This window comes from Pedobacter sandarakinus, assembly GCF_026240095.1.
GTDB classification, from domain to species: Bacteria; Bacteroidota; Bacteroidia; order Sphingobacteriales; family Sphingobacteriaceae; genus Pedobacter; species Pedobacter sandarakinus.
Genome location: NZ_JAPIVG010000003.1, coordinates 1 through 115,343, shown reverse-complemented (window position 1 = coordinate 115,343; position 115,343 = coordinate 1). Strand labels below are relative to the sequence as shown.

The 115,343-nt window shown below is 38.5% G+C and carries 100 protein-coding genes and 2 tRNA genes (1 of these 102 running past the window's edge); 48 read left to right on the top strand and 54 right to left on the bottom strand.

The genetic code is table 11. From position 1 onward, the window contains the following. From OQ268_RS09060 to OQ268_RS09015, 10 genes are all read right to left on the bottom strand, one after another. Window positions 1-116, bottom strand: the beginning of a protein-coding gene (locus OQ268_RS09060) for a DEAD/DEAH box helicase (RefSeq protein ID WP_265855810.1). Its footprint begins 3,268 nt before the window's first position; 116 of the gene's 3,384 nt are visible here — the first part of the coding sequence; it begins with the start codon at window positions 114-116; the stop codon falls past the left edge of the window. A gap of 134 nt (window positions 117-250) precedes the next feature. Then, window positions 251-1,282, bottom strand: a complete 1,032-nt coding sequence (locus OQ268_RS09055) for a GntR family transcriptional regulator (protein WP_265855809.1) — start codon at window positions 1,280-1,282, stop codon at window positions 251-253. A gap of 34 nt (window positions 1,283-1,316) precedes the next feature. Continuing rightward, window positions 1,317-2,705, bottom strand: a complete 1,389-nt coding sequence (locus OQ268_RS09050; RefSeq protein ID WP_265855808.1) for an FGGY-family carbohydrate kinase — start codon at window positions 2,703-2,705, stop codon at window positions 1,317-1,319. A 14-nt stretch (window positions 2,706-2,719) separates the two neighbouring features. After that, window positions 2,720-4,000, bottom strand: a complete 1,281-nt coding sequence (locus OQ268_RS09045; RefSeq protein WP_265855807.1) for a sugar isomerase — start codon at window positions 3,998-4,000, stop codon at window positions 2,720-2,722. A 172-nt stretch (window positions 4,001-4,172) separates the two neighbouring features. Next, on the bottom strand, window positions 4,173-6,293 hold the full coding sequence (locus OQ268_RS09040; RefSeq protein WP_265855806.1) for a bifunctional aldolase/short-chain dehydrogenase: 2,121 nt from the start codon (window positions 6,291-6,293) through the stop codon (window positions 4,173-4,175). Window positions 6,294-6,312: 19 nt separating this feature from the next. Beyond that, entirely contained in the window at window positions 6,313-7,404 is a 1,092-nt protein-coding gene (gene rhaT, locus OQ268_RS09035; protein WP_265855805.1) for an L-rhamnose/proton symporter RhaT, read from the bottom strand. Window positions 7,405-7,655: 251 nt separating this feature from the next. Next, a complete protein-coding gene (locus tag OQ268_RS09030; protein ID WP_265855804.1) occupies window positions 7,656-8,120 on the bottom strand; it encodes a nucleoside triphosphate pyrophosphohydrolase family protein in 465 nt (154 codons plus the stop codon). A gap of 62 nt (window positions 8,121-8,182) precedes the next feature. Continuing rightward, window positions 8,183-8,902 (bottom strand): LytR/AlgR family response regulator transcription factor, encoded by a 720-nt coding sequence (locus tag OQ268_RS09025; protein ID WP_265855803.1) that lies wholly within the window; start codon window positions 8,900-8,902, stop codon window positions 8,183-8,185. A gap of 22 nt (window positions 8,903-8,924) precedes the next feature. Further along, window positions 8,925-9,932, bottom strand: a complete 1,008-nt coding sequence (locus OQ268_RS09020) for a sensor histidine kinase (RefSeq protein WP_265855802.1) — start codon at window positions 9,930-9,932, stop codon at window positions 8,925-8,927. Between the two features lie 125 nt (window positions 9,933-10,057). Continuing rightward, window positions 10,058-10,540: a GNAT family N-acetyltransferase gene (locus OQ268_RS09015; RefSeq protein WP_265855801.1), complete on the bottom strand. Its 483-nt coding sequence runs from the start codon at window positions 10,538-10,540 to the stop codon at window positions 10,058-10,060. Between the two features lie 92 nt (window positions 10,541-10,632). Here OQ268_RS09015 and OQ268_RS09010 point away from each other — a divergent pair, with 92 nt between their 5' ends. Both OQ268_RS09010 and OQ268_RS09005 read left to right on the top strand, forming a co-directional pair. Beyond that, a complete protein-coding gene (locus tag OQ268_RS09010; protein ID WP_265855800.1) occupies window positions 10,633-10,962 on the top strand; it encodes a hypothetical protein in 330 nt (109 codons plus the stop codon). A gap of 64 nt (window positions 10,963-11,026) precedes the next feature. Beyond that, complete coding sequence (locus OQ268_RS09005) at window positions 11,027-11,629, top strand: Rossmann-fold NAD(P)-binding domain-containing protein (RefSeq protein ID WP_265855799.1); 603 nt, start codon at window positions 11,027-11,029, stop codon at window positions 11,627-11,629. 75 nt (window positions 11,630-11,704) lie between these two features. Here the strand turns inward: OQ268_RS09005 and OQ268_RS09000 are convergent, their stop codons facing one another. Further along, window positions 11,705-13,297: a S41 family peptidase gene (locus tag OQ268_RS09000; protein WP_265855798.1), complete on the bottom strand. Its 1,593-nt coding sequence runs from the start codon at window positions 13,295-13,297 to the stop codon at window positions 11,705-11,707. A gap of 343 nt (window positions 13,298-13,640) precedes the next feature. Here OQ268_RS09000 and OQ268_RS08995 point away from each other — a divergent pair, with 343 nt between their 5' ends. Then, a complete protein-coding gene (locus OQ268_RS08995) occupies window positions 13,641-14,072 on the top strand; it encodes an SRPBCC domain-containing protein (protein WP_265855797.1) in 432 nt (143 codons plus the stop codon). Window positions 14,073-14,123: 51 nt separating this feature from the next. On the opposite strand, the gene OQ268_RS08990 is transcribed toward OQ268_RS08995, so the two are convergent. After that, window positions 14,124-14,196: transfer RNA gene (locus tag OQ268_RS08990), tRNA-Phe, on the bottom strand. Between the two features lie 121 nt (window positions 14,197-14,317). Then, window positions 14,318-14,390 (bottom strand) — tRNA-Phe (locus tag OQ268_RS08985). A 227-nt stretch (window positions 14,391-14,617) separates the two neighbouring features. Here OQ268_RS08985 and OQ268_RS08980 point away from each other — a divergent pair. Continuing rightward, window positions 14,618-15,913 carry a 4Fe-4S dicluster domain-containing protein gene (locus OQ268_RS08980; protein ID WP_265855796.1) on the top strand — a complete coding sequence of 432 codons (1,296 nt, stop codon included), beginning with the start codon at window positions 14,618-14,620 and terminating at the stop codon, window positions 15,911-15,913. 68 nt (window positions 15,914-15,981) lie between these two features. Further along, window positions 15,982-16,770 (top strand): (Fe-S)-binding protein, encoded by a 789-nt coding sequence (locus tag OQ268_RS08975; RefSeq protein WP_265855795.1) that lies wholly within the window; start codon window positions 15,982-15,984, stop codon window positions 16,768-16,770. Window positions 16,771-16,842: 72 nt separating this feature from the next. On the opposite strand, the gene OQ268_RS08970 is transcribed toward OQ268_RS08975, so the two are convergent. Then, entirely contained in the window at window positions 16,843-17,322 is a 480-nt protein-coding gene (locus OQ268_RS08970; RefSeq protein ID WP_265855794.1) for a hypothetical protein, read from the bottom strand. A 50-nt stretch (window positions 17,323-17,372) separates the two neighbouring features. Here OQ268_RS08970 and OQ268_RS08965 point away from each other — a divergent pair, with 50 nt between their 5' ends. Beyond that, the gene (locus tag OQ268_RS08965; protein WP_265855793.1) at window positions 17,373-17,852 is read left to right on the top strand and encodes an ABC transporter ATPase; all 480 of its coding nucleotides are present in this window, start codon (window positions 17,373-17,375) and stop codon (window positions 17,850-17,852) included. Between the two features lie 114 nt (window positions 17,853-17,966). Beyond that, on the top strand, window positions 17,967-20,384 hold the full coding sequence (locus OQ268_RS08960; RefSeq protein WP_265855792.1) for an AsmA family protein: 2,418 nt from the start codon (window positions 17,967-17,969) through the stop codon (window positions 20,382-20,384). A gap of 44 nt (window positions 20,385-20,428) precedes the next feature. Here the strand turns inward: OQ268_RS08960 and mtgA are convergent, their stop codons facing one another. After that, the gene (mtgA, locus tag OQ268_RS08955) at window positions 20,429-21,145 is read right to left on the bottom strand and encodes a monofunctional biosynthetic peptidoglycan transglycosylase (RefSeq protein WP_265855791.1); all 717 of its coding nucleotides are present in this window, start codon (window positions 21,143-21,145) and stop codon (window positions 20,429-20,431) included. 229 nt (window positions 21,146-21,374) lie between these two features. Here mtgA and OQ268_RS08950 point away from each other — a divergent pair, with 229 nt between their 5' ends. Then, window positions 21,375-22,073, top strand: a complete 699-nt coding sequence (locus OQ268_RS08950) for an SDR family oxidoreductase (RefSeq protein WP_265855790.1) — start codon at window positions 21,375-21,377, stop codon at window positions 22,071-22,073. 105 nt (window positions 22,074-22,178) lie between these two features. On the opposite strand, the gene rplI is transcribed toward OQ268_RS08950, so the two are convergent. Genes rplI through rpsF form a run of 3 tightly spaced genes read right to left on the bottom strand, consistent with a single transcriptional unit; the run spans window position 22,179 to window position 23,255 of the window. Continuing rightward, window positions 22,179-22,622 carry a 50S ribosomal protein L9 gene (gene rplI, locus OQ268_RS08945; protein ID WP_265855789.1) on the bottom strand — a complete coding sequence of 148 codons (444 nt, stop codon included), beginning with the start codon at window positions 22,620-22,622 and terminating at the stop codon, window positions 22,179-22,181. 13 nt (window positions 22,623-22,635) lie between these two features. Next, window positions 22,636-22,899 (bottom strand): 30S ribosomal protein S18, encoded by a 264-nt coding sequence (gene rpsR, locus OQ268_RS08940; RefSeq protein WP_010599582.1) that lies wholly within the window; start codon window positions 22,897-22,899, stop codon window positions 22,636-22,638. After that, entirely contained in the window at window positions 22,899-23,255 is a 357-nt protein-coding gene (rpsF, locus tag OQ268_RS08935) for a 30S ribosomal protein S6 (RefSeq protein WP_265855788.1), read from the bottom strand. The genes rpsR and rpsF overlap by 1 nt, the downstream gene beginning before the upstream one ends. Before the next feature lie 447 nt (window positions 23,256-23,702). Between rpsF and OQ268_RS08930 the strand changes: the two genes are divergently transcribed. Continuing rightward, window positions 23,703-25,517 carry a DNA polymerase III subunit gamma/tau gene (locus OQ268_RS08930; RefSeq protein WP_265855787.1) on the top strand — a complete coding sequence of 605 codons (1,815 nt, stop codon included), beginning with the start codon at window positions 23,703-23,705 and terminating at the stop codon, window positions 25,515-25,517. 104 nt (window positions 25,518-25,621) lie between these two features. On the opposite strand, the gene OQ268_RS08925 is transcribed toward OQ268_RS08930, so the two are convergent. Beyond that, window positions 25,622-26,029 carry a hypothetical protein gene (locus OQ268_RS08925; protein ID WP_265855786.1) on the bottom strand — a complete coding sequence of 136 codons (408 nt, stop codon included), beginning with the start codon at window positions 26,027-26,029 and terminating at the stop codon, window positions 25,622-25,624. Window positions 26,030-26,310: 281 nt separating this feature from the next. Next, complete coding sequence (locus tag OQ268_RS08920; RefSeq protein WP_265855785.1) at window positions 26,311-28,530, bottom strand: NADP-dependent isocitrate dehydrogenase; 2,220 nt, start codon at window positions 28,528-28,530, stop codon at window positions 26,311-26,313. Between the two features lie 210 nt (window positions 28,531-28,740). Between OQ268_RS08920 and OQ268_RS08915 the strand changes: the two genes are divergently transcribed. The 3 genes from OQ268_RS08915 to OQ268_RS08905 all read left to right on the top strand — a co-directional run bounded on the left by OQ268_RS08915 (window position 28,741) and on the right by OQ268_RS08905 (window position 32,847). Continuing rightward, complete coding sequence (locus tag OQ268_RS08915; RefSeq protein ID WP_265855784.1) at window positions 28,741-29,301, top strand: hypothetical protein; 561 nt, start codon at window positions 28,741-28,743, stop codon at window positions 29,299-29,301. A 99-nt stretch (window positions 29,302-29,400) separates the two neighbouring features. After that, window positions 29,401-30,720, top strand: a complete 1,320-nt coding sequence (locus OQ268_RS08910) for a PQQ-dependent sugar dehydrogenase (protein WP_265855783.1) — start codon at window positions 29,401-29,403, stop codon at window positions 30,718-30,720. Window positions 30,721-30,795: 75 nt separating this feature from the next. After that, on the top strand, window positions 30,796-32,847 hold the full coding sequence (locus tag OQ268_RS08905) for a TonB-dependent receptor (protein ID WP_265855782.1): 2,052 nt from the start codon (window positions 30,796-30,798) through the stop codon (window positions 32,845-32,847). Window positions 32,848-32,956: 109 nt separating this feature from the next. Here OQ268_RS08905 and OQ268_RS08900 read toward each other — a convergent pair whose 3' ends face one another. Then, entirely contained in the window at window positions 32,957-33,301 is a 345-nt protein-coding gene (locus OQ268_RS08900; RefSeq protein ID WP_265855781.1) for a single-stranded DNA-binding protein, read from the bottom strand. A 224-nt stretch (window positions 33,302-33,525) separates the two neighbouring features. On the opposite strand from OQ268_RS08900, the gene OQ268_RS08895 reads away from it, so the two are divergent. Next, window positions 33,526-33,891 carry a hypothetical protein gene (locus OQ268_RS08895; protein ID WP_265855780.1) on the top strand — a complete coding sequence of 122 codons (366 nt, stop codon included), beginning with the start codon at window positions 33,526-33,528 and terminating at the stop codon, window positions 33,889-33,891. A gap of 273 nt (window positions 33,892-34,164) precedes the next feature. Here the strand turns inward: OQ268_RS08895 and OQ268_RS08890 are convergent, their stop codons facing one another. The 11 genes from OQ268_RS08890 to OQ268_RS08840 form a co-directional block, all read right to left on the bottom strand. Then, window positions 34,165-34,743, bottom strand: a complete 579-nt coding sequence (locus tag OQ268_RS08890; protein WP_265855779.1) for a GNAT family N-acetyltransferase — start codon at window positions 34,741-34,743, stop codon at window positions 34,165-34,167. Between the two features lie 124 nt (window positions 34,744-34,867). Beyond that, window positions 34,868-35,281, bottom strand: a complete 414-nt coding sequence (locus tag OQ268_RS08885) for an SRPBCC domain-containing protein (RefSeq protein WP_265855778.1) — start codon at window positions 35,279-35,281, stop codon at window positions 34,868-34,870. A gap of 14 nt (window positions 35,282-35,295) precedes the next feature. Beyond that, window positions 35,296-36,003, bottom strand: coding sequence for a DUF2071 domain-containing protein (locus OQ268_RS08880; RefSeq protein WP_265855777.1), 708 nt, complete (start codon window positions 36,001-36,003; stop codon window positions 35,296-35,298). 120 nt (window positions 36,004-36,123) lie between these two features. Beyond that, window positions 36,124-36,885, bottom strand: a complete 762-nt coding sequence (locus tag OQ268_RS08875) for a hypothetical protein (protein WP_265855776.1) — start codon at window positions 36,883-36,885, stop codon at window positions 36,124-36,126. Between the two features lie 518 nt (window positions 36,886-37,403). Beyond that, a complete protein-coding gene (locus tag OQ268_RS08870; RefSeq protein ID WP_265855775.1) occupies window positions 37,404-37,892 on the bottom strand; it encodes a GNAT family N-acetyltransferase in 489 nt (162 codons plus the stop codon). Window positions 37,893-38,194: 302 nt separating this feature from the next. Continuing rightward, complete coding sequence (locus OQ268_RS08865) at window positions 38,195-39,079, bottom strand: XAC2610-related protein (RefSeq protein WP_265855774.1); 885 nt, start codon at window positions 39,077-39,079, stop codon at window positions 38,195-38,197. Between the two features lie 151 nt (window positions 39,080-39,230). Continuing rightward, window positions 39,231-40,037, bottom strand: coding sequence for a hypothetical protein (locus OQ268_RS08860; protein WP_265855773.1), 807 nt, complete (start codon window positions 40,035-40,037; stop codon window positions 39,231-39,233). A gap of 1,159 nt (window positions 40,038-41,196) precedes the next feature. Beyond that, entirely contained in the window at window positions 41,197-41,625 is a 429-nt protein-coding gene (locus OQ268_RS08855; protein ID WP_265855772.1) for a hypothetical protein, read from the bottom strand. 128 nt (window positions 41,626-41,753) lie between these two features. Then, window positions 41,754-42,125, bottom strand: coding sequence for a hypothetical protein (locus tag OQ268_RS08850; protein WP_265855771.1), 372 nt, complete (start codon window positions 42,123-42,125; stop codon window positions 41,754-41,756). Window positions 42,126-42,984: 859 nt separating this feature from the next. Further along, window positions 42,985-43,827 (bottom strand): aminotransferase class IV, encoded by an 843-nt coding sequence (locus tag OQ268_RS08845; protein ID WP_322973976.1) that lies wholly within the window; start codon window positions 43,825-43,827, stop codon window positions 42,985-42,987. Further along, a complete protein-coding gene (locus OQ268_RS08840) occupies window positions 43,828-44,856 on the bottom strand; it encodes an RluA family pseudouridine synthase (protein WP_265855770.1) in 1,029 nt (342 codons plus the stop codon). 103 nt (window positions 44,857-44,959) lie between these two features. Between OQ268_RS08840 and OQ268_RS08835 the strand changes: the two genes are divergently transcribed. Next, a complete protein-coding gene (locus OQ268_RS08835; protein ID WP_265855769.1) occupies window positions 44,960-45,985 on the top strand; it encodes a DUF6588 family protein in 1,026 nt (341 codons plus the stop codon). 64 nt (window positions 45,986-46,049) lie between these two features. Next, window positions 46,050-46,922, top strand: a complete 873-nt coding sequence (locus OQ268_RS08830; protein ID WP_265855768.1) for a 1-aminocyclopropane-1-carboxylate deaminase/D-cysteine desulfhydrase — start codon at window positions 46,050-46,052, stop codon at window positions 46,920-46,922. A 175-nt stretch (window positions 46,923-47,097) separates the two neighbouring features. Here OQ268_RS08830 and OQ268_RS08825 read toward each other — a convergent pair whose 3' ends face one another. The 10 genes from OQ268_RS08825 to OQ268_RS08780 all read right to left on the bottom strand — a co-directional run bounded on the left by OQ268_RS08825 (window position 47,098) and on the right by OQ268_RS08780 (window position 59,327). Continuing rightward, complete coding sequence (locus OQ268_RS08825) at window positions 47,098-48,072, bottom strand: DUF3570 domain-containing protein (RefSeq protein WP_407673998.1); 975 nt, start codon at window positions 48,070-48,072, stop codon at window positions 47,098-47,100. Between the two features lie 252 nt (window positions 48,073-48,324). After that, a complete protein-coding gene (locus tag OQ268_RS08820; RefSeq protein ID WP_265855766.1) occupies window positions 48,325-48,555 on the bottom strand; it encodes a DUF4266 domain-containing protein in 231 nt (76 codons plus the stop codon). A gap of 2 nt (window positions 48,556-48,557) precedes the next feature. After that, on the bottom strand, window positions 48,558-49,451 hold the full coding sequence (locus OQ268_RS08815) for an FAD:protein FMN transferase (protein ID WP_265855765.1): 894 nt from the start codon (window positions 49,449-49,451) through the stop codon (window positions 48,558-48,560). 45 nt (window positions 49,452-49,496) lie between these two features. Beyond that, the gene (locus OQ268_RS08810; protein WP_265855764.1) at window positions 49,497-49,925 is read right to left on the bottom strand and encodes a thioredoxin family protein; all 429 of its coding nucleotides are present in this window, start codon (window positions 49,923-49,925) and stop codon (window positions 49,497-49,499) included. 4 nt (window positions 49,926-49,929) lie between these two features. Next, window positions 49,930-50,355 carry a QcrA and Rieske domain-containing protein gene (locus OQ268_RS08805; RefSeq protein WP_265855763.1) on the bottom strand — a complete coding sequence of 142 codons (426 nt, stop codon included), beginning with the start codon at window positions 50,353-50,355 and terminating at the stop codon, window positions 49,930-49,932. Window positions 50,356-50,750: 395 nt separating this feature from the next. Continuing rightward, complete coding sequence (locus tag OQ268_RS08800) at window positions 50,751-51,881, bottom strand: efflux RND transporter periplasmic adaptor subunit (RefSeq protein ID WP_265855762.1); 1,131 nt, start codon at window positions 51,879-51,881, stop codon at window positions 50,751-50,753. Further along, on the bottom strand, window positions 51,878-56,230 hold the full coding sequence (locus OQ268_RS08795; RefSeq protein ID WP_265855761.1) for a CusA/CzcA family heavy metal efflux RND transporter: 4,353 nt from the start codon (window positions 56,228-56,230) through the stop codon (window positions 51,878-51,880). Before OQ268_RS08795 ends, OQ268_RS08800 begins: the two co-directional genes overlap by 4 nt. Window positions 56,231-56,730: 500 nt before the next feature. Further along, window positions 56,731-57,393 (bottom strand): cytochrome b/b6 domain-containing protein, encoded by a 663-nt coding sequence (locus OQ268_RS08790; RefSeq protein WP_265855760.1) that lies wholly within the window; start codon window positions 57,391-57,393, stop codon window positions 56,731-56,733. Window positions 57,394-57,396: 3 nt separating this feature from the next. Next, entirely contained in the window at window positions 57,397-58,653 is a 1,257-nt protein-coding gene (locus tag OQ268_RS08785) for a sensor histidine kinase (protein ID WP_265855758.1), read from the bottom strand. Further along, on the bottom strand, window positions 58,650-59,327 hold the full coding sequence (locus OQ268_RS08780; protein WP_265855757.1) for a response regulator transcription factor: 678 nt from the start codon (window positions 59,325-59,327) through the stop codon (window positions 58,650-58,652). Before OQ268_RS08780 ends, OQ268_RS08785 begins: the two co-directional genes overlap by 4 nt. A 328-nt stretch (window positions 59,328-59,655) precedes the next feature. Here OQ268_RS08780 and lat point away from each other — a divergent pair, with 328 nt between their 5' ends. The 3 genes from lat to OQ268_RS08765 are packed head-to-tail and all read left to right on the top strand — an operon-like array spanning window position 59,656 to window position 61,631. Further along, window positions 59,656-60,987 (top strand): L-lysine 6-transaminase, encoded by a 1,332-nt coding sequence (lat, locus tag OQ268_RS08775; protein ID WP_265855756.1) that lies wholly within the window; start codon window positions 59,656-59,658, stop codon window positions 60,985-60,987. A 2-nt stretch (window positions 60,988-60,989) separates the two neighbouring features. Continuing rightward, window positions 60,990-61,391 carry a hypothetical protein gene (locus OQ268_RS08770; RefSeq protein WP_265855755.1) on the top strand — a complete coding sequence of 134 codons (402 nt, stop codon included), beginning with the start codon at window positions 60,990-60,992 and terminating at the stop codon, window positions 61,389-61,391. 18 nt (window positions 61,392-61,409) lie between these two features. After that, window positions 61,410-61,631: a hypothetical protein gene (locus tag OQ268_RS08765; RefSeq protein WP_265855754.1), complete on the top strand. Its 222-nt coding sequence runs from the start codon at window positions 61,410-61,412 to the stop codon at window positions 61,629-61,631. Between the two features lie 71 nt (window positions 61,632-61,702). Here OQ268_RS08765 and OQ268_RS08760 read toward each other — a convergent pair whose 3' ends face one another. From OQ268_RS08760 to OQ268_RS08745, 4 genes are all read right to left on the bottom strand, one after another. Continuing rightward, a complete protein-coding gene (locus OQ268_RS08760) occupies window positions 61,703-63,064 on the bottom strand; it encodes an acyl-CoA dehydrogenase family protein (RefSeq protein WP_265855753.1) in 1,362 nt (453 codons plus the stop codon). A gap of 154 nt (window positions 63,065-63,218) precedes the next feature. After that, complete coding sequence (bshB1, locus tag OQ268_RS08755) at window positions 63,219-63,935, bottom strand: bacillithiol biosynthesis deacetylase BshB1 (protein WP_265855752.1); 717 nt, start codon at window positions 63,933-63,935, stop codon at window positions 63,219-63,221. A 5-nt stretch (window positions 63,936-63,940) separates the two neighbouring features. After that, entirely contained in the window at window positions 63,941-64,453 is a 513-nt protein-coding gene (locus OQ268_RS08750; protein ID WP_265855751.1) for a glutathione peroxidase, read from the bottom strand. A 5-nt stretch (window positions 64,454-64,458) separates the two neighbouring features. Next, on the bottom strand, window positions 64,459-65,073 hold the full coding sequence (locus tag OQ268_RS08745; RefSeq protein ID WP_265855750.1) for a DUF4294 domain-containing protein: 615 nt from the start codon (window positions 65,071-65,073) through the stop codon (window positions 64,459-64,461). A gap of 109 nt (window positions 65,074-65,182) precedes the next feature. On the opposite strand from OQ268_RS08745, the gene OQ268_RS08740 reads away from it, so the two are divergent. From OQ268_RS08740 to OQ268_RS08725, 4 genes are all read left to right on the top strand, one after another. Next, complete coding sequence (locus tag OQ268_RS08740) at window positions 65,183-67,390, top strand: RelA/SpoT family protein (RefSeq protein WP_265855749.1); 2,208 nt, start codon at window positions 65,183-65,185, stop codon at window positions 67,388-67,390. 161 nt (window positions 67,391-67,551) lie between these two features. After that, a complete protein-coding gene (locus OQ268_RS08735; protein WP_265855748.1) occupies window positions 67,552-68,046 on the top strand; it encodes a Fur family transcriptional regulator in 495 nt (164 codons plus the stop codon). A gap of 38 nt (window positions 68,047-68,084) precedes the next feature. Then, window positions 68,085-69,365: an adenylosuccinate synthase gene (locus tag OQ268_RS08730; protein WP_265855747.1), complete on the top strand. Its 1,281-nt coding sequence runs from the start codon at window positions 68,085-68,087 to the stop codon at window positions 69,363-69,365. A 244-nt stretch (window positions 69,366-69,609) separates the two neighbouring features. After that, window positions 69,610-70,866: an anthranilate synthase component I family protein gene (locus OQ268_RS08725; protein WP_265855746.1), complete on the top strand. Its 1,257-nt coding sequence runs from the start codon at window positions 69,610-69,612 to the stop codon at window positions 70,864-70,866. Window positions 70,867-71,152: 286 nt separating this feature from the next. Here the strand turns inward: OQ268_RS08725 and OQ268_RS08720 are convergent, their stop codons facing one another. From OQ268_RS08720 to OQ268_RS08705, 4 genes are all read right to left on the bottom strand, one after another. Then, window positions 71,153-71,959 (bottom strand): M48 family metallopeptidase, encoded by an 807-nt coding sequence (locus OQ268_RS08720; RefSeq protein ID WP_265855745.1) that lies wholly within the window; start codon window positions 71,957-71,959, stop codon window positions 71,153-71,155. A gap of 88 nt (window positions 71,960-72,047) precedes the next feature. After that, complete coding sequence (gene plsY, locus OQ268_RS08715) at window positions 72,048-72,701, bottom strand: glycerol-3-phosphate 1-O-acyltransferase PlsY (RefSeq protein WP_265855744.1); 654 nt, start codon at window positions 72,699-72,701, stop codon at window positions 72,048-72,050. A gap of 49 nt (window positions 72,702-72,750) precedes the next feature. Continuing rightward, window positions 72,751-73,593 (bottom strand): carboxylating nicotinate-nucleotide diphosphorylase, encoded by an 843-nt coding sequence (gene nadC / locus OQ268_RS08710; protein ID WP_265855743.1) that lies wholly within the window; start codon window positions 73,591-73,593, stop codon window positions 72,751-72,753. A 204-nt stretch (window positions 73,594-73,797) separates the two neighbouring features. Continuing rightward, window positions 73,798-74,196 carry a DUF4783 domain-containing protein gene (locus tag OQ268_RS08705; RefSeq protein WP_265855742.1) on the bottom strand — a complete coding sequence of 133 codons (399 nt, stop codon included), beginning with the start codon at window positions 74,194-74,196 and terminating at the stop codon, window positions 73,798-73,800. Window positions 74,197-74,366: 170 nt separating this feature from the next. Here OQ268_RS08705 and gpmI point away from each other — a divergent pair, with 170 nt between their 5' ends. Both gpmI and OQ268_RS08695 read left to right on the top strand, forming a co-directional pair. Further along, the gene (gene gpmI, locus OQ268_RS08700) at window positions 74,367-75,890 is read left to right on the top strand and encodes a 2,3-bisphosphoglycerate-independent phosphoglycerate mutase (protein ID WP_265855741.1); all 1,524 of its coding nucleotides are present in this window, start codon (window positions 74,367-74,369) and stop codon (window positions 75,888-75,890) included. Then, window positions 75,890-76,420, top strand: coding sequence for a hypothetical protein (locus tag OQ268_RS08695; RefSeq protein WP_265855740.1), 531 nt, complete (start codon window positions 75,890-75,892; stop codon window positions 76,418-76,420). The genes gpmI and OQ268_RS08695 overlap by 1 nt, the downstream gene beginning before the upstream one ends. Before the next feature lie 49 nt (window positions 76,421-76,469). On the opposite strand, the gene OQ268_RS08690 is transcribed toward OQ268_RS08695, so the two are convergent. Beyond that, window positions 76,470-77,090 carry a tetratricopeptide repeat protein gene (locus tag OQ268_RS08690; RefSeq protein WP_265855739.1) on the bottom strand — a complete coding sequence of 207 codons (621 nt, stop codon included), beginning with the start codon at window positions 77,088-77,090 and terminating at the stop codon, window positions 76,470-76,472. A 306-nt stretch (window positions 77,091-77,396) separates the two neighbouring features. On the opposite strand from OQ268_RS08690, the gene lon reads away from it, so the two are divergent. Together lon and OQ268_RS08680 are read left to right on the top strand one after the other, a co-directional pair. Next, a complete protein-coding gene (gene lon, locus OQ268_RS08685; RefSeq protein ID WP_265855738.1) occupies window positions 77,397-79,868 on the top strand; it encodes an endopeptidase La in 2,472 nt (823 codons plus the stop codon). Window positions 79,869-79,951: 83 nt separating this feature from the next. Next, window positions 79,952-80,902, top strand: a complete 951-nt coding sequence (locus OQ268_RS08680; protein ID WP_265855737.1) for a lipid A deacylase LpxR family protein — start codon at window positions 79,952-79,954, stop codon at window positions 80,900-80,902. 1 nt (window position 80,903) lies between these two features. Here OQ268_RS08680 and arfB read toward each other — a convergent pair whose 3' ends face one another. Then, a complete protein-coding gene (gene arfB / locus OQ268_RS08675) occupies window positions 80,904-81,314 on the bottom strand; it encodes an alternative ribosome rescue aminoacyl-tRNA hydrolase ArfB (protein ID WP_265855736.1) in 411 nt (136 codons plus the stop codon). A 73-nt stretch (window positions 81,315-81,387) separates the two neighbouring features. Here arfB and cmk point away from each other — a divergent pair, with 73 nt between their 5' ends. The 5 genes from cmk (at window position 81,388) to OQ268_RS08650 (ending at window position 88,866) form a co-directional block, all read left to right on the top strand. Further along, complete coding sequence (gene cmk / locus OQ268_RS08670; RefSeq protein ID WP_265855735.1) at window positions 81,388-82,074, top strand: (d)CMP kinase; 687 nt, start codon at window positions 81,388-81,390, stop codon at window positions 82,072-82,074. Between the two features lie 182 nt (window positions 82,075-82,256). Next, window positions 82,257-83,234 (top strand): SH3 domain-containing protein, encoded by a 978-nt coding sequence (locus OQ268_RS08665; protein WP_265855734.1) that lies wholly within the window; start codon window positions 82,257-82,259, stop codon window positions 83,232-83,234. Between the two features lie 536 nt (window positions 83,235-83,770). After that, the gene (gene rpsA / locus OQ268_RS08660; RefSeq protein WP_231427975.1) at window positions 83,771-85,705 is read left to right on the top strand and encodes a 30S ribosomal protein S1; all 1,935 of its coding nucleotides are present in this window, start codon (window positions 83,771-83,773) and stop codon (window positions 85,703-85,705) included. 1,136 nt (window positions 85,706-86,841) lie between these two features. Then, window positions 86,842-88,524 carry a beta-N-acetylhexosaminidase gene (locus OQ268_RS08655; protein ID WP_265855733.1) on the top strand — a complete coding sequence of 561 codons (1,683 nt, stop codon included), beginning with the start codon at window positions 86,842-86,844 and terminating at the stop codon, window positions 88,522-88,524. Window positions 88,525-88,659: 135 nt separating this feature from the next. Continuing rightward, on the top strand, window positions 88,660-88,866 hold the full coding sequence (locus OQ268_RS08650) for a hypothetical protein (protein WP_265855732.1): 207 nt from the start codon (window positions 88,660-88,662) through the stop codon (window positions 88,864-88,866). Here the strand turns inward: OQ268_RS08650 and OQ268_RS08645 are convergent. Continuing rightward, window positions 88,863-89,258: a thiol-disulfide oxidoreductase DCC family protein gene (locus OQ268_RS08645; protein ID WP_265855731.1), complete on the bottom strand. Its 396-nt coding sequence runs from the start codon at window positions 89,256-89,258 to the stop codon at window positions 88,863-88,865. The two genes, OQ268_RS08650 and OQ268_RS08645, sit on opposite strands and share 4 nt — an antisense overlap. Before the next feature lie 206 nt (window positions 89,259-89,464). Here OQ268_RS08645 and pyrR point away from each other — a divergent pair, with 206 nt between their 5' ends. The 17 genes from pyrR to OQ268_RS08560 all read left to right on the top strand — a co-directional run bounded on the left by pyrR (window position 89,465) and on the right by OQ268_RS08560 (window position 113,765). Beyond that, window positions 89,465-90,010: a bifunctional pyr operon transcriptional regulator/uracil phosphoribosyltransferase PyrR gene (pyrR, locus tag OQ268_RS08640; protein WP_265855730.1), complete on the top strand. Its 546-nt coding sequence runs from the start codon at window positions 89,465-89,467 to the stop codon at window positions 90,008-90,010. Window positions 90,011-90,016: 6 nt separating this feature from the next. Next, window positions 90,017-90,946, top strand: coding sequence for an aspartate carbamoyltransferase catalytic subunit (locus OQ268_RS08635; protein WP_265855729.1), 930 nt, complete (start codon window positions 90,017-90,019; stop codon window positions 90,944-90,946). A 377-nt stretch (window positions 90,947-91,323) separates the two neighbouring features. Next, on the top strand, window positions 91,324-94,347 hold the full coding sequence (locus OQ268_RS08630) for a tetratricopeptide repeat protein (protein WP_265855728.1): 3,024 nt from the start codon (window positions 91,324-91,326) through the stop codon (window positions 94,345-94,347). Between the two features lie 4 nt (window positions 94,348-94,351). Next, on the top strand, window positions 94,352-96,049 hold the full coding sequence (locus tag OQ268_RS08625) for a TonB-dependent receptor (protein ID WP_265855727.1): 1,698 nt from the start codon (window positions 94,352-94,354) through the stop codon (window positions 96,047-96,049). Between the two features lie 54 nt (window positions 96,050-96,103). After that, window positions 96,104-97,630, top strand: coding sequence for an SPOR domain-containing protein (locus tag OQ268_RS08620; RefSeq protein WP_265855726.1), 1,527 nt, complete (start codon window positions 96,104-96,106; stop codon window positions 97,628-97,630). Further along, a complete protein-coding gene (locus OQ268_RS08615) occupies window positions 97,630-98,334 on the top strand; it encodes a MotA/TolQ/ExbB proton channel family protein (protein WP_265855725.1) in 705 nt (234 codons plus the stop codon). The genes OQ268_RS08620 and OQ268_RS08615 overlap by 1 nt, the downstream gene beginning before the upstream one ends. Beyond that, entirely contained in the window at window positions 98,334-98,735 is a 402-nt protein-coding gene (locus OQ268_RS08610; RefSeq protein ID WP_265855724.1) for an ExbD/TolR family protein, read from the top strand. The genes OQ268_RS08615 and OQ268_RS08610 overlap by 1 nt, the downstream gene beginning before the upstream one ends. Beyond that, window positions 98,735-99,550 (top strand): energy transducer TonB, encoded by an 816-nt coding sequence (locus OQ268_RS08605; protein ID WP_265855723.1) that lies wholly within the window; start codon window positions 98,735-98,737, stop codon window positions 99,548-99,550. The genes OQ268_RS08610 and OQ268_RS08605 overlap by 1 nt, the downstream gene beginning before the upstream one ends. A gap of 210 nt (window positions 99,551-99,760) precedes the next feature. Then, window positions 99,761-101,005 (top strand): bifunctional folylpolyglutamate synthase/dihydrofolate synthase, encoded by a 1,245-nt coding sequence (locus OQ268_RS08600; RefSeq protein WP_265855722.1) that lies wholly within the window; start codon window positions 99,761-99,763, stop codon window positions 101,003-101,005. A 105-nt stretch (window positions 101,006-101,110) separates the two neighbouring features. Beyond that, window positions 101,111-101,725 carry an RNA polymerase sigma factor gene (locus tag OQ268_RS08595; RefSeq protein WP_265855721.1) on the top strand — a complete coding sequence of 205 codons (615 nt, stop codon included), beginning with the start codon at window positions 101,111-101,113 and terminating at the stop codon, window positions 101,723-101,725. Between the two features lie 82 nt (window positions 101,726-101,807). Continuing rightward, complete coding sequence (locus tag OQ268_RS08590; RefSeq protein ID WP_265855720.1) at window positions 101,808-102,815, top strand: FecR family protein; 1,008 nt, start codon at window positions 101,808-101,810, stop codon at window positions 102,813-102,815. Window positions 102,816-102,902: 87 nt separating this feature from the next. After that, entirely contained in the window at window positions 102,903-105,434 is a 2,532-nt protein-coding gene (locus tag OQ268_RS08585; protein WP_265855719.1) for a SusC/RagA family TonB-linked outer membrane protein, read from the top strand. Window positions 105,435-105,506: 72 nt separating this feature from the next. After that, window positions 105,507-106,106, top strand: coding sequence for a hypothetical protein (locus OQ268_RS08580; RefSeq protein ID WP_265855718.1), 600 nt, complete (start codon window positions 105,507-105,509; stop codon window positions 106,104-106,106). A gap of 10 nt (window positions 106,107-106,116) precedes the next feature. Beyond that, window positions 106,117-107,514 carry a RagB/SusD family nutrient uptake outer membrane protein gene (locus OQ268_RS08575; protein WP_265855717.1) on the top strand — a complete coding sequence of 466 codons (1,398 nt, stop codon included), beginning with the start codon at window positions 106,117-106,119 and terminating at the stop codon, window positions 107,512-107,514. A 17-nt stretch (window positions 107,515-107,531) separates the two neighbouring features. After that, entirely contained in the window at window positions 107,532-108,419 is an 888-nt protein-coding gene (locus OQ268_RS08570; protein WP_265855716.1) for a glycerophosphodiester phosphodiesterase family protein, read from the top strand. Window positions 108,420-108,574: 155 nt separating this feature from the next. Continuing rightward, window positions 108,575-110,233 (top strand): alkaline phosphatase PafA, encoded by a 1,659-nt coding sequence (pafA, locus tag OQ268_RS08565; protein ID WP_265855715.1) that lies wholly within the window; start codon window positions 108,575-108,577, stop codon window positions 110,231-110,233. Window positions 110,234-110,393: 160 nt separating this feature from the next. Next, window positions 110,394-113,765, top strand: a complete 3,372-nt coding sequence (locus OQ268_RS08560; protein ID WP_265855714.1) for a methylmalonyl-CoA mutase family protein — start codon at window positions 110,394-110,396, stop codon at window positions 113,763-113,765. Window positions 113,766-113,892: 127 nt separating this feature from the next. On the opposite strand, the gene OQ268_RS08555 is transcribed toward OQ268_RS08560, so the two are convergent. Further along, window positions 113,893-114,873 carry an acyl-ACP desaturase gene (locus OQ268_RS08555; protein WP_265855713.1) on the bottom strand — a complete coding sequence of 327 codons (981 nt, stop codon included), beginning with the start codon at window positions 114,871-114,873 and terminating at the stop codon, window positions 113,893-113,895. Between the last annotated feature and the right edge of the window lie 470 nt (window positions 114,874-115,343).

Below are 115,343 nucleotides of genomic sequence, written 5' to 3'. Positions count from 1 at the left end.
TGGTTTAAATGTTTGAGGATAAATACGCCATTAAGATTTTCCAGATTAAAATCTTGCAACACATAATCGTACGGATTTGCCAATGCCTGATTTTCTTCCTCAAAGCTTTCACTCATACCTGTTTAAAAATATGTGCTAAAATACGGCTCTCAGCTGTATATTCTTAATCATAGAAGTGAATTTTACTAACAATTAGGATCACTGCGACTAGGCGTGTTGAACAATTTAATAGTGTTTTGGAACCGAATATTTAAAGGGATTTTCGCAGATTTAAGTAGAATGGCACCGCCACTTTTTCGGTTTTCCCATTGAGCACAAAGGCGGCTGCCAGGCTTCCTAAATTCTTAAAATCGGTTGAGATAGTAGTGATTCCGTCGAGAATAATTCTTTTCAATGGCGTTTCATTGTACGAAATAACGCCAACATCTTCTCCAATTTTAAGGTTCTGGACGATTAAGCGTTCTATTAACGCAACAAGATCGTCTTCCATCAAATTAATGTAGACCTCCCCTGCATTAATTTCCTCCTCATTAATATTATGTATTACCTTATGGTTAAAAGCATATTGTTGGCAAAACCTGTAGAAACCAGTTAAAATTTCCCGGGGAAAATAGCTTCCTTTTGGAAAGATCATTTTGATCGTATTATAACATGATAACCGATCTAATGCCTGCTCCAGAGCATCATAAATGTCTTGGGCAAAATTCTCGTACGCCGCAGCAAAATTGCCCGTTACACCAGGCAAGAGCTTATCTAAAATAATAAGTTTCTCTTTTGGAATCGTATTAATAACCTCATGAGCGTTCTCTCCTCCTTCTAAAAAGTGTGGTATAATTACAAAGTGGCTATACTCATCCCGCTTACTAATGACCATCTTTTTAAACAATGCAAAATCATTATTATAGATGTAGAAATCTATTGCAGCATGTTCGCCGATGGCTTCGGTGAAAGAATCGTAAATAATTTTTTTGTGAGTGCTTAACTTATTGAAGAGCAAACATATCTTAAGTTTCCTGGAAAAATCTGTGTTGATGATAAAATAACCTTTCCCTGGAACAGAATCTACTACTCCGAGCTTGCGAAGATTTCGATATCCTTTCTCTGCTGTATCTCTGGAAACTTCCAAACTAAAACTCAGCTCATTAATAGAAGGAAGCAGGCTACCTTTTTCAAATTTCCCCAATTCAATTCCATGCAAAATTGCGTTTGTTAATTGCTTATACTTGGGGGTCGACGAGTACTCATCAATCTGGATATAATCAATAATATCTTCTGGTTTCAAAATGCCCTTTTTATTGGATTGTTAAGATAGTAAATTAAAAAGATTCAAATGATCGTTGTATAGCCGAATAGTATTTAAGCTGAATCATATCTGTAGGCGGCGGATTATTATTCCAGCCTGCATTGATAGCTAAAGCAGTTCCTATTGCTGTTGCCTGCGATACCGATGAGGCATAGACCTCGATATGCGGAATGGCATTGGCCAATAATTGCATGTAAAGTGCATTTTTCCCAAATCCGCCATCTACAAAAATCCTTTTTACATCTGAATTCAAGACTAGCTTCAATGCGTAAATTTGCTGTTTTACCAAATCAAATATCAATTGATAATAAGCTTCTTCTGCGGTTTGAAATAAGCTAAGCTTGCGATCTGCAAATCCGGAAACGGCACAAAAAGAAGCCTGTGGAACTGAGTTTTCGGGCACTTTACCGGCTAACTTTAAAATCAGTGATGGATTAAACTTGAGATGTTTGAACAAATATGCTGCCCTATCAAAATGTTCGGCAATCCTTTTCAATTGAACTTCGTGCTCGTAGCCTGCAAAAATTCGAGATGCCTTAACAGGTTTTCCCCGATAATGCATGTAGCAGAGACAATCTTGTTTTAACTCCTCGGTTGTTAGGATTTCTTGGTTAAAAGGATTTAATGTAATGCACCAAGTGCCCGTGGAAATAAGTATAAATGGCTTATTAAAGTTCGCCAGATACGGAATTAGCGCTGCTGAACTATCATGCAAGCCCACCCCAACATTAACTAGTTTGCCATCAAACTGTGCGCTAATTGTGGCATCTGCAGGTGTAAATGCGCCAAACTTGCCATCAATCTCCTCTTGCAACACCCATTGGTGGTATTGATTGCGGTCGAAATCCCAGAGTTGCGTGTGGCAGCCAATACTGGTAATGTCTGCCGCAGCCCGCCCAGTAATGAGGTAGCTAAGGTATTGCGGGAGATGCAGGGCATACTTAACCTTAGCAAACAAATCGGGCCTTTCATATTTGAGACGATAAACCTGCATACCTGAATTTAAACTGCCCAAAACCGGTGAAGCAGTAGCTAAAGAAATTTGCTCCTGGCCACCATAGGCAGCGTAAAAGGCTCGTTCAAGGTGATCTGGATAGGGTTTTAAATAGTTATAGAGTGGGGTTAATGGCTCACCGTGTTCATCCAGATAGACAAAACTTGCACCATAAGTGGAAAAGTTAATTGCTTTAATATCAAACTCTTCCAGCTGAAAAACCTGGTGCAATGCCTCAAATACAGAAGATTTCAAGCGCTCAAGATTCTCGCATGGCTCACCATCTTCATCAACAGTTTCCACAAAACGTGCCGATCTTTCATAAACGATTTGGTAACTCTCGTCAATTAAAAAGAGCTTCTTATTCGTTTTTCCTACATCGAAGATGGCGATAACAGGTTTTGACATTTTATACTTTGCTATTATAAACCTGTTGCTATGGTATTGCCTCGGGTATTGGTTAAATGCTCTCTTACTTGCAATTGGCGATATATGGCCACTGGCGAAAGTGCTGCACCTACTCTTAATCTTGCTTCAGCAACTAGCGGTCGCAAATCTGTGCGAAAAGCACTTTGCAAAATTTCCTGTGCTCTAGCTACATCATTATTGTTTTGCGCTACATTAAGAGCCGCTCTATCAACCATCAATGCTTGTGCGTAAGCGATCATAATAGCTTCTACGGATTGTAGCAAATCTTCCAATGGATCTTTTATGTTATGGGAGGCATCAATCATCCAGCCCAAATCTGTTGCATGTTTCATCCCTTTAGCGTCCATACCTTCTACAAGTTCACTGAAGATAAGGAACAACTGATACGGCTTGATACTTCCAGCAGTTAGATCATCATCGCCATACTTAGAATCGTTAAAATGGAAACCACCTAATTTTCCTTCCATTAAAAGCAGCGAGACAATTTGCTCGATATTGGCATTAGGTAAATGGTGCCCTAAATCAACCAATGTATATGCCTGCTTGCCCAACTTAGTGGCGTATAATAATGATTGACCCCAATCGCCAACGGTAGTAGCGTAAAAATTTGGTTCAAATGCCTTATACTCTACGAACATTTTCCAATTTTCTGGCAGGGCAGCATAAATTTCTTGCAAACTTTCTAAGGTGTTTTCAAACGCTTTCCTAAAATTTAACTGACCAGGAAAACAAGATCCGTCTGCCAACCATACCGTTAATGCATCAGAACCTAAAGCAATACCCTGATTAATTACCTCAATATTATGATGAATGGCTTGTTTACGAATTTCTTTATTCACATTTTGGAGCGATCCGAACTTATAGCTAAAAGGTGCTCCGGGTTGATCTTGAAAAGTATTAGAATTCACGGCATCAAACTTTAGATCATAACTACCAGCCAGTGCTTTCAATTTTTCTGCATTTTGAGGAATATCCCAGGGGATATGTAAAGAGATGGAGCCACTTGCACGGTTTAAAGCATGGAGCAAGCCCACATCTTCTATTTTTTCTTCGATGTTACGCGGCTCTCCTCCGGTAATCGCAAACCTGCCAAAACGTGTTCCGCCGGTACCTAAAGCCCAACTTGGAATTGCAATTTGAAAATCTACTAATTTCTGAATGACATTCTCAAGCAGATCATGTGGCCATTCTTCTTTCAGAAAGTTTAATTTTCGGTAATGCGAAGCAGATAGCGAGTCGTTATGTTGTGCAATTTGGTGTTGTTCAATATTCATGGCAATATTTGGTTTTCGTGGGTTAATTATCCAGAAAAGAAACCTGGAAACCCTATTATAAAAAACATTTTAGTTTAAGTTGTTTGCCTTTGTTCAGCGCCTTGCAGATTAGTATAACAAATTGAATAAACTAATTTGGAATTTTGGCTTGCTGTAACAGTTACAAGCAGTTTTATCTTGCGAACGCCATGGCTACTCCCCCATCTACGTTTAACATATTCCCGGTAGATTTACTCAATAAACCGCCCACAAAGGCGAAACATGCATTGGCAATATCCTCTGGTAATATAATCTGGTTTAGCAGTGTACGTTTTGCATAGTATGCAGGCAATTCTGCTACCGTAATACCGTATGCCTTGGCCCTACCCTCAGCCCATCCGCCAGCCCAAATATTGCTATCGCTTATTACTGCATCTGGATTTACTACATTCACCCGGATACGATCTGCACCAAGTTCTGCAGCATTGAGTCTACTTAAATGTAACTGTGCTGCTTTTGCACTTCCATAACCAGCATTATTTGGACCACTTACCAGTGCGTTCTTACTTACAATATTAACGATATCACCGCCAATATCCTGTTTTTGCATCATCTTTGTTGCAGCTTGTGTAACAAAAAACTGGCCTTTCACTAAAACATCATAGAGCAAATCCCAATCTTTTTCACCATGGTCTGCAATGGTTTTCGATATCGATAAACCTGCATTATTAATTACAATATCGATTCCTCCAAATGCGAGGGCCGCAACTTTAAAGGCACTGTCAATAGCTTCCTGGTTCGTTACATCTAGAACCGCCGTAGTAAATGAATCTTTCCCAAACTGCTTTTCGAAGGCTGCACCTGTTTCCAGCAAGCGTTCCGCATTCATATCATTTAAGATTACCACCCCGCCCTCTTCGATAAATTTCTTGGCAATTGCCCTACCTATCCCACCTGCACTGCCTGTAATTAGGGCTATTTTTCCAGTTAAAGGTTTTGGTTTCGGCATCCGCTGTAGCTTAGCCTCTTCCAACAACCAGTATTCGATATTAAAAGCTTCCTGGTGTGGTAAGGCCGTGTAAGAGGAAATGGCTTCTGCCCCTTTCATCACATTTATTGCATTAATATAAAATTCTGCCGCAACCCTTGCCGTCTGTTTATCTTTAGAAAAGGTAAACATGCCAATACCTGGATATAAGATTACGACCGGGTTGGTATCTCGTATAGGGGGACTGTTTGGATGTTTGCAACTATCATAATAATCAGTATACATCGCTCTATAAGCCTCAAATGCTGGTTTAAGTTTTTGTTTCACTGAAGCCAAATCAGATAGATCTGCATCAATGGCTAAATCGAGTACCAGAGGACAAATCTTGGTTCTCAAAAAGTGATCTGGGCAACTTGTTCCCATTTGCGCCAAACGAGTCAGATCATTAGCATTAATGAATTCCAATACCCTTGCATCATCGGTAAAATGGCCAATCATGTGTTGATTTGAAGAACATAAACCTCGTAAAATTGGTGCCAAAGTTGCTGCTTGGGCTTTTCGATCTTCAGCTGAAGCGCTTTGCAACTTCTGTCCGTTAAAAACAGGTGATTTTTTACCATAGTTTTCTGCTAAATATGCGGAACACACTTCGATCACATCTAAGGTATTTAAGTAGCTTTGGTAGGCAGTGTCTCCCCAGGTAAATAGTCCATGGGCACCCAGCATAATTCCGCGAATGCCAGGATTTTCATCTAAACACTTCTTAAGTTGTAAGCCCAATTCAAATCCTGGTTTTTTCCATTCTACCCAGCCGATTGTTCCATGAAAGAGCGTTTCTGTTATCTGTTTCCCATCTTTCGAGGCGGCTATTGCAATGGCAGCATCAGGGTGTAAGTGGTCAATATGCGCAAAAGGCAAAAATCCGTGTAAAGGCGTATCGATTGATGGCGCTTTTGAACTTAAATCAAAAATACAATGATTAAAGAGCGGAACCATCTCATCTTCATGGTCTACTCCACGGTAAATCTGCTTAAGGCTACGCAAGCGGTCTACATACAAAGCAGCTAAACCGCTTTTCTTCAAAGTCCCTAAATCGCCACCAGAGCCTTTTACCCACATCACCTCTTTTTCATGTCCGGTAAGAGGGTCTTTTTCCATGAGCTTGCAGGATGTATTTCCACCGCCATAATTGGTAAGACGCAAGTCGGCGCCCAGCAGGTTTGAGCGATAAATTAACAATGCAACTTCATCCCCAGCTAACTTAGCGGCCTCTTCTTCATCCCACAAATAGCTTACGTACTTATATTTTGTTTCTTTAACAGACATTATATTGAAGTTTTACTTGTTACTTTATTGAATTACCATAGCCAACAATGAGTACTGAGGCAATGATGGTTAAAATTCCGGTTAAAACGGTGTATAGCGTTTTCCGCGAAACGCCTTTCCATTCTTTCAGCACCAAACCCCAAATGTTTGCAATTAAGATAATGAAAGCCATGTGCAAAATCCAGGAACTTGCACCATTACCCATTTTACTCTCACCCATTCCGTAGAAAAAAAACTGCAGAAACCAGGTAGTTCCAGCAAGGGCAGAGAAAATATAGTTTTTTAATAAGGGAGTGCTTGCCTTAGAGTAATCGCCAAAGGTTTTGTTTCTGGCGTTTAGCACCATGCACCAAATAAAATTGGTAGTTAAACCGCCCCAAAGCACTACAACATAAGTCACATTATTTTGAAATAGGAAATTTCCCGTTTCCGATGGATTAGCAACCTTCCAAATGGTGTTGGCTGCATCTGCCATAGGCTTTCCAGCTTCTATACCAAAGTTAAAACAAGCACTTAAAACGCCAGATACAATCCCTACAAGCAAACCTAGTCCGAATTTGTATTCTGTTTTTACCTCCAGTCCATGCGTATCGGTTACAGCAGATTTTATTTCTTGCTCCTTCATCATTCCCGCCTTACCGCAGATGGAAATTCCTACTACACAGACTAAGAGACCCAAGAGTACCATTCTTCCCCAATCTGTTTGCAAAAACATAGTAAAGGTATCTTTCGCTGCTTTCGGGAACATGTCAAAATAGATTGATGGTAAGATAGATCCCAATACCATGCAAAGCCCCAATATGATGCTACTGCCCAAAGAAACACCCAAATAGCGGACGCCTAACCCATAAGTAAGTCCGCCGATACCCCACAACACCCCAAAGCAATAGGTAAGCAAGAGCGTGCTTCCAGCGGTATTGGAAATAATATCCGTAAAATGTGGTATGGTTAAAAAGGCAGCCAGGGGCGGAACTATTAACCAAGAAAAAACCCCACCCACAATCCAATAGCTTTCCCAGGCCCAACCCTTAACTTTTTTATATGGAATATAGAAACTCCCAGAAGCGAAGCCACCAAGAAAATGAAAAATGACGCCTAAAACTGCTTGCATGCTTTTTTAAAATATTTGGTTTGTGCAAATTATAAATTACCACAAACTTAACTGTCATGCACTGTTCTGTCGGCAAAAGAAAGGGAGTATTGGTTAAATCATTGATCCGGTATTAACGAAAAGCAAGCCGAAAAAAAACTATTTTAAAAAGGGAAAAAAGCCTTACAAACCAAAAACAGCTGGCATTGCAGCTGTTGATGATTATACATAGTAACGAGTCGTTGAAAATTTTGTCTGCGTTTGACCTATTTTTACAAATGTGATTTCAGATCCGCTGGAGAGTAGTTGATTGATTTTAACGTCTTGTCGTCCGCTTTTCGAAACACCAAAAACAGCCCTTCAACTTCCTTATAATATGCTTCAGTTTGATCTTTATCGTAATAATGTTTAATGGTTAGTTCAGCTTCCTCAATAGTTTTGCAAGCCTTACTCATATTAGAGCGGTGAACCTCGTCAAACAAAGTTTTAAATTTATTTCCCAAGCCAAACTCGTGTATCGCCCCCGCAAGTACATATTGTAAGTCGCATAATGCATCTGCTACTTCAACTAAGTCATCATTTTCTACGGCCTCCTGTAATTCTTTCAATTCCTCTGCCAGTAGTGAAATGCGCAAATTTGCCCTTTGTTTGGATGGGATAACGGGCGTATCTAAAATTGGGTGTTTAAAGGTAGTATGAAATTCGGCAACCTGATTGAGTGAATTTGTTTCTTGCATTTGGATTAGTTGTTAAATTGTTCTGGCAGCAAACTTAAATAAATCGCTTGCAACTTGCTAATCTAGCGCCGGTCTTTTATCACCCTAAAAAACTCTTCTTTGTAGGTTTCGCCAACAGGTAACGATTGATCGTTGATGTACACTGTATTTCCATCCACCATTCTAATTTTATCTAACGAGATAATATAAGATTTATGGATACGATAAAATGGCGGTTTTGGTAGATCAATCTCCAATTCTCTCAAAGCCTGATAGGTAACAATCCGCTGGCTGGCGGTATAAACGGATACGTAATTTTTTAATCCCTCGATATAAAGGATTTCATCATAATTTACCTTGATAAATTTGTTCTTGGTATCGCCTTTAATAAAGACAAAACCGCCCGTAGTTGCAGGCGTTTGGATAGCTGGTAACTCATGCTGTACCGGAGCAATAATTTGCTGCGCCTTACCGGCCGCCTTGTAAAATCTTTCATAAGAAATTGGCTTCAACAGGTAATCAACAACGTCTAGATCGAAACCTTCTAACGCGTACTCTGGGTAAGCCGTGGTTAGAATCACCTTACATTTTCCGCCACATATTTTCATAAATTGAATACCCGTAAGCTCTGGCATTTGTATATCTAAAAAAACAAGATCTACTTTACCGTCTTGCACCATATTCAATGCTTCGAAGGCATTTGTTGTTGTGCCTATCAGTTGTAGAAATGGTGTTTTATTGATAAATGTTGCAATAATATCTGAGGCATAAGATTCATCATCAACGGCTAAACAGCGGATCATATTTTTTATAATTTGAATGAATTTAAATATTTATAACTAAAGTTACCTTGTATGTATTGCCGTTATTTGCAGTTAGCAGTTCATGGCGATCTGGATAAATTAAATCCAACCTCCGATGAATGTTAACCAAGCCAACACCGCTTGAGTGGTCTTTCTGGGCATGACTGATCTTATTGCTCACCTCAAAACTTAGCCTTTGGCCTATAATTTTCAACCTGATCCTTATAGGCTGCTTCTCATCGGTTACTACGCCATGTTTAAATGCATTTTCCACAAAGGGAATCAACATTAAAGCGGCAACCTTTTGTTCGTTAACACCTTCCGCTTTAAAATCTACAAAAAAATTAGGCTCGAAACGCATACTAAATAATGCGATGTAGCTTTCTAAATATTCCACTTCTTTGCGTAAAGTAACCTTTCCATCAGGACTCTCGTTCAGCGTATATCGCATTAAATCTGATAACCGCAGTATCGCATTCGCAAGCTGATCTGAAAGTGGTATAGCCAAAGCATAAACATAATTCAAAGTGTTGTATAAAAAGTGTGGATTAACCTGCGATTTAAGAAATGCCAATTCAGATTTTACAACCTCATCTTTCAATTTGCGGTTGGCAATCTCTGCCTTGTAATTTTGTTGAATACTGTATACTGCAGCTGGAATAATCAAGTACGATGTGCCATAGTAAATATTATCTAACACATAAGTTAGAACTGGTGTATCCTGAGCATAATTATGAAACCCAAACCATTTTAGGTAGAATACCTCTTCTATTAAATAACGCAAAGCGATAAAAACCGCAAGTGTAAATAATACAGCAATTATTAACTGCGGAATCTTGTTTCGATGCAGGAAGTTTGGATATACCCACAGATAGCAAATATAAAACTCTATAATCTGAATAACAGACATTGAGATGCCGAATGCCATGCTAGAGAAGCTTGCCGATTCGATTAAATAGCCACTGTATTGGTATCCGAGCACCAGCAGCCAGCATAACACATGTATCGATACAACCTTAATATTTTTCATATGCTAAAACTAGCCAAATGGTTTCGGCTGATGAATCTTCTTATTCCAAATGGGTTAAAAATTATCCCAACTACCTTTTTGCCGGGATGAAAGCTTAGTGTTCGAAAATTTTAAATAGCATAAATTTAACATGATAAAAGCATCCACACGTTACAGGCGAAATGGCCAGAATTGCCCAGGGGTTGATTTAGTTTCTTAAAACCTGCCTTTTCGTAAATAGAGATGGCCGTTGTAAGCTCGGGAAAAGATTCTAAGTAGATGGTATTGTAACCAATTTCAACCGCAGATGCGATACTTTTATTCATCAACATCTTGCCAACCCCCTTGCCGCGAACGGTTTCTGCATTATAGAGCTTTACCAGCTCAACACAACCCTGCGGCAGGCCTGCTGTGGGGAAAATGCCACATCCACCTACAATCACCCCATTGTCTTCCGCAATCCAGTAAACAGATCCATCGGCTTTAAATACTTCGGCTAAATAATCAGTAGTAGGGTCGGTATAAACAGTGCCAGGTTTATCAATCTTAAATTCTCTCAAAACCGTTCGGATTAGTTCCGCTATTTCTGCATTATCGCTTTGCTGTATTTTCCTGTATGTAATGGCCATATTTTTTTTGTAAAGTTAAGATTCTGTTCATGCTTTATAAAAAGCGCAAACAAAATCTTACATAATATTCTTTATAAAGAAAGAAGAATATTATGGAAAACGAAAAAGAAAAACAAGGTATCGGGATAGATAACATCGAAAATCCTCATCTTAATATAGAAACCGTAGTTCCAACTGCTCATATTAATGAGATTACCGGGAAGGCAAATGAAGTACAGCAAGAGCGCTCCAACGACCAACAATCTGAAAGCCATGAAACAGCGCCCGTGCCAAAATCTTCAGACAGCAAACAGGAGCTAGAAGACAACCAGGAACAAGAGAATCAAAAACCACAACCAGCACCCGAGGATGTGAAACGAGAAAGCATCGATGATAGCACTGACGAACGAGACAGTGTTGAAACCATCACACCGAGCGCTTAATTTAAATATTTGTTAAAGCAATTTGATGCTGAAATAGTTTTGCTAATTTGGCGTTATGATAAGCATGAAAAACAGCATAATAATTTGTCTCTTCACATTTGTAATAACCGGATGTGGAATAAACAGGCAAGCGCAGCAAATTAAAGCCCTGGAAGATTGTACTTATAAAATTTCGGGCGTAAAACAGGTTTCCATAGCAGGCACCGATGTAAAGGAATTGATGGAACAGCAGACATTTAGTTTGGCAAGTTTACCTGGTGTAGCTTTAGGTTTGCTGAGAAAAGACATTCCGTTAAGAGCAAACCTGAACCTCGAAATCACAAATCCATCAAGCAACCTCGCCGCTATTAATCAATTCGAATATAAAATTTTAGTAAACAATACTGATCTAGCTGAGGGAATCATCAACCAAAATGTTAGCATTTCCCAAGGGCAAACGGTTACAGTTCCTGTGCAACTTACAAGCAATATCTACGGTCTTGTGTCTAACGGTAATGTATTTAATGATATAGTGAAGGCAGCACAAAAGGGATCATCATCAAAAGATGAAAAACTGGGCTTGTTGACTATCAAAATTAAACCTACTTTCATGTTAGGTAATACGCCGGTGAAGTATCCGGGCTATATTACCATTAACAAAGATATCAGCAGCAAAATTTTATTATAAAGCAGGTAGAAAAATAGGAATGCCCCCAAGATGTACAACATTTATGGGGGCATTCTTATATACAAGGTGTGCAGATTAGAACTTTTTCTCTGGTCTAAGTACCATGCCCTGAAAACTATTTTGATCTAAACTTAGCGCAACACTTTTCAACTCAGTAGAAGACAACTTTTGTGGCATTGTTGTAGAAGAGGCCTTTAAACTTGCGGTTTTCGTTCCGGATGTAACGAAGCTTCCAGATTTTGCATAAAGCAAAGCATAGCTTAGTAAGCTTTCGGTTTCATCTCCCCAGGCTTTTGTTAAGTCCTCATTAGCCGCCTTATCAACCTTTAGACCAGCATAGTAACCGCCAAAACCTTTTTGGTTTTTGGTTTCGAACTCTGGAATATACAAATCCAGCTTATCTATCCTAATTGGAAAAAACCCGACAGGTTTGCCATAAGTAGTCTCTCCAATTAACTTAACGTCCATTACAGGAGATAAACTATTAATGGTTAATTCACTTGCTGAAGCTGTAGACCCGCTCACAATGAAATAGACACGAGAAAGGTTAAGAGATCCTGATTTAACAAAGCGTTCAATATTATCAGCCGAAGTAGAGTTATAATCCAGATCTGCGTAAGTGGCATATTTTCCGTTTACGCCTGTTGTGAAAGGCTGCAATTTACCATCGCCATCAAGAAGCGGTTGGTGAGTTAGGATCGATGCTTTTCGTTGAGTACTTGTTAAGCCTTGCAAAAACGAATTATAGTAAGTAGTGTACATGATGTTACCATTTTCACTTGCAGGCGCAGCTAAATTGATCATTTCTGTAGCAGTAGATACATAACCCCCTCCATTGTATCTCAAATCGATTACCAATTCGCTCACACCTTGGTTAGCAAAATTGGAAAATACTGTTTTCAATGCAGCAGAAGTATTATTTGTATAACTGTTAAAAACTAAGTATCCAACTTTTTTTGTGCCAGCTGTATAAACATTGGTATAAAGTATAGGATTCACGGTATAAGTTGAAGCGGTAATAGTTACCGTTTTGGTTACATTATTCAAATCTGTAAAAGTAAGTGAGATGGCTGCATTACCGCCAAATAAGGCGCTATTTAAAAAACTTACGGTTGCCGTACTGTAAGCTAAATTGGTGCGGCCATTTATGCTGGTAATTCTACATCCTCTGGTTAACCCTTGCTGGCTAGCAGGCGAGTTTCCGTAAACATATTTTACCCGCAAATCGTTAACATCCTGGTAGTTGATAGAAAATCCATAATCGTCTGCTGTTCCATTAACATCAGCCTTCAAGGCAGCAACTTTTCCAGCAGTTGTAAGGTAGTCTATAAAAGAATATTTTGGCTCAGCAAAGCCATTTACAAATTCATAAGGTTTGCCAGTCGATGGATCAGATGAATATTGCGTTAAAGCATAAAGTTCCGTTTCATTTGAACTAAAGCTTCTAGGATTAAAAGCCTCGTAAGTAGGCAAAGTAGTATTCCAATAATAGAGCTCCTTTGCATAAAGAAAAATTGAGTCTTTCGTTAATTCCGCTCGGGTAGCCGTTACAGCAGGCGTTGGTGTAACAGGCGGCTCTGGTACAGGACTGCTTTTTTTGCAGGCGCTAAAAATGGTAGTGCCTAAAACCAATAAAGCGATTATAGAGCGAAAACGATTATGTTTCATATTGATGATTTATACTTGGAATTTTAAAGATATACGACGATCGTGAAAAATTGGTTGTTCAAACCATAACTTTTTCTGTATCAACTAACTAAATTAACCTTAAAATATTGTATTTTATAATGTAAATGATAATAAATAAGGAATTTGAAAGCTTAATTTACTTTTATGTGAAGAATGACGAAAACAATGATAACTGGATAAATTTAAGTCCCATTTTTGATTTCTTAAGCTATGCCAGCAAATTACCTATTAGACCCTTTATTTGTCGGTTTTGCACCTTAATTGAAAATCTATTTTTACGGAACTTTAATCAAACTTAAAAAAGGATTAATAATATATAGCTATGGAAAAAATGCAATTTGAAATAGAGATTAATGCGGGTTCAGCTACCGTGTGGGAAACACTGTTCAGTAAAGAGACCTACCCAAAATGGACTTCGGCCTTTATGGAAGGCTCTATAGCTGAAACTGATTGGCAAACGGGCAGCAAAGCAACTTTTACAGATGGGAAAGGTAATGGAATGCTGGCTACCATCGCAGCCAATATCCCAAATCAGTTTCTGTCGATCAGGCATATTGGGATGCTAAAAGATAATGAAGAAGACCTTAAACCCGAATGGGGAGAAGTATTAGAAAATTATACACTTGATGAAAATGGAAGTGGTACAACCCTCAAAATTGATATGTCTGTATTAGCAGAATGGAAGAGCTATTTTGAAGAGACATGGCCAAAAGCACTTGGCCTGGTTAAAGAAATTGCCGAAGCAACACACTAGCGAGAAATATTGAAACCAAAAAAGCCTTACATTTCTGCAAGGCTTTTGGAGTGGTGCCACCTGGATTCGAACCAGGGACACAAGGATTTTCAGTCCTTTGCTCTACCGACTGAGCTATGGCACCCCGTTTTGGGTCTGCAAATCTAGCATTCTTTTCCTCAAATGCAATGCGCATTTTGAAATTATTTTGCCAGCCCGCACGTTTAAATCAAAAAGCCTTTCGATGATGAAAGGCTTTTTGGAAGTGGTGCCACCTGGATTCGAACCAGGGACACAAGGATTTTCAGTCCTTTGCTCTACCGACTGAGCTATGGCACCTCCCGTTTGGGATTGCAAATGTAGCGTTCTTTTTTCAAAAGCAAAATTTTTTTTAAATTTAATTGGCGCAATGCTGATTATCAATAAATTAATTTTTAATGGACTTTTTTTATGATCAGAACTAGCTTAAAATGAGTGCAAACAAAAAATTTTAACCAAACTTTTATGCATGCATAGTAAAATATTTAGATTAATATCCTATTTTAGCGTAAACAATCTAATATTGCATGGTGGCTCAGATCCTATTTCTAGTAATAACACTTGCGGCGATTGCGCTGTTTACGGTTAATTTGCGTAAAATTATTCGCAACATCCGCTTAGGTAAATCGGTAGATCGCAGCGATCAACCACAGAAAAGATTAATGACGATGTTGCGGGTTGCGTTCGGTCAATCGAAGATGGTAGTGAGGCCAATACCCGCTTTTTTGCATTTCTTCGTCTACATTGGCTTCGTCATCATCAATATCGAAGTCCTGGAGATCGTTATCGACGGCTTATTTGGCACCCATCGTGTTTTCCATGGTTTGGGGGGATTCTATGATTTTTTGATTGGTTCTTTTGAAATCCTTGCACTAACGGTATGGGTATCTTGCGTAATTTTTTTAATTAGAAGAAACATTCTAAAATTGAAGCGTTTCAGTGGTGCTGAAATGACGAACTGGCCAAAATCAGATGCAAACTATATCTTATTTATTGAGGTGTTACTGATGTCGGCATTTCTATTTATGAATGCGGCAGATTTGAAGTTACAATTGTCGGGGGCTTCACATTATATTACCGCAGGCTCTTTCCCTGTTAGTCAATATCTTGTCAATCTCCTTCCAGCTTCAGAAGGTAGCCTGGTAATTGTAGAGAGAGCATGCTGGTGGTTCCACATTATTGGTATTCTGGCCTTTCTAAACTATCTGCCTTACTCAAAGCATTTTCATATTTTGTTTGCTTTTCCAAATACATACTATTCTAAATTGTTGCCAAAGGGGGCATTTACAAATATGCCAGCGGTAACCAATGAAGTGAAAGCCATGCTCGACCCATCTTTTGTGCCTGCAGAAGGTGAACCTGGTAAATTTGGTGCTAAAGATGCTACAGACCTGAGTTGGGTTAATTTAATGAATGCATATACTTGTACCGAGTGTGGAAGATGCACATCAGTTTGCCCGGCAAATATTACAGGTAAATTGCTATCACCAAGAAAAATAATGATGGATACCCGCGATCGGATTACGGAGATCGGAAAAAATATCGATCAACATGGCACTAATCATCAAGATGGGAAATCGCTTTTAGATGATTACATTACCAGGGAAGAAATTTGGGCTTGTACCAGTTGCAATGCCTGCGTTGAAGCTTGTCCGGTGAATATAGATCCGTTGGAAATTATAATGGAACTGAGAAGGTTTTCTGTAATGGAAGAATCGCAAGCTCCAGGCAGCATTAATGCCATGCTTGGTAATATTGAGAACAACCAGGCACCTTGGAAATACTCTCCGGCAGATCGTTTCAACTGGGCACAAGAAAGCTAAATAATATAAAATAATAGATTGATCATTTTCGGGAAGCAAAACCGACATAAAATATTTGAGCGCTAAAGATGGAATTTAAAGTACCTACAATGGCCGAATTAATGGCCGCAGGAGAAGAACCAGAAATACTATTTTGGGTGGGATGTGCTGGAAGTTATGATGAACGTGCCCAAAAGATTACCCGCGATATCTGCAAAATTTTACATCATGTTGGCATCAAATATGCGGTACTGGGGACTGAAGAAAGCTGTACAGGCGATCCCGCTAAGAGGGCTGGAAATGAATTTCTATTCCAAATGCAGGCCATGACTAATATTGAAGTATTAAATGCCTACAATATCAAAAAAATTGTAACAGGTTGCCCACACTGCTTCAACACCATTAAAAACGAATATCCAGGCTTAGGTGGAACATATGAAGTTATCCACCATACTCAGCTTATTCAGGATTTAATAAATGAAGGTAAATTGAAAGCCGAGGGCGGGGAAAGCTTCAAAGGTAAAAAAATTACTTTTCACGATCCATGCTACTTAGGGAGAGCAAATGGAGTTTATGAAGCCCCGAGGAAAGCACTGGAGGTTTTAGACGCCCAGCTTGTTGAGATGAAGCGCTGCAAAAGCAATGGCCTATGTTGTGGTGCAGGTGGTGCACAAATGTTTAAAGAGCCCGAAAAAGGCAATAAAGATATTAATGTTGAACGTATTGATGAGGCTTTGGAAACTAACCCACAAGTAATAGCTGCAGGTTGCCCATTCTGTATGACCATGCTCAGTGATGGCGTGAAATTGAAAGATAAAGAACAGGAAGTAAAAGTTTTGGACATTGCCGAAATTACGGCACGGGCAAATGGCTTGTAAAGCTGTTAAGGGCTGAAGAAATTTTATATTACTGGGGTTAGCTAAGGGCTACGCCTGATATAAGAAGCGATATTATTGTGCCAATGCAGGCATTCTAACTATTTTTTCTAACCGATCACGTATCAGGTTTAAATCTTCAGCTTCGATGTTTTTAAGAGGAATAATTACCTGGGTTGACATAGAATCGACATCCCCGCCCCTATCCTTGTAGGTTTGTACAATCACATCATCACCTTTGGTGCGCAAGTATAATTTTCCGGAAGATGTATTCCCCATAAAATCCATATCCTTAAATTTTGTTAACTTAAAGGCGAAGTATTCTGTCTTACCATTATTGAAATATCGTTTATACCTGCAGAAACCATTGTTAGTAATATTAAGTTCGTAACGTTTAATGGCATTACTTTCCTGGGCAACATCATAATGAGATGTTAAAGATTTCTGTAGAAAATCTGCATATTCGGCTAGGGACTCTGCAGTTGAAAAAGCAGTTAATGATACATAAAAGGCCGAAATAAGTGTTATTTTCAAGCACAATGTAAACTTTTTCATAGGAGGAGATTTAAAGACCAGCCAAATTAATTAAAATCATAAATTTGTATATGAGTTTTTCTCCACAATCTAGAGTATGGATCTATCAGAGCGATAGAAAGTTTAATCCTAATGAAGAAGTCGAAATCATTAGTAAGCTATCGGCTTTTACCAATCAATGGAAAGCACATGGCAACGATTTGATGGCTAAAGCGGAAATCCGTTACGGATACTTTATCATATTAACTGTTGATGAAAGTCTGGCAGGAGTAACCGGCTGTTCTATAGATAGTTCAGTAAAGATCATTAAGGAGATCGAGCAAACTTACCATGTAGATTTATTCAACCGTTTTAACATGGCATATAAAGTAGATGGTGAAGTCAAAGTTCAATCTAAAGAAGACTTTGAAACTTTATTAGACATTAAACAGATTACAATCGAAACCATTGTTTTCAACAACATGGTACAAACACTAGAAGAACTAAACACCAAGTGGGAAGTGCCATTGAAAGACAGTTGGCATGCATCAGTCTTTTCATACCTGCTTTAGTAAGGTTTTTACTTCACTTCAAATAGATTTTAAAACGATAAAAAATTATTTTTAATCGATCCTCCAAACAATTGGCTGGTTTAAATCATTATATTGTTTATCAAACAATTGTATATGAAACGCTGGCTCAAGATATCCCTTCGAATAGTATCAGTCCTTGTAATCCTAATTATATTAACGTGGCTTGCGGCTGCGTTTTACATCAGCAGAAATAAGAAAGAAGTTTTGTCTTCTATACTTGCACAGCTAAATAAAAACCTAAACGGACAGATTACCGCAGGGAGCATGGAACCTACTTTGCTAAAAAGCTTTCCTGGTGTATCTGTGTCTCTAAACGATGTGTTGCTACGAGACAGCCTTTGGAAAAGACACCAACACAATCTGCTGCAGGCAAAAGACATTGACGTTTCGTTAAATGTGCTATCATTGATTGTTGGTAACGTAAATATTAACCAAATCGCCATTAACGATGCGTCCATTTATATTTATACCGATTCTTCGGGATACAGCAATACGAGTATTTTTAAAAGTAAACCGAAAACCTCGGCAGACAAACCTTCAAAATCATCTGCCTTAGCCGTTAAAAAAATAGATTTTAATCGTGTAAGTCTTATTCTGGATAATCAAAAACGATTTAAACTCTTTAACTTCAATATCGACCAGATACAAGGCAGAATGCAATATCCTGATAGCGGGTGGACTGGCAAAATTAAGCTGCGAACCACCGTTAATAGTTTCGCATTTAATACTAAAAAGGGAAGTTTTCTGAAAGGCAAATCACTTGAAGGCACGTTATCTGCACACTATAGCCGCGACCTCGATGCTGTAATTCTGGATCCGGAAGTCTTAAAAATTGGGGATCACCCTTTTAAAATAGGCGCTAAAATAGAACTAGACAAGGCTGCATTCGCGATAAATATTGCAGTAGATCAAATTTTATTTAAGGACGTAGCGCTATTACTATCTCCCAATATTTCATCTAAGCTGTTGAAGTTTGGTATTGAAAAACCTGTCGATATCCGTGGAAATATTATTGACGACGGATCGGGAAAGTATGGTGACCCATTAATAAACGTGGGCATAAAAGTACGCGATAACATTGTAGCAATACCTGCAGGAAAACTCACCTCTACAAATTTCGATGGCTCATTCACAAACCGAGATACTGTAGGCGGAATTATTGGTGATGAGAATTCAGCGATTAAGTTTTACCGTTTGACAGCCAAATACTTCAATGCACCTATAAAAATAGATACCTTTACCGTTACCAATCTTGCAAAACCAATCGCTACTGGTTTGGTCACTTCACAGTTTCCACTTTCTAATCTTAACAATTCTCTAGGTACCCAAGACTTTGAATTTAAAGCAGGTACCGCAGATTTAAGGTTATATTGTAAAGCAGATATCGACAACTTTTTATTCACCAAACCCGTTGTATCAGGTAAGATTAAAATTGATAATGCAGATATCATGTACGTGCCGAGAAAACTCCATCTCGTAAAAAGTGCATTAAATATCAACTTCGACCAAAATGACCTTTCCATCCAAAACGGGCATTTCCAACTGGGAAAAAGTGAACTAAATGTAAGCTGTAACATTGCAAACTTCGCCAATTTGTATTACACCGATCCTGATAAAATTTTGGTGAACTTAAAAATGAATAGCCCACAGCTTTATTTAAGTGAATTTTTGCCATTCTTGGGTCCGAGGAATACAAGGAGCAAATCTTCATCAACCAAGGGAATGAAAAGTGCTTCAAAGGAATTGAGCAATGTATTGGAAGTTTCCAAAATGAATATTAACCTTACAGTAGGCAAAGCCATTTACGATAATTTTTTGGCCAAGAACTTAGTTGCAGACATATCGTTAAGGGGCGCAGGAATCTATCTTAACAAGATCAGCGTGGCACATGCCGGAGGAACATTAAATCTAACCGGTAATATCATTCAGCAATCGGCATCGAACCTGTTCCAAATTAACTCTAAAATAAGCCACGTGAGTGTTAAAGATTTCTTCTATTCGTTTGATAACTTCGGACAGAAAACAATCACCAATAAAAACCTGAAAGGATATCTTTCATCGTTGGTTAATATTTCAGGAAGAATTTCCCATAGCGGAAAGATACTTCCCCGCTCCATCAACGGAAAAGTAGTTTTCAACTTAAATAATGCCGCATTAGTAAATTTCGAGCCCATGGTTAAGGTAGGAAAGTTTGCATTTGCCAACAGAAATCTCTCTAATGTTGAAATAAAAAACCTCGATGGTACATTAACCATAAGGGGAGATAAGGTGAAAATTAGTCCGATGCAGGTAAACTCTAGTGCTTTAAACTTTAACGTTAAAGGGACCTATGCACTTGGAACGGGAACCGATGTTGCAATGGATATTCCACTTAGAAACCCTAAGGGCGATGAAAATTTAACCAGGCAAGAAAAGCGTGAAGCCCGCATGAAAGGAATCGTATTACACCTTAAGGCTATAGACGACGACAAAGGCGGAATAAAGGTAAAATGGAATAGAGACCACGATTAAAATAACATAAAAAAGTCGCCTCAACTTATATATCAACCTCGCCGCTAGAAATCTAGGGGTCCTAACCTATTCATTGTTCTGAGGATTAGGTACTGGCGATGTCTGATATATGGCGTTGCATTTTTGGGTGTCCACCTTCGAGGGTTTGGAAAGCAAGATGCAATTAATGCGGCCTGTTTTTTGGTTAACTTCTTACATGACTTGCCATAGTATTCCTGCGCAGCAGCTTCGGCACCATATATCCCATCACCCATTTCAATTACGTTCAGGTAAACTTCCAATATTCTTTCTTTGCTCCATAAAAGCTCTATTAAAAGGGTAAAGTATGCTTCAAAGCCTTTACGAACCCATGATCTGCCAGGCCAAAGAAATACATTTTTTGCAGTCTGTTGCGAAATGGTACTGCCACCTTTTACTTTCTTACCTTTGGCATTACTTGCAAAGGCTTTCTCAATTGCCTTCATGTCAAAACCAATATGTTTCAAGAAAAGTTGGTCTTCGGCAGAAACCGCAGCTCTTTTCATGTTATCAGACATGTCTTCAAAATCGACCCATTTTTTATCTGTTTTAAAAGATTTCCCATCAGCCTTGCGTTCTATGTTTCGCAACACCATTAATAAAGTAATGGGCGGATTAATGAACCGATAAGCCAGAACCCAGATGAATGATACCATGAGGAAGTACAAAAATACTTTCGTAATGATGTTGATTGATTTCTTTAGTATGGATTGCTTGCTTTTGGTAGATCTGGTTTTGGCCATGGCGCAAAGATAAGAAACACAATATAAAACAAGTGCTGGTTTTGAAAACGGTTATCCAGTTGATAACCGCAAAGCACAACTGCCTGATAAAAGTAAATAAAGAGTCTTAACCTGTAGATGCCTAAATAACTTGAGATCAGTAATTTTTAAGCCTCATCAATGGTATTTGCACCAAATACACTTTCATTTATTGGGTAAACATTTTTAACCTTTAACTGTTAAAGCTATCATGAAAGTAGCATTAATTACAGGCGGAAGCAAAGGAATAGGATATGGCATTGCCGAATCCCTATTGAAAAATGGATACAAAGTAGCCATTACAAGCAGGACATTGGAAAGCGCTAACCAGGCAGCAGCTCAGCTAGTAGCACATGGAGATATACTTGCAATCGAAGCAAACGTAAAGGATTTCAATTCTCAATACGATGCGGTTAAACTTGTAATAGAAAAGTGGGGCCAGCTGGATGTACTTATCGCTAATGCGGGGCTTGGTCATTTTGCACCCATTGATGAATTATCAATTGCAGACTGGAATGATACCATTGATACCAATTTAACAGGTGTGTTTTATAGTATCAAAGCCAGTATTGAGGAAATTAAAAAAACTAAAGGCCATATCTTTACCATTTCTAGCTTAGCTGGAACCAACTTTTTTGCAGGTGGGGCGGCATATAACGCCAGTAAATTCGGCCTAACAGGTTTTACACAATCGGTGATGCTGGATTTAAGAAAATATGGCATTAAAGTTAGTACGATTATGCCAGGTTCTGTGGCCAGTCATTTCAACGATCACAATCCAGATTCGGAGAAAGATGCATGGAAAATCCAACCAGAAGATATGGGGAAACTAATTGTCGACTTATTGGCGATGCCGGCCAGAACATTACCAAGTAAAATAGAAATTAGACCTACCATACCTAACGGATAAAAATTTCAGAATTAGGCTGGGATAATCCTAAATTGACTCGTTAAATTGGCATAAAAAAAGTCCTTTCAGTGAAACCGAAAGGACTTTACTTCTTGTGAATGATGCTTACTCAGCAACAACTTCGAAAGGAACCTGAACTTTAACTTCCTTGTGTAGGTTTAAGTTAGCAACATACTCGCCAACAAATTTCGGTTCAGTTTCAAAAGTGATACGACGGCGATCTACATCAAAGCCTTGAGCTTTTAATGCTTCAGCAACCTGGATGGTATTAACCGCTCCGAAGATTTTTCCGCTTTCGCCAGCTTTAGCACCGATAGAAAGTTTAACATCAGTTAAACGAGCTGCGATACCTTCTGCATCTTTCTTAATTTTATCTTGTTTAAAAGCAGCTTGCTTTAAGTTTTCTGCCAATACTTTTTTAGCAGAAGAAGTAGCCAAAGCGCCAAATCCTTGAGGGATTAAATAGTTACGACCATAACCTGGCTTTACTGTAACTACATCATCTTTCTCACCAAGGCCTTTAATATCTTGTTTTAAAATAATTTCCATATCTCTGAGCCTCCTATTTTAATTGATCTGCAACGAATGGTAACAAACCGATGTGACGAGCACGCTTAACTGCTTGAGCCACTTTACGTTGAAATTTTAACGAAGTACCGGTTAAACGGCGTGGTAATAATTTACCTTGATCGTTAATAAATTTCAACAAGAAGTTTGCATCCTTGTAATCGATGTATTTAATTCCGTTTTTCTTGAAACGGCAATATTTTTTACGGTTATCCTCTACTTTAGGGGCAGTAACGTATTGAATTTGTTCTCTTGCCATTACGCTGCAACCTCCTTAGTTTTTTTGTTAAACGCACCACTACGTTTTTTCTCATTGTAAGCAACAGCGTGTTTGTCTAAACGGATTGTTAAGAAACGTAACACACGCTCATCGCGTTTTAATTGAAGTTCTAATTTTGCGATCAAATCTCCTGAAGCTTTGTATTCAGTTAAGTTGAAGAATCCGTTTGATTTTTTCTCAATTGGATACGCTAATTTTCTCAAACCCCAATTATCCTCTTGGATAATTTCGGCACCGTTATCAGTTAAGATTGTTTTGAATTTGGCTAAAACCTCTTTCGCAGACTCTTCTGACAACAATGGGGTTAGAACGATAACAGTTTCGTACTGATTCATTGTTATAAATTATGTTTTAATTTGTTAATCCCGAGGTATATTACGGGGTTGCAAAAGTAGCAATATATTTCTTAAAATCAAACCTTTAATTAGAAAAGTATCCCAGCAATAAAATTTTGGGCTCAAGTTAAGGCTCACCTCATTACCATTAGAACCAGAAAATGCCAAGCAATTCAAAATCAAGACACTAATTCAAGCCATTGAGCATACTCAAATCGCTTTAATTCTCATAAAATCGCTTTTCTCTTATCTAACGGTGTTACTCCAAAATCAACATTTGTTTGGTTATAAAAAGTAAATCACGTTTACCACCCAATCACATTCACAAAATAAATCTAAAAGAAGTATTTGATGTGGTTCATTCTAACATCATTACCGGTTATTTAACTTTTCAACAATCCAATATTTCAAACACACCACGTCTAAATTTTTCCTATTTTCGTGCCGATGGAAAATTTTATCGTTTCTGCACGTAAATATCGCCCGGCCACGTTTGAAACAGTAGTTGGGCAACAGCATATTACGGGTACTTTAAAAAACGCCATTAAGAATAACCAATTGGCCCAAGCCTTTTTATTTTGCGGACCTCGCGGTGTGGGTAAAACCACTTGCGCCAGGATTTTGGCAAAAACCATTAACTGTACCAATCCTACAGCTGATATGGAAGCCTGTGGCCAGTGCGAAAATTGTCTATCTTTCCAAAACGGACATTCGTTTAATGTCCACGAATTAGATGCGGCATCGAACAACTCCGTTGATGACATTCGCAGTTTAATAGAACAAGTGCGGATCCCACCGCAGGCAGGGAAATACAAAATCTACATTATCGATGAGGTTCACATGTTATCTCAAAGTGCATTCAATGCCTTTTTAAAAACTTTGGAAGAACCACCATCTTATGCCATTTTTATTCTCGCCACAACAGAAAAGCATAAAATATTGCCAACCATTCTATCGCGTTGTCAGATTTTCGATTTCAACCGCATCCAGGTAGAAGACATTTCTAACCACCTGGCTACCATCGCACAACGTGAAAATATTGCTTTCGAGGCCGATGGACTGCATATCATTGCCCAAAAGGCTGATGGTGGATTGAGAGATGCATTGTCGATGTTTGATCAGATTGCCAGTTACGCAAATAAAAACATTACTTATAAAGCAGTAATCGACAATTTAAATATTTTAGATTACGATTACTTTTTTAAACTTACTGCCCACTTAACCGCAGCAGAAGTGAGCAATACACTGTTGCTTTTTGATGAGATCTTAAATAACGGTTTCGACGGAAATAACTTTATTAATGGCTTGGCCACTCACTTCCGTAACTTATTAGTTGGCAAAGACGCCAGCACCATCAAACTGTTAGAAGTAAGCGAAAACATCAAGCAAAAATATTTAGATCAATGCAGGCAAACAGAACTATCTTTTCTGCTAACGGCACTAAATCTGGCCAATACCTGCGATTTAAATTATAAAAACTCTAAGAACCAGCGGTTGCAGGTAGAACTGGCCTTAATCAAAATGTGCCATATCCGGTCGGTAGTACACCTGGCCCAGCAACCTTCAAAACCCAATAATGCAGCAACTGATCTAGATCAGGATAAAAAAAAAACTGATGTCGTAGCCGAACCAGCGCCACAAATCAATAAAATGCCTGCGGCAGAAACCCCATTAGCAAATGCGCCATCAGTGCCGCCAGCAAAGGCAGCAGCAAGTATTTCGCCAGATGCGCCAAAAGAAAGTGCAAAAACCAGTATTCCGGCTGCTACTTCCATCAGTATCAATCTCCCTAAAAAAACAGTTGGCACGCTAATTCCATCCTTAAACGATTTGGAACGGTTGGCTCATGGTCAGGAAGACGATGGCCCGAAAAAAGCGACTGGCGAGGCAAGAGAGAACTTTACCTCAGATCAATTGCTTGCCGTTTGGAATCAATATATCCAAATGCTTAAGGCTGCAGATAAAATCAACCTGTTTACCATACTTAATAATTTTGCACCTAAGCTGCTAAGCCCAGTCCTAATTGAGATATCGGTCGAAAGCAAAACCCAGGAACAATTTGTAGTGCAAGAATCGGTAGAATTAATGAATTTCCTCCGTAATCAGCTTCAAAATTTCGCGGTAGATATTACGTTTAAACTCGTAGAAAGAAAAGTAGAAAACAGGTTGTATGGCAATAGGGAAAAATACGATTACCTGGTTAACAAAAACCCAAAATTAGACGAGTTGCGCAAAAGGTTCAACCTCGATATTAATCCCTAAAAAAATAGTGATTAATGCAGCCGCCGTGGGGGGCAGCACATCAATCACTACTTCAAATCCGAAGAACGGATTTTATCCAGTCTATAATAATTCAGTCTACCAATCTACTTGGTTTCTTCATCATTAATAGGGTAACCTTCCTCATCTAAATCATCACGGTCATCTTCAGGTGTACGGGCTAAAATCTCATCTTCCGGGTTCAGTTTTACACTTTCACCATTGTCTACGTGCATGCCTAATTCCTCCAAATTATCTTCAGCTACAGCCTCGTCACGGGCATATTCGTCGCCCACGTAAGGGTTAGCCTCATCATAAGTAGAATCATCATCTTTAGCACCCGCAGCTACCGTTTCATAACCCATTGGGTGGTCATAATCCTTTTCCTCACTTTTCACATCAAGTTCGTAACTCCCCTTAACCTCATCGTAGGCTAAATTCTCCTTATTAATTTCAGGGTTTTCAGTTGTGCTGTGCACTTTATCTTTCGATCCTTTATTTTCGTTATTTTCCATGATGATTTTCTAATTATTTATGTCAAGATAACAAGTTACCATTGATAAGGTTTTCTGTTCATCATAAAAATTTGGGCGTGCCCCAAGCTGCGCAAGGGTCGGGCTATCCGTTTTATCTTTTTGTTTTCAGCTACAGGCACAGCACTTTTCCCTGCCCATATTTACGGACTAAGGTGCACTTAAAACAAAAAGGATATCACTCCTATCCCTCACGCAAAACCCAGCGCCATAAAAAAAACGCCCAAACCAAAGTAAGGGCGCTTTACCATTATAATTTGAGCTTATAAACTTGCCAATGCATTGTTTAAAGTTTCGCTAGGGCGCATTGCTTTTCCAGCCAATTCATCATTTGGGTGGTAATATCCACCTATGGATTGCGGCTTACCTTGGGCAGCAATTAACTCCTCTGTTATTTTGGTTTCGTTTGTGGTAAACGCATCAGCCAGTGGCGCAAACTTCGCCTGCAATTCAGCATCTTTAGTTTGTGCAGCTAAAGCTTCTGCCCAATACAATGCCAGGTAAAAGTGCGACCCACGATTATCTATAGTGCCCAGTTTTCTACCCGGAGATTTATCAGTAGCCAGGAATTTCGCATTGGCTTCATCCAAAGCATCAGCTAAAACTTGCGCTTTGCTATTATTTTGTGTTTGCGAAAGATGTTCTAATGAGGCCTGTAGGGCGAGAAACTCACCTAAAGAATCCCAACGTAAATATCCTTCTTCAATAAATTGTTCAATATGTTTAGGTGCAGAACCACCAGCGCCAGTTTCAAATAAGCCTCCACCATTCATTAAAGGAACAATAGATAACATTTTCGCAGAAGTTCCCAGTTCCAAAATTGGAAATAAATCTGTTAAATAATCACGTAGCACATTACCAGTTACAGATATCGTATCTTCACCTTTACGAATCCGCGCTAACGTAAATTTAGTGGCTTCAATTGGCGCTAAAATTCTTATATCAAGCCCTGTAGTATCGTGATCCTTTAAATAGTGATTTACCTTCGCAATAATCTCTCTATCGTGCGCCCGTTTCTCATCTAACCAGAAAACAGCAGGCGTATCAGATAAACGAGCCCTGTTAACAGCAAGCTTTACCCAATCCTGAATAGGTGCATCTTTGGTTTGGCACATGCGGAAAATATCACCTTTCTCAACCTTCTGATCAAAGAAAATGTTGCCATCAGCATCGCTAACATTGATCGTTCCGTTGGCTACAGCCTGAAAAGTTTTATCGTGTGATCCATACTCTTCTGCCTTTTGAGCCATTAAACCAACATTCGGTACCGAACCCATAGTAGTAACATCAAAGGCACCATTAGTTTTGCAATCATCTATAGTCGCGGTGTAAACACCTGCATAACAACGATCTGGTATCAATGCAATTGTATCTTGCGGCTTACCATCCTTATTCCACATTTGGCCCGAAGTACGAATCATAGCAGGCATCGAAGCATCTACAATTACATCACTTGGAACGTGTAAATTGGTAATGCCTTTATCAGAATTTACCATTGCCAAAGCTGGTCCGTTTTCAATGGCCGCAGCAATTGCAGCTTCCACTTCTGCCTGTTGCGGGTTACCTACAATCTTAGCAAAAACATCTCCCAAACCATTTCTTGTATCAATGTTTAGCGATTTGAATAAATCGGCATATTTTGCGAAAACATCGGCAAAGTAAACCTCCACAATGGCGCCGAAAATGATTGGGTCAGAAACCTTCATCATGGTAGCTTTTAAATGTGCAGACAATAGTACACCCGAGCTTTTGGCCGCCTCAATTTCTTCGGCTACAAAAGACTTCAATGCAGATAGGCTTAATGCTGAACAATCAATTACCTCTCCTGCCTTTAATGGCGCTAAACCTTTTAAAGCAGTTGTGGAACCATCTTCAGCTACAAAATCAATCTTAAATTGTGTTGCATCACCAATGGTTAACGATTTTTCTGAACCATAAAAGTCGCCTTCACTCATGCTGGCTACCTTGGTTTTCGAATCAGCAGACCATTTACCCATGCTATGTGGGTTTTGTCTGGCATAATTCTTCACAGCCTTAGGAGCTCTTCGGTCTGAATTACCTTCGCGAAGAACTGGATTAACCGCCGAACCCAACACCTTTGCGTATGCTGCTTTGATGGCTTTTTCTTCATCTGTTTGTGCATTGTCTGGATAGTTTGGCAATGCAAAACCTTGCGATTGAAGTTCCTTAATTGCCCCAACCAATTGAGGAATCGAGGCCGATATATTTGGTAATTTGATGATGTTTGCTTCAGGCGTTGTGGCCAAAGTTCCAAGTTCTGCCAAAGCATCACCAATTTTCTGATCGTCTTTTAAATACCCAGGAAAGTTTGCCAGAATTCTTCCCGCTAAAGAAATATCTCTGGTTTCTACATCAATCCCCGCTGATTTGGTGAAAGCTTGCACGATTGGTAAAAGTGAATATGTTGCCAACATTGGCGCCTCGTCGGTTTTGGTGTAGATAATTTTTGATGTATTTGACATATTTATACTGATTTTGCTTTATAAGGTTAACTATAAGGCTGGTTTATTGCAACAAACCAACCCTTTTTTTAAAATCGCCTAAAGATAAAATAATCGATTGAAATAAGGAACATTGCAGGTGATTTATGGTTTGCGTTATTTTTTTATCCAACCGAAAAAACCTAATTTCGAATGATGCTTGCAAAATCCTCACCATCCCAATTTCACAATATGAAAAAAAGCTACATGTTTATTTTAGCTTGTCTACTTATTTATAGTTGTTCCCCTAAGCTATACACCGATGAAAAGAACCGCTACCAAGCGGGCACGCTTAGCGATTCGCAATTCGATTCGCTTAAAACCTACCTCAGGCAAAATAACCGTGCAATATTGCAAGACACTATTATTATTAAGTACGACTTCAATAAAGATAATTGTTGGATTGAAATCCAAAACCAAAATGCTGCCTTTTTAAACAACGTACGCTGGACCATGCAGCAAAATATAATTGAAAAGGGAAAGAAGCGCCCAATGGTTGCAATTTATCAATACCGGGAAATTGGCGAACGCTTCAGTCCGGTAAGATCTAAGGGACTGGAAATTGAAACAGATTCTGGATTTTTAAAGAAAATTTTGTTCAATGAAATTACCACCTGCGGCACCTCGGCAATCATATTACCAGATGGCAAGTATTTGCTGGTAAAATCCGATCCGCAATTTTACGCCATATCAATGAATAAAGAGGCTATTACTAAGCAACTATTTTCAGCATTAACAAATCCGACTAAGTAGCATGCTGTTTTATTAGTCATGTAGCGAATATTCTCAGGCAAATCAAACATCCACCTTCATTTCGATGTTATATTAATTTGCCTTAGAAAATCTCCAAATATGAAAAATAAAATTATTTACAGCACCCTCTTCTCTACAGCCGTTTTGTTTGGTTGTCAATCTAAATCAACCTCAGAGCAACAGGCGGATTCTTCTTCAATAAGCGCTGCTAACCAGGAAGTGAATTTACCCGCACCAGACACAACCGCCTCAGAAAGTAAATTTAGCAAAGTTATTGGCTGGCCAGCAGATAAAACACCCATTGCGCCCGAAGGCTTTACTGTAACAAGATTTGCCACAAACATTAAAAGTCCAAGAAATACAATTATTGCCCCAAATGGCGATGTGCTCATTGTACTATCTAACTCGGAAAGAAGTACCACCGAGCAGGTGGCCAATGTTGTAACTGGTAAGGCAAAATCTGAAGTTGCCGGACAAAGCGCAAATAGCATTCTGCTGTACCGCGATGCCGACAAAGATGGTAAAGCTGAGTTAACGACAACCTTTTTATCGGGTTTGAACCAACCATACGGTATGCTCATTATCGGAAATTCTTTTTATGTAGCAAACACAGATGGGTTGTGGCAATATCCATATAAAACTGGCGACACTAAAATTACGGCAACAGGAAAGAAAATTTTAAGTTTACCTGCTGGCGGTTATAATAACCATTGGACAAGAAACTTAATTGCAAATAAAGATCAAAGTAAAATATATGTAACAGTAGGCTCTGGAAGTAATGTAGGCGAAAATGGAATGGAAAATGAAGTAAGGAGAGCCTCTATTTTAGAAATTAATCCAGATGGAACTGGTGAAAAAATTTATGCAAGCGGGTTACGGAACCCAGTTGGAATTGATTGGGCTCCTGGAACTAACATGTTGTGGACAGCTGTGAATGAGCGGGATGGACTTGGAGATGATCTTGTGCCAGATTATATCACAAGTGTAAAACAAGGTGGATTTTACGGGTGGCCATATTCGTACTACGGGCAACATGAAGATCCGAGACTAAAAGGTAAAAACCCAACACTGGTTAAACAAGCAATTGTACCAGACGTTGCCGTAGGTGCACACACCGCATCATTAGGATTAGCTTTTTATAAATCGGATAAGTTTCCATCTAAATATCAAGGTGGCGCTTTTGTCGGACAACATGGCTCCTGGAACAGATCAGCGATTGCTGGTTACAAAGTTCTTTTTGTACCGATGAAAGATGGAAAACTTAATGGCAAGCCAGAAGATTTCCTTACTGGTTTTGTGGCCGATAAAGACAAAGCCGAAGTATATGGCAGGCCGGTTGGCGTTACGCTAACACCAGATGGCGCCCTTTTAGTAGCTGATGATGTAAGTGGTGTTGTTTGGCGTGTAGCTGCAAAATAATTAATACAATTACCAATGATGAGCAGAATAAGTTAATTTCGCTGCTCATCATTGGTTGCTAAAAAACTTCTTCACTTGAAATTAACCCTTACCATCCTCGTCGTTTTATTTTTTAAACTTGCTTTTGCGCAAACCATTCAACCAGATTCTGTAAAAAAACTGAACGAGGTTACCATTCGGGGTTATTACAATTCGCAAACTATATTACGATCGGTAGCTGCTGTTAAGTTAATTGATAGCAACATCCTCAAAAATGAACCTAACAGCTCTTTAGTGAGCACTTTTAACGGTAGCGCTGGTGTGCGCATGGAAGAACGTTCTCCAGGCAGTTATCGCTTGTCTCTTAGAGGAAGTTTATTGCGTTCTCCATTTGGCATCCGGAACATCAAAATCTATCTCGATGACTTTCCACTCACCGATGCGGGTGGGAATACCTATCTTAACCTATTGGATCCTATTGCTATTGAGGATATTGAGATTTACAAAGGTCCGGAAGCCAGCATATTTGGTGCTAATACTGGTGGTGCAGTGCTAATTTCCACCACAGCGTCAAATCAGAACAAGCTTTCGGCTAGCTTAACGGGTGGGTCGTATGGTCTCTTACATGAAACCGCCAGCATCCAGCGTCAATTTAAAAATTACAGCTTCAGCTTTGTGCAAGGCTACCAAAAAAGCAGTGGGTACCGAGAAAATAGTGCAATGGGAAGGAAGTATTTCCAAACTAACCAGCAACTAAAGTATGCTGAAAATAGTACACTTAAACTTCTGGCTTTTTATAGCGATTTAAATTATGAAACACCTGGTGGATTAACATTAGGGCAATTGGAGCAAAATCCAAAACTTGCCCGACCAGCAACCGCTACGCTTCCAGGTGCACTGACCCAGCAAGCGGCTATTTACAATAAAACGGTTTTTGTGGGTTTGTCTAACGATTATGAAATTTCGAAAAACTTTAAGCATGTTATAGCGCTGTTCGGAAGCTATACCGATTTTAAAAATCCATTTATTACCAATTATGAAAAACGTTTCGAGCGCACACTTGGCTTCAGAACCTTTCTAGCTTTCGAACATCAAAAAGAAGCAATGAAATTCAATGGTCAGGCAGGTGTGGAATATGGTGCTACCAAAACCCAAGTGAAAAACTTCGATAACAACGCCGGTAGCATCGGCCCAATGCAGGCAGAAGATATACTAGTTGCTGATCAGGATTTTGCTTTTTTAAGGTTAAACTTCGACTACAGAAACAAATTGTTAGTCGAATTATCAGGAAGCTTAAATTTTTATAAGTATCAATACGAAAGTTTTTTTCCCAGTTCAGTTGCACTTCGAAAACGAAAATTTGATCCAGAATTGATGCCGAAGTTAGCTGCATCTTACCTATTAACTAAAGAATTATCCATTAGAGGGTCTGTAAGTAAGGGTTACTCACCACCTACTGTTGCCGAAGTTCGCTCATCAGATCAAATTATAAATAATAATCTTCAAGCGGAGATTGGCTGGAATTATGAAGCTGGATTGCGATATCAGAGTATAAATCGTAGATTTTATGCCAATGCAAGTGTTTTCCAATTTAACCTCAATCGTGCCATCGTGAGGAGATTGAATGCTAACGATACAGAATATTTTGTTAATGCCGGAGCAACTAGGCAGCAAGGTTTAGAGTTAGAAACTGCTGTATGGCTGTTGAAAGGAAATCAATCCTTGTTGCAAGGGCTCGAACTCCGAAATACCTTCACCTATAACCATTTTAACTTTATCGATTATACTATTGGCAACGCCAATTTTAGCAATAACAAATTAACCGGCGTACCCGATCAGATTTTGGTAAGTAGTTTGGCTTTTGAGTTCAGAAAGGGTATATATCTTTTCGCACAACATAACTATACCTCTTCTCTCCCACTTAATGATGCGAACACCACTTTTGCCAAGGGATACAATCTTATTGCAATGAAATCTGGCATAAGAGATTTGAAGATCAAAAAATCTAAATTGGAGTTATTTTTTGGCATTAACAACCTGCTCGATGAAAACTACAGCCTAGGTAACGATCTAAACGCAGTTGGAGGGAGATATTATAATGCAGCGCCAGGAAGAAACTTCTACCTAGGCACATCTATTAGACTTTAACAAGCTACACAATTGATCTATATCCCGGATTGTTAACGCTGAAGGCTATCTTCAGGTTATGACTAAATCTTCTGTTCTTGATACTGCAATTGTGTAGCTGAGAAAGGTTTTAATTGCTGAGCTCAACCTCTTTAATAGAAACTTCATTTACAACAATATCAGTTGTATATCTTTTTGAACCATCTTTTGCCACATACGAACCTGATAATAACTTTCCCTCTATTGCGAAATGCGTACCTTTTTTAATTTGTGCAGCAGCCAGGTCTGCTTTATCATTCCAAAAGGTTAAGGTAAACCACTGTGTTTTTTTCACTTCTTCTCCAGAAGTTGTTTTATAAAATTCGTTTACAGCCAAGCTCACCTTTGCTATGCGCTGATTTCCTGATAGGTTTTTTAATTCTGCATCTGCTCCAGCGAAACCGCTCAATACCACTTTGTTAATTGCACTTTCCATAACGTTTAAAATTTAAGTTTCTTTAGTTTAACGAACAGCAATCACCGCGACTGCCGACAGAACAAAGGTGCAGGGTCGGAGAAAATATATCCCAAGGATAAATAATTATAGTCGATTATAAACGTTTAAAAACGGATAAACTTTGAAAACCAGCTGCGAGGTTTCGCGTGAGTTAATTTTTTTACTAGTTTTACCCATCATCCCATAATATAAAATTAATTATTATGGAACGCATTTGTTTAGATTGCGGCGGACCATTGAGGGGTCGGGCCGATAAAAAATTTTGTGATGATGGGTGCAGGAATAGCTACAATAACCGCTTAAAAAGTCAGGACAGCCTGGTTTTTAAAAGGATTAACTTAATTCTGAAAAAGAATCGTACACTTTTATCGAAGCTTAATCCAGATGGAAAAGTAAAAATTTCTAAAAGAAAGTTGTTGAGCGCAGGTTTAAATTTTGATTATTTTACCCATACTTACCAAACACAAACGGGAGCCAATTATAAATTTTGCTATGAATATGGATACCTCGAGCTCAATGCTGAGGAATATCTGTTGGTAAAACGTGAGGAAAAATTGTGGCTTTCTTAATAATCCTTTGAGACTGATAATACACGGGTATATCAGAGCAATTTACTCAGATAATCTTAGTGCGGATGGCAAAGTATGATCTTCGGGGATAATGGTGTTCGTCTTAATGGCATAAAAAGCGAAATGCATTTGATCTTTTAAATTAATTTTTTCCTCTAGGATTGGCTTTATGCAGCGGAGGAGGATTAGTGCATTAACGCAGCGGATTGTATGTTTTATCATAATTAAACAGTTCGATCTTCTTTCATACCACATATAACAAATTAATCATTGTTATTCGTGCCCGGATATATCAAGCTTAGGGTTATCAAGCTTATTTATAGATTGATAATCTGTTAATCCCATCCTATACCAATTATGGTTGATACCAGCCAAGTCAAACTCTTCTATCTTCCTTAAACCTAGCTTAGTTAATATCTTATTCGAAGCCTTGTTCTCACCATCCGCCATTGCATAAACATCGGTCGTTTTCAATTTGTTAAAGGCATAGTGTATTGCAAGTTCCCCTGCTTCTGTTGCAATGCCTTTTCCCCAAAATCTTTTTAACAATCTGTAACCGAGATCATAATAATTTTGATGTTTGTTGGTTAATTCAGTTACAAATTTTAAGCCCGACCAGCCTGCAAATTGATTTGTTTCTTTGTGTATGATTGCCCAACGTCCTATTCCGTGTTCAATGTACTGTTGTCGAATAGATGTTATCATATCCAAACTTTGATCCTTGCTGATAAAGGGTTTTGCACCCAGGTACTTGTGAACTTCTGGATCAGCATCCAACTCAAACATTCCATCAATGTCTTCGGGAACAATTTCTCTAATAATTAACCTCTTTGTTTCCGCAAATATTCTCATTCGTTACCACATCCTTTTTTTTCATTTATGATTTTCCTTCAATTTTACTCTAAGGTATAATCGATATCATGCAAAGCATTCATGAGAAAATATCATCATGCACATGGATTCTTCTTTTTGATGTTTAATTTGTTTCAGTGTAGTTTTTGAAATTATTAAGTATGGCTTGCCAACCCTGTTGCTGCATGGTTACCGGGTTTTCTGTTTCAGGGTCGAACGTTACTGACACCTTTGTGTTTCCGTCTTGTTCATCGAACACCACTGATGCTTGCCTTCCTCCAAACTCGTAGACAAAACTATTGCCATCATTGATATCTGTGTAAACTGCCTCGAAATCGAAACCGGAACTACCATCTTTTGCCTCCATTCTTGCATTGTAGATTCCACCGATTTTCATGTCGTTAGTTGCTTTGGGGCAGTGCCAGCTTGGGTCGGCGAAATTCCACTTTATGATGTGTTCTGGGGTAGTATAATAATCCCAAACTTTACTTTTTGCAGCGTCAATTGTTGCTTCTACAGTGATTTTTGTGTGTTCCATTTCTTATTTCGTTTTTATTTTGCTGGTTCACTTTTCCATTCGTGTTCAATGTTTGTCATTAATAATGCATTGTCAAAAGTGACTGAACCCTTTGGAAAAATATGTTCGTTATCAAAAAAGGTTGAATTTATATTTACTACGTCGAGTGGTCGAACCTCCCAATGGTATGCTTTCAATCGAAGTCCATCAAACTTTTCCTTGTTTGGCGAGTAACCAAGGTCGCCATCTTTAAAAAAGTCGGAAGCATTCTTTAATGTTTCAAAAATCGACTTTTCATTGAAAAATTCTGTTTCGGAAGCATCAATTAGAATTTTGGTATCGTCTGAACTTTGAAAGTCAACATGGTAATTTCCGTTATTTTCATTGACGTTAAAATTAGCGTAGTAATGCTTCCCCGGAAAAATTCTTCCCCCTACGAATGCATTTAGCTTATGGGAGGTATCTCGACGAGGGATGTACACACCAGATTTTGTTTGTTGATCTTCATCCCATTCTACCGCAATCCTGTGTGCACCGTTTTCAGAATTAACGCCAATAAAATCTGGGAAGCCTTTAGGTTTAATATGTTTGAGTCTGATTAAGCAAATGCCAACAATTGCTTTACCCTTATAAGATTTTGGTCTAAATGGAGATGGGATAATTTTTTCAACCGTTTTTAGGTCAGCCGTAAAATTAATTAATATTCTCCTGTCGATATACCCGTGGATAGTTGGAATTTTCATTTTACATCTTGAATGGTGCGCATTTCGAAAATTACAGTTGAAATTTGTTATCGAGGAGCTGCGGATCACAGAGGCTTGGTCGCAGCTCATTATACGTCCGATTATTCTGATAGCTCATTTTTATTTCGAGTTGGCATCGTACCATTCTTGCATTTCCTCTTTTATGGCAATTTCGGTGGTTGTATCCGATAGAAGTTGTTTATAACTCATCTTTTTAATCTCTAAGCAATACTGAACCAAAATCCAATATTGATAGTAAGTTCTGGGTGCGATTGTATTGTCGTCTAACGTGATCTCCCAGGAATCTTTCCCCGCTCTTTCAAGTCGGTTAATATTTTTTACAAGCGTATTATGGTCCTTGTTGTTTCTTGAAACATATTCTGCGTATCCTTCCCATTTCCAATCAGGAATATCTGCAACCGGTTTTGAATTCCAAAATCCTAATTTGTCGAATTGAAAACAGTGCGTCATTTCGTGAGCCAGAAGTTGTGTCAGATTCCAATTGTAGCCATTAAGCTCAACGTAATTCTCCTTGCAATTCATAGTACCCTGCAGTACAACCTTGTTGTAAAACCCCCAGGCAAAGGCTTGTCCGCGAAGAGATTTAATTATTGACGGATATGCTGCGCCATCGTTCAAACAGATATCAAGCTTTAGTCGGCTGTTATAAAATTCGCTTGTTTTTAAAAGGCTTGTTGCTTGATCGAGCTTTGATATTAATGCCGGGTCTATATTTTCTTCGTGATAAATTATGAAATTGTTATGCACTGTTCTCTTTGCAGTGGTCAAAATCGGGTTTAATACAATTATTAATAGAATTCCAAAAACTGCAATTCCTGTCGCTGTAAATCTGAAAGTCCATTTTCGAATTTGTTTTTTCATATGATATGCGTTAAGGTTTCATATAGTTTTGCTATTTGCGTTAGAAAATTTCAATATATCTCCGGTGCAGATTTCTGGCTATTTATTATTGGTTTTTCTAATACCGTAGCAACTGCATTGTTTATCCGTGTGCAAATTCAAATTCTCCAATTAACCAAGTGGCAATCTTAATTTGTAAAACTGGTTTGCCTACAACCAAGAAATTCTTTCACCTCATGGTTTAATCAATCTACTGGTTCTTTTCCGTCCCTTTCAGAGTTGCTTATTGGTTTATCAAAGTAAATATACGAAACAGCATCAATTTTTTACCAGGAAAGCATGTTTGCTTACCAATAGCTATCTGGTTTTCTGATAGATGCCTTATCGAAGTGTAGCTCTTTATGTCGGCTATATCTACCATTCAGTGCTTTTAGTAGTCTTTTTGTTTCTAATGGAACCCTTGTATTAATCCATCCCCAATATAAAAGTTGTATTGAAGGGAGTTAACAGCAGAATCCTCTTCAGTAAATTTTAGTTTATTAATTCGAAAGTCTGTAGATAAATTCTTCTATTTCTGTCTGCCTTGCGTTCGCAAAGCCTTTGTCGGCACCAATTTTTATAAAGCCGCATTTTTCTAACACTTTTTGCGAGCCTAAATTATCAAATGCTACCCTTCCAACAATTGGTCTGGTCGATTCAATTTCGAGGAATTTTTTTAATGCTGTTGTGGCAATTCCTCGCCTCCAATATTTACGATCTATCCAATAGGTGATTTCGGCATCTGGTTCAATTATATATTTAGCTACGCTCCCTACAATAGAATTGTTAAGTAGAATTGTTTGATTATTTACTGTTGGGTCGTTCAATAATTTTAGATGCTTTTTTAAATATGCTATTTTATCTGTTGCATCTTTAGGCATAAATGCAGCTAGAGAGGCAGCTTCTTGGTCACATTGAAATTCAAATAATGTTTCTAGATCCTTCGCTTCAGTTGGTCTGAGTGTGAGTTCAAATTTATCATCTATCATTTTTATGCTACTTAATTTTAACATGTTCTTAAAGGCGTGAAGAATTATGTGGGAACGATGTGTTTACTTCAATGTTCTAATAAAATACAAATTTGCTCGGAATTAGTATGGAAATGAAGGTAAATGTGACTATTCTTTTCGTTGTGGTAGGTTACAATGCTACAGAATGTTTTGATAGTTGGAGACAGTAGCGGGTTTGGAAGTGCATTAATTTTAATCAATATTAAACTTAATTGGAAGTAGAGTAATAATTCTAAACCTTCGCACCCTTTTTTACCTGATGCCTACTAACAGCTGCCATTTTATTTATATCCATTTCCTGTGAACCAATCATAGCCTTCAATTTCATTGTATTCTCTCGGGACCGAATTTAAAATTTTCAATATCTTGAATTTGTCAGCATATGGTAAGCCAGTTGATATTATAATTTTTCCAGTTTTTCCCGTCTTGTGTTTTTCGTATGATACATATTCCAATGTGTCCACTTTTTCTCCGTTCCACTTGTATTTATACATTTCTGTTTCGCCTGGATGTCCATAACGTACTCCCCTAATGATTTTCTCTTTTGGTGAAAAAGTCGGATTTATAAATTCAAGGTTTTCAGAAAATGCTTTTTTATCTTGTCGTAAAAGATAAACATTACTGAAGGCTTTTAAGCAGCAACCTGTCGAGCCATACCAGTTGACAACAAAATCATTTCGTCCATCACCATTGATATCTTGGATGGTGTCGTTCAGATAAGTCATGTTCCACTGTTCGTGGGATATTACTTTTTTAAATTCCTTTCCACTTTTTGTGTAGATGTCAATATAAAAAGTACTGGGCTCGCTTCTCCTAATTATAAGATGAGGGTATTTCTTTGTAAAATGGTATCCTAAATTAATTTCAACACGCACTTGAATACTGTCAGCCAAAACTTCATATCTCTGAATAAATCTATTTTTTTCTATATTTTTGCTTGCTACTACTAATGCATTTTGTAGAACCTTATCAAGTCGTAAGCTGTCAGCATAGTCCTGATCCTCAATTGCCCTTCTCTTCAATAAACGCTCTTTTTCCTGTTTGTCAATTCTTGTCTGTAAAGTGTCAATTGTAGCCGTTGCAATAGTCTTTCTGCTGTCGGATTGTACGCAAGAACAAAGTGTAGGCAGCATTCCGATTATAAATATTTGTAGGACCTTCTTCATAGATTCCCTGCTAATGATTTATAGTTTTGAGTTGAGCATTATTATTTCCACAACAAAATCGGCGACTCCATTCTAGGTAAGTAACTTCAACTTTCATTTTGGTAATTTTAATAAGGGTTAATTAGACACGCAGTCAGAAAAGTTGCCATTTCTAAACAATATTTCCATATTTATCTAATTGAGCACTACATTTTGGACAAATTGTTCCACCGAATAACGTCTGTGTTATATTCTTGGGAATGCGTATGAAAGGTTGTTTTGTCTTACAATTTGGACAGTAAACAACCTTTAGATTTATTCCATATTTCGACTTATTTTTGTTTGGTAGCCGAAAGTATATTACAAATCCGATAACTAAAACAGCGTAAAAGCCATAAGAAATCCAATTCATCGTATTATCGTTTATTTTTACTTGTGATGCATTTTGTAAGTTATTTATTGCAATTGAATTTAAGAATTTCTCCTTGTCTGCTTGAGTGAAGGAGTTGACTTTTGAATAAATAAAGACGTATCTTATACCGTTTAAGAAAAGCAGTAAGCTCTCGGCTGCTGGCTCGTTTGTATCAGCTAAAATGTATTTCAAACGATAGACTTCTAAATTTTGAATCTTAATCTTGAGGGAGTCCGAAAAAGTGAACCCTTTGTTTTTCATTGCATTAATTTGGAAATTGATATCTTTGTCGTAAATCGTTTGTAATTCTGTCGATGATGCAGCTGGCTTAACACTTTCGTTATCATTCTCAAATAAGACTGTCCTTAGAGCTATAAATGATTGTTCTTTTGTGTTTAAATAAAAAGCTTTTATACTAGCTTTTGAAGAGCCTATATTCTCTGTGAATTCTTTGGTTTCAGGTTTTCCCGGAAAAGTTACAGTTACATTATTGTCGATCTTAACTTGTCCAAATAGGTCGGTTGTTAAGATTAAAAATATCAATAGTAGCGCGTGTCTGAAATTCATAATTGTTTTTTATTTTTCTTTGCAATTTCTCCTAATGGCCGACGGACTTACGCTGGTGTGGCATTTAAAAAACGTCAGCGAACCTTTGCACTACGACCTGATAGCAGCAAAAATGTTAAATTTACACTGCAGGGCCCACTATTGCCAAGCCGATGTTGGCGGCTGGGCCTCTTTTAGTGTTATCGTTTGAGTCCTCTATGTTTTTTTACTCCGTTCATATCAATTGTCCTGTCGTCCTAAATTGGCAATAACATTCCAAGGCTTTTTGAAAGCACCGATTGCTTGCATACTTTTTTGTTAATGTACAAATTTGATCGGAGTTTGCGAAGCGGGAGACCGCAGGTCGCCCAGTGATTTTACAAAACCTATGTTAAGTGTAGTTTTTGGTTTGCCTTTTTGCCTTGGCAAAAAAATAGCGACTGAGGCGGAGCTTTGGCCAGGGCAAAACGAAAATTGCACTTAACGTTTTGCAGGTTTAAGAATTTGCGGAATTACTTGCAGAACCTTTGTCAATCTGAGATGAAGATAGTAAAAAGCGATGAAGAAATTGTAAGCACTTCGCCCCGCAATATTTAAACCTGTTGTTATGTGCTGGCATTCTCTTTCTTTTGAGTTAGTAATTTAAAATTTAGCTTTTTGTCGATAAAAATTAACATTATGCTAGTCAATATTGAAGCTAAGGTTATGGAAAGAATGTCCTTCTGAATGAGGTCAGAATAAATGAATAGCGACGAAATAACTATGTTAATTCCAATTGAAATAATTGAAGGAAGAACTTTGGTCGATATTAAACCGTAAAGGTAAAACCCTATTATATAAGGAATGCAGGTCAATATAAGTCGGATGAAAACATAAAATAATATTCCTTCATAATTTGTTGTGCTGGAGTGTCGAATAAAGATCATTAGGAACGCTGAATGAGCTTCAATAATCGTCTGTCCAAAACAAAATAGGAGTCCGAGGTAAAATGTTCTATATGTGATGTTGTTGGTTTTCAATATGCTTGCACATAACGGTTTGCAGGTTTAAGTTGAGCCTTATTATTTGCACAACAGAACCTTTTGCACTAATCTAAATAAATAGCTTCAAATTTTCGTGTTCTCACTTCGCCCGAGGCTTAACTTAAACCTGTTGTTATACGTAGTTGTAAATAGCTTTATTAAGGTTTATATCTTTTCAGAAGCTTATTTATTTTCTTATCACTAATACTTAAAACTATAATCCCTGTCCAAGCTTTGTTTACATAAAGTCCTTCTGGTTCCTTTTCTACTATTGTAATCTGAACTTTATCTGTCGTAAGTTGAGTAGCCAATAAATTCTTCAATTCGGTGTTTACTATTTCATTTACTACAATTCCATTTGCGATTACCACTGGAATAGCGGTGTTTGCTGACTTGGTAAAGTCTTTTCTTTTAAAAAATCTATTTTGAATTAAAGTTAGTTGTGTTCCCTTTTCCGATGGTATGACCCTCTTTAGCCATAGCTCATTTTCTTCAGCAGTCAGTCCGTAAGAAATGTTTGGAAAATCTTGACCAAACGAAAATGTCGCTATAAATAGAAGTAATATTACAGATGCCAGTGATTTCATTTTGTCGAGCAATTACGTATAACTTTCCGAGGCTTTATGAAAGCACCGATTACTTGCATTAATTTTCTGTTAAAGTACAAATTTGCTTGGAGTTTGCGAAGCTGGAGACCGCAGGTCGCCCGGTGATTTTACAAAACCTGTGTTAAGAAAACATTTGCTTTAAGTCTAAAAGGCAATTCATAAGGCATCGAAAGTACGGACTCTTGAACCAGCTTTTGTTTTGCATTAAAAAATAGAATTCTGCTGTGTCCGTGATATACAATTGCAGCTTTTATTCTTAAGAATTCGGTTACTACATAATATTTGGTATTACCTTTCTTGTCTTTTATGTAGCCTAAAAATGTACGCTCCGAAATATCTTGTCCAACTATTTTTGTAACCTTCTGGCCGATTCTTCGAGTTTTTAATACGTCAGCAAAATTTTCTAGTGATTGTCCGAAAACTTTTAATGACAAACTGATTAATAAAATTATAAAAGTCAATGTTTTAGAGTGTGTCATTTAATGGCGTATAACGTTCCGGGGCTTTGCGTTCGGGCGGGTTTCGGAGTACAAAACTGTCTGCCAGCACTGAACTTGAATAGAAGAACAAAACTCCAAGTTTGCACGTCAGCCCGCCTGACGCAAAACCCGTGTTATAGGTAGCCATTCTTTTTAAAAAAGTTCGATAATAAAATTACCGATCTCAACACGAAAGATAAACATTATAGATATTAATATCCCCGTCAGAATATAAGATTTAGTTTTAGATATTTTTCCTTTTTTATAGGTCAAAAGAGCAAGAATTACGCAAATGCAAAGAACTAAGGTCAATGCTCCAAATTCAATTATGAAAGAATTCAACGGTCTGTTTTCTATTCTTGAGGCTATTTCTCCTTCTCCAAAAAGTCCCCAATAGGTTAATGGTATAAGTAGGATATAAATAAATGAGGTCAGTATAAATCCTAATAAGAAAGTCATTAGGAAATGCTTCCATTCTAGTTTACTGTTTCCGATTTGCGTTAAACTACCATTCATTTTAGTACTGTCGTTTTTATGGTTACCTATAACACCCAAATATACGAAAGTTTCACATAGCAATAAATTTGACGAAAAAACACTACAAACAACTGCTAAACAAATACTTAAACACCGTAAAACAATTCGCATTTTTAATAGATCACCATCGCAACATGCGTTGAAAAAACCTTTAATCTATTTAAAATGCGCATGGCAAAGCACCATCAAAATAGCGGTTGTATGCTGTTGTAGCACAGGCAAATTTATCTAAACCTGGCTGACAGCGTTATGCCATTTTTCATGGCATTAAGCAAAAGACGGGACTGCTTTAACCTATTAACCACCGGTATTGCTTTCCAAGTTATAAGAGATTTAATTTTTCGCTTAAAAACTTAGCATATTCATTAAAATACCTTTTGCGGCCGTAGCCCATAATCCATTGTATGCCTTGGGTGGCATTGGTAATAAAAACTTCTTCGGCCTCTTTTAATATTTCCGGGCTTATTTGTGCTTCGATAAGTGGAATATTATTCAATTTGCAGATTTGCATTACCGCAGTACGCATTACGCCACTTACACAGCCCTCGGTTAATGCAGGGGTATAAATTTGCTTATTATAAACTACAAATACATTAGAACTGATGCTCTCGCATATAAAACCATGCTGATTTAAGATAATAGCTTCATCTAGTCTATGTTGCGTTTTAAAAAGACCAGCCATTACATACAGCAATGCATTTGCAGTTTTGAAATTAGAAAGCAGATGTACAGGCTTTGTCATTTCATCATAAACATCGATAATAAGGCCCTTTGCATTTAATTGGTAGGTTGATGCTTGCAAAGAAATCCCCTCGAGCACGTAAGCAGATTTATTGGTTTCTGGCGTATATACACCAGCGCCCTGCCTGTAAATGGCTAAGCGGAAACGGGCATTACCGCCCCACTTATTTTTTTTGGCAAGGTCTGCGGTTTTCTGACGTAAAAAATAATCGTCTATGAGGTTGTATCCATCAATTTTAAGTGCTTTCATACCGGCTGCCAGCCTATCGGCATGCAAGTCTGCAAATTGCAGCTTATTGCTAATCATACGCATACTTTCAAATAGCCCATCGCCAAATTTAAACCCGCGGTTAGCTGCCGTTAAAACAGCAGCATCAACCGGGTAAAATTCATCATTAAATAATAGATATTGTGAATACATCATCTACGAAGCGGCAACGTAATTTTCCCATTTTTGTAGTGCAGCCTTAAAGTCTGCCGGCAAGGGCGATTCAAAATGCATAAATGCTTTGGTTGTGGGGTGTATAAAACCGAGGCTTTGCGCATGTAACGCCTGCCTGGGCAACAATTCGAAGCAATTATCCACAAACTGCTTGTATTTATTAAACGTAGTTCCTTTTAAAATCTTATCGCCACCATACATGGCATCGCTAAATAATGGGTGGCCAATGTGTTGCATGTGGGCACGAATTTGGTGTGTACGCCCGGTTTCTAATTCGCAGCTGATGAGGGTAACGTAACCCAAACGCTTTAAAATTTTATAATGCGTTACCGACCATTTACCTTTTGTTTCATCGTCGTAAATGTCCATTACCCGCCTATCTTTTATACTTCGCCCAATATAGCCATTAACCGTTCCATCTGTTTCTAAATCGCCCCAAACCAGTGCAATGTACTTTCGGGTTATGCTATGGTCGAAAAATTGCCTTGCCAGGTGGGTAATCGATTTTTCGTTTTTAGAGATGAGTAACAATCCGGAGGTGTCTTTATCAATTCGGTGTACCAAGCCTGGCCTGCCATCGTTGCCGGGTAACTGCGGCAATTGCTCGAAATGGAAAGCCAATGCATTTACCAGCGTACCGGTGTAATTATTAAAGCCAGGGTGCACTACCATGCCTGCAGCTTTATTTACCACCAACAAATCGCTGTCTTCATAAACAATATCCAGTGGAATATCTTCCGGATAAACTTCGGTATCGCGTGGCGGATGAGGAAGGACAATAGAAATTTCATCAAAAGGTTTAACCTTATAGCTTGCTTTAATCTGCTTTTGGTTTACCAGTACATTACCTGCATCAATTGCATTTTGGATGCGGTTACGCGATGCATTTTCTACACGAACCATTAAAAACTTATCGATACGTAAAAGCGATTGACCTTTATCGACTACAATTTTTAAATGTTCATATAATTCCTGCTCTTCTGTTTCCTGCAATTCGACCACATTTTCCATGCTGCAAAAATAGAGTTTTACAACCAAGATTGTGGAAATGATTTTAGAATTAAAAAAACTGCGCTATCTTAGATGAAATAAAATTATTCCATACAAACTCATCATGAAACGTTTCTTAATAATAGGCTTAGCAGCCTTCTTTATTGGCTATTTTGCACCTGAAGCAAAAGCCCAACAAGATGTGGGAAGTCTGTTTGTTTCTGGTCCGGCAGATGCAACTAAACTCGTTAATGCTTATTTCGACCCGCTGTACAAAGGTTTAGGGCAAGGCTTAAGTGATGGTTGGAGCAATACGGCGAAAGCAAAAGGATTTTTAAAATTCGATCTTAGGGTATCGGCTTCGGGCGCTTTTGTACCACAATCTGCCAGAACGTATAACGTAAACACACTCGGATTAAATAACATTAAACCTGCACCTGGCGCATCGCCAGAAGGGCCAACCGCTTTCGGCAATAGCCAGGTTGGTGGACGAATGGAGGTTTACACCAGCAATGGCTTTCCTACAGGCAAATTTTTTAACCTCCCACAAGGTGTTGGCTTCCACATTGTTCCTTCGGCCCAAATTCAAGCCACGTTAGGCTTACCTAAAAACATAGATATTTCACTGAGGGCAATGCCGAAGATTAAGCTCGGTAGCGATTTGGGCAGCCTTTCTATGATTGGTGTCGGGGCAAAAATAGAACTCTTGCCGCTAATTATGGGTAAATCTACAAAACTGGTTCCAGTGGATATTGCCATTGCCGGTGGCTTTACACAATACCAATATCACCTGGATTTGAATATTGATAACGTAGCAAATTCAGACCAACGCATTGACGCTAAATTTAACGGTGTAAACATCGAGGCCATTGTTTCTAAAAACCTTCTATTTTTTACGCCTTTTGCCAGCGTAGGCTACCAAACGGCTAAAACCGATTTAAAAGCCTTGGGTACTTACCGCTTTGCTACCAGCGCAACAAGTTCGGTAACTTACGTAGATCCCATTGCAATAAAACAAACCGATATTGATGGCATGCGTGCATCGATCGGTTTTCAGTTGAAATTCGGTTTCTTTAAATTTTACTCGTCTTATACGCAAGCGAAGTACAGTATGGTTAACGCAGGCTTTGGCTTTGGCATAGGAAAATAGGCCTTTCGGTAAATATTGCAACAAAAACACCTTAACTGTTTAGGGTGTTTTTTACTTTTACGGGGTGTTCGAAAATTTGTATAGCCCAGTTCAAAAACTAAACTACCACCGCCACGGTAATTTATTCGTAAAACGAGATGATCTAATAGATCCGTATATCTCTGGCAATAAATGGCGCAAGCTTAAATACCTTTTGCAGGATGCCAATCGGCAAAACAAAAATCATTTGGTAACATTTGGTGGTGCATATTCTAATCACCTGGTGGCGACAGCAGCAGCGGCAGCAAAATTTGGCTATAAAGCTACCGCATTTGTAAGAGGCGAAGTGGTTAAGAACGAGATGCTATTGATCTGTAGCCTGTATGGCATGCAACTCATCTTTGTTGATCGCGAACGGTACAAGCATAAGCAGGAACTGTACAATGAACATTTTGCTGCCGATAGCAATTGTTACTTTATAGATGAAGGCGGTGCTTCTGCAGTGGCTGTACAGGGATGTGCTGAAATTATAACTGAGCTGCCAACTGTTTACGATCATATTTTTGTAGCCGCAGGAACAGGAACCACCGCTGCAGGATTGCTGAGTGGAATTCATACTGGTGATTTAAAATCCAGGTTGCATGTTGTACCTGTTTTAAAAGGCGGCGATTTTATTGGTAATGAAATTGCGAAATACACTCCCCTATCCAACCATCTTAAGCTCCATACAAATTATCATTTCGGTGGGTACGCAAAAACTACCCCCGAATTACTAGATTTTATAAAAAGTTTTATCAACGAAACAGGAGTACTAATCGACCCTATTTATACTGCAAAGCTGTTTTATGCCATTACAGATTTGTGCAACAAGCAGGTCATCCTTCCAAATGAAAACATTTTGGCCATACATACGGGTGGTTTGCTAGGTCTCTTGGGAAAAAAAGAATTGCTATGGTGAAAATGTTGTGGCATTTCTCCCATACAATGAGCTTCCAGAAGAAATACTAAAATAAAAGAAGCGGTACCGTCGATTAAAATTTTGCAATGCTTTGCGCTCAACAACACCTTTTGTAACGTTATTGGCACAGGGTTAAATACAAAAATTTGAATGGTGATACCGCCGCTCCACTTGGCTATTTAAATTTCAAATTAAGTGATAAAATGTTCGACACCAAACTCGTCGACCTCGAATAATGCCCGTACCTTAATTCTAGCATGTTTAACCGTTGCCATCCGAAAACACCTTTTGGTGGTGCAAATCTTATGCCCGCCCCATAAAAATCGCTGGTAAGGGTAGAAAGATCATAGTCGCTGGTAAAATAGGCAGCACTTGGCTGGTGTTGACCATAAGGTGCAAAATACCTGGTTCCTGTTTGGTTATTGTAGCGATAGAATGGACTAATGGAAAAAAACGAATTGATTTTAACAGGTACTTCCAGCTCGGCCGTATGGGCTCTGATGCCCCAGTTATCCATGTAGTATCGATAAAAGGTTCTAATCACAAATCGGTCATCAAGAAAATAATTCATCCTTAAGCCAATTGGCAACTTGTAACGTTTATCTGGAAGGGTTTCTGCACGCAAAGAGCCATCAGTAAAGTAGTTGCGCTGATATTTTGTCGCCAGTAATCCTTTCTGGTAAGATGGCTCAATAATTAACGCCGCCTGAAATTTCTGGTTTATTACCTGCGATAGAGAGAACGAGGTGCTGAAAGAGTTTCTCGGCGCCGTATCATACTGCTCACCATTGCGTCCTGCATTGCCCGTTCGCAATTCTATAGGTAAAATAACCGTCCACTGATCTAGAAAGGCCTGAAGCCTAAAATCGAATTGCGTATTCTTGTCTTTAGATAAGCGGGTTAAATTAAATGCCGCACCTAACGATTGATAATCGAACTCGGTTGAATAAGATCCGGTGAACCCAAACGAATTACCGGTTTCTTCGTTAGATTGTGTCCAGTTTAGGGATGGATATATGCGAATATCTGCAGATGAAGCAGATGATATGGTGCTTGGGTCAATATTATCAGATGATGCTGAAGAATAATGATCTACACCAAGCTCAAAAAGGAAGGTGTTTTTCCTCCCGTTTTTGTTAAATTTAGACATTTGTAAGTCTATGGTATTGGCAAAATCGCTAAGGGTTTCGGTACCAATTCCGCCGGTTACTGCAGAGTTATTTCCCTCTTGATGATAGTAAGCCGAAACCAGGTTTACCTCATCTATTTTCAGCTTCCGAGACTGATAATTACTGGTATCGCTTTTTACGGCTGTTGGTTTGGTTTGTGCGTAGGTGCTTAAGATACCGAAGTACATAAAAAGCACGTGGAGATAAATTTTTCTCATCCTGTTATCTAGATATTAGTTACAACCGCAACCACCACCACTTTTACCGCCATTAGCACCGGAGGCACCTTCGCGATAGAGCTGGAAACTTTGCTCAAACTTTTGAACTTTACGAGAAGAAAGCGACATATCAGCATCATTAATTTTGCTTTTTTGATAGGGCTTAACGCTACTGCAAGAACTTAACATGGTGAGGGCGGTTATGGCCACAAATCCAGCTAGAAAAAACCTTTTGGAAAACTTCATATTTAAATCACATTAATATTATTTGAGGTGTACACCCGATCATCATCATCGACAATTATGCAGGCCACATGTTTTATCTGGTTGATGAGCTCCAACCCTACCTTTACGCCCATTACCACAACGGGAGTAGCTAATGCATCGGCAAGTTCTGCACTCGGGCAGATAATACTCACACTTTTAACTCCAGATACAGGCAAACCAGTTTTCGGGTCGATGGTATGCGAATAGCGTTTGCCGCCAATGGTTATAAATTTCTCATAATCGCCGCTGGTTGCTATAGCCATATCGCTAATCTTGAGTGAAGAGAATGGCCTGTTGGTTTGTTCCGGATCGGCAATGCCTACTGTCCAGGGTTTACCATTGGGCTGCAAGCCCCAGGTAATTAAATCTCCTGCAGCATTTACAATACCACTTTCTATACCCATTTTACGCAAAACAATTTTTGCACGGTCTGCAGCATAACCTTTGCCTATTCCTCCAAAACCTATCCGCATACCGATATTTTTTAAAAACACAGTATTGCTTTGTTTATCTATTAGCACATTTTTATAGTCGATCAGTGCCACGGCCGCTAAGGCTGTTGCCTCATCTGGCAAACTCGTCATGGTTTTATCGAAGTTCCAAAGCTTTTTATCTATAGATCCGTAGGTGATATCAAAAGCGCCATCCGTAATCTCAGAAATTTTAATAGAACGCTCTATTAGGTTAATCACTTCTGCATCTACGGCGACTGGCTGTACTCCGGCACAATCGTTAATTAGGCTGGTTTGGCTGCCATTGTTAAATGTGGTCAGCAGGGCTTCAATCCGTTGTACTTCTGCCACCGCAGCATCTATAGCCTCATTGCCAATCGCATCACTATCAGCAATAACAGTGAACTCGAATCGGTTACCCATAAGTTTGAGCACCCTATTTACAGAAATGGCAGCCTGCATCAGCATTTACTTTGAATTCTTTGCTATTTCAGCAACAAAAGCCGCTGGACTTTCTCCGGGAAAACCATCCCAGGTTTTAAGGACTTTTCCATTTTCATCAACCAAAACGGTAAATGGAAATTTGCCATCCTTGTTATATGTTTCAGCAAGTTGTTCGTTCAGTTTAACTTGTTCCTTAGCGAGCTGGTTTTTCTTTTGCCTCGGAAAATCGGCCTTAACCAAAATCAAATTGCCATCGGCATATGTTTCAAAATCCTGTGTTTCAAAAATTTCACTTTTCAAGCGGATACACGGTCCACACCAATCAGATCCGGAGAAATTGATTAAAATCTGCTTATGGGTAGATTTTGCTTCTTTCTGTGCTTCAGAAAAATTTTGCATCCAAACTGTAGGCGTTAGAAAAAATCCCAAAAGGGCTACAAACAATAACTTCATAATACTAAGAATAAATTTTTAAACTGGTTCCGTTAAGCTGGGTGTTGTATACGGTTAAAGAGCGATTTGTTGGCCCACCAGTTACCGCACCCGATTCAGAAAATGTTGCGCCATGATTCGGACAGTAAAATCTACTGCTTCCGGGTTGATAATTTAGGGTATAGCTTTCATGTGTGCAGGAGCGCTGCACCGCAATGTATGCGCCCGTATTGGTTCTGGCAACAATTACACCATTAGTTACCAAAGAACCTCCATTGTTTAATAAAGCGGCATTGGCGGCAAGACTAAGGTCTAAGGTAAAACTAACATTGGTGGGGCCAGCAGTATCTGCAGTGCTGCCAGGCTCATTTTTCTTGCATCCAATGCAATTTAGCAATGCAAAAGCAGCAGCGCTAATGCCAATACTGTTTAGAAAGTCTTTTCTATCCATAATTTATTCAAAATCAAGTTAAGCAAAGCGATAAAAAATTCAACGGTGTTTTCGATAGACAATCTGTTGGTATCGATGAGCAGGGTTGATCTGGTAACGTTAACAAACGGATATCATGAAAAAATATTTTTTCGAAACCTTTGTAACAAAAATATAGATAAACTCTGAAGAAATTCTGAAGTTTTACGAAAGATTTGCTGATTAACCATAAAAAGCAAAACTTCTAAGAATAGATTCACTTATTAATCCCCAGTATAGCGTTTTGCATATACATAGAACCTTAAATCACCATCGGTCGTAGTGCAACATTACTCTGATTAAAAAAAGAGCCTGTCAGATTTCCTTATGAATTTCCAACAGGCGCTAGGCGTGATCTACTTTCTAACATTCGAAAATTAATCCTCTGCCTTGTTTTTAAGTTTCATTAAGAGTGTGTAGGCGCCTTTTGTAACGATAGATTTATCTTTTAGATCGCCGGGATTTTTCAAGGCTAAGCGTCCCAGCTCACCCGTTCCGGTTTCTACAGTTACCATTTTAAATTTATTGCTTGCAAGCGCAACAAATACATATTGTTTTCCCTCAAAATCAACGAAAGCTTCCTCGGGCAAGGTGGCTAAAGTATTGTTATTAACCGCTATTTCCGCATTCATATACAAACCTGGAATAAGCGTTTTATCATAATTCTCGAAATGGCAGTGCACTTCTGCCAGATGGTCTTCCGTTAAATCCTTACTAATGAGGATAATTTCACAATCATATTTTTTATTGGGTGCATTATTGCTATAAGCCTTTAATTTCTGGCCTATAGCTAACTGTGGCAAATCTTTCTCAAACACCCTAAGGTTTAAGTGAATATCTGTTGGGTTTACCATTTCGAAAAGCACATCTGCAGGATTGACATATTTCCCAATATTCACATTTACCTTGGATACAAAGCCCGTTATTGGCGAATATAAGTTAATCTTGCGTGAGATATTTCGTTCATTAAGCTTTGCAGCATTGATATTAATTAGGCTTAACTTTTCTGTTAAGGCCCCTAAACTTATGCGTAGCGTTTTGTATTCGGCCTCAGCTTGTTGGAAAACTTTATTACTACTGGCCTGGCTTTGGTTTAATTCCTTTTGGCGCACATACTCTCTCTGTGCAAACTCTAGTTTGGCCTTTATGGTAAGGAAATCCTGCTGCATTTGGATATACTGTTGGTCTTCCATCACTGCAATTGCTTCCCCCTTATTTACGTGCATGCCCGGTAAGAGTTTAGTAGATTTTAGGTAACCACCAAGTGGCATGCTAATAGAAACCATGTTTTGCGGCGGTACATCTATATTCCCATTCACACTAACAATTGAAGATACATTTCGATCTTCTAATTTACCCACTTCAAGTTTAGCATTTCTCAACTGTGCGGAGGTTAATTCTACCAAATCAGGCGCTATATTTATTTCCTCTTGATTTTCTGGAGGAGTAGTTTTTTGTTTACAAGAAAACAAAAATAATAGTATGATAATTGAACTTATATTTTTCATTGCGTTTTTGCTGTTAAATAATTAAGCTGGATTACCGTTTGGTTTAAACTTCTAACCAAATCCAGGTAACTGGTGCGGATGTTTATCGATTGATTAATCAATATTCCCCATTCTAAATAATTAATTTCCCCATTTACAAACTGTTTGTCTGCCGTAACCATAATTAAATCAGCATTTTTTAGAACAGATTTTTCGTAGTTATCTAAATCCCTGAGGCGAAATTGATACTGTGTTTTAGCACCCTCGTACTGTGCATTTAATTGCTGCTTTAGTATTTCGAAATTAGAACCGGCAATTTCCTCGTTAATCTTAGCCGCAGCTATTTTCGCCTTTTGTGCGCCTGCAAAAATAGGAATACCTAAACCAAGCTGAGCAGCCTGGAAACGCTTGCTGGCATTGTAAAGCCGATCGTCGGCACCAAAGCCTCGCATTGTTGTGTTAAAGTAACCCAATGTAATTTCTGGAAGTAATTTCGACTGCTCTACCTTTGTTTTTGCTTTGCTAACGATTTGCTCCTGGCGGTAATATGTCAGCAGCCCGTTCCTGTTATCGTCAAGGGTATCAGCCTGCGATTGATGTTGTTTCTTTTCTATTTTACCCTCAGGATAAAAATTGTTTATTGTATTTAGAAGAACCTGAAAATGAATCAATTCCATATCCATTTCTTGGCGAAGCTGACTTAACTGCAAATCAACAGCTGCTTTTTGGTTTTCGGCAGTGGCTTTTTCTACAATGTTACTTTCGCCGACTTTGAAACGGAGTTTTGCCCGTTCAAAAAATTGGCTATAAAGTGAGTCCGTTTTAACAATCAATTTTTCTTTCTCCTTCAGGTACAAAAAGTAATCAAAGGCTTCGGATACGGATTTAATCAGCTCTGCTGATTTTACGTGAGCATTCAATGTAGCTTGCTGCGCCTCTAAATTCATCAAATTCCTTTGCATACGATAAACAGTTGGAAAGCTAAAGCTCTGCGAAATACCAATACGATTATCGATGTATGCACTATTGAGCTGCCCCACCTCACCATTAATGTTGGCATTTGGAATTGCATTGGCAGTCTTTACCATTGCTTGTTGGTACCTTACTAACAAAGCTTGGTTTTTAACCGACAGGTTATTTTTCAGTGCGGTGTCTATGGCTGCCTGCAGCGAAATTGGCTTTTGTGCTTTCACGCTGCCCACGCTTAAAACGATCATTATCATTATTGCCGGAATTATTTTCTTCGCAGAAACGTTGCCCATCCCTTTCTCGAACAGTATGTATAGCACGGGCAACACGAATAACGTTAAAAATGTTGCTACCATTAAACCGCCAATTACTACAGTTGCCAATGGCCTTTGCACCTCTGCACCAGCACCATTGCTTAAAGCCATAGGCAAGAAGCCTAATGAGGCTACGAAAGCAGTCATCATTACAGGTCGCAATCTCAGACTCGTTCCTGCTAAAACAATTTCCTTTAAATCTGTCATCCCTTCTTTCTTCAACCTATTAAATTCTGCTACTAAGACAATTCCATTTAGCACAGCGACACCAAATAACGCAATAAAACCTATACCCGCACTGATGCTAAAGGGCATGCCCCTCAGGGCGAGGAAGAAAATTCCTCCAATAGCAGATAACGGTATTGCCGAATAAATTAATAAGCCCTGCTTCACTGAGCCAAATGCAAAAAACAATAAGATAAATATGAGTGCTAACGAAACAGGTACGGCAACCATTAAACGTTGTTTAGCAGCATTCAAATTTTCGAACGCACCACCGTAAGTAACATAATAACCTGGCGGAAATTTAATTTTAGCATTCACTTTCTCCCGAAGTTCGCCAACAATAGACTGCACATCTCTTCCTCTAACATTGAAACCTACAACCATTCTACGCTTGGCATCTTCTCTTTGAATTTGGTTTGGTCCGTTTTTTATCTCTACGGCAGCCAATTGGCCGAGCGGGATTTGATTACCTAAAGGCGTTGGGATTAATAAATTTTGAATATCAATCAAGTTTTTGCGTTGCTCGCCATCAAGCCTAACTACTAACTCAAATCGCTTTTCGCCTTCAAAAATATTCCCGGCTCGCTGACCTGCAAAGGCTGTATTTACGATTCGATTTACATCCATTATATCTAAATGGTATTGGGCAATCAGGGCCCGGTTGTAGCTAATTAAAACCTGCGGCATACCGGTTACTGGCTCAATAAAAAGATCTTGCGCACCGTCAACCGAGTTGATGATTGAACCGAGTTGTTTTGCAAAAAAGGATAAGGTATCTAAATTTTCACCGAAGATTTTACAAACAACATCCTGTCTGGCACCGGTCATTAGTTCATTAAAACGCATTTGTACCGGGTACTGAAATCCTGCTGTTATTCCGGGTACCGCTTCCAGCGCTTTGCCCATTTTCTCAGATAAATCGTTAAACGTATTGGCAGAGGTCCATTCTTTCTTATCTTTCAATATTACCATCATATCGCTTGCTTCCATAGGCATTGGATCTGTTGGCACCTCTCCACTTCCAATTTTGGTCACCACTTTTTCTACTTCAGGAAATTGTGTTTTCAAAATGTGAGCAGCTTGTTGTGTACTTTCTATTGTTGTAGAAAGATTACTCCCGGTTAGCACACGCGTATCTACGGCGAAATCGCCTTCCTCGAGCGCAGGAATAAATTCTCCTCCCAAAAAAGTTAGCGTTATCACCGCCACAGCAAATAGAGCTATTACTCCAATTAATACCGTTTTTGGAAAGGCAATAACTTTTGAGAGCGTGCGGTGATAACTTTTTTCTAATCGTTTCATCATCCTATCAGAAAAATTAGGTTCGTGCTTAATTCTTTTGCTTAGAAAAAGTGCACTCATCATTGGGATATAAGTAAGCGAGAGAATAAATGCGCCTAATAAAGCAAAAGCCACCGTTTGGGCCATCGGCTTGAACATTTTTCCTTCTATACCCTGTAGTGTAAAGATGGGCAAGTAGACAATTAAAATGATAATCTGTCCAAAAACAGCGCTGTTCATCATTTTCTTGGATGATTTTTTTACTTCATCATCCATTTTTCTTTGTGAGATTCTGGCCACAGTTGCAAACTTTTTATGGTGCGAAAGTTGGTGCATCACTGCCTCTACAATGATGACGGCACCATCTACAATTAACCCAAAATCTAAAGCGCCTAAACTCATCAAATTTCCACTTACCCCAAAGGTGTTCATCATTATTACCGCAAAAAGCATGGCAAGCGGAATGATTGAGGCCACAATTAAACCTGCCCTAAAGTTTCCGAGAAAAAGAACTAGCACAAAAACTACAATTAACGCACCCTCTAATAAATTCTTTTCTACCGTACCAATGGCATTGTTTACCATTTTTGTCCGATCTAGGAAAGGCTCTATGACCACACCCTTGGGTAAGGTTTTTTGTATTTGGGTAATCCTTTGTTTTACATTTTTAATTACCTCGCTGCTGTTTGCTCCTTTAAGCATCATTACTACTGCACCAGCAACCTCTCCTTGATCGTTATAGCACATAGCGCCATACCTCGTTGCGAAACCTATCTTCACATCAGCAACATCTCTAATAAATAACGGCTTATTTCGAGGTGTTTTAACGGCGATATTTCCAATGTCTTCTACTGTAGCCACCAAACCTTCCGTTCGTATAAATAAAACTGATGGACCTTTCTCGATATAAGCCCCACCCGTATTTTGATTATTTCGTTCGATGGCATCAAAAACATCATTAATGGTAATATTATACGATTGGAGTTTGTTTGGGTTAATGGCTATTTCATACTGCTTTAGCTTCCCACCAAAACTACTCACCTCTGCAACGCCTTTAACGCCGAGTAGCTGCCTTCTCACAATCCAGTCTTGAATGGTTCTAAGCTCAGTTTCCTTGTACTGATGTTCGTAACCTTCTTCTGGCCGAACTACGTACTGGTAAATCTCACCCAGGCCTGTGGATACTGGCCCAAGCTCTGGAGTACCAATTCCTTGTGGAATCTGAGCTTGCACCTGTTGTAACCTTTCAGAAACCTGTTGCCTAGCCCAGTAAATGTCAGTTTCATCGCTGAAAACAATAGTAACTAATGAGAGGCCAAATCTAGAGAAGCTCCTAATCTCTAACATGCCAGGTATATTGCTATTGGCCTGTTCGATAGGGAATGTAACCAGCCTTTCTATATCTGTGGCACCGAATGATGGGGCAGTGGTAATAACCTGAACCTGATTGTTGGTAATATCTGGAACTGCATCTATTGGTAGTTTTCTGATTTCGTAAAATCCATAACCGATAAGCGCAAAAATAAACAGTCCAATGATCAGTTTATTGCGTATCGAAAATTCTATTATTCTGTTGAGCATAACATCTAAAAAAATTAATAAAAATATTAAATATCAATACCCATCATATCAATGGGTATAACTCAACAGGATTTTGGCGGTTGCCAGATGCTTTCTAGGTAAGTAAAAGATGACTTGAACTGATAATAGCCCAATTTTGGCGATGCACATATAATTCCAAAATCTTGTAGTATGAAACTTTGGGCAGTATTTACTTGAAAGGGTTTGTCTGCATGCATCTGGTGTGCACAGGGTTTGAATGGTAGTTCGAGATCATGCTCTGAATCAGCATCTATTAGATCGCTATCGGCATAATGAATGTACAAAAACTGCCATACTGATAGACTCTCTTGGATCTGTTTGTGTTCGATATAATGTTCAATCAGTATAGGCAATTTTAACAGTTGCGAAAGTTCTGTTGCCGAAAACACATAGCAAATCAAGAAAAATATACCAAGCTTTCTAACCATTGCCCCAAAGTTAATACACATCACTATAAATAGACAATAACATTTCAATTATCATCCACCATTAATCATATCAGAAACGATACCTTTTCCATCCCTGCGTTCTGCCAATAGCACACCGAGCACATGCAAAGCAATAAATCCTAACATCAGATACATACAAAAACCATGAAATTCTTTAATACTATGATTAATACCTTTTGAAATTCCTGTATAAGATTTAAATGCAAGCAGAAGACCTGTTACTGCGAGTAGACTGATTGTGACATAGAAAATGACATACAAACTTTTTACCACTAACTCGTGTTTTGCAGTTTGTCTTTCCTTTCTGATAATGAAATAGGCTTGATAGGCCTGCCTTAGCTTCGCAACGAGGCGATCTGTAGGTCTCGAAAAAAAAGTGCTTACCAGGCGAAATAACAGCAGTGCTGCCAGCGCATATCCAAAATACATGTGTACATCCCAAACCTGGTCTTCCAAAGCATGGGTAACCGCGAAAGCCTGTTGATCTGTAACCGAAGCTCCTGCACCTACCAATTCTGATTTCACGAAGCTGCTTTGAGATCGATCTAAAAGCGTAGAATTAATAAGAACAGTAAACAATGACCCACTGATGATTAGCAAATTTAGCCAATGCCACAAACGGGTGCTAAAAGCGTATTTCTTAGCTTTTGGATTTTGATTCAGTACTCGATTAGTTGGTGATATGATTGCCATTTACTAAATATTCTTAAAGGTGATGGTGAATGTATGCAGGTCCAGGTGATAATGGTAATCCAGCAAGTAGTTCTGCCGATTGCAAATTTGCTTCAAAATGGCCAGACCTAGGCCAGTGCCTTCTGAAGTCGCATCTTTATAAAATCGTTCGAAAATTTTATCAGGATCCAGTGCCTTATTATGGCCTGTATTGGCAAAAATCAATTGGGTTTGAGTCAGCTTAATCTCTACCTTGCCAAAATCGTAATTGTGCCTGATCACGTTACTAAATAAATTGTTGATCAATATTTCCAACAATTGCTGACTTGCCAAAATAGTTACATCACTTAAATCTAAATCTAACTTTAAGTTCCTTTCGCTAATTAATTCCTGGAAATAATTAGCCTTATCTGCTATGGCAGCTGTTAAGTTAATTTCTTCCTGATTCTGCAACAGGTTATGATCAATCTTTACTAACAACAATAACGACTGATTTAATTTGGTTAATCTCGAGGTAGCTTTGTACAACTCAATTAAAGTTTCACCATCTTCTTTCCCTAAAACTTTTGATTGCAGCATGTTATCAAGCTTAGAGTTGATCACTGCTAGTGGCGTCATCATTTCATGAGATGCGTTTTCTGTAAATAGCTTAATCTCTGCATAATCAGCCTTAACTTTACTCGCTAAATCAACCAAAACACTGTTTAATTGTTTAAATTCAGCAACGGGCATGTCTACTGGTTGATATGGTTGCTCATGGTTAATGTTAAAAGCCGTGATATTTTTCAAGAGCTGCTCAAATGGCGTCCATATTTTTTTAAGCAATATCCTGTTCAGCAGTAAAACCAAGGCAAAGAGTAAGGAGACTGGAATCAAAATAATTAAACATATATCCTTAATTTGTTGCTGACGCTCGGTTTTCGAAGCTATTACCAAAACCTGATAGGGCTTCCCCACCAAATCGAGCTCAGCCTTTAGATATCGTGCCGTTTCCTGGCGATGTTTAACAGGATTGTAGTATACCGTATCGGCATAAACACTTAGCGGCCTGGCCTTTGCTATGGGTTTGTATTGTACAACCAAATCTTCAGACTCATGTGGGCTATAAAACCCAGCGCTATTCGAATACTCTTTAACTTCCATGATTTCTTCCACCATGTCGTGGTCTATTTGTTTATCCAGGTAAAAAACAAGCATCCTATAAAACAAAAAGCCAATAACGAGGAGTCCGAAAGCGCTAATTAAAACCAGAATCCAATTATACTTAGTAAATAGCCTCATACGCTTGTAAATTTGTAACCTACACCATAAACCGACTGGAAATAATCGTGACTTCCGGCATCAATTAACTTCTTTCTAATGTTTTTAATATGTGTGTAGATAAAATCAAAACTGTCTGCCATGTCAGCATCATCTCCCCAAATATGCTCTACCGCTGCCGATTTTGAAATTACTTTTCCTTTGTTAGCGATAAAATATAACAATAAATCAAACTCTTTCTTAGTCATGTAAACCTGTTTACCACTCACCGCCACCTCTTTGGCATCCAGGTCAATCCTGATTTCATTGAATTCTATGTGGCGCTCCCCGTTGGCACTTTTCCGGCGCACAACAGCCAGGATTCTGGCATTAAGCTCCGAAAGATGGAAGGGTTTGATCAAGTAATCATCTGCCCCTAAACTTAAACCTTCTATTTTCTGGTCGATTGAGTTCCGGGCAGAAATAATAATTACGCCTTCGGTTTTATTCATCCTCTTAAGGTAGTTTAGCAGCTGTAGTCCTTCCCCATCAGGCAATGTTAAATCAAGCAGTATGCAATCGTAATCGTACACACTCAAACGTTCTAAAGCTTGTGCATAAGTAGAAGCCGTGCTACATACATTACCCTCGGCAGTAAGGTATTGCGCAATACTGCGTTGTAGTCCTGGTTCATCTTCTATTATTAGGATTTTCATGATGTCAAATATGCCATAAGATACTGAAGACATATTGAAGTTAGAAATTAAATTAATGATGTGTTCATGTCTGGCTGATTAACTATTTTCTTAGCACCAGCCGACAAAATTTCATGTCTCCATAAAAGCAAAATCTCTTCTTCCAGTTGGAATTTACTCTTAATTTCGTGTAAAAGTTTTCCACATTACCGCAGTCTAAATGCCGATTTTGTCTATAATCATACTTTAAACAGTTTAAACCTATTTTTTTGCCTTTGGGTACAAAAAGTGCTTAAATTTTAATTCTAGGCACTTTTTACTAAATTTGATTTATACCAAAATCAATTCTATGTATCAATTAACAGTACCAGCCAATCGCGTTAACGAATCTCTAAGTAAGCATATTTTGGCCGATGGATTCGACCTTACTTACGACATGGAAAAGAGCAACGGTGCCTATATTTACGATGCTAAATACGATAGAACCCTACTCGATTTTTTTACATGTTTTGCTTCTGTTCCTTTGGGTTACAATCACCCAAAAATGGTTAACGATGAGGCATTTAAAAAAAATCTTCTTTTGGCAGCACTGGCCAACCCATCGAATTCTGATGTTTACACCCAACAATATGCACAGTTTGTAGAAACCTTTTCTCAGGTGGGGATTCCAGAATACCTGCCACATGCTTTCTTTATTGCCGGCGGCGCATTAGCGGTAGAAAATGCCATTAAGGTAGCCATGGACTGGAAAGTGCAGAAAAATTTTGCCAAAGGCCATAAAGCCGAGAAAGGTTTTAAGGTTTTACATTTCGAACGTGCATTCCACGGCCGCACAGGTTATACGTTAAGCTTAACCAACACCATGCCCGATAAAACCAAATGGTTCGCTAAATTCGACTGGCCGCGGGTAAGCATTCCTCAGGTAAAATTTCCGCTCGAAGGTGACAATTTACAGCATGCTATCCACACCGAACAACTATCAATTGAACAGGTTAAAAATGCGTTTGCACAACATAAAGACGATATTTGTGCTATTATTATAGAGCCTATCCAATCAGAAGGTGGCGATAACCACCTCCGTGAAGAATTCTTAATTCAACTAAAGGCCTTGGCAGATGAAAATGAGGCTTTCTTAATCTACGATGAAGTACAAACAGGCGTTGGGTTAACAGGGAAGTTTTGGTGCCACCAACATTATAGCGAGAAAGCTCAACCAGACATCGTAGCTTTCGGAAAAAAAATGCAGGTATGTGGTATTCTGGTAGGGAAGAAGGTAGATGAGGTAGAAAAAAATGTGTTTAAAGTTCCTAGCCGGATTAACTCTACCTGGGGTGGAAATTTGGTAGATATGGTTCGTTCTACGCAAATATTGCAAATTGTAGCCGAAGATAAACTTTGCGACAATGCCGCCTACGTTGGCAATTATCTCAAAGAAAACCTACATAATCTATCGCAAAAATTTAGCCAGATGACCAACGTTCGGGGCAAAGGCTTGCTGTGTGCATTCGATTTTCCATCGAAAGAAATGCGCAATACTTTTATAAGCAAAGGCCTTGAACACAACGTAATGTTTTTAGGTTGTGGCGACAAAACCATTCGCTTTCGTCCGGCGCTTTGCATAGAAACCAAACATATTGACGAAGGGTTGACAGCGATGGAAAAAATATTGCCTTTATTGTAGGTATGAACAGGAAATCTTTCGTCTATGTAGCTTCGACACTGGTATTAATTTTGGGATTTTTTATAGTGAAAGATACTTTTAACCAGCCAGGAATAAAAGATATGAAGGCTGGTTTTAAGGAAGTATTAAAATATCGAAATGCTAATAACACGGGGCCTATACAACGCATTTATATAGTTACTGTTAAAGATTCGCTATGGCAGGAAATGGAGAATTATGGCCAGTACATGCCGCATACCAAATACGGGAATACCAAAGTTTACTTCTTCATGGAGGGCACGCAATTACCCACAAAGTTACAGCCAGGCGAAGTAAACTTCGACCCTCAACTAAACAAATATTGTATTGCTTTGTACGAAAAAAGTGCCATGAGCAACGAGACTTTCAGTAAAAAGCCATTCTAGCTGAGCAATTTTTTGAAAATGAACATTTCGTTGCTTTTGGCACCTGTAGCCCCGCTTTCCCTCCTGCCAATTAGAAGAAAATTGGCATCCGTACAATCGGGTTTAGGTACAAAGTGCATTGCGTTGAAATATCCCCTGGCAGATTTTGTAACCGAACTGTTGTTTTTAAACCCGATAGCAGCGGCAGCTCCCGATTTTTCATCGGGACTACAGCGTATAGCGGGGCGAAAGCAGCTATAAAAAGCTGCCACTCATTTCCCAAGTCATCTATCCTGCAAAATGAATGTTGAAAAAGCCTATTAAAAAGGTGTTTAAACAAAGGCCGAAAAACCTGTAATAGCCCTGCCAACAATTAAAGTATTAATTTCTTTGGTACCTTCATAAGAGTAGATGGCTTCTGCATCGGCTACAAACCGAGCTACATTATAGTCTAGTAAAATACCATTTCCTCCCATCACTTCTCTGGCTTTACTCACCACATCTCTGGTGCGTAACGAGCAAAACACTTTCGCCAATGAAGCATGTTCATCTTTTAACAAACCTTGATCTTGCAGCTGAGATAGCCTGAAGCACAAGGTTTGCATAGCAGTTAAGTTCGATAGCATTTCCACTAAGTGATTTTGGATTAACTGGAAAGACGCTATTGGTTTGCCAAATTGTTTCCGGGTGCGGGTATATTCGAGAGCATTTTCGTAGGCGCCGCGGGCACAACCTACGGCTTGCCAGGCTACACCTGCCCGTGTCATCTGTAAAACTTTGGCGGTATCTTTAAAAGAATTTGCATGTTGCAGCCGGTCGTGTTCTTCTACTTCACAATTGGTTAGGGTAATTATGCCATTCTGAACAATTCGCAAGGCCATTTTATCCTGCATCTTTTCTACGGCAAACCCAGGATTATCTTTTTTTACAATAAAGCCTTTCACCTCATTGCTATCTACATCTCGAGCCCATATAATTAGAATATCTGCAAAGGTGGCATTGCCAATCCACTTTTTTTGCCCGTTTAATACCCACTTACCATTTAGCAATTTACAAGTTGTGGTTAGTCCGCCGGCCGCAGCAGAGCCGACTTCTGGTTCGGTTAAACCGAAAGCACCGATAATTTTAAATTGCTGCATTAAAGGTAGCCATTGTTGTTTCTGGCTTTCAGAACCGCATAAGTAGATGGCGCCCATGGCCAAGCCACTCTGCACACCAAAGAAAGTGGATATCGAGGTATCTATACGTGCCATTTCCATAGCCAAAATACCTTCCATCAAGTTCGATTTGCCAGGGCAACCATAGCCCTTATATGTTAAGCCACAGATATTTAATTCGGCTAGCTTCGGAATAATCTCATGAGGAAATTCTGCCCGGTTCCAGTAATAATTTACAATTGGTTTTACTTCTTTTTCTAAGAAAGCCCTCACTTTAAGTTGCAACTCTCGGTCTTCATCCTTCAGCGCTTCATCACCAAGGTGATAAAAATCGCCTTCTATGGGCGGCAAAACTCTTTCTTTAGCAGAACCACCCATCATTTTCATCATCCCCTGAATCTGCTTATCATCAAGGTTGGATATGGTTTCCACCATCTTCGGTAAATCCACTTTTTTCGATAAAGCTTCTAACTTACCGAAATCTACATGCTTAAATAAACGGTAAGCATTTTTGATTGAAGAAAATATATTTGCCATTGTTTGTGTTTTGAGTTTAACAAACAAGTTACAATTTTGTTGGTGGCTAAATGTTAGGATAGCTCAGGCTAAATATTGCCATAAAAAGTTAAGGTTACCAGACTACAACTACACTTATTGAGTGTGGCTATTCTTCACAGTGTTTATGGCTGTATTATCTTAAATCGAAAAGGTTATCGATACCTAATAGTTTTCTAGATGTAAATCCTTCACCAAAGGTGGCACCAATGCTTTTACCAAATTCCCTTGCCCGGCCGATAACGGTTTCAAAAAATTCTGGAGATGAGATATAGGTTTGTAAACCTTCTACATCAGGATTATAGAATTGTGTTTTAAAGGCTTTTATGGATTCAATTTTCCTTTCCATATGGTCAGAAATATCGACAATAATATCTGGTTTAAGATAACGGTCCTGGATAAATTGTAACAGAAGCCTTGGCCGATGTGCCTCCTGAGGCTGGCCATCTATTGCTGTTTCTATTCTGGGTAATCCCGATAGAAAGGTTGCATCGTAAACCAAATCTCCAGCCCTACCGTGGTCTGGGTGCCTATCTTCCAGGGCATTGCTTAAAATAATTTCGGGTTGGTACTTTCTAATTGCCTTAATTACTTCCATCCGATGAAACTCATCGTTTTGGAAAAACCCATCTTTCATTCTTAAATTTTCCCGTACATGCAGGCCTAAAATTTTTGCAGAATATGCAGCCTCTCCGTCGCGGGTTTCGGCAGTGCCACGTGTGCCAAGTTCGCCACGGGTTAAATCCACAATGCCCACTTTTTTGCCAAGTGCGATGTGTTTTAAAATGGTTCCCGAACAACAAAGTTCTGCATCATCAGGATGTACCGCTATAACTAAAATATCTAATTTCATTGTTTCTATTGAGCTTGTTCAGCCAGCAATCGCTGGATGCGCTTTTTTATTTTGGAGCTTAAGGGGTTGGTAAAGGGCAGGTAATAATCTGCCAATTCTCCTTTACTATTAACCAAATATTTGTGAAAGTTCCACCTTGGTTTAGCGCTCGATTTAAGGTTTTGTTTTTTATCGCCTAAGAATTGAAAAAGCGGATGGGCATGGGGGCCACGCACCATGATCTTATTAAATATCGGAAACTTTACACCGTGATTTACTTCACAGAAAGCAGCAATATCTGCACCATCTAATGGTTCTTGCTTGCCGAAGTCGTTGGTTGGGAAGCCCAAAATTTCAAAGTCGGGATGGTTGATCTCATTTTTCAATTGCTGGAGCTCTTTTAACTGCGGGGTAAATCCACAGGCAGAAGCTGTATTAACAATTAAAAGAACTTTATTTCGGTAAGCAGATAACGGCTGATCTTCGCCATTGATCTTCTTTACGTTAAAAGGGTAAATATTCGGAATGCTTTCCTGCATTATTATTATTGGTAAAACCCCGAGGTGCGGATAATCGATTCGATATCTCGATCTTCATTGGGGTTGTAAGTGCTTTTTAAGTTATGGCCAACCACACGGGCAACAATTTGATAAGAGAAAGCAGCAAAGCCGCCTTTTGTTTCCTTCACAATATCATAAGTGGTTCGTCCTACCTCCCTATCAATAAGTTTGGTTAATATCTGGCCTTGGGTAATGGTAAGCTCCTTGATCTCGCGATTAAACATGTCTTTAATTTCTTTATCACACTGCTTTACCAATTTTTTTTGTTCTCGTTTTTCTGGTGTTCTGGCTATTTCCTGCTCCAGTTGCTCGTAGCGACGTTTAGCGTAAAGCGCATACGGCATTACTTTCAAAACATTGTAGCGCAAACGGTTAAATGCTGCCTGCTCAGCCGGCGATTTCCAAATGCGGCTTGCAAGGATATTAACATCCTGCAATTGCATCCATGGAATCATTACGCCATTGTCATTCGTAGAAGCTACCCTAATCGTATCGGCCTTCCCTGGTTTTGGAAAAACAGGAGCAGACGGATCTTGTGCTTTTAGCTTAACACTAAAAATCATGACAATTAACAGAAACAGTAGCTCTTTAAATTTCATAAATTTATACCTTCACAAAGTTAGGTGTTATTTCATATATTAGTCGATCAACAGAACTAATATAGGTTTTATTCAGAAATAAGACGAAAATTTTTACGCAAAAAAAAAAATGAAAACAGAGTTAGTGATTGATTTAGAGGCGGAAAAGCAAGAGATTTTAAAAAGATACAGGGCATTATTGCGGGCTAGTAAATCTACATTGCAGAAAGGGGATAAAAAAGAGATCAGAAAAGCTTTTGATATGGCACTGGAAAGCCATAAGGATATGCGTAGAAAATCTGGTGAACCCTACATTTACCACCCTATTGCGGTTGCACAAATTGCTGCAGAAGAAATTGGATTAGGTACCACTTCGATTGTTTGTGCGCTATTGCATGATGTAGTAGAGGATACCGACATCACGCTGGAAGATATTGAACGGGAATTTGGAAAGAAGACTGCCAAAATTATAGATGGCTTAACAAAAATATCGGGTGTTTTCGATACCAACAGCTCATTACAGGCAGAAAACTTTAGGAAAATGTTGCTTACCCTGGCTGATGATGTTAGGGTAATCTTGATTAAATTGGCAGATCGGCTGCATAATATGCGTACCATGGATTTCATGCCTCGCCACAAACAGCTAAAAATTGCTTCAGAAACAATTTACCTCTATGCTCCCCTTGCACACCGTTTGGGTTTATATGCGATAAAGTCAGAACTCGAAGATCTTTCAATGAAATATCTCGATCCGGATACTTATAAATTTATTGCCAAAAAACTTAACGAGAAGAAAGCAGAACGTGCTTTATTTATTAAAAAATTCGTTGAGCCAATAGACGAAATTGTTCGTGAACAAGGTTTGATGGCCGATGTTTATGGCAGGCCAAAATCGATCCACTCTATCTGGAACAAGATGAAAAAGAAAAACATCCCTTTCGAGGAAGTATATGATCTCTTTGCCATCAGAATCATTCTCGATAGTGCCTACGAAAACGAAAAGGCCGATTGCTGGAAAGCTTATTCTATTGTTACCGATTTATACAGGCCCAATCCAGATCGATTAAGAGACTGGGTTTCATCGCCAAAAGGAAATGGTTACGAAAGTTTACATACCACCGTAATGGGACCTCGCGGACAATGGGTAGAGGTTCAAATTCGTACACAGCGCATGAATGAAATTGCCGAAAAGGGTTTTGCTGCGCATTGGAAATATAAGGAATCAAGCAATGATAATGGCTTAGACCAATGGATTCAAAAAGTTAGAGAGATGCTGAACAACCCTGAAGCCAACGCACTTGACTTCCTGGATGACTTCAAAATGAATCTCTTCTCTGATGAAATTTTTATCTTCACGCCTAAAGGTGCGCTTATCCAACTACCGCTGGGAGCTACGGCGCTAGATTTTGCCTTCGAAATACACACAGGCGTTGGCGCAACCTGCATAGGCGCTAAAGTTAACCACAAACTTGTACCAATTTCTTATAAGCTGCAAAACGGAGATCAAGTAGAAATTATTACCTCTAACAAGCAAACGCCAAAAGAAGACTGGTTAAATATCGTAGTTACGGCAAAGGCTAAGTCTAAAATTAAATCGTCGTTAAAAGAAGAAAAAAGAAAAATCGCCGATAATGGCAAGGAAATTTTAGAACGCAAATTAAAATCGCTCAAAATAACCTACAATACCGATAACCTACAAAAAATAAGCTATTTCTTTAAGCTTCCATCAACACAAGAACTTTTTGTAAATGTGGCTCTTGGTAAGATAGAACTTAAAGACATTAAAGAATACCTTAACGCAGAGAAGGAGATAGAAACCCGCAGCCCGGAACGCCCCGAGAACCTTTCTGTGGATGGCATCAAGAATAAAATAAAAGGTGGCGATTCTGACATTCTTCTTATTGGAGAAGACATGCAACGGATTGATTATACGCTTGCCGCTTGTTGCAACCCTATTCCCGGCGATGACGTTTTCGGCTTCATAACCGTAAGCGAAGGAATTAAAATTCACAGAACCAATTGCCCTAATGCTGCCCAACTGATGGCCAATTACGGCTATAGAGTAGTAAAAGCTAAATGGAATAAACAACAAGAATTAACGTTTCTTACTGGATTGCGCATTGTTGGAATAGATGATGTTGGTTTAATCAATAATATCACCAGAGTTATTTCTACAGATTTTAAGGTAAACATGCGTTCTATTACTGTTGATACAAATGAGGGTATTTTTGATGGTTCGATTATGATTTTCGTGAACGATACCGAACATCTCGAAAACCTGATAAAAAACTTGATGAAGGTACGAGGGGTAACGGGGGTAACCAGATTTGATGCCTAAAAGATTTAAGTCCTTCACCTTCTTTGATCATAAAGCCCTCAAATGTAGGTAGAAATTAAGTAATTATAGCGCATTCTACAATGGCCATATATTGCAACATTTAACAATGCACAGTAGAACAATGAAACAAATTACCTACCTTTGAACGGAGTTTAAAAACTATGTCTGAACAAAATACAAATGAGCTCGTTCGCAAGATTTTTGAAGCTTATTTAGAAAACAAAAATTTACGTAAAACACCAGAGCGTTTCGCCATATTGGAGGAAATTTATTCCCGAAACGACCACTTTGATGTGGAGACACTTTACATCCACATGAAAAACCAGAAGTATCGTGTTAGTCGGGCTACAGTTTATAATACCTTAGAGCTTCTTGTTTCATGCGATTTGGTAACTAAACACCAGTTTGGCAAAAACATGGCCCAATTTGAGAAATCTTATGGCTACCGCCAACATGACCATGTAATTTGCATTGAATGCGGTAAAGTTGTAGAATTCTGCGATCCACGAATTCACCAAATCCAAACCATGGTAGGCGACTTATTAAAGTTCGACATTAAACACCATTCACTTAATCTTTACGGGTTCTGTTCTGATTGCAGCGTGGCTAGAAAAGTGCACGAAACCACAGATACGGCAAAACTTAAAAAAAACTAAATCAATACACAAAATAAAACCAGCTTAAATTTTTAATAATGACGCAAGTAGATGTACTTCTCGGCCTGCAATGGGGCGACGAAGGAAAGGGAAAAATTGTTGATGTACTAAGTCCGAAATATGACCTTATTGCCCGTTTTCAAGGTGGCCCCAATGCCGGACATACTTTGGAATTCGATGGTAAGAAGTTCGTTTTGAACACCATCCCATCAGGAATTTTTAATGAGAAAACCATGAACCTTATTGGTAATGGTGTAGTTATCGATCCAATCATCTTAAAAAGAGAGCTAGATAATTTAAAAAAAGCCGGGCATGATCCTGTGGCTGAAGGTAAATTAGTTATTGCCCGCAAAGCCCATTTGATTTTGCCAACCCACCAGTTGTTAGATGCCGCTAATGAGGCACGCATGGGCAAAAACAAAATCGGATCTACCCTTAAAGGAATTGGCCCAACTTATATGGACAAAACTGGCCGCAACGGTTTACGCGTCGGCGATACTACCTTGCCCGATTTTAAAGAGCGTTACACCAAGCTGGTAGAAAAGCATACAGAAATCTTATCGCACTACGAAGGTTTCGAATACGAATTGGCAGAGAAAGAAGCTGCATTCTTCGAGGCGATTGAATTTCTGAAATCCATCCCACATGTAGATAGTGAACATTTTGTTAATGGTTATTTAAAAGAAGGGAAAGCGGTTTTAGCCGAAGGTGCGCAAGGGACTTTGCTAGATGTCGATTTTGGCTCTTACCCTTTTGTAACTTCCAGCAATACCACTACCGCTGGCGCTTGTACTGGTTTAGGCATAGCCCCAAATAAAGTAGGAGCAGTATATGGTATTTTCAAAGCCTACTGCACCCGTGTTGGTGGCGGTCCCTTCCCTACCGAATTAGATAATGAAGTTGGCGAAAACCTTAGGGCTTTAGGTCACGAATTTGGCGCAACTACTGGTCGTGCCCGCCGTTGCGGATGGATCGATCTCCCTGCATTAAAATATGCCATCATGCTAAACGGTGTTACCGAATTAATTATGATGAAAGCCGACGTTTTAGACACATTCGATACCATTTACGCCTGTACGCATTACGAGTATAATGGCGAAACTATCGATTACATGCCCTATGATATTATTTCTATCGAGCCGAAACCTGTATTAAAAGCAATCGACGGCTGGGCAACGGATGTAACCAAAATTACTTCAGTTAATGAAATTCCTGCAAAACTAAATGACTATATCGGGTTTTTAGAACAAGAATTAGAGGTGCCAATTAAATTTCTTTCAGTAGGACCAGATCGAGCACAAACTTTGGAGTTACGCTAATTCTTTCTTCATCTCGACTGAAGCATAGCGAAATGGATAAATCTTCGTATTAAGCGAAACACCAAATCATAAAAAAAGCAATCTAATTAATAGGTTGCTTTTTTTTTAGAAAGCACAGCCAGTGCAACTATTTAAGCACCGTCCCGCCAATGTTACAAGTTACGGTCTAAGATTAGTATCAAATTAAAGTTTCTACATCCGTAAGCTTTCCACTTATGTCGGGTTTAGTTACCTTTGCCGCAGCTTGAAAACCGAACAAAATATATCAGATTTTAAATTAAAGGCACTGTATTGGGCAAACCAGTTCGATGTGTGTTGCCTGTTAGATTCCAATCAATATCAAGATGCTTATTCTGCCTATGAATTTATTATTGCAGCGGATGTTCAAGCAGAATTAAAGACAAACTGTGGCACGGCTTTCGAACAATTGAAAGTCTTTTACGATATCCACAAAACTTGGCTATTTGGCTTTTTCAGCTACGATTTAAAAAATGAAATTGAAAAACTACACTCTGCAAATGCCGATAGGCTTGCTTTCCCAGATTTATATTTCTTTGTTCCGAAATATTTAATTGGTGTTAAAGATGGAAAAGGTGAAGTATTGCTCGGTGCAGAGGCTGTACTAAAAGAAATTAACGCCTTCGAAATCGTCGAAAATAAAATCCAGGAAAATACAACAATCCATCAAAAGCTATCCAAATCCGCTTACATAAAACGAGTTAATGAATTAAAAAGTCACATTATTCGTGGGGACATTTACGAGGTAAATTTTTGTCAGGAGTTTTTTGCAGCGCATGCTTCGATCAACCCAGTATCAACTTTCGAATTCTTAAATCAGGTGTCGCCCACGCCATTTGCAGGGTATTTTAAGGTGTATGAGCATTATATCTTATCTGCCACACCAGAGCGCTTTTTGTGCAAAAGAAATGCTAAATTAATTTCTCAGCCAATTAAAGGCACTGCAAAAAGAAGTGTCAATGCAATTGAAGATGACAAAATAAAAAACAAACTTAAACACGACATAAAGGAACAGTCTGAAAATGTAATGATTGTTGATCTAGTTCGCCACGACCTTACGAAATCTGCGGTTAAGGGATCCGTTAAAGTTGAAGAGCTTTTTGGAATTTATACTTTTCCGCAAGTACATCAGATGATTTCTACCGTAAGTTGTCAGTTAAATCCTGAAGTCCATTTTATAGATGCCATAAAATCTGCTTTTCCGATGGGTTCGATGACAGGAGCACCAAAAATTAAAGCAATGGAGTTGATTGAAGAATTCGAGGTTTCCAAGCGTGGTCTATTCTCAGGCTCTTTTGGCTGTATCACTCCTAACGGCGATTTCGACTTTAACGTTATCATCAGAAGCATTCTTTACAATGCTGAGGATCAATATCTTTCATTTCAGGTTGGTGGCGCCATTACTTATCAGTCAGACCCTGAGATGGAGTACGAAGAATGTTTACTTAAAGCCAGTGCAATTTTAAAGGTTTTGGGAGCTTAATCAATTTAGTAGTCACCTGTTAATTGGCCATTAGCTTATTCGTTATAGCCAAACCCTTTCGCTGGTGCGGTGCCAGGAAGTCTTTAAACATTTTCAAGCTGACAATAAGGATCTCTCCATACATTAACTACTGTCGAAATGAATCACAGAAGTTTGAGGTCCAGGCAGAATGACTAGCAACCCAACTTGTTATTTTGGGCGAACTGCTTACAATTTAACTAAATAAAAAAGGTGTAAGGTTTTGTACTGTACAAAACCTTACACCTTTAATCGTAAGCCTTAAGCCCTATTTCTTATAATATTGTTGTGCCTCAGGCAAATATTTTTGTATTTGGGCAATACGGGTAGCGTCACTCGGGTGGGTGCTCAAGAATTCTGGTTGCTTTGCTGCTCCTGCAGATGCAGAGGCCATTCTATTCCAAAAACTAGTAGCACTTTGTGGGTTGTAACCAGCCATTGCCATAAAAATCAAACCTAGCCTATCAGCCTCCAACTCCTGGTTCCGACTGAATTTTAACATTGCAACTGGTGTACCCACACCATAAAGCGTATTGAAAATACTTTGTGTTTTTGGGTTTTTAGATAACGCAACGCCAGCTGCTGCACCAATACCTTGGGCAACCATTTCTTGCGACATGCGTTCTGCCGAATGACCAGCTATCGCATGTGCAATCTCGTGGCCCATTACTGTAGCCAAACCTGCGTCATCTTGTGTAACAGGCAAAATTCCAGTGTACACCACTATTTTACCACCAGGCATACACCATGCATTTTTCTCATTATTCTGAACAACATTAACCTCCCACTGATAATCAGCAATAAGATTACCATAGTTGTTACTATTCATATAAGATTTTACAGCGCTGATCAGCTTATTTCCTATTGTTTTTACTTTCAAAGCCTGAGCATTAGACGCGGGAAGAACCGTGGCTTTATTTTCTGTCAAAAATGAGCTATATGCTTGAAATGCCATCGGCAACACTTGGTCGTTGCTTACCAAGTCAAACCTACTTCTGCCTGTTAGCGGAACAGTAGAGCATGAATTGAACAATAAAACGCCCGCAACACTGGCTGTTAAAAATAACTTTTTCATAAAATTTTTGTCGTTAATGATGTCAATCCTTATTTGAGAACTCCATAGTAACAGCGCACTCATTAATAAGTTTTTAAGAATACATTTTCTATTGAAGATTTGTTTTCTTTTTAAACAAATACACTTTGGATTCTTTGCCTTTCAGCAGCCTTTCGAGGTTTTTTTGATGGGTTACCAATATCAATACACAAACGACCATCCCATAGAGCACTTCAGATTTAATAGAAACCTGAAATAAAAAAACAATGCTAAGTGGAAACGTGAAGCCCGCACAAATAGAGCTTAGCGAAACATATTTTGTTAACAATAACACCAACACAAAAACCAGAACACAAAGCATAGATGCCTCGAAGTTTACTGCCAAAATCATTCCAAAAAGGGTAGCAACGCCTTTTCCACCCCTGAAGCCCGCAAAAACGGGAAACAAATGCCCCATCACTGCGGTTACGCCCAGTGCCAATTGATAATTAACGAATACAACAGAATTCTGTGGTCCGGTTACAGACATGCCGATGAGGTAAGCAAGATTCGTAGCGGTATAACCTTTAGCAATATCAATAATCATTACCGCAATGCCCGCTTTTTTACCTAGAACCCGAAAAGTATTGGTTGCACCGGCATTGCCACTGCCATACTCTCTAACATCTACGCCATAGAAAGCTTGGCCAAGCCATACAGCTGTTGGTATTGATCCAAAAAGATACGCCAATAATAGAGCGCTGAGCGAATAAACCGTAACCATAGCCTACAATGATACAAAAAATAAGCTTTTAATTTTATAGCAAAACACTTTAGTATGCTTTTAAACTGATGTCGAGGCTTTTTACTGAGTGCGTAAGCGCTCCCATGGATATATAATCTACACCACATGCTGCATAAGCTAACACGTTATCTTCTGTAATGCCGCCAGAAGCCTCAGTTAAAAATTTTCCACTTATCATTTTTACCGCTAAAGTCAAATCTTCGAAACTAAAGTTATCGAGCATAATACGGTCTACGCCACCTACAGCCAACACTTGAGATAATTCCCCAATATTCCTCACTTCTATCTCAATTTGTAAAGATTTTTGATGAGTTGCTAAATATTTCTGGGCTGCGTTTATTGCATTTTCTATACCACCAGCATAATCCACATGGTTGTCTTTGATCAAGATCATATCGTACAAACCAATGCGATGATTTACTCCTCCACCAATTCTAACCGCCCATTTTTCCAAATAACGCAAACCTGGTGTAGTTTTTCTGGTATCTAATATTTTAGTGTTGGTGTTTTTCAGCACAGATACTATTCGATGGGTTTTTGTAGCAATACCACTCATTCGCTGTATACAATTCAGCACCAACCGCTCGGCAATTAAAATGGCATGTGTACTGCCCGATACTGTTAGGCCAATGTCACCAACATGAACTGCGTCTCCATCATGTAGTAACACTTCTACTTTAAGATTTCTATCTACCTCATTAAAAATAGCTAATGATAATTCGATTCCTGCGAGAATACCATCCTCTTTAATGATCAGTTTTGCCCGCCCCTGTGTGCCTGCCGGGATGGTTGATAATGACGTATGATCGCCATCGCCAACATCTTCGGCAAGGGCATTTTGTATAAATTGATGTAGTTCTTTAGTATCCAAAACGTAGCTATAAGCTGCAAAACTACGAAATATTTGTTAGCAGACAATTTAATGACAGCCTAAAACGGTGGGTTTTTGTGGCCGATATGCACCGCTGAACGGTCTTAAACCCGACAGACGCGGCAGCTCCCGGTTGCAAAGCGGGACTATAGCAAATGGCGGGGCGAAATGAACCCAAGTAGCACTAGTTTTGCTTTACAGAAATTAATCTTTAGCAGGCTCTATTCTTAACTCGGTAATAAGAAAACTGTTAGCGAATTTTTTCATCGTGATAGAAACCCGAAAGGTTTCTTTAGCAGTACTGAGCAAAACAACGCCAAAACGATAATTAGGGCTGTTATTTATTTTATGAAATACGGTTGCTTTTGTGGGTGGATGTTTGATAAAAAAGTCTCTTAAAATCTGTTCACCCTGTGCTTTAGAGTATACATCTTCTTCATCGATAATAATTAATTCGATTGTAGAGGCGAAGTTTTTAGCAATCTCTTTAGAATTTCCGGATTTGAAATAAGAGGATAACTCATCAATAACATCAGCCTGTAACCCTCTAGGCGCATAAATTGACGACAAACTAAATATTAATAAAAATAAGCTCCGGATCATTTCTGTAGTTTATACAGAACCGTGTAGCTAAAATTATGCCATTAGCTTATCAAAAAAGTGTTTCATAATTTGTATAAGCCTCAATAAACTTATATTTGCGATATATATTGAATACTTAAACATAGGTTCGCAATAAATGTTTTGGTAATATTTAACAAATTTTTGAATAGATGGTAAATAATAAAAAACTTGCCCTTATCATTTTAGATGGTTGGGGTTATGGAAGGCAAGATCAATCTGATGCTGCGTATGCGGCAAACACTCCTTTTTTTGACTCATTATTACAAAAATATCCAAATTCCAAATTAGAAGCCTCGGGCGAGGCGGTAGGTTTACCAGCCGGGCAAATGGGTAATTCGGAAGTTGGACACATGAATTTGGGTGCCGGCAGGGTTGTTTACCAGGAACTCGGCAGAATAAATAAATCAATTGCTGACCATGAATTACATGTAAACCCGGTATTGCTGGAAGCATTTAGTTACGCCAAATTACATAATAAGGCTGTGCATTTCATAGGTCTGGTTTCTGATGGTGGTGTGCATGCGCATATAAACCATCTGAAAGCATTATGTGATGCTGCTAATGAGGCGGAGGTACAGAGAAGTTTTGTACACGCCTTTTTAGACGGACGTGACACTGATCCAAATGCTGGTTTGGGTTTCATAACCGATTTGCAACAACACCTGGCGGCGGGAAACACAAAATTAGCGACAATGGTTGGGCGGTACTATGCCATGGATCGTGATAATAGGTGGGAACGCGTTAAAAAGGCTTATGATGTGATGGTGAATGGCGTTGGTGAAAAAACCACAGATGCTGTGGCAGCAATTCGCAAATCTTACGATAATGCTGTAACAGACGAATTTCTAAATCCAGTTGTGCTCACCAAAACCGATGGGGAAGCTGTAGCAACGATACAAAATGATGACGTGGTAGTTTGTTTTAATTTTAGAACAGATCGCGGAAGGGAAATAACTACCGCTTTAACGCAGAAAGACTTTCCTGAACAAGAAATGCACAAATTGCCTTTGTACTATGTAACCATGACCACTTACGACGAAAGTTTTGAAAGGGTTAATGTAATTTTTACCAAGGATGATTTGACAAAAACCCTGGGTGAGGTTTTAGCTGAAAATGGCAAGAACCAAATCCGAATTGCGGAAACTGAAAAATACCCACATGTAACATTCTTCTTTTCTGGCGGGCGAGAAAGCGAATTTACAAATGAGAAAAGAATTTTAATCCCATCGCCAAAGGTTGCCACATACGATTTACAGCCAGAAATGAGTGCGGCTGGTATTACAGAAGCGATAACAGCAGAAATGAATACTGGATGGGCAGATTTTATTTGCCTAAATTTCGCTAACCCAGATATGGTTGGCCATACAGGTGTTTTTGAAGCGGTAGTAAAAGCAGTTGAAACTGCTGATAAATGTGCCGAAACGGTCGTAAATACGGGTTTGGCGAATGGATACTCATTTATAATTTTAGCAGATCACGGAAATTCTGAATTTATGGTGAACGGAGATGGCTCTGCCAATACCGCACATACCACTAACCTTGTACCTTGCATTTTGATCGATAAAGATCATAATCATGTTGACAATGGAAAGCTTGGGGACATCGCACCAACGGTTTTGAGAATTTTAGGCGTGGATATTCCAGCTGAGATGACTGGCAATGTGTTAGTATAATGATTAAGAAACTTTGTTTTTTTATGCTTGCGACAGGTTTCTTTGCCTGCAATGGGCCTAAAGAAAACCTACCGAATACGGGTGATCTTTATTTCGATGTAACTGGATACTTCAAGAAAGAAAGTGAACGTTTAAACCGCCAGCATCATGAGCTAATTAAAACGGTTAGTGTAAATGGCGTATCGGAACAGAAAACGGTTTTTGTAAAAGATTGGACTAAGGAATTTGGAATTTTTTTTGATGCGGATATCAACAAAAATTCTTGGAGAGGAAGTTTTGCAGTTCACAAGGCCAGTGGGATAGAAATCTATTCCAGCCAGCTGAAAAAAATCCCCATTAAAAAAATAACCGTAATAAGAGCAGGTAACCTGGTCAAAAAGGTGGAAGTTGTAGTGGAGGCGAGGAATATCCTTTATCAATCTTTAGACACATTGATCTACTACCCCGATAGCCTGTATAGCATTAGCAAGAAACAGAAAATAAGGTTTTTGGATGAAAAAAAATACCGTATAACCGGAAAAATGAAATAAAAAAGAGCGGCTAAGTTAATACTTAACCGCTCTTTTGTTTATGCAATGGCTACTTCAAACTTGCAATTTGCGCTTTGTTGTAACTAATCCAATCGATAATATCTTTACGTAGCGGCTGCAATGTTAACACCCTTTGGAAATCGGCTATTGAACTATTAAACAAGCCTACACAAGCTGTTTTTTCAGGACCACGCTTAACCTTATAAGATTTAAATATCGCATAATCTTTATAAGCCAACGCCCTGTTTTGAAACATCTGAATATCCTCATCGCCATTAATTTCAATGGCCTTTGTAAAATCCTTAATAGCTGCTGTGTAAAAATTTTCACGCATCGTATTAAGCGATTCCTTAGGATCATTTGCAATGTTTAACCTGGCTTTGCCACGGTAGTAGTAGGCGGAAACTTCACTAGGTTTAATGGTTAATAAGCGACTGTAAGTTGCAATAGATTTTTCGAACTCACCATTCTGGAAATAGGAATAGCCCAGCATTTTTAAAACATTAGCATTGTCAGGTGTTTTCGTATCGGCTTTCTCCAATTGAGCTACCGCAGTTTTATAGTCACCCTTCATCATGGCTTGCATACTCTTTTGGTAGCTGTTTTGCGCAAAACTGCCTGTAGAAGAAAAAATGATTAACCCAAAAATAGCTCGTTTAAAATAGTTCATGTATGAATAATAATTTAAAAATTCTCTCGTCTATAAAGACGATATTTCTTGCAATATAATCCTATTCTAATAATTTAAAAGTTTTTAATTTTGATTATCTCAAAACAAAAAGGCGTAAACACTAGGATAAACGTTAAAAGTGATACATTATGATAATGGCACGGATATTTAATTTAACTGCCTTTTTAGCATAAGATTTGAATTTTTTTCACTTTGGCATAAGAGTTGAAAATATTAACTTACAAACATAATTAAACAGCGTGAATGCGATTAAACTGTCAGTTTGTCGCTTGAGGAAATGTGATAATGAGTAAACAAGATATATTTGATTTCAATACTGCGATGCCAATCATAAACGAGGATACCGAATTTTTTCCTTTAATGTCTCAACAAGATGAGGATGAAATGAACAATGAGGATACCCCAGAAACCTTGGCTATATTACCCTTGCGGAATACTGTGCTCTTCCCTGGGGTAGTTATTCCAATTACTGTAGGGCGGGATAAATCAATAAAATTAATAAAAGAAGCGTATAAAGGCAATAAAATTATTGGGGTTGTTTCGCAAAAAGATGTCTCTATCGAAGACCCAACCTTTGAGCAGTTAAACAATGTTGGTACAGTAGCTAACATCATCAAGCTATTGCAAATGCCTGATGGGAACACTACCGTAATCATACAAGGAAAACAACGCTTTAGCTTAATTGAAGAAGTTCAGAACGAACCTTATATTAAAGCAGTTGTAAAGAAATTTGAAGAGCAAAAGCATAAAGCCGACAAAGAGTTTAAAGCGCTAATTGCTTCTATTCGAGAAATGTCTGCGCAGATTATTCAATTATCTCCAAACATACCAAGCGAAGCCAGCATTGCGCTGAAGAATATCGAAAGCAACTCTTTTCTGATAAATTTCATTTCATCGAACATGAATGCCGAAATGTCTGATAAGCAAAAAATCCTTGAAATGGATAAATTGCAAGATCGGGCTCAAAAGGTTATGGAGCTATTGATGATTGAATTGCAGATGTTAGAGCTCAGGAATCAAATTCAATCGAAAGTTCGTACAGATTTAGATAAGCAACAACGTGATTATTTCCTAAATCAGCAATTGAAAACCATTCAGGAAGAACTGGGTGGAAGTTCTGCAGACCTGGAATTTGACGCTTTACAAGAGAAAGCAAAGTTGAAAAAATGGTCGAAGGCTGTAAATGATCATTTTGATAAAGAACTGGATAAGCTTGGAAGAATGAATCCTGCTGCGCCCGATTATTCAGTGCAGTTGAATTACCTGGAATTGCTTCTAGACTTACCGTGGAGCGAATTTACCAAAGATAATTTCGATTTAAAAAGAGCCCAGCGAATTTTAGATAAAGATCATTTTGGTTTGGAAAAAGTTAAGCAGCGAATTATCGAATACCTTGCTGTTATAAAGTTGAAACGCGATATGAAAGCACCTATTTTGTGCTTGGTTGGCCCTCCGGGAGTTGGTAAAACCTCGTTGGGAAAATCGGTAGCGAAAGCGCTTGGACGAAAATATGTGCGAATGGCGTTGGGTGGGATCCGTGATGAAGCCGAGATTCGTGGTCACCGAAAAACCTATATTGGTGCTATGCCAGGTCGGATTATTTCTTCCATCAAAAAAGCAGGCGCAGACAACCCTGTTTTCGTTCTAGACGAGATAGATAAAGTGGGTACCGATCATCGTGGGGATCCATCTTCTGCCTTATTAGAAGTATTAGACCCAGAGCAAAACAATGCATTCTACGATCATTACGTAGAAATGGACTACGATTTATCGAACATTCTATTTATCGCCACCGCAAACTCGTTAAGTACCATACAACCGGCTTTGTTAGATAGAATGGAAATTATTGAGGTTAATGGCTATACCATTGAGGAAAAGATTGAAATTGCAAAAAAATATCTTTTGCCTAAGCAAAAAGAAAATCACGGCCTTGCACACAAAGATATTAATCTTAAACCTGCCCTAATCGAGAAAGTAATTGAAGATTATACCCGTGAATCTGGCGTACGTGGATTAGAGAAGAAAATTGGATCATTGGTACGTGGAATTGCAACAAAGATTGCTATGGAAGAAGAATACACCGCAACCTTAACGCAAGACGATGTTGAGAAAATTCTGGGTGCACCGATCTACGATAAAGATCTCTATGAAGGAAACGAAGTTGCCGGAGTGGTAACAGGGTTAGCGTGGACCAGTGTGGGTGGAGATATTTTATTCATTGAATCTAGTTTAAGCCCAGGGAAAGGTAAATTGACCTTAACTGGTAATTTAGGCGATGTGATGAAAGAATCTGCGGTAATAGCACTTGCTTATTTGCGTGCTCATGCAGCAGAGTTCGGTATCGATTATACGCTCTTCGATAATTGGGACGTCCACGTTCACGTACCTGCTGGTGCAACCCCAAAAGACGGCCCTTCTGCCGGTGTAACTATGTTAACAGCATTAACTTCGGCATTTACACAGCGTAAGGTAAAACAACATTTAGCCATGACTGGTGAAATTACCCTTCGAGGTAAGGTGCTTCCGGTAGGTGGCATTAAGGAGAAAATCCTTGCAGCAAAAAGAGCTAACATCAAGGAAATCATCCTTTGCAAAAGCAATAGGAAAGACATTCTGGAGATTAAAGAAAGCTACATAAAAGATTTAAATTTCCATTATGTAACTGAGATGAGTGAAGTTATAGATCTTGCTCTACTTAAAAATAAGGTTAAAAAACCTCTTGATTTATCGATCAAGGTTGCGCCTATTGTAAACTAGTTTGTAATCTTTTAGTAGATCGATTGAAAATTCGAATACATTAAATACATTTATAGTCCCAATACATTATTGGGACTTTTTTTATGAAACCACTTTTTTCTACACTAATACTTTTTTTAGTCTGCCTCACTGGATCTGCACAATCCTTTAAAAACGAATTCGGTTTCAAAACAGAAAATGATGCCTACCTCGCAACCTTAAACGATCGATATTATACCAATGGTTTGTTTATTTATTATCGCAGGGCGATTAATCCAGAGCATTACGCTGAGCCCGTCGAAAAGAAAACCTTTGAAATAGCTATTGGACAGAAAATCTTTACCCCATACTGGGGTCAGGTAGCCAATAAGGAAGATCAAGATAGGCCGTTTGCCGGATACCTTTATGCTGGAGGTGCATATAATATTTTTTATAAAGATGAGAGCGTAGTGAAATTAAATGCCGAGTTGGGTGTTGTCGGCCCGGGATCTTTGGCAAAAAATGCGCAGGAGTTTTTGCACAAAACAGTGGGTTTTTACACGCCTGAAGGTTGGGAATATCAAATAAAAAATCAGCTGGCCTTAAATCTGGCCGCTAATTATAGCAAACTACTCGTTCGGAGCAATGATCAAGTGGTTGATTTAAGCGGACAAGGATACGCAAACTTGGGCACCACATTGTCTGGTTTGGGTGCGTCGGTATTGTTTAGAGCAGGAAGATTAAACCAGTTATTTAATAGCGCTTACAACAATGCTATTATTGGAAATGCCAAAACAGCCAAGCTAAACCAGTCGGAATTTTTCTTTTATGCTAAGCCTCAGCTGAATGTTGTAGTGTATGATGCGACGATACAAGGCAGCCTTTTTAATAACGATAGCCCAGTTACCTTTGGGGTGAAACCGATTGTATTTGAACAGCAATTTGGCGTTAATTACAGTTCTAACAGGTTTACAATTGATTTCAATGTGATATTTAAAACCAGAGAGGTTAAAAGTGCAGCTGTTCCACAAAACTATGGCAGTTTAAGCTTATTCTATCGGTTTGGGAAAATGTAAGCTAATCGATTTTTGGTTTTCTCCTTGCTTCTTTCCTTTGAGCCGTAATTGATTTTTCCTGCAGCCTTTTACGGATTACTGAGAGTGGGATTCTATTAGGTTTACGTTCCTTCTGAACTTGCAGAGAGCGTCTCAGCAATTCAATGAGCTTAATTATTGTTCTCTCCTTATTTAATAACTGACTTCTATCTTCCTGAGAAACAATATGCAGTAAGCCGTCGGCATCCAGCCTCTTTTCCAGCTTTATTGTTAACAATTCTTTTTCATCCTGATTGAGAAATGAAGCCTGTGATAAATCAAAAATCAGCTCTACCTTGCTCGAAACTTTGTTCACGTTTTGCCCGCCCTTGCCCCCACTTCTGGAAGTTTTGAAAGTAACTGACTTTAAAATTTCGGCCTTCGTGGGTAACATCCTGCAAAAGTATAAAGAATAGTTAGCTAAAAAAAGTAAGCAAATCGGTTGGTTTTTTTAACTTTGCAACAGAATGAAAAAGAACTTAGTTATAGCTATAGACGGCTATTCATCATGTGGAAAAAGCACATTAGCAAAGGCATTAGCTAAAAAATTAGGTTTTATTTATGTAGATAGCGGGGCAATGTACCGTGCTGTTACCTTGTACTTTTTGAGAAATAATATCGATGTTACTGATGATGCTGATGTTTTAAATGCACTGCAACACATCGAATTGAATTTTCATTCCAGAGATTACGAATCTCACATTACATTAAATGGCGAAGAAGTTTCTGACGAGATTCGCCTTATGCCTGTTTCTGAAAACGTAAGCGAAGTTTCTGCCCACAAGACGGTTAGGTACGAAATGGTTAAACAACAGCAACGCATGGGCAAATCAAAAAATATTGTAATGGATGGACGAGATATTGGCACAACTGTTTTCCCAGATTCGCCACTTAAATTCTTTATGACTGCCGACCCAAAAATTAGAGCCGAGCGTAGATTTAAAGAGTTGGAAAGCAAAGGAAACAACCAAACAACGCTAGAAGAAGTTTTTGAAAATTTGGCACATAGAGATTATGCAGATACCACGCGTAAGGAAAGTCCGCTGGTACGTGCAGAAGATGCCATTATTTTAGACAATACCAATTTAACTCAAGAGGAGCAACTCCGTTTCGCATTGGAAAAAGTGGAAGCGTTACAGCCTCGTACGTCCTAGCTATTCAACTTTTAAATATAAGCGAGTGTACTACGCATGCTGTCTTCTCCTGGCAGGATTTCGCATTTAGTTAAATCTTTATAAAGGGTAATTAAAAGTATTTTCTAATTTTGCCCACACAGCACGGTGTTTGCTCTTAACATGGCTGCAATTTTTAAGTCTGCTTGCAAAATCCCAAAATTATGAATCGAATTTTCTTTTTACTGATCGCTCTTACCATTTTTTCTATACCACTGAAAGCTCAGGAAATTTACCGCGTTACGGCTGATAAGTTGAGAGTTAGAGATGGAAAAGATGCCAAAAGCAAAGTAATTGGTAATGTTATTCAAGATGAAAAGGTAACTGTTTTGGATGCCAGCGATGCTAAATTTTTCAAGATTAAATTTAAAAATGTTGAGGGTTGGGCAAGTAAAGATTTTTTAGAACAAGTTGCAGAAGCTAACCCAGCCACTGCCCCACAAACTACTGCGCAGACTCCAACAACTAATTCCACTAATTCAAATGGCGATATTTATAAAGTCACAGCCGATAATTTGAGGGTGAGAGAAAAGGCAGACCCGAAAAGTAAGGTTATAGGTTACCTACCTGAAAATGAAAATGTAGCTGTTTTAGATTCTACTGATAACAGTTTTTTTAAAATAAGGGTTACGAACGGAGAAGGCTGGGTAAGTAGAGCGTTTTTAGTAAGGATATCTCCAGTTAAGCCTGCAGTACAAAAAACAGGTGTTTCGGTAGATGTGCCTAAAATAGAAACAGGTTATTCAAATATTATTTTCTTTGCTATTGTGGCACTTGTAATGGGTACCATCCTGTATTTCATCTTTAAATACTCTAGTCAGAACAAAATTTTGATTGGTATTTCGGCTATGGTGGTTCTGGTAGTAATCTACTTTTGCTTCGTAACTTTCATCCAGGAAAAGAAAGTTTCTGGCAGATATGTGAGCGACAGTGAAACGCAATACCAAACCTTTGATTTCGGGGCCAATGATTCGGTTGTTGTAAAAGATGTTTACACCGACTCTACCTTTACCGCGAAATATGTAATTGAAGGCGATATGATAAAATTATACGACCAGCAAAATATGATCTTATTGTTAATTAGAGATGAAAATACTTTGATTGGTGAAGGGTTTACAAGGGGAACTTTCACAAAAAAGTAGTGATAAAACTTTAGCGTAATCTATCTTATTACATGTAAAGAGATTACCGGTAACATTTACCATTGTATTTTTTTTTGGTTTCAAAGCACTAGCTTTTTCCAACCTCACGACAAGCGTAAAATGGCATAATCTTTACTAATTTAGTTGCTATCGCAAAAATTACTTGTAATGGCTGGTTTAGTTTGAAACATTAAGCCATTCGGCCTAAACCCGGTAGAAGCGGCAGCCCGAGCTTTTTCAGCGAGGCTATAGCGGATAACGGGACTACATAAACCCAAGATTTACTGAACGTTCATTTTCAAATTATTATTTAGATCAAGATCAACCAACAGCCCATCTTGCAGTTAGGGGCTTGAAAGAGTTGAATTGCGAAGGAGGCGTTCAATCATTCGATCAAGAGTTAAGCTAGCAATTACCCTTTACAATTTGATAATAAGCTAAAAATCAGTATCATTTATTAAAAAAATGTTTTCTATTAATTAAAAAAGTTTTACCTTTGCAGTCCCTAAATAGGGAAAAAAGGAGATAATTAATTAATGGCTAAAAAACAAGTAGCAGAAAAAGAATTAGCAGCTAAAACAGCTGAGCTTCAGGGAGAAGGCGGACGCCTAACTGAAAAAGAAACTATTGAATCAGAAGCTGATTCAGTTTCGATCGAATCGATCAAATCATCTTTAGCAACACCAACGGAAGATTTCGACTGGGATGCGGATGAAAAAGTTTTCGGTAATTACAATGATGCAGACCGTAAAAAGTTTGAAGACATGTATGCTGGAACATTTAACCAGATCACTAAAGGTGAAATTATTAGCGGTATTGTTGTTTCAATTAACAACAAAGATGTAGTATTAAACGTAGGTTTCAAATCAGACGGTTTAGTTTCTACTTCAGAATTTCGTGATACACCAGATCTAAAAATCGGCGATTCAGTTGACGTATTCGTTGAAGCACCAGAAGATGCTAACGGTCAATTGATCCTTTCTCGCAAAAGAGCAAAAACTCAAAGATCTTGGGAAGCAATTAACGAGGCGCTTGAAAATGATAGAATCATCAATGGTTTCGTTAAGAGCCGTACTAAAGGTGGTTTAATTGTTGATATTATGGGCGTTGAGGCTTTCTTACCAGGTTCTCAAATTGATATCAAACCTATCCGCGATTACGATGTATACGTGGGTAAAACAATGGAATTTAAAGTTGTTAAAATTAACCATGAGTTTAAAAACGTAGTTGTTTCTCATAAAGTGTTAATTGAAGACGATTTAGAAAGCCAAAAAGTAGAGATCGTTTCTAAATTAGAAAAAGGTCAGGTATTGGAAGGTACTGTTAAAAACATTACTGATTTCGGTGTGTTCATCGATTTAGGTGGTGTTGATGGGTTACTTCACATTACTGATATTTCTTGGGGCCGTATAGAGCATCCAAAAGAAGTATTATCATTAGACGAAAAAATTAACGTTGTTGTTTTAGATTTCGATGATGAGAAAAAACGTATTGCTTTAGGTTTAAAACAATTAACTCCACACCCTTGGGAGAACTTAAGTGCCGATATCCAAGTTGGTTCTAAAGTAAAAGGAAAAATCGTAACTGTTGCAGATTATGGTGCTTTCTTAGAAATCATCCCAGGAGTAGAAGGCTTAATCCACGTTTCTGAAATGAGCTGGTCGCAAAATTTAAGAAATCCACAAGAATTCTTAAAAGTTGGTGATGAGATCGAAGCTGAAGTTTTAACTTTAGACAGAGACGAACGCAAAATGAGCTTAGGTATTAAACAATTATCTAACGATCCATGGCAAGAAGTTGCTGCTAAATTCCCAGTTGGAAGCAAGCACCAAGCAACGGTTAAAAACATGACTAACTTCGGCGTTTTCGTTGAAATTGAAGAAGGAATTGATGGTTTAATCCACATTTCTGACTTATCATGGTCTAAAAAAGTAAACCACCCTAACGAGTTCACTAAAGTTGGTGATGTATTAGACGTTGTTGTTTTAGAATTAGACGTTGATAACCGTAAATTAAGCCTTGGTCACAAACAATTAGAAGAAAACCCTTGGGATACTTTCGAAACGATCTTTACATTAGATTCGGTTCACCAAGGAACAGTTGTTAAAGTAACTGATAAAGGTGCTGTTATTGCTTTACCATACGGTGTAGAAGGTTTCGTACCAACTAAGCACATGGTTAAAGAAGATGGTACTTCGGTTAAAGCAGAAGAAACCAACGACTTCAAAATTATCGAGTTTAACAAAGAAGCTAAACGCATCGTTGTTTCTCACGCTCGTATTTGGGAAGAAGTTAAAGCTGAAGCTGTAGCAGAAGAAAGAAATGCTAAGAAAAAAGAAGCTAAAGCTGCTGTAACTGCTGTTAAAAAAGTTAAAGATTCTGTAGAGAAATCTACTTTAGGAGACTTAGACGTATTAGCACAGTTGAAATCGCAATTAGAAGGCGAAGAAAGCAAAGCTAAAAAAGGCTAATTCTTTTTTAATTAAATAAAGTAAATCCCGATAGCGTAAGTTATCGGGATTTTTTTATCCTTATTTTTTTGCCACGGAGACACAGAACATACGGATTTCCCCCGCAAATCGACCGTGCCAGCAAATAGTAAGCCTGGCGAACTTATATGTTCTTTAAATGTCTTATATGGTTAAAATAACCAGCGTTAGAAAAGCTCATCTTTTCACACCAAGCAATCTCCTACTTTCGGTATATCCAAGCAAATAGTAAGCCTGGTAAACTTATATGTTCTTAAATGTCTTATATGGTTAAAATAACTAGCGTTGAAAAAAGCTCATCTTTTCACACCAAGCAATCTCCTATTTTCGGTATATCCAAAATAGCATACCAGCAAATAGTAAGCCTGGCTAACTTACATGTTCTTAAATGTCTTATCTGGTTAAAATAACTAGCATTAGAAAAAGCTCATCTTTTCACACCAAGCAATCTACTATTTTCGACAGCTAAAAAAATATACCAGAAAAGTAAGCCTGGCGAACTTATATGTTCTTAAATGTCTTATATGGTTAAAATAACTAGCGTTGAAAAAAGCTCATCTTTTCACACCAAGCAATCTCCTATTTTCGACAGCTAAAAAAAGTATACTAGAAAAAGTAAGCCTGGCGAACTTATATGTTCTTAAATGTCTTATATGGTTAAAATAACTAGCGATAGAAACAACTCATCTTTTCACACCAAGCAATCTCCTATTTTCGGTATATCCAAAATAGCATACCAGCAAATAGTAAGCCTGGCAAACTTATATGTTCTTGAGTGTCTTATATGGTTAAAATAACTAGCGTTAGAAAAGCTCATCTTCTCACACCAAGCAATCTCCTATTTTCGACAGCTAAAAAAAGTATACTAGAAAAAGTAAGCCTGGCGAACTTATATGTTCTTAAATGTCTTATATCGTTTAAATAATGTGAAAACGAACGCAATCTTAAATCGGTAACTCTTGCCCCGCTATCTGTACAATCTTTTTGGTGATTGTCGTGTTTAACCCCTCAATGCAGTCCGCCAAAAGGGATTTTCCTCCCATCGGGTTTATGTAACATCATTAACTGGTTTCACCAAACCTTTTCCTTTCATCCGTATAGAATGATTACTTTTGAAAATGAAATCACAGATTATGAGAAACCTGATCATCTTATTCTTCCTTTCAGTATTCAGCTTTAATCTTTATGCTCAGGAAGTAAATATTATCCCGCAGCCCGCCTATATTAAGGTGGACACCAACAAAAAACCATTCTTTATAGATACAGAAACCCAAATTGTTGTTGTCGATTCATCATTATCTAATTCAGCAAACTTTCTGAGAGAATATCTTCAAAAATACTATAATCTAACACTCCACATTACTAAGGCATTACCTACAAAAAACTTTATCAGTTTAAATGTAAATACCAGAATTAGTGAATTTGATAACGCTTATTTTCTCAATACCTCAAATCAACAAATTACAGTTGTCGCAACTTCAAATCCTGGCGTTTTCTACGGAATCCAGTCGCTCATTCAATTATTACCGACAGCCAATGAGAATGTTTTATCTATTCCTTCAGTTAATATAATAGACCATCCCCGTTTCGATTACCGCGGCATGCACCTTGATGTAAGCCGTCATTTTTTTGATGTAGCTTTAGTAAAGCAGTATATCGATTACCTGGCACTGCATAAAATGAACTACTTCCATTGGCATTTAACCGATGATCATGGTTGGAGAATAGAAATTAAAAAATATCCGAAACTAACCGAAATTGGTGCATGGCGTAATGGCAGTATTGTTGGTCTGTGGCCCGGCAAAGGCAACGAGAATATTAAATACCAGGTTACGCCTACTGCAGTAAACATATCGCCAAAAGATGCAGTAATCAATACAGATGGGATTAAGCATGGCGGTTTCTACACGCAGGAAGAAATTAAAGATGTAATTGCTTATGCTCAGGCCAGATACATTACCATCGTTCCAGAAATAGAAATGCCCGCACACAGCATGGCACTGTTGGCTGCCTATCCAGAACTCGGTACCGAGCCCAATAAGAAATATGAAGTGGCCCAAACTTGGGGAATGATGAATAAGTATAATAATGTACTGCAAGCATCAGATACCACCTTTAAGTTCTTAGAAAATGTTTTAACAGAAGTAATGGACCTATTTCCATCGCCATACATCCACATTGGTGGGGATGAAGCTTCCAAAATATGGTGGAAACAAAGTGCAGTATCTCAACAGATTATGAAGGATAATGGCTTAAAGTCGGAAAGTGAATTACAGAGCTATTTTATCCGAAGGATTGGAAAGTTTGTTAATAGTAAAGGAAAAACCATTATTGGCTGGAACGAAATTTTACAGGGCGGCTTAGCCCCGAATGCGGTGGTAATGAGTTGGCAAGGAGAAAAAGGCGGGATAGAAGCAGCCCAACAAAATCATAAGGCAATTATGACTCCAGAAGATATCATGTATTTTAACCATGCTCAATTTGCAAAAGAAGATAGCCTAACCGCAAACAAATTATCTCCTTTAATTAACGTGTATAACTATAATCCTATTCCTCCTGCACTTAGTGCTATACAAGCCCAATACATTTGGGGGGCGCAGGGCTGTTTATGGAGCGAGTACATCACCAATTTTGCAAAAGTACAATACCTCCTCTTTCCAAGGTTAGATGCTTTGAGTGAAGTTTTATGGAGCCCGGAAGAGAACAAGAATTATGGTGACTTTCTAAAAAGATTAAAGACACAATTTAAACGATATGATCTGATCGGAATTACCTATAACAAGAGGTATCTAGAAAATTAATCATTCGCTACTAATAAACATGATGACTGTAATTTAATAGCGCTTAAGGGCAAATCCGCTTTTGAACATGTTTCAAAACAAAAAATTCCATCAGGTTCGAGAAATAAATATAATATTTGCATAAAAAATAAAATTATGCGCAGAGTATTAGCAGTTATTTGCTCGTTGATTACGCTATTTGCCTTGAAAGAAACTATCAACATTTTCACCACTTCAGACCCAGAAATTGTTAAGCAGCGCAGTATTTTAATTGTTATTGCCTTAAGTATTTCCATTCCTTTGGTCATTTTAAGTTTATGGCTATGGAAACCAAAATATAAGGGAGAAGAACAGTCTGACTAAGGAAGGAATCTTTCTTTCAAATCAGGAGTAGGTAGCCAGCAGCTCTCTTGTTTTCCCCACCATCTATACCTATTCATCGCAATGATATCGTAGAACCAATCTCTAACAAATTTCGGTATAACTAGCAATACCCAAAGGATTGGCCATACACCATCTAACTTTTTTGCAACCCGCAATGCCGCAGATGATTTGGTGTACAAACAATTATCAGATATCAATACAATCGAATTGATCTCATTCGAACGCACCCCAAAATTTGGGAGAATTTCCTTTGCGTAATCGCCCTGTAGCGCAGAAAATTTAAAGACTTTTTTCTTATCATGTTTGATGGCAAATTGAACTGATGCATTGCATAGATTACAAATTCCATCAAAAAAAATTACTGGTTGCATTGCCATATCTTTGCAAATTTAAGATTTCATCGCCATAATTCTGTAGATTATCCGTCATGTTAGTGATGGTTCAATCATTGCACCCCATTTTTTTTAATAATTCATATCGGTTGTAGCATAGCCATTTAACGCATCCTAAGCGAAACTATAATGCATCTGTTTTCTTAGCTTGAAACATTTTTATATATTTGCCCAATCCTTCTTCAATGCAAAAGAAAACACTTCTTGACGGACAAAAAATTCAGATTACAATTAAGAGGCTTTGCCATCAATTAATTGAAAACCACGACGATTTCGCTAATACCGTGCTTATAGGCATCCAGCCCAGGGGGATTTTTCTGGCAGACCGCATCCACCAGGACCTTGAAGCCATTTTAAAAGACAAAAAAATTTTAAAAGGAAACCTCGATATCACATTTTTTAGGGATGATTTCAGGCGCAAAGATGGACTGGTGACCGCTAGTAGCAACTCAATAGATTTTATTATTGAAGGAAAAAAAGTGATTTTAATAGATGACGTGCTCTGGACTGGTAGAACAATAAGGGCCGCACTAGATGCACTTTTGGCTTATGGCAGACCCGAAAAAGTTGAACTTTTGGTTTTAATCGATCGTAGATTTAGCAGGCATTTACCTATTGAACCAGATTATATCGGTCAGCAGGTAGATAGCTTAAATTCGCAGCAAGTAAAAGTTACGTGGGCTAGCGAAGGAAATGAAGACAAAGTGATTTTATTATCCGAAAAACAATAATATAAAATGGCAGCAGAAAAATTATCAACCCGACATCTTTTAGGTATTAAAGATATTAACCGGAATGATATCGAATTGATCTTCGAAACTGCAGACAATTTCAAAGAGGTAATCAACAGGCCAATAAAAAAAGTTCCTTCTCTCCGGGATATTACCATCGCAAATATTTTTTTCGAAAATTCTACCCGAACCAAACTTTCCTTTGAGCTGGCAGAAAAAAGGCTCTCTGCAGATGTGGTAAACTTCGCGGCATCATCATCATCAGTAAGTAAAGGCGAAACCCTCATTGATACGGTTAACAATATCTTATCAATGAAAGTAGATATGGTGGTTATGCGACATCCATACGCTGGTGCTGGTCAGTTCTTAAGTAAACACGTTCAAGCACAAATCGTTAATGCCGGCGATGGCGCTCATGAACATCCTACCCAGGCTTTGCTAGATGCCTTTTCCATCCGTCAGAAATTAGGGGATGTTAATGGTAAGAAAGTAGTAATCGTTGGTGATATCTTACACTCAAGAGTGGCCATTTCTAACATCCTTTGTTTGCAACGCTTAGGTGCAGAAGTAATGGTTTGTGGTCCTACTACGCTAATCCCGAAACATATACACCAGTTGGGTGTAAAGGTAGAGCATAACCTTATTAAGGCATTAAATTGGTGCGACGTAGCAAACATGCTGCGCATTCAGCTAGAACGACAAGACATAAAATACTTCCCATCGCTTAGAGAATATGCCATGATGTATGGTTTAAATAAGCAAATTTTGGATAATTTGGATAAGGAAATTGTTGTGATGCATCCTGGCCCCATCAATCGTGGCGTGGAAATTACCAGTGATGTAGCAGACAGCAAGCAATCGATTATACTTGAACAAGTTGAAAACGGTGTAGCCGTTAGGATGGCAGTTTTGTATCTATTGGCGAGCCAAGGATAGTACAAACGCTAGAAAATTGCCTCTACCGTATCTTGTAGTTTCTTCGGGATAGTAGCAGAACTAATTTATTTGCCAAAGATTAAAATCAATGCTGCCTTGAGAAACTCGAGGCCAGCAAAAAAATAAACGAACCCGAGCGGCAAATTAGATAGCATGTACCTACAAATTTTCAACATTCTTAACCATTAGAATACCAAAGAAACGATCCCTTCGTTTTGGTGTTATTAACAGATGTTAATTACTTCTGTTGATAAAGCCTGATACTATTTCTAATTTAGTACCAACCATATTTGAAACCAATGCAACTTTATAGGGGAATAAAACGGCAAGTTTATCCCCGTAAATGTTTCATTACCAATGATAAGAGATATAGCATAATGAAGAAAAAATACTTATTGGTTCCGCTATTTTTGGCTGGGAGTTTTAGCACCTATGCGCAGGTAAGTGCCGTTCAAAACCTCAACAAAAACTACCAAACGGGCTTAGAATTATTAGAAAAAGAAAAATACACAGCTGCTGCTCAGCACTTTAAAATTGTAGAACAGCAACGCTATAAACCCTCTACCCAAACGGAAAGCAATGCCGAATTATCACTGCTAAAAGAAAATGCAAAATTCTACGCAGCAGTTTGTGCATTAGAGTTAACCAATAGCGATGCAGAAAGTTTATTCCAGGCATTTATACGAGATTATCCCCTAAATCCAAACACTAAATTGGCTTATTTTTATGTTGGAAAAACATATTTCGGGCAAAAGAATTACAAAAAGGCATTAGAATGGTTCGAAAAAACAGACCCTTCTACCCTATCAGGAAAACAAAGAAACGAATATCAATTTAAGCAGGGCTATGCTTATTTCGAGCTTAAAGATTACGAAAAAGCGGAACCCTTATTTGAACAGGTGAAGAAAGAAGATGGCGCTTTCCAGGAGAGTGCAACCTACTATTTCGCCTATATCAACTACCTCAATAAAGAATATAAAACGGCCCTAGCTAATTTCGAAAAATTAAAAGGTTCTCCTACCTACGAAGCAAGCTACCCATATTACATCACTTCGATGTATTATTTAGATGAGCGTTATGATGATGTAATTGAATATGCGCTTTCCTCAATTAGTAAAACTAAACAACAGTTTGAGCCAGAAATGCTAAGCTTGGTTGCAGCCTCTTATTTCGCAAAATCGGAATTCAAAAATGCCGAAAAATATTTTGCAGAATTTTATGCGAAAGATAAAAACGAGGTGAAGAACAACTTATTTATCTATCAATATGGCTACTCTTTGTTCCAGAATAAAAAGTATAAAGAATCGGTTTCGATTTTAGAGAAATTGAACACCGATGATATTTACCTCCAAAATGGTATGCATACTTTAGGTAAGGCTTTTATTCAGTTGGGAAATAAACAGAAAGCACAAAGTGCTTTCTTTAGGGCCTCTCGTTTAGATTTCGATAAGGGTATACAAGAGGAAGCCTGGTTAAGTTATGCGAAGCTGAGCTACGAACTTGAATTTCATCAGCAAGCGCTGGAAGCTACTCAGGGTTTCTTGAAAACCTTCCCAAAATCGCGAAAGCTAAATGAAGCAAAAACATTACTTGGAGAAGTTTTATTGACTACCAAAAATTACCAGGCCGCGGTAGATATTCTTGAGCCTATTCCTGATAAAAGCTTAGAGGCTAAAGAGGCCTATCAAAAAGTAACTTATTTCAGGGGTTTAGAATTTTACAATGAAAGAGCATTCCCAAATGCACTATCTATGTTTCTAAGATCAGAGAAATTTCCCGAAGACAATGAGATTAATGCGTTAAGCACCTATTGGAAAGCGGAATCGATGTATGAATTGCGCAAATTTGGAGAAGCTGTTTCTACTTTCGAGAAGTTTTTAAGAATGCCTGATGCGGACAAAACCGGGGTATATAACTTTGCGAATTATGCATTGGCATATGCTGCTTTTGAAGATGAAAAATACAGCAAATCTGCCGACTACTTCGAGAAATTCCTGGCAGGTAATGACAAAGACCAAAAAACGGTTGATGATGCAACGATCAGGCTAGCCGATTCCTATTTCGTGAACAAAAATTATGGAAATGCAATGGCTAATTACAATAAAATCATTGGCAGACATACCAGTTCGGAAGATTATGCAACTTTTCAAAAGGGAATGATTCAAGGCCTTGAAACGCAGTACGATGCTAAAATAGCCACAATGCAAAGTCTATTGGCCAAATTCCCGAATTCCAATTATGCAGATGATGCAGGCTTTGAAACCGCCTACACCTATTTTAATAAAGGAGATTTCGACAAGTCTAAATCAGATTTAGTTGATTTGGTGGTGAAATATCCGCGTAGCAGTTATGTACCGAAGGCCCTGGTAACAATTGGTTTGGTACAATATAACCAAGACCAAGATGATGTGGCTTTAGAGTCTTTCAAAAAAGTGATTCGAGATTACCCTACTGCTGATGAAGCCAAACAAGCCATGGAATCTATCAAAAATATTTATGTAGATCGCGGTGATGCTGACGGCTTTATTGCTTACGCCAATACGACCCCACTTGGAAACTATTCAAATAATGAGCAAGATAACATCGTATTTTCTGCAGCTAATAACATCTACCTAAGAGGAGACGCAAATGGTGCGTTTCAAGCTGTAAATGCGTATTTCGATAAGTTTCCAAAAGCAATACACGAGAAGGAGGCAAAGTTTATTAGGGCAGAATCGCTAGTAAAATTAGGGCGCCCGGATGAAGCTATTCCAGATTATGAATTTATTTTAAACGATTGGACGAGTGATTATACGGAACGTTCGTTGGTAAGTATCTCTCAACTTTTTCTAAATCAGAAAAAATATAACGAGGCCATAGTTTACTTAAAAAGGTTGGAAACAACTACAGATTATAAATCACATTACAGCTTTGCCATAAATAATTTGCTGAAAGCATATACTGCTTTAAATATGCCAGATGACATGTTAAAGTATGCCCAATTAACGAATTCTTCAGAAAAAGCATCCGAGGAAGAAAAAAATAGCTCGGGTTTGTTTGCCGGAAAAGCATATTTACTGAAAGGTGATACCACAGCTGCTGTTAAAGAATTTAAGACTGTGGTAGACAAAACTAAAACCGTAGCTGCTGCCGAAGCCAAATACAACCTTGCTTTAGTAGAATATAATAAAGGCGATTATAAAACATCTACCAAAACCTGTTTCGATGTCATAAACAATATGGCATCGCATGATTACTGGGTTGCAAAGGCTTTCCTCTTACTATCAGATAACTATGTTGCCCTTAAAGATAATTTGCAGGCAAAAAGTACACTTCTAAGTATAATTGATAATTACGAAGGGAAAGACGACATCATCCCAACGGCAAAAGAAAAACTAGAAAAACTAAACCAGAAGAAGTAGAAATATGAAGTCGATTAAATATATATATAGTTCATTGTTTTTTTTAGCTGCTGGATTAGGAACTGCCCAGGCCCAAGATAAAAAGCCAGAAGAAAAGGCAGTTGTAAACGAAGAGATTGAAGTGGTACGCCCTTACAAGCCTATTTTGGCAGAAGCAGTAAAATTACGAAGAAGCCCAAACCTTGATGACGTTAAAACCTATAAAGCGAAATTAAATTATAGCATCACGGATAGAAAGTTAGAGCTTAATAGCGATATTCAGAAATTACAAGCCCAGGCGTTGGCCGATGAGAAAGAAAGCATTTTAATAAATAACTATGTAAAAGGTGCTTTTGGTTCGCTAGCCACCTTGCTTGGTGAGGCTTATTTTAACACTGGTAAGGATGAGGGGCTGCAATTGGGTGGATACTTTAAACATTTTAGTCAGGAAGGAAAACTGAACAAGCAAAACAGCAGCAACCAGCAATTAAGCGTTTTTGGCAGGAGCATCTTAGAAGAGAATACCGTAAGTGGAAAAATCAACTTTGAACGGAACAGTACATACTTTTATGGCATCGACAACGCGAACCCCCAGCTAAACCCTGATCCACAAAAACAAGCTTTAACATTTCTTGAGGTTGAAGGCGAATTGGTAAAGAATTTTACCGAAGACCAAGATGCTTTAAGTTATGCGCTAAAAGCAAATGCCTATCTCTGGAGCGATAAATTCGACGCCAAAGAAAGTTACTTTACACTAAATGGTTACTTAAATAAAAGAATTAGTTCATTCAACCTTGGCCTCGCAGCATCTACAGAATTTGGAAACACGAAAGATGCACTTACCAATGTTGGAAATAACTTGCTTCGTTTAAATCCATATATCCGCTTACAAGTTAAGGGAGCTAAAGTTACTGCCGGAATTAATTTTGTACAAGAATTTGGGGCATTTAGCAGCTCTAGAATTTTTCCTGCAGTAACAGCCGATTTTACACTTGTTCCAGACTATCTTCAGGTTTTTGGAGAGATAAAGGGTGATGTAAACCGGAATACCATTAAAGGCTTTACTGATGAAAATCCTTGGCTGAATAGTAATATCCTGATCAAAAATACTGTTGAAAAATTGAGCTTTAGCGCAGGCATTAAGGGTACCGGTGGACCAGGATTTGGATATAAAGCACGTTTTTACGTAAAACAATTCGATGATATGCCATTATTCATCAACAATTTTGATGAGTTTAATAAGTTTGATGTGATTTACGATTTTGGCAAGACAAAACTAACAGGCCTTGAGGGAGAAATTTCGGTGCAGGTAAGCGATGCATTAAAATGGACTGGCAAACTTAATATTGATGATTGGAAGCCTGCACAAGAAACTTATTCGTGGTTTAAACCTGGTTTAAAAGTGAGTTCGAACTTGGTTTACACCTATAATAAAAAGTTAACGTTTAATGCTGGCGTTGTTATTCAGGATGACGTAAAGGCAAAAGTAAATATTGCCTCACCAGTAAATCCATTACAATATCTACTACCTAACCCTACTATCGAATCCATCGTGAATGTAAAAGGCTTTGTAGATTTAGGTGTGGGTGCCGATTATAGAATTAACAACAAATTTTCAGTTTTTGCAAAGGCAAACAACATCCTAAATAGCAACTATAATCGATACCTCTATTATCAGGTAAATGGTTTTAATATTTTCGGTGGACTAACGTATTCATTTTAAATAGTTTAAATTTATTATTGCGCAGGTTTAGAAAAAACGCTTAATTTTACCAGAATGGATATCTTGTTATACCTTTTTGAATTATTGCAACAGCAGAAAGAAGTAGGTCTTGTTGGCTTAGGAACTTTCTATAAAAAGAAATATCCAGGTAAATACGACAAGGAACAACAAATGTTTTTGCCTCCAGGTTTCACCTTGCAATTTAAGGCTGATGTATCTGAAGACAAGGCCTTGGCAGAATACATCGTTCAGAAAAGAAACATTTCAACCGATAGTGCGAATTATTATATCAGCCAATTTGTCGAAAAGATAAATGCCCAATTGGCTCAAGACCACGAATCGGTTTTAGAAAATATCGGAAGACTTTTTTTTACTGAACATGAAGGTTTGAGCTTTGAACCAGCAACCAGAATTAATTATGGGTCTGAGTTTTTTGGCTTGCCGGCATTAAACGACATCGGTGTTGAAGAAGCTGCTGATCGTAATGATGAAACACCAACTTATGACGAGATTGGGGAAGCGCCTATTCACCCAATTAACATTGAAAGTAAAACTACAGATGAAGCATCTGCCTTCCCTGTGATAGAAAATGTTTCTCTAGATGAAGTAGAAGATGATTTAAAGCATACCATGCAACATCTGCAAGATCAAGATGAGCAAAGTGAGGCCCCTGCATTTATCAAGGCACAACACGAAGAGCATCCTAACCGATTTGGGCACACACCGGAGAATGAACTTGATGGTGTTCAACCGGCTGTGCATGAACAAAATGATGCGCCTGATTTTATAAAAGAGCAGCATGCAGAACACCCCAACAGATTCGGACATACGCCTGAAGATGAGGTGGCTGTAAAAGCAATTAGCGATGCTCAACACTTAGAAGCACAGGTAGAACAGCCAAAAACTTACTTACATCTCGAAGACGATAAGGAACAGGTAAAACCCATCGTGCAAGCACCAGGTTTTATACAGGAGCAACATGCCGAGCATCCTAATCGTTTTGGACACGATCCCACATTGGATGAACCAGAAAATGATCAACCCAAATCGGTGTGGCCAAAAATATTATTAGCTTTTTTAGTGATATTACTAATAGCTGTGGGGATTTACTTCTTCAGCCCAAACCTTTTCAGCCCGGAAGAGGGGATTAAAAATTCACCTCAGGTGATATCAACACCCATAGACTCTGCTAAGCTTCCCGTCGATTCTGCAAAAGCTAAACAAGATTCCATTGCCAAAACTGACAGTATTTTAAAGGCTAATCAGATTACCACTGCTGTTAATGATACAAGTAAAGCCGAAGCCGCAAAGGTAAAAAATGCTAATGCAATCGGTAAACCGATGTATCATGTTATCGCAGTTTCTTACGAAACCGAAGCTGCAGCGCTAAGGTATATTCAAAAAGTAAAAAAAATCGGCTTAAATGCCACCATTGCCAAAATGGAGGGTAAAAGGAAAAAAGTAAGCATTGCCAGTTACGCCACAAAAGCTGAGGCAGAAAAACAAAAAGATATCCTGCAAAAGAGATTAAGAGGAGAAGGATTTTACGTTAAAGAAATTAAAAACAACACGCAACAATAATGATAACTTTATTAATTCAAGACACTACACAAGCATTACAAGACACGGCAAATGCGGTTAACCAGGTGTTAACACAACCCGTGCAAGAATTAACCTTCTTTGGTTTACTGATAAAAGGGGGATGGGTAATGATACCACTTGCATTTTTAGCCCTTTTGGCATTGGTCATTTTTGTAGAGCGATACCTCACCATTAAAAAAGCAACCAAGGATGAATCAAACTTGATGGGCCAGATCAGATCTTATATTCACTCGGGGAATTTGGATGGCGCCATGTCGCTACTAAGAAATAACAATTCGCCACTTTCTCGCATGTTGCAAAAAGGATTAAAACGTATTGGAAGACCAATTAAAGACATTGAAGGTGCGATTGAAAACGTTGGTAAGTTAGAGGTATCGAAGTTGGAAAAAAACATCGGTATTTTAGGTATTGTTGCGGGTATTGCACCCATGTTGGGCTTCGTAGGTACAATTGTAGGGGTAATCACAATTTTCCACCAGGTATCCATCAAAGGTGCTATCGAAATTGGAACAATCTCTGGAGGTTTATACACCAAAATGATTACTTCGGCATCTGGTTTAATAATCGGTATCATCGCTTATGTTCTGTATCATATCTTAAACATTATGGTTGAGAAGATCATCCTCAAAATGGAAACAGATGCTATTGATTTTATTGATTTATTAGAAGAACCAAGCAAATAATGAATTTACGCAAAAGAACTAAAGGAAGTGTAGAAGTACATACCTCAGCACTGAACGACATTATGTTCTTCTTGATGTTGTTCTTTTTACTAGCTTCTGCCGTTGTAAACCCTCAGGTGGTTAAATTGCTGTTGCCTCAATCATCAAGCGGGCAGCAATCTACAGCAAAAAAAGCCGTTACTGTAACTATAGATGATAAGCTTCAATATTTTGTAGATAAGAAACCAACTTCAGTAGACAATTTGCAACCTGTTATTGAAGGCTATCAACAATTGGCACCAGACTTAACCATTATACTTTATGTAGCCAAAAACGTTCCGGCAGAAAATATTATGGTTGCATACGATGTTGCGAACAAATTAAAACTTAAACTTGTTTTAGCTGTAGAGCCGAAAAAATAATGAACAATAAGGAAGAAAATAACTATCCAAAGGCCATTGCCATTTCCACAGGAATTATGGCTTTCTTGCTTGCGATTAGTTTTTTGATTGTGATTAATTCTTTCCAGCCTCCCGAAGAGCTTGGCATGGGTGGAATGGTGGTAAATTATGGTACCTCTGCCGAAGGCATGGGAGACGATTATACCAGTATTGAAGAGCCCTCTGCCGACCCAAATGCAAATGGCAAAGCACCAGATAAAGTTACTCCAGAACAGAAGGTAACGCCAAATAATGCTGTCGAATCTAGTGATAAGGAAATTCAGACTCAAAATACCGAAGATGCACTTGCCGTAAGTACCAAGCCTACTAAAGCTGTAGCTAGCACGCCTACCCCAACTACCGAAGACAAGCCAGCTGCCCCGGTGATTAACCAAAATGCGCTTTATAAGGGTAAGAAAAACACAGGGCAAGGTGGCGGAGACGGAACCGGAAGTACTGCCGGAAATCAGGGATCTGTTAATGGCGACCCATTGGCGAGTAATTATGGCGAAGGGGGTTCTGGTTTTGGAAACAAGCCTATTGAATTAAGGCGCTTTTCTAATCTTGTTATTCCAAAGGATGATGGTCAGGTTCGTGGCAAGATTGTAATTAGGATTTATTTTAACAAAGCCGGTGTAATTACAAGCGCCAGACAAGAACTTAAAGGCTCTACCACAACCGATAGCAAGTTGGTTAACAAATGTATTGAAGCTGTCTTGAATTCGACCTTAAGCAGATCAGATGTGGGCAATGAAAACCAAACCGGAACAGTAGTTTTCAACTTCAAAACAAATTAAGGTAAGGTATCAATCAATCATCCGCTTTCAGTATCCTAGGGGATGAGTCATGTATTTTAGGAATAACTGAATTTTTCTCAGTTATATAATTTGGCTATTTCCACTGTTTCTAACAAACTTTTCATTTCCATTTTTCCTTGATATCTCTTCCTGTATATTTGCAAAATGACTTACCAGCAGACGCTTGATTTTTTATATAGCAAACTGCCCATGTTTACACGCGTGGGTGCATCAGCTTTTAAAAAGGATTTAACCAATACGATCCTTTTTTGTAATGCACTAGGAAATCCGCAAGAGAAATTCAAAAGCATACACATTGCAGGCACCAATGGTAAAGGCTCAACCTCTCATATGCTTGCATCAATTTTGCAGGCACAAGGATATAAAACTGGTTTATATACCTCTCCCCACCTTACAGACTTCCGGGAACGCATTCGCATTAATGGGAAAATGATTGCGAAGAAAGAGGTAATTTCCTTTGTTGAGCACAACAAAAAGTTAATTGAAAACATATCGCCCTCTTTTTTTGAGGTAACTGTTGCCTTGGCTTTCAAACATTTTGCGAAATACAAGGTAGATATTGCTGTGATAGAAGTTGGTTTAGGTGGTAGGCTAGATTCCACAAACGTTATTACACCAGAACTTTCTGTAATAACTAATATTAGCATGGATCACACCAATATGCTTGGCAATACTATTGAGGAAATTGCTGGCGAAAAAGCAGGAATTATTAAAGAAAATGTGCCCGTAGTAATAGGCGAAACTCAAGATAAATCAGCAACAGTTTTCGAATTAAAAGCCAAGCAAATGCATTCAGAACTTGTGTTTGCTGATCAGATGCTAAGCACTCATGATACCAGCATTAGCGGTGGCCATCTTAAATTATCTGTGTACAGCCAAGGCATTCTACTATTTAAAGAATTGAAGTGCGACCTAACCGGGCTTTATCAACACAAAAATATTCTAACCGTATTACAGGCTATCTCCGTATTAAACCTTAAAACTGATTTTAAAGTTAGTAAGAAAAGTATCTATAAGGGGTTGGGCAATGTAAAGAAAAGTACAGACTTAAAGGGCAGGTGGCAAACCTTGCAGCAAAATCCGTTAGTAGTATGCGACACCGGACATAACGAGGCTGGTATTGCAGAGGTTGTTAAAAACATAAACCGCACCCCATTTACCCATTTGCATATGGTTTTTGGGATGGTAAAAGACAAGGATATCGGCAACGTGCTGTCTTTGCTGCCAAAAGAGGCGACTTATTACTTTTGTTCGCCTGATTTAGAGCGAGGATTACCAGCTGCAGAGTTGGCATTACAAGCAGGCAAATTAGGGTTAACAGGTTCAGTATACCGATCGGTAGCAGAAGCCAAAGAAAATGCTATAAAGCATGCAAAGACCACAGATTTCATTTTTATCGGTGGCAGTACTTTCGTAGTTGCTGAAGCGCTTTAGACTTAATCAATTATCAATTTGGATATCACTTTATAAAAAAAATCCCAAGTTTTACAAAATAACTGTAAGTTTGCCAAACCTTCTTCCATCCCAAAAAAGGTAAACATGTTTCTGCGAAAGCAGGACAATCATTGTGATAACTATCTAATGATCAACAATATGGATTTGGTTTCAGCCATTAAAAATGGGGATGAAGAAGCGTTCGAATTAGCCTACAAGCAATGGCGGAGTAAAGGCTATTATTATTTTTTACGTAAAACCAATTCAACTGAGGATGCAAAAGATTTGCTCCAGAGCACCTTTCTGAAGCTTTGGCTCTATCGAAAATCTCTTAACACCCAGTTCGCGTTAGACCAGCAACTATTTCATATCGCCCGGACGGTATTTATCGATTATATACGTAAGGCAAATAAACAAGATGAGCTAAAGGTAATTATTAACGATAAAATAGAACAAGATAGTTTGGAAAATTATCAGTCAATGGCGTTTGATTCCAAAAATCGAATAGATAGTATTCTGTCAACGATGCCTTCAATCAGAAAGAAAATATTCCAGTTACATAAATTAGAGGGATACAGCTATAGAGAAATTGCTGAAATATTATCCATCACTGAAAAGTCTGTAGATAACCACTTGGCAAAAGCACTGAAACAGCTTCGTAAGTACTTCGCTATTGTACTTTTGGGTCTGGCATATTTATATAAGATAACCCACTTTTGAATTAATCTTAAATAAAAAGAAAATTTGCGGAGGACTTTCAATCTATACTGCGTATTACTATTAAAACATCAATCATTTTAACATGGAGATTACCGAGGCACTTATTCAAAAATTTTTCTCAAAAAATTGTACGCCCGAAGAAGCTGCTCGAGTAAGTGCATTTTTGCAAAGCAATCCGAATGTATTAGATCAATATCTGAAGAAGACTGAATGGGATAAAGTAGAAGATAAGGGAGAATATCCAGAAGTATTTTGGGATGAAATATGGAGGAATATCCAGCGTCAGAAAAAACCATCAACAAGGTTCAGCCTTAATGTAAAATACGCAATTGCAGCATCCATGATTGCGCTATTAGGTATTTGTGGATGGCTCTACATCTCGAATGAGCGCACAGTAAGTAAACAGCAATTAGCCTATGTATCTAAAGTGGTTGAAAACAACACACTACTTACAAAGAATATATTGTTGAATGATGGTACAGAAATTCAACTCGCTCCGCAATCTCGAATAAGCTTTAAAGTGCCGTTCCAAAACAATGCCCGTAATATTGAACTTAGTGGTGAAGCCTTCTTTAAAGTTGCTAAAGATAAAACAAAGCCATTTACGGTGTATACTGATCAAATTGCAACAACCGCATTAGGAACGGCATTTAAAGTAAGTTCATACAGCAACAAAAAAAACATAAGTGTATATCTATTTGAGGGGAAAGTTGTGGTAAAGCAAAGAAATAGTGCCGATTCCAATTACTTATTACCTGGAGATAACCTCATTTTTGACAGGCAAAAGCTGTATTCAAGGGTAATGCATCGATCAAATGAGCCTTTGGTTAACAATGAGACTGAAATAGTTGCTGGACAAAACAGAAGTACGTTAGTTTTCAAAAAAGCATTACTGTCTACAGTTTTTAACGAATTGGCTATAAACTACCATACAACAATCAATTATTCCAACCAAGACCTGGAGGAACTCTACTACATAGGAACGATAAATAAAACTGATTCCTTGGAAAACATCTTAAGCAGCATTGCAAAGCTTAACGGATTAAAACTGACAAGAAACAACGACGGCGGGTATACCATAGCCAAATAAGAATCACCTTTCCACGCTTTTTAACGCATCTAAAATTGGCGTATGGAAGCGTATTGCCTAAAAACTTTTAAAACCAAATACATTTTTATGAGCATTTATTACCTAACTAAAAAGTACGGACTAACCTTTGGTCTCGTGTGCTGTTTTCAGCTATTATTTATCCAAATGGCCATTGCGCAAGGAGGAGACAATGTGAAAGGACTCGTCTCTGATGAGAAGAATCTCCCTTTACCTGGTGTTACCATCATCGCAAAAAACGTTCAAACAAATGCAAGCTCAAATGCCCAAACCGATACCCAGGGAATTTTTAAGTTTAAAATTGCTTCGGGCCAGTATATTTTTATAATTAGTTCCGTTGGTTATCAATCACAAACGCTTTCCAATTATACGGTAAAAGTTGGTGAAACCATTTCGATAACTGTCAAGCTTAAAGAAAGTGCTAATAACTTAGATCAAGTAGTGGTTATAGGTTATGGCAGTCAGCAAAAAAGACTAGTAACAGGTTCCGTGGCTAAAGTTAATGGCGCTGATCTTAATAAATTTCCCGGGGGCAATTTCGCACAACAACTTGCTGGTAAAGCTGCAGGAGTTTCAATAAATGAAGCTTCAGCACAACCAGGTACCGACCCACAAATAATTGTGAGGGGCGTAGGCACTTTAACTGCCGGCAAATCTCCGCTAATTGTTGTTGATGGCTTCCCACTAACTGAAGGAAGCTCTTTAAATTCAATTAACCCCTCTGATATCGAAACCTTGGATATATTGAAAGACCCGGCATCAGCTGCAATTTACGGGTCTAGAGCCGCAAATGGTGTTGTATTGGTAACCACCAAAAAAAGTCAGGCAGACAAAGTCAAACTATCAGTAGATGTTTTTTCTGGCATACAAAGTAGATCTGATAATTTTAAATTAATCGAAAATGCTTACGATGCTGCGCTATATTATACGGAAGCCAGAAACAACGGCTATGTAAGTTTAAATCCTGGAGTAAACCTAATAACCGATGATAGAGCTACGCGTGTATCTCGTGGGGCAGGGCTTCGCCAGTTAAATTTAAATTACATACAACCATATTTAGACAGGTTACCTAACCTAACCAATACAAACTGGCTCGATGAAATATTTCAGACAGCACCGATTAATAGTTTCAATATTTCAGCGTCTGGTGGAACTGCTAAGACAAACTACTATCTCTCTACAAATTATTTTGATCAGGATGGAATTGTGATTAATACCGGGTTAAAAAGATACAGCGGCAATTTTAAACTTGATTCAAAGATATCAGATCATTTAGATTTAGGTTTCAGTATCAATCCTTCTTATAATATACAGAACTACTTTTTAAACAATGCAAATACAGCCAATGATATTATTTCCATGGCAACGCTCATGATGCCTTTTTTCCCGGTTTATAATTCCGATGGAAGTTATGCCATTAGTCAGCAGATAAGAAGTAATACGCCCGAAGACGGTGCGCTTGGCGAAAATCCTGTTGCTTTTGCAAACATGAATACTAACTTAAGAACCATCTTCAGGAATTTTGGCAATACCTATCTCAAATACAAAATAATAGATGGTTTGACTTACAAAGCTTTATTAGGAGCTGACTATACCAATTCGAGTCAACAAAATTTCTCTCCATCAAACGTTGGTGTCTACAGAACAGCTGCTCCAAAACCCGCTACAGCATCCGAAACCGGTGCCTATGTGCTTAATTATTTGCTTGAAAATACCCTAACTTTTTCTAAAGTAATTGATAAGCACGATTTGAATATCCTGGGAGGATACTCATTTCAAAAAGAGGAAGGATCAAGCACACTAATAAATGGAACAGGAATTCCTGATGACAACATCAGCAATATTGGGGGTGCAAGCGCACATAATGTAACAAGCGAAAAATATCGCTGGGCTCAAATATCGTATTTCGGTCGCTTACAGTACGGCTTTGGGCAGAAATATCTGGCATCGCTAACGATGCGTGGTGATGGATCATCACGATTCGGACAAAATAAAAAATGGGGGTACTTCCCATCAGTAACATCAGGATGGATAATATCCAAAGAAGGCTTTTTCCCAGAAAATAAGACACTAACTTTCGCTAAACTAAGAGCTACGTGGGGTAAATCAGGTAATAATCAAATCGGAAATTATGGATCGATAGCTACCGTTACCGGTGGTGCATTAGCTAACTATGTATTTGGAAACGCATTGAGTTCTGGCTTTACCGCAACCACTACCCCAAACCCAAATCTAACTTGGGAAACGCGGTCGTCAACCAATCTTGGCTTAGATCTAACATTCTTTAATAAGTTAAACCTAACTGCAGAATACTATAATGGAACCACCAAAAACCTCCTACTAAACGTTCCGGTTCCCGAGCAGTCTGGTTTTAGCACCTCGTTGCAAAATATCGGTAAGGTGAGAAATAGTGGCTTGGAATTCGATCTATCTGGAAGTGACTTCAATCTAGGAAAAGTTAAATGGGGATTTTCAACAAACATATCTTTAAATAAAAGTGAAGTACTTGCTTTGGCGCCTGGCCAAACACAAATCATTCAGGGAAATGAAAGCAATATCATTACAAAAGTTGGTGGACCAATTGCAGAATTTTATGGATAAAATATTATTGGCATTTACAAATCAAAAGAAGACATCCTCGCAGATGGCACCAAGATTTTACCTGGAACCGTTGTGGGCGATTATAAAGTGCAGGATGTAAATAACGATGGGGTTATTAATACTAAAGATTTAATTGCGCTTGGAACCTATGCTCCAAAGTTCACTTATGGCTTTAATAGTAACTTTTCATACAAAAATTTTGACCTCAGCTTCTCTTTAATAGGTGTTCAAGGAAGAAAAATATACGATAGAATGTTATCATCCTCAGGACTTGAAGTTGGCGAAGGATTTTCTATGGCATCAGAATACTATTTTAAAAACAGGTTCGATCCGAATGACAACCCTTCAGGCTTTCTTGCTATGCCAAGCACCATCTTATCTGCTGCACGTAATGCCACTAAAGCATCAACCTACTCGATAAAAGACGCAAGCTATCTAAGGATACGAAACGTACAATTGGCGTACAATATCAGCTTTAAGACGATGGAAAAGCTACATATCAGCTCAGCAAGAATTTATCTTACAGCGAATAACCTGGCCACCTTTACAAAATACCAAGGCTTGAACCCTGATGCAACAACTGTTGATAATAATGTACTAACCAGTGGTCAAGCTAGCTCTAACTATCCATCTGCACGCTCTTTTGTTTTAGGATTTAACTTAACCTTTTAATGTTTGCAAAATGAAAAAATTAATATACATCGCCTTCCTTGCATCTTTAGCTATATCATGCAAAAAGCAGTTGGAACAATATCCATTATCAAGTAAAAATTTAAGTACATTTCTAACAGCACAACCCGAGGCCGAAGAGTACATTACTTCAGTTTATGGATCGCTTCAATCAAACGGACTTTATGGACTGTACATGCCTGCAGTTGGAGAGGTACCGTCCGACAACAGTTATGAGGAAGTTGCCGGGAACGACAGTGGGATCTATAGCGATTTAGATATGTTCAAAACAGTTCCGGTAAATGGTCTTATTTCAGATATATGGACAAATTCATACCAAGCCATTCAAAAAACCAATGTAGTACTCGCTCGCATCAACAATATTACTTACAGCGTAGCCGCTACAAAAAATGCCAGAATCGGTGAAATGAAATTTATTAGGGCATTAATATATTTTAACCTAGTAAGGATTTATGGAGCAGTACCTCTTGTTACTACTGAAACTACTGATCCCAATTTGTATTTTGGTCAACAAAGATCATCAGTAAATGATGTATATACCTTAATTAAACAAGATTTAAATGAGGCTATAACGATGTTGCCAGCTGCAACTACCCAGCCAGGAAGAGTAGTAAAAACAGCGGCGCAAACATTGCTTGGTAAAGTGTTTCTTACACTGAATGAATATCAAAATGCCGAAACTCAATTACAGGCTGTGATCTCATCTAATGTTCACAGTCTTCAACCAATAGTTTCAACCGTCTTCCCTATCGCGAACGAAAATAACAAAGAGATAATTTTTGCTGTTCAGTTTGCATCTGGTATCAATGGTAATACAGAAGGAAGTACTATGCAGCAACAATTTAGCCCCTCTGGTACTATTGCTAATGCAAAAGGCCATAATTTACCTACTAAGAGTCTTTACAATTTATTTTCGAGTAACGACGCAAGAAAGGGAGTATACATTGCCCAAACGAATGCAGGTACTCCGTTTTGCAATAAATGGACTAGAAATACAGCTGTTCCAGCGGATGGAGGAAGTGACTATCCTGTGTTGAGGTATGCCGATGTACTGCTGATGCAGGCAGAAGTTGAAAATGAACTGAATAAAACGACTGAAGCGCTGTCATTCTTAAATCAGGTTCGAACCAGAGCAGGCTTAAGTAATACTAGTGCCAATACCCAAGTAGATATTCGGGCTGCCATTGAATTAGAGCGTAGATTAGAGCTAGTGGGCGAAGGCCATAGGTGGTTTGATTTACTACGCACCGGCAAGGCAATAACAACAATGAATCAGTGGTTTGTCGATAATAATATTCCTGTATCGATCGGCCAAAAGAACCTGTTAATGCCAATCCCCCAAAAACAAATTGATACCGACCCCATATTAAGTCAAAACCCTGGTTACTAATTGATAAAACCTAAGAAATGATAAAGAAAATTTTATATATCTCATGTGCATTATCAGTTTTATCAAGTACTGTATTTTGCCAAGTAAGACTCGATTCATCTATCATCAATAGCAAAGTATTGGTTGCAGCACACAGAGGCGACTGGCGAAATGCTCCCGAAAACTCTTTGAAAGCATTTGATAACGCCACTAAATTAGGGGTAGATATTATTGAGTTAGATTTAGCTTTGACAAAGGATAGTGTTGTTATCGTCATGCATGATCAATCCATTGATAGAACAACAAATGGAACGGGTAGTCCATCGCAATACTCGCTTCAGGAAATAAAGAAATTTTATTTGAAGAGTGGGCACGGACAGCTAACCATGCACAAAATACCTACGCTAGAAGAAGCCTTACAATTATTAAAAGGAAGGGTCTGGATAAATTTAGATAAGAGCTATCCATATTTTCGTGAAGCTTATAAAGTTTTAGTTGCAACCGGGACATTGAACCAATGTATTTTCAAATCAAGCGAAAACTACAAGACTGTGAAAAACAAATATGGAGATCTGCTTGATAAGATAATCTATATGCCAGTGGTAAGGGGAAGTAATCCAGATGCCTTAAAAGATATATTGGAATACAACACCAGGCTAAAACCATACGCATTCGAATTAGTTGCATTTGATTCAAATTCAGACATTCTAAACAGAACTAATGAGATCACTTCCAGTGGATCGAAAATATGGATAAATGCGCTATGGCCTTCACTTAATGATGGTCATGATGATGACAGAGCCGTAGAGATGAACCAACCTGATCAATCGTGGGGCTGGTTAATTGCTCATGGGGCAACTATTATTCAAACAGATAGACCAAAAGAGCTAATTCAATACCTAAGAGAAAAAGGTTTACATCGCTAAAGTTAAATAGAAACTAACAATGTACTAACTTATTTTGATTGTATATCGATCTTATCTCTCCACTCATTTTATTAGATATTGTTTTTAAATCTTTACACAAACTTTCAGATTTGTTTATCTAAAAGTTACTACTTTAGTCTTATAACTGAAAAAGCATGAAGAAAATACCTTTTTTACTCCTCTCTCTATCTATTATCACCGGCTCGTACACTTATGCACAATCAAAAAAGACACCAACAACGCAAGTTAGAGCATTTCCCGCTGAGGTTGCAAGACCGAAATTAGTTGTAGGTTTGGTTGTAGATCAAATGAGATGGGATTACCTGTACAGGTTTTATAACAGATATACCAATGGAGGTTTCAAAAGATTAGTAAACGAAGGCTTTTCTGTAGAAAATACATTTATCCCATACACACCTACATATACCGCTTGTGGGCATACGTGTATTTACACTGGCTCAGTGCCTGCAATCCATGGCATTATTGGTAACGACTGGTACGATCCGGAAACCAAAAAAAACATGTATTGTACTGAGGATACTTCAGTAGTAACTGTAGGCAGCACGCCATCATCAGAGGGGAACATGTCGCCAAAGAATATGCTTACTAATACCATAACAGACGAGTTACGCCTGGCTACTAATTTCAGGGGTAAGGTAATTGGAATATCTTTGAAAGATAGAGGGTCTATTTTACCAGCAGGCCATTCTGCAAATGCAGCTTATTGGTATCAGGGAAGTACAGGAAACTGGATTACAAGCTCCTACTACATGAATGAGGTGCCAACCTGGATAGCCGATTACAATAAGCTAAAGCTGGCGAATAAATTTTATGCTAAAAATTGGGAAACCCTCTACCCCATTAACACTTACGTTAACAGTTCTTCAGACGAAAAAGCTTATGAAGGCAAAAACAGCACCTTTCCACATAGCCTTGCCCAATTCGTAGATAAAAATTTCGATGCTATCAGAAGCACCCCGTTTGGCAACACCATCACTTTAGATTTAGCAAAATTGGCCATTCTTTCTGAAGATTTAGGTAAAGATAATATCACCGACTTCCTTGCGGTAAGTTGTTCATCAACAGATTATGTAGGTCACCAGTATGGCCCCAACTCAATTGAAGCTGAAGATACCTACCTTCGTTTAGATAAGGACATTGCCTCTTTTTTCGATTACCTGGATAAACAGGTTGGTAAAGGAAATTATACGGTTTTCTTAACTGCAGATCATGGAGCCGCACATGTTCCAGGCTTCATGGCAGAGAATAAACTCCCAGCTGGTGTAGTTAGTGATCGAGACATTACTCTTAAATTGAACGGCTTTTTGAATGAAAAATTCAAAGTCAACAATGTTGTTTTAAAATCGATGAATAATCAAATTATTTTTGATCACGATAAAACCGACAACATGAACATTAGCTTCGATGTAATTAAATCTGCATCGATAGCTTTCTTAAAAAAAATGGACGGTTTTGCCAATGTGGTTGATATCTCGTCAATATCGTTAAGCACGCTTCCAGAAATACAGAAAAAAATGATAACCAATGGATATAATGCCAGGAGAAGTGGCGACTTATATTATATTCTAAATCCCAACTGGTTTAATGGTGGAAGCACGGGCACAACACATGGGAACTGGAATCCTTACGATGCTCATATACCTTTGGTATTTATGGGCTGGGGAATAAAGCCTGGCGCAACTAATAAAACGCACTATATGACTGATATCGCCCCAACAGTTGCGGCACTACTTCATATTCAAATGCCCAACGGTACAGTTGGAGAGCCCATAACAGAGGTAATCAATAAATAACACTAAAACCATCCAAAATCTGGATGGTTTTTTGTTTTGTAATGGCATCAATACTATTAAAACGTTACTAATACCAAGTATTTACTACATTTGCAGTACCAAATATATCTTGGCTCAAGCACTGCAAAATCAAATTTTGTAATGCTCTAAATTCTTTAGCATGCAACCAGTAGAAATATATAAACCAAAAAATAAAATTCGTTTTGTAACTGCAGCCTCACTTTTCGATGGTCACGATGCAACCATCAATATCATGCGGAGAATCTTGCAATCTTCGGGAGCCGAGGTAATTCATCTTGGTCACAACAGATCAGTAGACGAAGTAGTGAACTGCGCTATTCAAGAAGATGTACAGGGAATTGCAATGACATCTTATCAAGGCGGCCACATTGAATATTTTAAGTACATGTATGATTTGCTTCAAGAACGTGGGGCTACGCACATCAAAATATTTGCTGGTGGTGGTGGTGTTATACTACCTTCAGAAATTGAAGAACTAGAGGCATATGGCATCTCAAAAATTTACTCGCCAGACGATGGCCGTAAGATGGGTTTGCAGGGAATGATCAACGACATGCTGGTGAAAACAGATTTCATCACCAAAGCCAATATCACAAACGAGCTAGAAACCATCCCAAATAAAGACGTAAAAGCAATTGCTGGAGCCATTACTGTTGCAGAAAACGACCCAGAGGCTGCACAAAATTTCGTTGATCAACTTAAAACCCTATCTAAGAATAACAGTGCACCAATCTTAGGCATTACTGGTACAGGTGGAGCTGGTAAATCATCATTGGTTGATGAGTTGGTTCGCCGATTCCTTGTGGAAGTTAAAGATAAAACCTTAGCGATAATATCCGTTGATCCGTCTAAAAGAAAAACAGGCGGAGCCCTGCTTGGCGATAGAATCAGGATGAACGCAATTAACAATCCTCGTGTTTACATGCGTTCGCTTGCTACGAGGCAAGCTAACCTGGCACTATCTAAAAATGTTCAGGAGAGTATCGACATTTGCAAAGCAGCAGGTTACGATTTAATTATTGTAGAAACTTCTGGCATAGGCCAGTCTGATACAGAAATTACCGAACACTGTGATGTTTCGCTTTATGTCATGACTCCTGAATTTGGCGCTGCAACACAGCTCGAAAAGATTGACATGCTAGATTTTGCAGATCTCGTAGCCATCAATAAATTTGATAAAAGAGGGGCTTTAGATGCATTACGCGATGTAAGGAAACAATACAAAAGAAATCATAATATTTTTGATGCCAAGGATGATGACATTCCAGTTCATGGCACCATGGCTTCGCAGTTTAACGATCCGGGAATGAACAACCTGTTCGTGGCGCTGATGAGGAAGATAAAAGAAAAAACCGGTACCGATTTTAATGCAAAAATGGAACTCACCTCAGATCAGTCTGAGAAAGTTTACATCATTCCACCAGATAGAATCAGATACTTGGCAGAAATAGCAGAATCAAGTCAGGCCTACACCGAATGGGTTACAAAGCAGTCATCCATTGCCCGCAAAATGTACCAACTTAAAGGTGTAATAGATCTCGCTCAAGATCACCAGTCATTATCATTAGGAAGTGGGCTGGAAGAGGCATACACTTATTTCGAAGAACAATTAGATGGAGATTGCAGGCGTTTACTGCGCCAGTGGCCAGAAACAAAAAAGGCCTACAAAGATGCCTTTTTTATTTATAAAGTTAGAGATAAAGAAATCAAACAGCCATTATATTACGAATCCCTTTCCAAACTCCAAATCCCAAAGGTATCGCTTCCACGTTATCAAGATTGGGGCGACATTCTACATTGGCTACTTACCGAAAATTTACCCGGAGAGTTTCCTTATGCAGCGGGAGTTTTCCCTTTAAAACGAGATGGGGAAGATCCAACAAGAATGTTTGCTGGCGAAGGTGGACCAGAAAGAACCAACAAACGTTTTCATTATGTTTCACTTGGTCAACCTGCACATCGCCTTTCAACTGCATTTGATTCCGTTACCCTATATGGTGAAGATCCACACATTCGCCCAGATATTTATGGAAAAATTGGTAACTCCGGCGTAAGTATTGCCACGCTTGATGATGCCAAAAAACTCTATTCAGGATTCGACCTTTGCGCTCCTTCTACATCTGTTTCGATGACAATCAACGGGCCTGCGCCCATGTTGCTTGGCTTTTTCATGAATGCAGCAATCGATCAGCAATGCGAAAAGTACATTATCGAAAATGGACTCGAAGAGGAAGTAAAGGCAACCATCAGAAAAATATACGATTCAAAAAACATGCCTCAACCAGCCTATAATGGCAATCTGCCAGAAGGGAATAATGGTCTTGGGCTGATGCTTTTGGGCGTAACTGGCGATCAGGTATTGCCTCAAGAAACTTACCTTGCAATCAAGGCCAAAGCAATTAGTGCCGTACGTGGCACGGTTCAAGCCGATATTTTAAAAGAAGATCAGGCACAAAACACATGCATTTTTTCAACAGAGTTTGCTTTGAGAATGATGGGCGACATCCAAAAGTATTTCATAGATGAAAAAGTACGTAACTTCTACTCCGTATCCATCTCTGGTTATCATATTGCCGAGGCAGGTGCCAATCCGATATCACAGCTCGCTTTTACCCTTAGTAATGGTTTTACCTTTGTAGAATATTATCTAAGTAGAGGGATGAATATAGACGATTTTGCCCCTAACCTATCGTTTTTCTTTTCTAATGGTATCGATCCAGAATATGCCGTAATCGGACGCGTGGCTCGCAGAATCTGGGCTAAAGCCATTAAGAACAAATATAAAGGTAACGATCGTTCCCAGAAATTGAAGTATCATATTCAAACATCAGGAAGATCTCTACATGCGCAAGAGATAGATTTTAACGACATCAGAACCACATTGCAGGCACTTTATGCCATCTATGATAATTGTAATTCGTTACACACCAATGCTTACGATGAAGCGATTACAACCCCGACAGAAGAATCCGTAAGGCGTGCAATGGCGATACAGCTAATTATTAATAGGGAATTAGGGCTTGCAAAGAACGAAAATCCACTGCAAGGTGCATTTATAATCGAAGAATTAACCGATCTGGTAGAAGAAGCGGTGTTGGCAGAATTTAAACGAATTAACGACCGTGGTGGTGTATTAGGTGCCATGGAAACCATGTACCAGCGTGGCAAAATTCAAGAAGAAAGCTTGCACTATGAAATGCTGAAACATACGGGTGAGTATCCAATCGTCGGTGTAAATACTTTCCTTAATAAAAACGGATCGCCTACAATCGTACCAGGTGAAGTAATCAGAGCCACAGAAGATGAAAAGCAATATCAAATTAGTCAACTGGCCAAGTTCCAAGAGCGAAACACAGATGTAGCCCAAAACTTAATTAAGCAATTACAAAAGTCTGCAGTAGCAGGCGATAATATATTTGAGCAACTGATGGAGGTTTGCAAAGTTTGTAGTCTAGGGCAAATTAGTAATGCCCTTTACGAAGTTGGCGGCCAATACAGAAGAAATATGTAGCCTGTACAGTCTTATTATTGAAGCAAAGATAACCAGACAAGTTCATTAACGTCGGCAACAAAAATGCCCCCAAAAGCTAAACACTTTGTGGGGGCATTTCAGTTTTATATCTGTACCAAAATCTTTACTAGCCAGCTATCCAGGTAAATTTATAATCAATGGTTGGGTTTTTCATGCGTTCAGCCACCCTTAGTAACCGAGATGGTAAGGCCATAATATAATCACGAGCTTTCTCACCTGCATCATTTAAGTCCTGCATCCCCTCAATCTTCCAATCTATAATAAGTTGTTGCATAATATCTACATAATCAATAGCCGTGTAAACGCCTAAACGTTGTGCAGCATCGGTAAAGTGGCCAAAAGTTTGTCCAATCTTTAAACCAACCTCACGCAAAAAATGAGCAGGCATTACAATTTTTTTACGCATCATATCTTCAAAAGCAAGCATGGCCTCATTCGGGTCTACTTCGAAAATACGATTCATAAAATCTTTATAAGCTTTGGCGTGTCTGGCTTCATCAGAAGCAATAACACCACACATTTTCGATAGCAAAGTATCGCCATCTTTCTTTGCCAAAGAAGCCACCCTTCTGTGCGAAATATTAGTCGCCATCTCCTGAAAAGAGGTGTAAATAAAGTTACGATAGGGATCATGTCCGGTGCCGATATCAAAACCATCAGCAATTAAATATTGCGTAGAGATTTCCATCTGGCGCATATCTACCCTTCCAGATAAATACAAATACTTATTCAGTAAATCACCATGGCGGTTTTCTTCTGCGGTCCAATGTCTGTTCCATTTCATCCAACCACCATCTTCTTTCATACTCGGCCCTTGCACCATGGCAAGCCAAGATTCATAAGTTGGCAAAGCCTCTTCAGTAATCGTATCACCAATCAAAACAGCTACCAAATCGTACGATAAGTCCCTTGCATTTTCTCTAAGTGCTCTTATATCTTGGTAAAATGTTTCACTCGTAGAATCAGGAAGGAAATCAGATGGCTGCCAATTGGTATCTATAGGTTTAAGATAGGTATCCATCATCTCCAGCATATACTTTTCAATATGCACCATTACTTCCCTTCTTTTATCTGCAAAAAAACTCATTACTTGTATTTATATATTAGTCAACAACAAAGATAACCAAATAATATTGCAAAAGTTCTTATAATAACATATTTAGGTATCAATCACATTAAGAGTTAGCCAATATACCTCTTAAATATGTTGTAGGGCAAGTTCAATGCCATGTATGTTAGGTTCGGTCCCGCTGTACCTCCAATCTTTTTGCGGGCGGTGTTGCCAGCGGATTGGGCATGCCACAAAAAGTATTTCCTTCCCATCGGGCCTAGATGGCAGGGCCAGTAAAGGTATGTACGGAGTAGCGAAAGTTTAAACAAGTACCCCCATGTATTTATAGTTTCAGTATGTATGCTTAAGCGCCAATTTTATGTTGTATAATTTGAGCCATCTACTTTGCACTTTGAACCTTGAACTTTGAACTTTTCACTTTCCACTTTCAACTTTCAACTCTGAACTTTCAACTTTCAACTTTCAATCCCTTGCAGAATGCTATT

Coding starts and splice junctions, on each gene's coding strand:
- OQ268_RS08800 (WP_265855762.1), bottom strand. CDS start 51,881: ATGAAAAATATAAGTTCAATTATCATACTATTATTTTTGTTTTCTTGT.
- OQ268_RS08735 (WP_265855748.1), top strand. CDS start 67,552: ATGTCTGAACAAAATACAAATGAGCTCGTTCGCAAGATTTTTGAAGCT.
- rplI (WP_265855789.1), bottom strand. CDS start 22,622: ATGGAAATTATTTTAAAACAAGATATTAAAGGCCTTGGTGAGAAAGAT.
- OQ268_RS08895 (WP_265855780.1), top strand. CDS start 33,526: ATGGAACGCATTTGTTTAGATTGCGGCGGACCATTGAGGGGTCGGGCC.
- OQ268_RS08760 (WP_265855753.1), bottom strand. CDS start 63,064: ATGGCAAATATATTTTCTTCAATCAAAAATGCTTACCGTTTATTTAAG.
- OQ268_RS08650 (WP_265855732.1), top strand. CDS start 88,660: ATGCGCAGAGTATTAGCAGTTATTTGCTCGTTGATTACGCTATTTGCC.
- OQ268_RS08975 (WP_265855795.1), top strand. CDS start 15,982: ATGGAATTTAAAGTACCTACAATGGCCGAATTAATGGCCGCAGGAGAA.
- OQ268_RS08655 (WP_265855733.1), top strand. CDS start 86,842: ATGAAATCACAGATTATGAGAAACCTGATCATCTTATTCTTCCTTTCA.
- OQ268_RS08805 (WP_265855763.1), bottom strand. CDS start 50,355: ATGGATAGAAAAGACTTTCTAAACAGTATTGGCATTAGCGCTGCTGCT.
- OQ268_RS08780 (WP_265855757.1), bottom strand. CDS start 59,327: ATGAAAATCCTAATAATAGAAGATGAACCAGGACTACAACGCAGTATT.
- OQ268_RS08575 (WP_265855717.1), top strand. CDS start 106,117: ATGAAAAAATTAATATACATCGCCTTCCTTGCATCTTTAGCTATATCA.
- rpsA (WP_231427975.1), top strand. CDS start 83,771: ATGGCTAAAAAACAAGTAGCAGAAAAAGAATTAGCAGCTAAAACAGCT.
- OQ268_RS08810 (WP_265855764.1), bottom strand. CDS start 49,925: ATGAAGTTATTGTTTGTAGCCCTTTTGGGATTTTTTCTAACGCCTACA.
- OQ268_RS08815 (WP_265855765.1), bottom strand. CDS start 49,451: ATGGGTAACCGATTCGAGTTCACTGTTATTGCTGATAGTGATGCGATT.
- OQ268_RS08615 (WP_265855725.1), top strand. CDS start 97,630: ATGATAACTTTATTAATTCAAGACACTACACAAGCATTACAAGACACG.
- OQ268_RS08890 (WP_265855779.1), bottom strand. CDS start 34,743: ATGAGAATATTTGCGGAAACAAAGAGGTTAATTATTAGAGAAATTGTT.
- OQ268_RS08885 (WP_265855778.1), bottom strand. CDS start 35,281: ATGGAACACACAAAAATCACTGTAGAAGCAACAATTGACGCTGCAAAA.
- OQ268_RS08745 (WP_265855750.1), bottom strand. CDS start 65,073: ATGAAATTTAAAGAGCTACTGTTTCTGTTAATTGTCATGATTTTTAGT.
- OQ268_RS08795 (WP_265855761.1), bottom strand. CDS start 56,230: ATGCTCAACAGAATAATAGAATTTTCGATACGCAATAAACTGATCATT.
- OQ268_RS08750 (WP_265855751.1), bottom strand. CDS start 64,453: ATGCAGGAAAGCATTCCGAATATTTACCCTTTTAACGTAAAGAAGATC.
- OQ268_RS08600 (WP_265855722.1), top strand. CDS start 99,761: ATGTTTACACGCGTGGGTGCATCAGCTTTTAAAAAGGATTTAACCAAT.
- OQ268_RS08965 (WP_265855793.1), top strand. CDS start 17,373: ATGAGTTTTTCTCCACAATCTAGAGTATGGATCTATCAGAGCGATAGA.
- plsY (WP_265855744.1), bottom strand. CDS start 72,701: ATGGTTACGGTTTATTCGCTCAGCGCTCTATTATTGGCGTATCTTTTT.
- OQ268_RS08590 (WP_265855720.1), top strand. CDS start 101,808: ATGGAGATTACCGAGGCACTTATTCAAAAATTTTTCTCAAAAAATTGT.
- arfB (WP_265855736.1), bottom strand. CDS start 81,314: ATGTTACCCACGAAGGCCGAAATTTTAAAGTCAGTTACTTTCAAAACT.
- OQ268_RS08570 (WP_265855716.1), top strand. CDS start 107,532: ATGATAAAGAAAATTTTATATATCTCATGTGCATTATCAGTTTTATCA.
- OQ268_RS08875 (WP_265855776.1), bottom strand. CDS start 36,885: ATGAAAAAACAAATTCGAAAATGGACTTTCAGATTTACAGCGACAGGA.
- OQ268_RS08865 (WP_265855774.1), bottom strand. CDS start 39,079: ATGAAGAAGGTCCTACAAATATTTATAATCGGAATGCTGCCTACACTT.
- OQ268_RS08820 (WP_265855766.1), bottom strand. CDS start 48,555: ATGAAGTTTTCCAAAAGGTTTTTTCTAGCTGGATTTGTGGCCATAACC.
- bshB1 (WP_265855752.1), bottom strand. CDS start 63,935: ATGAAATTAGATATTTTAGTTATAGCGGTACATCCTGATGATGCAGAA.
- OQ268_RS09045 (WP_265855807.1), bottom strand. CDS start 4,000: ATGAATATTGAACAACACCAAATTGCACAACATAACGACTCGCTATCT.
- OQ268_RS08845 (WP_322973976.1), bottom strand. CDS start 43,827: ATGATGTATTCACAATATCTATTATTTAATGATGAATTTTACCCGGTT.
- OQ268_RS08870 (WP_265855775.1), bottom strand. CDS start 37,892: ATGATAGATGATAAATTTGAACTCACACTCAGACCAACTGAAGCGAAG.
- OQ268_RS09030 (WP_265855804.1), bottom strand. CDS start 8,120: ATGCAAGAAACAAATTCACTCAATCAGGTTGCCGAATTTCATACTACC.
- OQ268_RS08850 (WP_265855771.1), bottom strand. CDS start 42,125: ATGACACACTCTAAAACATTGACTTTTATAATTTTATTAATCAGTTTG.
- OQ268_RS08730 (WP_265855747.1), top strand. CDS start 68,085: ATGACGCAAGTAGATGTACTTCTCGGCCTGCAATGGGGCGACGAAGGA.
- OQ268_RS08880 (WP_265855777.1), bottom strand. CDS start 36,003: ATGAAAATTCCAACTATCCACGGGTATATCGACAGGAGAATATTAATT.
- OQ268_RS08595 (WP_265855721.1), top strand. CDS start 101,111: ATGTTTCTGCGAAAGCAGGACAATCATTGTGATAACTATCTAATGATC.
- OQ268_RS08925 (WP_265855786.1), bottom strand. CDS start 26,029: ATGGAAAATAACGAAAATAAAGGATCGAAAGATAAAGTGCACAGCACA.
- OQ268_RS09020 (WP_265855802.1), bottom strand. CDS start 9,932: ATGAAAAATATTAAGGTTGTATCGATACATGTGTTATGCTGGCTGCTG.
- lon (WP_265855738.1), top strand. CDS start 77,397: ATGAGTAAACAAGATATATTTGATTTCAATACTGCGATGCCAATCATA.
- OQ268_RS08695 (WP_265855740.1), top strand. CDS start 75,890: ATGATTAAGAAACTTTGTTTTTTTATGCTTGCGACAGGTTTCTTTGCC.
- rhaT (WP_265855805.1), bottom strand. CDS start 7,404: ATGCAAGCAGTTTTAGGCGTCATTTTTCATTTTCTTGGTGGCTTCGCT.
- OQ268_RS08630 (WP_265855728.1), top strand. CDS start 91,324: ATGAAGAAAAAATACTTATTGGTTCCGCTATTTTTGGCTGGGAGTTTT.
- OQ268_RS08910 (WP_265855783.1), top strand. CDS start 29,401: ATGAAAAATAAAATTATTTACAGCACCCTCTTCTCTACAGCCGTTTTG.
- lat (WP_265855756.1), top strand. CDS start 59,656: ATGTATCAATTAACAGTACCAGCCAATCGCGTTAACGAATCTCTAAGT.
- OQ268_RS08855 (WP_265855772.1), bottom strand. CDS start 41,625: ATGAAATCACTGGCATCTGTAATATTACTTCTATTTATAGCGACATTT.
- OQ268_RS08665 (WP_265855734.1), top strand. CDS start 82,257: ATGAATCGAATTTTCTTTTTACTGATCGCTCTTACCATTTTTTCTATA.
- OQ268_RS09000 (WP_265855798.1), bottom strand. CDS start 13,297: ATGAAACATAATCGTTTTCGCTCTATAATCGCTTTATTGGTTTTAGGC.
- rpsF (WP_265855788.1), bottom strand. CDS start 23,255: ATGAATCAGTACGAAACTGTTATCGTTCTAACCCCATTGTTGTCAGAA.
- OQ268_RS08625 (WP_265855727.1), top strand. CDS start 94,352: ATGAAGTCGATTAAATATATATATAGTTCATTGTTTTTTTTAGCTGCT.
- OQ268_RS09040 (WP_265855806.1), bottom strand. CDS start 6,293: ATGTCTGTTAAAGAAACAAAATATAAGTACGTAAGCTATTTGTGGGAT.
- pyrR (WP_265855730.1), top strand. CDS start 89,465: ATGCAAAAGAAAACACTTCTTGACGGACAAAAAATTCAGATTACAATT.
- OQ268_RS08585 (WP_265855719.1), top strand. CDS start 102,903: ATGAGCATTTATTACCTAACTAAAAAGTACGGACTAACCTTTGGTCTC.
- OQ268_RS09015 (WP_265855801.1), bottom strand. CDS start 10,540: ATGGCCATTACATACAGGAAAATACAGCAAAGCGATAATGCAGAAATA.
- OQ268_RS08560 (WP_265855714.1), top strand. CDS start 110,394: ATGCAACCAGTAGAAATATATAAACCAAAAAATAAAATTCGTTTTGTA.
- OQ268_RS08680 (WP_265855737.1), top strand. CDS start 79,952: ATGAAACCACTTTTTTCTACACTAATACTTTTTTTAGTCTGCCTCACT.
- OQ268_RS08605 (WP_265855723.1), top strand. CDS start 98,735: ATGAACAATAAGGAAGAAAATAACTATCCAAAGGCCATTGCCATTTCC.
- OQ268_RS08645 (WP_265855731.1), bottom strand. CDS start 89,258: ATGCAACCAGTAATTTTTTTTGATGGAATTTGTAATCTATGCAATGCA.
- OQ268_RS08835 (WP_265855769.1), top strand. CDS start 44,960: ATGAAACGTTTCTTAATAATAGGCTTAGCAGCCTTCTTTATTGGCTAT.
- rpsR (WP_010599582.1), bottom strand. CDS start 22,899: ATGGCAAGAGAACAAATTCAATACGTTACTGCCCCTAAAGTAGAGGAT.
- OQ268_RS08790 (WP_265855760.1), bottom strand. CDS start 57,393: ATGGCAATCATATCACCAACTAATCGAGTACTGAATCAAAATCCAAAA.
- OQ268_RS08860 (WP_265855773.1), bottom strand. CDS start 40,037: ATGAATTTCAGACACGCGCTACTATTGATATTTTTAATCTTAACAACC.
- OQ268_RS08930 (WP_265855787.1), top strand. CDS start 23,703: ATGGAAAATTTTATCGTTTCTGCACGTAAATATCGCCCGGCCACGTTT.
- OQ268_RS08765 (WP_265855754.1), top strand. CDS start 61,410: ATGAACATTTCGTTGCTTTTGGCACCTGTAGCCCCGCTTTCCCTCCTG.
- gpmI (WP_265855741.1), top strand. CDS start 74,367: ATGGTAAATAATAAAAAACTTGCCCTTATCATTTTAGATGGTTGGGGT.
- OQ268_RS08950 (WP_265855790.1), top strand. CDS start 21,375: ATGAAAGTAGCATTAATTACAGGCGGAAGCAAAGGAATAGGATATGGC.
- OQ268_RS08840 (WP_265855770.1), bottom strand. CDS start 44,856: ATGGAAAATGTGGTCGAATTGCAGGAAACAGAAGAGCAGGAATTATAT.
- OQ268_RS09010 (WP_265855800.1), top strand. CDS start 10,633: ATGGAAAACGAAAAAGAAAAACAAGGTATCGGGATAGATAACATCGAA.
- OQ268_RS08970 (WP_265855794.1), bottom strand. CDS start 17,322: ATGAAAAAGTTTACATTGTGCTTGAAAATAACACTTATTTCGGCCTTT.
- cmk (WP_265855735.1), top strand. CDS start 81,388: ATGAAAAAGAACTTAGTTATAGCTATAGACGGCTATTCATCATGTGGA.
- OQ268_RS08770 (WP_265855755.1), top strand. CDS start 60,990: ATGAACAGGAAATCTTTCGTCTATGTAGCTTCGACACTGGTATTAATT.
- OQ268_RS08960 (WP_265855792.1), top strand. CDS start 17,967: ATGAAACGCTGGCTCAAGATATCCCTTCGAATAGTATCAGTCCTTGTA.
- mtgA (WP_265855791.1), bottom strand. CDS start 21,145: ATGGCCAAAACCAGATCTACCAAAAGCAAGCAATCCATACTAAAGAAA.
- pafA (WP_265855715.1), top strand. CDS start 108,575: ATGAAGAAAATACCTTTTTTACTCCTCTCTCTATCTATTATCACCGGC.
- OQ268_RS08610 (WP_265855724.1), top strand. CDS start 98,334: ATGAATTTACGCAAAAGAACTAAAGGAAGTGTAGAAGTACATACCTCA.
- OQ268_RS08705 (WP_265855742.1), bottom strand. CDS start 74,196: ATGATCCGGAGCTTATTTTTATTAATATTTAGTTTGTCGTCAATTTAT.
- OQ268_RS09005 (WP_265855799.1), top strand. CDS start 11,027: ATGAAAAACAGCATAATAATTTGTCTCTTCACATTTGTAATAACCGGA.
- OQ268_RS08980 (WP_265855796.1), top strand. CDS start 14,618: ATGGTGGCTCAGATCCTATTTCTAGTAATAACACTTGCGGCGATTGCG.
- OQ268_RS09025 (WP_265855803.1), bottom strand. CDS start 8,902: ATGATCCGCTGTTTAGCCGTTGATGATGAATCTTATGCCTCAGATATT.
- OQ268_RS08720 (WP_265855745.1), bottom strand. CDS start 71,959: ATGAAAAAGTTATTTTTAACAGCCAGTGTTGCGGGCGTTTTATTGTTC.
- OQ268_RS08915 (WP_265855784.1), top strand. CDS start 28,741: ATGAAAAAAAGCTACATGTTTATTTTAGCTTGTCTACTTATTTATAGT.
- OQ268_RS08785 (WP_265855758.1), bottom strand. CDS start 58,653: ATGAGGCTATTTACTAAGTATAATTGGATTCTGGTTTTAATTAGCGCT.
- OQ268_RS08635 (WP_265855729.1), top strand. CDS start 90,017: ATGGCAGCAGAAAAATTATCAACCCGACATCTTTTAGGTATTAAAGAT.
- OQ268_RS08690 (WP_265855739.1), bottom strand. CDS start 77,090: ATGAACTATTTTAAACGAGCTATTTTTGGGTTAATCATTTTTTCTTCT.
- OQ268_RS09050 (WP_265855808.1), bottom strand. CDS start 2,705: ATGTCAAAACCTGTTATCGCCATCTTCGATGTAGGAAAAACGAATAAG.
- OQ268_RS08920 (WP_265855785.1), bottom strand. CDS start 28,530: ATGTCAAATACATCAAAAATTATCTACACCAAAACCGACGAGGCGCCA.
- OQ268_RS08740 (WP_265855749.1), top strand. CDS start 65,183: ATGAAAACAGAGTTAGTGATTGATTTAGAGGCGGAAAAGCAAGAGATT.
- OQ268_RS08995 (WP_265855797.1), top strand. CDS start 13,641: ATGGAAAAAATGCAATTTGAAATAGAGATTAATGCGGGTTCAGCTACC.
- OQ268_RS08555 (WP_265855713.1), bottom strand. CDS start 114,873: ATGAGTTTTTTTGCAGATAAAAGAAGGGAAGTAATGGTGCATATTGAA.
- OQ268_RS08620 (WP_265855726.1), top strand. CDS start 96,104: ATGGATATCTTGTTATACCTTTTTGAATTATTGCAACAGCAGAAAGAA.
- OQ268_RS08825 (WP_407673998.1), bottom strand. CDS start 48,072: ATGTCTAAATTTAACAAAAACGGGAGGAAAAACACCTTCCTTTTTGAG.
- OQ268_RS08900 (WP_265855781.1), bottom strand. CDS start 33,301: ATGGAAAGTGCAATTAACAAAGTGGTATTGAGCGGTTTCGCTGGAGCA.